At 41.7% G+C, this 84,699-nt stretch carries 71 protein-coding genes and 2 riboswitches; of the genes, 13 read left to right on the top strand and 58 right to left on the bottom strand.

Going from position 1 to position 84,699, the window contains the following annotated elements:
- The first annotated feature begins 513 nt into the window (after positions 1–513).
- The 6 genes from AB3329_RS02685 (at position 514) to AB3329_RS02660 (ending at position 7,135) form a co-directional block, all read left to right on the top strand.
- Positions 514–1,266 carry an ABC transporter ATP-binding protein gene (locus tag AB3329_RS02685; protein WP_368394195.1) on the top strand — a complete coding sequence of 251 codons (753 nt, stop codon included), beginning with the start codon at positions 514–516 and terminating at the stop codon, positions 1,264–1,266.
- Positions 1,267–1,268: 2 nt separating this feature from the next.
- Positions 1,269–3,296, top strand: a complete 2,028-nt coding sequence (locus AB3329_RS02680) for an ABC transporter permease (protein WP_368394194.1) — start codon at positions 1,269–1,271, stop codon at positions 3,294–3,296.
- A 141-nt stretch (positions 3,297–3,437) separates the two neighbouring features.
- Entirely contained in the window at positions 3,438–4,106 is a 669-nt protein-coding gene (locus AB3329_RS02675) for a response regulator transcription factor (protein ID WP_368394193.1), read from the top strand.
- Positions 4,103–5,068: a sensor histidine kinase gene (locus AB3329_RS02670; RefSeq protein WP_368394192.1), complete on the top strand. Its 966-nt coding sequence runs from the start codon at positions 4,103–4,105 to the stop codon at positions 5,066–5,068. Before AB3329_RS02675 ends, AB3329_RS02670 begins: the two co-directional genes overlap by 4 nt.
- Positions 5,069–5,369: 301 nt before the next feature.
- Positions 5,370–6,785 carry a Y-family DNA polymerase gene (locus tag AB3329_RS02665; protein ID WP_368394191.1) on the top strand — a complete coding sequence of 472 codons (1,416 nt, stop codon included), beginning with the start codon at positions 5,370–5,372 and terminating at the stop codon, positions 6,783–6,785.
- Positions 6,782–7,135 (top strand): hypothetical protein, encoded by a 354-nt coding sequence (locus AB3329_RS02660; protein ID WP_368394190.1) that lies wholly within the window; start codon positions 6,782–6,784, stop codon positions 7,133–7,135. The genes AB3329_RS02665 and AB3329_RS02660 overlap by 4 nt, the downstream gene beginning before the upstream one ends.
- A gap of 83 nt (positions 7,136–7,218) precedes the next feature.
- Here the strand turns inward: AB3329_RS02660 and xerS are convergent, their stop codons facing one another.
- The 6 genes from xerS to AB3329_RS02630 form a co-directional block, all read right to left on the bottom strand.
- Positions 7,219–8,289 carry a tyrosine recombinase XerS gene (gene xerS, locus AB3329_RS02655; protein WP_368394189.1) on the bottom strand — a complete coding sequence of 357 codons (1,071 nt, stop codon included), beginning with the start codon at positions 8,287–8,289 and terminating at the stop codon, positions 7,219–7,221.
- 419 nt (positions 8,290–8,708) lie between these two features.
- A complete protein-coding gene (locus AB3329_RS02650) occupies positions 8,709–9,446 on the bottom strand; it encodes a DUF3307 domain-containing protein (RefSeq protein WP_368394188.1) in 738 nt (245 codons plus the stop codon).
- Complete coding sequence (locus AB3329_RS02645; RefSeq protein WP_368394187.1) at positions 9,439–10,116, bottom strand: SatD family protein; 678 nt, start codon at positions 10,114–10,116, stop codon at positions 9,439–9,441. Before AB3329_RS02645 ends, AB3329_RS02650 begins: the two co-directional genes overlap by 8 nt.
- Before the next feature lie 48 nt (positions 10,117–10,164).
- Positions 10,165–11,958, bottom strand: a complete 1,794-nt coding sequence (locus AB3329_RS02640; protein ID WP_368394186.1) for a putative glycosyltransferase family protein — start codon at positions 11,956–11,958, stop codon at positions 10,165–10,167.
- A 65-nt stretch (positions 11,959–12,023) separates the two neighbouring features.
- On the bottom strand, positions 12,024–13,595 hold the full coding sequence (ffh, locus tag AB3329_RS02635; protein ID WP_368394185.1) for a signal recognition particle protein: 1,572 nt from the start codon (positions 13,593–13,595) through the stop codon (positions 12,024–12,026).
- Positions 13,596–13,642: 47 nt separating this feature from the next.
- Entirely contained in the window at positions 13,643–13,975 is a 333-nt protein-coding gene (locus AB3329_RS02630) for a putative DNA-binding protein (protein WP_368394184.1), read from the bottom strand.
- A gap of 158 nt (positions 13,976–14,133) precedes the next feature.
- Between AB3329_RS02630 and AB3329_RS02625 the strand changes: the two genes are divergently transcribed.
- A complete protein-coding gene (locus tag AB3329_RS02625; protein ID WP_368394183.1) occupies positions 14,134–14,901 on the top strand; it encodes an alpha/beta hydrolase in 768 nt (255 codons plus the stop codon).
- Here AB3329_RS02625 and AB3329_RS02620 read toward each other — a convergent pair.
- On the bottom strand, positions 14,898–15,596 hold the full coding sequence (locus tag AB3329_RS02620) for a GntR family transcriptional regulator (protein WP_368394203.1): 699 nt from the start codon (positions 15,594–15,596) through the stop codon (positions 14,898–14,900). The genes AB3329_RS02625 and AB3329_RS02620 overlap by 4 nt on opposite strands.
- A 126-nt stretch (positions 15,597–15,722) precedes the next feature.
- Entirely contained in the window at positions 15,723–17,186 is a 1,464-nt protein-coding gene (locus AB3329_RS02615) for an HlyD family secretion protein (RefSeq protein ID WP_368394182.1), read from the bottom strand.
- Between the two features lie 225 nt (positions 17,187–17,411).
- On the opposite strand from AB3329_RS02615, the gene guaA reads away from it, so the two are divergent.
- Positions 17,412–18,977: a glutamine-hydrolyzing GMP synthase gene (gene guaA, locus AB3329_RS02610; protein ID WP_368394181.1), complete on the top strand. Its 1,566-nt coding sequence runs from the start codon at positions 17,412–17,414 to the stop codon at positions 18,975–18,977.
- A 66-nt stretch (positions 18,978–19,043) separates the two neighbouring features.
- Here the strand turns inward: guaA and AB3329_RS02605 are convergent, their stop codons facing one another.
- The 6 genes from AB3329_RS02605 to gyrA form a co-directional block, all read right to left on the bottom strand.
- On the bottom strand, positions 19,044–20,303 hold the full coding sequence (locus AB3329_RS02605) for an NRAMP family divalent metal transporter (RefSeq protein WP_368394180.1): 1,260 nt from the start codon (positions 20,301–20,303) through the stop codon (positions 19,044–19,046).
- A 321-nt stretch (positions 20,304–20,624) separates the two neighbouring features.
- Positions 20,625–21,035, bottom strand: coding sequence for a hypothetical protein (locus AB3329_RS02600; protein ID WP_368394179.1), 411 nt, complete (start codon positions 21,033–21,035; stop codon positions 20,625–20,627).
- 136 nt (positions 21,036–21,171) lie between these two features.
- On the bottom strand, positions 21,172–22,137 hold the full coding sequence (locus tag AB3329_RS02595; RefSeq protein ID WP_368394178.1) for a DUF1002 domain-containing protein: 966 nt from the start codon (positions 22,135–22,137) through the stop codon (positions 21,172–21,174).
- Positions 22,138–22,226: 89 nt separating this feature from the next.
- Positions 22,227–22,640: an SMU1112c/YaeR family gloxylase I-like metalloprotein gene (gene gloA2 / locus AB3329_RS02590; RefSeq protein ID WP_368394177.1), complete on the bottom strand. Its 414-nt coding sequence runs from the start codon at positions 22,638–22,640 to the stop codon at positions 22,227–22,229.
- A gap of 71 nt (positions 22,641–22,711) precedes the next feature.
- The gene (locus AB3329_RS02585) at positions 22,712–23,467 is read right to left on the bottom strand and encodes a class A sortase (RefSeq protein ID WP_368394176.1); all 756 of its coding nucleotides are present in this window, start codon (positions 23,465–23,467) and stop codon (positions 22,712–22,714) included.
- Positions 23,468–23,495: 28 nt separating this feature from the next.
- The gene (gene gyrA, locus AB3329_RS02580; RefSeq protein WP_368394175.1) at positions 23,496–25,943 is read right to left on the bottom strand and encodes a DNA gyrase subunit A; all 2,448 of its coding nucleotides are present in this window, start codon (positions 25,941–25,943) and stop codon (positions 23,496–23,498) included.
- Between the two features lie 350 nt (positions 25,944–26,293).
- Between gyrA and AB3329_RS02575 the strand changes: the two genes are divergently transcribed.
- Positions 26,294–27,283, top strand: a complete 990-nt coding sequence (locus tag AB3329_RS02575; RefSeq protein ID WP_368394174.1) for an L-lactate dehydrogenase — start codon at positions 26,294–26,296, stop codon at positions 27,281–27,283.
- A gap of 208 nt (positions 27,284–27,491) precedes the next feature.
- On the opposite strand, the gene nox is transcribed toward AB3329_RS02575, so the two are convergent.
- The 9 genes from nox to AB3329_RS02530 all read right to left on the bottom strand — a co-directional run bounded on the left by nox (position 27,492) and on the right by AB3329_RS02530 (position 36,831).
- Complete coding sequence (gene nox, locus AB3329_RS02570; protein WP_368394173.1) at positions 27,492–28,871, bottom strand: H2O-forming NADH oxidase; 1,380 nt, start codon at positions 28,869–28,871, stop codon at positions 27,492–27,494.
- A 225-nt stretch (positions 28,872–29,096) separates the two neighbouring features.
- The gene (locus AB3329_RS02565; protein WP_368394172.1) at positions 29,097–30,056 is read right to left on the bottom strand and encodes an ABC transporter permease; all 960 of its coding nucleotides are present in this window, start codon (positions 30,054–30,056) and stop codon (positions 29,097–29,099) included.
- Between the two features lies 1 nt (position 30,057).
- Positions 30,058–31,119: an ABC transporter permease gene (locus AB3329_RS02560; protein ID WP_368394171.1), complete on the bottom strand. Its 1,062-nt coding sequence runs from the start codon at positions 31,117–31,119 to the stop codon at positions 30,058–30,060.
- Positions 31,112–32,650, bottom strand: coding sequence for an ABC transporter ATP-binding protein (locus AB3329_RS02555; protein ID WP_368394170.1), 1,539 nt, complete (start codon positions 32,648–32,650; stop codon positions 31,112–31,114). Before AB3329_RS02555 ends, AB3329_RS02560 begins: the two co-directional genes overlap by 8 nt.
- Before the next feature lie 127 nt (positions 32,651–32,777).
- On the bottom strand, positions 32,778–33,839 hold the full coding sequence (locus AB3329_RS02550; protein WP_368394169.1) for a BMP family lipoprotein: 1,062 nt from the start codon (positions 33,837–33,839) through the stop codon (positions 32,778–32,780).
- Positions 33,840–33,922: 83 nt separating this feature from the next.
- Positions 33,923–34,315 carry a cytidine deaminase gene (locus AB3329_RS02545; RefSeq protein WP_368394168.1) on the bottom strand — a complete coding sequence of 131 codons (393 nt, stop codon included), beginning with the start codon at positions 34,313–34,315 and terminating at the stop codon, positions 33,923–33,925.
- Entirely contained in the window at positions 34,302–34,964 is a 663-nt protein-coding gene (gene deoC / locus AB3329_RS02540) for a deoxyribose-phosphate aldolase (RefSeq protein ID WP_368394167.1), read from the bottom strand. The genes AB3329_RS02545 and deoC overlap by 14 nt, the downstream gene beginning before the upstream one ends.
- Positions 34,965–34,975: 11 nt before the next feature.
- Positions 34,976–36,253: a pyrimidine-nucleoside phosphorylase gene (locus tag AB3329_RS02535; protein ID WP_368394166.1), complete on the bottom strand. Its 1,278-nt coding sequence runs from the start codon at positions 36,251–36,253 to the stop codon at positions 34,976–34,978.
- The gene (locus tag AB3329_RS02530) at positions 36,250–36,831 is read right to left on the bottom strand and encodes a class I SAM-dependent methyltransferase (RefSeq protein WP_368394202.1); all 582 of its coding nucleotides are present in this window, start codon (positions 36,829–36,831) and stop codon (positions 36,250–36,252) included. The genes AB3329_RS02535 and AB3329_RS02530 overlap by 4 nt, the downstream gene beginning before the upstream one ends.
- Positions 36,832–36,955: 124 nt before the next feature.
- On the opposite strand from AB3329_RS02530, the gene coaA reads away from it, so the two are divergent.
- Entirely contained in the window at positions 36,956–37,876 is a 921-nt protein-coding gene (gene coaA, locus AB3329_RS02525) for a type I pantothenate kinase (RefSeq protein WP_368394165.1), read from the top strand.
- Between the two features lie 118 nt (positions 37,877–37,994).
- The gene (gene rpsT, locus AB3329_RS02520) at positions 37,995–38,246 is read left to right on the top strand and encodes a 30S ribosomal protein S20 (protein ID WP_082854412.1); all 252 of its coding nucleotides are present in this window, start codon (positions 37,995–37,997) and stop codon (positions 38,244–38,246) included.
- Between the two features lie 52 nt (positions 38,247–38,298).
- Here the strand turns inward: rpsT and AB3329_RS02515 are convergent, their stop codons facing one another.
- From AB3329_RS02515 to AB3329_RS02360, 32 genes are all read right to left on the bottom strand, one after another.
- Positions 38,299–39,648: a sensor histidine kinase gene (locus tag AB3329_RS02515; RefSeq protein WP_368394164.1), complete on the bottom strand. Its 1,350-nt coding sequence runs from the start codon at positions 39,646–39,648 to the stop codon at positions 38,299–38,301.
- Positions 39,638–40,312 carry a response regulator transcription factor gene (locus AB3329_RS02510; protein ID WP_368394201.1) on the bottom strand — a complete coding sequence of 225 codons (675 nt, stop codon included), beginning with the start codon at positions 40,310–40,312 and terminating at the stop codon, positions 39,638–39,640. The genes AB3329_RS02515 and AB3329_RS02510 overlap by 11 nt, the downstream gene beginning before the upstream one ends.
- Before the next feature lie 320 nt (positions 40,313–40,632).
- Positions 40,633–43,176, bottom strand: coding sequence for a M1 family metallopeptidase (locus AB3329_RS02505; protein WP_368394163.1), 2,544 nt, complete (start codon positions 43,174–43,176; stop codon positions 40,633–40,635).
- 41 nt (positions 43,177–43,217) lie between these two features.
- A complete protein-coding gene (gene phoU / locus AB3329_RS02500; RefSeq protein WP_067062096.1) occupies positions 43,218–43,871 on the bottom strand; it encodes a phosphate signaling complex protein PhoU in 654 nt (217 codons plus the stop codon).
- Between the two features lie 9 nt (positions 43,872–43,880).
- Entirely contained in the window at positions 43,881–44,639 is a 759-nt protein-coding gene (pstB, locus tag AB3329_RS02495; protein WP_067062099.1) for a phosphate ABC transporter ATP-binding protein PstB, read from the bottom strand.
- Between the two features lie 11 nt (positions 44,640–44,650).
- On the bottom strand, positions 44,651–45,454 hold the full coding sequence (gene pstB / locus AB3329_RS02490; RefSeq protein ID WP_368394162.1) for a phosphate ABC transporter ATP-binding protein PstB: 804 nt from the start codon (positions 45,452–45,454) through the stop codon (positions 44,651–44,653).
- 517 nt (positions 45,455–45,971) lie between these two features.
- Positions 45,972–46,859 (bottom strand): phosphate ABC transporter permease PstA, encoded by an 888-nt coding sequence (pstA, locus tag AB3329_RS02485; protein ID WP_368394161.1) that lies wholly within the window; start codon positions 46,857–46,859, stop codon positions 45,972–45,974.
- Positions 46,849–47,784, bottom strand: a complete 936-nt coding sequence (gene pstC / locus AB3329_RS02480) for a phosphate ABC transporter permease subunit PstC (protein ID WP_067065138.1) — start codon at positions 47,782–47,784, stop codon at positions 46,849–46,851. Before pstC ends, pstA begins: the two co-directional genes overlap by 11 nt.
- Positions 47,785–47,885: 101 nt before the next feature.
- Positions 47,886–48,758 carry a phosphate ABC transporter substrate-binding protein PstS family protein gene (locus AB3329_RS02475; protein ID WP_368394160.1) on the bottom strand — a complete coding sequence of 291 codons (873 nt, stop codon included), beginning with the start codon at positions 48,756–48,758 and terminating at the stop codon, positions 47,886–47,888.
- A 132-nt stretch (positions 48,759–48,890) separates the two neighbouring features.
- Entirely contained in the window at positions 48,891–50,201 is a 1,311-nt protein-coding gene (locus AB3329_RS02470; RefSeq protein WP_368394159.1) for an RsmF rRNA methyltransferase first C-terminal domain-containing protein, read from the bottom strand.
- A gap of 31 nt (positions 50,202–50,232) precedes the next feature.
- On the bottom strand, positions 50,233–50,991 hold the full coding sequence (locus tag AB3329_RS02465; protein WP_368394158.1) for an inositol monophosphatase family protein: 759 nt from the start codon (positions 50,989–50,991) through the stop codon (positions 50,233–50,235).
- Positions 50,981–51,259, bottom strand: a complete 279-nt coding sequence (locus AB3329_RS02460) for a UPF0223 family protein (protein WP_368394157.1) — start codon at positions 51,257–51,259, stop codon at positions 50,981–50,983. Before AB3329_RS02460 ends, AB3329_RS02465 begins: the two co-directional genes overlap by 11 nt.
- On the bottom strand, positions 51,252–51,665 hold the full coding sequence (locus AB3329_RS02455; RefSeq protein ID WP_368394156.1) for a Spx/MgsR family RNA polymerase-binding regulatory protein: 414 nt from the start codon (positions 51,663–51,665) through the stop codon (positions 51,252–51,254). The genes AB3329_RS02460 and AB3329_RS02455 overlap by 8 nt, the downstream gene beginning before the upstream one ends.
- Positions 51,666–51,708: 43 nt before the next feature.
- Positions 51,709–52,641, bottom strand: a complete 933-nt coding sequence (locus AB3329_RS02450) for a bifunctional riboflavin kinase/FAD synthetase (RefSeq protein ID WP_368394155.1) — start codon at positions 52,639–52,641, stop codon at positions 51,709–51,711.
- 17 nt (positions 52,642–52,658) lie between these two features.
- A complete protein-coding gene (truB, locus tag AB3329_RS02445; protein WP_368394154.1) occupies positions 52,659–53,543 on the bottom strand; it encodes a tRNA pseudouridine(55) synthase TruB in 885 nt (294 codons plus the stop codon).
- Between the two features lie 92 nt (positions 53,544–53,635).
- Complete coding sequence (locus AB3329_RS02440; protein ID WP_438272888.1) at positions 53,636–58,159, bottom strand: glycoside hydrolase family 70 protein; 4,524 nt, start codon at positions 58,157–58,159, stop codon at positions 53,636–53,638.
- A gap of 262 nt (positions 58,160–58,421) precedes the next feature.
- Positions 58,422–59,756, bottom strand: a complete 1,335-nt coding sequence (locus AB3329_RS02435) for a DUF438 domain-containing protein (RefSeq protein WP_368394153.1) — start codon at positions 59,754–59,756, stop codon at positions 58,422–58,424.
- A complete protein-coding gene (locus AB3329_RS02430) occupies positions 59,756–59,989 on the bottom strand; it encodes a DUF1858 domain-containing protein (RefSeq protein WP_368394199.1) in 234 nt (77 codons plus the stop codon). Before AB3329_RS02430 ends, AB3329_RS02435 begins: the two co-directional genes overlap by 1 nt.
- Positions 59,990–60,230: 241 nt before the next feature.
- A complete protein-coding gene (locus tag AB3329_RS02425) occupies positions 60,231–60,989 on the bottom strand; it encodes an alpha/beta hydrolase (RefSeq protein ID WP_368394152.1) in 759 nt (252 codons plus the stop codon).
- Between the two features lie 70 nt (positions 60,990–61,059).
- Entirely contained in the window at positions 61,060–61,659 is a 600-nt protein-coding gene (locus AB3329_RS02420; RefSeq protein WP_368394151.1) for an MptD family putative ECF transporter S component, read from the bottom strand.
- A gap of 33 nt (positions 61,660–61,692) precedes the next feature.
- On the bottom strand, positions 61,693–62,643 hold the full coding sequence (locus AB3329_RS02415; RefSeq protein WP_368394150.1) for an aromatic acid exporter family protein: 951 nt from the start codon (positions 62,641–62,643) through the stop codon (positions 61,693–61,695).
- A 1-nt stretch (position 62,644) separates the two neighbouring features.
- Positions 62,645–63,238: a restriction endonuclease subunit S gene (locus tag AB3329_RS02410; RefSeq protein WP_368394149.1), complete on the bottom strand. Its 594-nt coding sequence runs from the start codon at positions 63,236–63,238 to the stop codon at positions 62,645–62,647.
- A gap of 86 nt (positions 63,239–63,324) precedes the next feature.
- On the bottom strand, positions 63,325–64,227 hold the full coding sequence (locus AB3329_RS02405; RefSeq protein WP_368394148.1) for a cation diffusion facilitator family transporter: 903 nt from the start codon (positions 64,225–64,227) through the stop codon (positions 63,325–63,327).
- A gap of 826 nt (positions 64,228–65,053) precedes the next feature.
- A complete protein-coding gene (locus AB3329_RS02400) occupies positions 65,054–66,529 on the bottom strand; it encodes a carboxylesterase family protein (protein WP_368394147.1) in 1,476 nt (491 codons plus the stop codon).
- 45 nt (positions 66,530–66,574) lie between these two features.
- A complete protein-coding gene (locus AB3329_RS02395) occupies positions 66,575–68,317 on the bottom strand; it encodes an ABC transporter ATP-binding protein (protein ID WP_368394145.1) in 1,743 nt (580 codons plus the stop codon).
- Positions 68,310–70,085 (bottom strand): ABC transporter ATP-binding protein, encoded by a 1,776-nt coding sequence (locus AB3329_RS02390; protein ID WP_368394144.1) that lies wholly within the window; start codon positions 70,083–70,085, stop codon positions 68,310–68,312. The genes AB3329_RS02395 and AB3329_RS02390 overlap by 8 nt, the downstream gene beginning before the upstream one ends.
- 85 nt (positions 70,086–70,170) lie before the next feature.
- Complete coding sequence (locus AB3329_RS02385; protein WP_368394143.1) at positions 70,171–70,785, bottom strand: TetR/AcrR family transcriptional regulator; 615 nt, start codon at positions 70,783–70,785, stop codon at positions 70,171–70,173.
- 449 nt (positions 70,786–71,234) lie between these two features.
- The gene (locus AB3329_RS02380) at positions 71,235–71,990 is read right to left on the bottom strand and encodes an HAD hydrolase family protein (protein WP_368394142.1); all 756 of its coding nucleotides are present in this window, start codon (positions 71,988–71,990) and stop codon (positions 71,235–71,237) included.
- Positions 71,991–72,013: 23 nt separating this feature from the next.
- Positions 72,014–72,766 (bottom strand): cyclase family protein, encoded by a 753-nt coding sequence (locus AB3329_RS02375; protein WP_368394140.1) that lies wholly within the window; start codon positions 72,764–72,766, stop codon positions 72,014–72,016.
- A gap of 296 nt (positions 72,767–73,062) precedes the next feature.
- Positions 73,063–74,343, bottom strand: a complete 1,281-nt coding sequence (locus tag AB3329_RS02370) for an O-acetylhomoserine aminocarboxypropyltransferase/cysteine synthase family protein (RefSeq protein ID WP_368394139.1) — start codon at positions 74,341–74,343, stop codon at positions 73,063–73,065.
- Positions 74,344–74,600: 257 nt separating this feature from the next.
- Complete coding sequence (gene pcrA, locus AB3329_RS02365) at positions 74,601–76,883, bottom strand: DNA helicase PcrA (protein WP_368394138.1); 2,283 nt, start codon at positions 76,881–76,883, stop codon at positions 74,601–74,603.
- A gap of 203 nt (positions 76,884–77,086) precedes the next feature.
- Positions 77,087–78,403 (bottom strand): FAD-containing oxidoreductase, encoded by a 1,317-nt coding sequence (locus AB3329_RS02360; RefSeq protein WP_368394137.1) that lies wholly within the window; start codon positions 78,401–78,403, stop codon positions 77,087–77,089.
- Positions 78,404–79,018: 615 nt separating this feature from the next.
- Positions 79,019–79,108, top strand: a riboswitch (glycine riboswitch).
- Positions 79,109–79,196, top strand: a riboswitch (glycine riboswitch).
- Positions 79,197–79,621: 425 nt separating this feature from the next.
- Between AB3329_RS02360 and AB3329_RS02355 the strand changes: the two genes are divergently transcribed.
- Together AB3329_RS02355 and AB3329_RS02350 are read left to right on the top strand one after the other, a co-directional pair.
- The gene (locus AB3329_RS02355) at positions 79,622–80,953 is read left to right on the top strand and encodes an alanine/glycine:cation symporter family protein (RefSeq protein WP_368394136.1); all 1,332 of its coding nucleotides are present in this window, start codon (positions 79,622–79,624) and stop codon (positions 80,951–80,953) included.
- A gap of 172 nt (positions 80,954–81,125) precedes the next feature.
- Positions 81,126–82,319, top strand: a complete 1,194-nt coding sequence (locus AB3329_RS02350) for a cation diffusion facilitator family transporter (RefSeq protein ID WP_368394135.1) — start codon at positions 81,126–81,128, stop codon at positions 82,317–82,319.
- A 146-nt stretch (positions 82,320–82,465) separates the two neighbouring features.
- On the opposite strand, the gene AB3329_RS02345 is transcribed toward AB3329_RS02350, so the two are convergent.
- From AB3329_RS02345 to AB3329_RS02335, 3 genes are read right to left on the bottom strand one after another with little or no spacing between them, the layout of a single operon-like run.
- Positions 82,466–83,302, bottom strand: a complete 837-nt coding sequence (locus AB3329_RS02345; protein WP_368394198.1) for an amino acid ABC transporter substrate-binding protein — start codon at positions 83,300–83,302, stop codon at positions 82,466–82,468.
- 22 nt (positions 83,303–83,324) lie between these two features.
- On the bottom strand, positions 83,325–83,954 hold the full coding sequence (locus AB3329_RS02340) for an amino acid ABC transporter ATP-binding protein (protein ID WP_368394134.1): 630 nt from the start codon (positions 83,952–83,954) through the stop codon (positions 83,325–83,327).
- Between the two features lie 9 nt (positions 83,955–83,963).
- On the bottom strand, positions 83,964–84,605 hold the full coding sequence (locus AB3329_RS02335) for an amino acid ABC transporter permease (protein WP_368394133.1): 642 nt from the start codon (positions 84,603–84,605) through the stop codon (positions 83,964–83,966).
- Between the last annotated feature and the right edge of the window lie 94 nt (positions 84,606–84,699).

The raw sequence follows: 84,699 nt of genomic DNA, 5'->3' as shown, positions 1-84,699 counted from the left end.
CATTTCATTTGGAAGGTCTCCTTTCAATTGGATTTGGAAGTTTTCTTGACTACTGTAAGGTTCCCCAGAAACACCTTGTACCAACAGCCTCGCATAAGAGAATTCTAGTCACTGGCTCAGCTGCCGCATGTACCCTACTAGGTACAGAAGTGAGTGTCGTGGAAACAGCTAGTGTGTTGGAAGTAGGGACAAGGCTTGGGTAACAGACTTTAAAATGAAGTCTAAGCAACAAGGAGAGAAAGAAACAACCATGAGTCCATTCCATGACTCTATTGTTCTGGAAAACCTTGCAATAGTCAAGCTATAAAATTGTTAACACTTGGGATTGAAAATCCCCATAAACTTATTTTACGAGGAGAAGTATCATGGGAACTGAAATAGTACAACAAACAGTTGATTTTTACAGTGCATTTTCTATTGTACTTATCGCTAGTGCTTTAGTTATAGCTCTGAGCCTGTGGTATAAATCCGGAAGGTAATAGGCTATAATATAAAGTGAGAAGGAGAGTAAGTATGCTGCTAGAAATTAATCATTTAAAAAAAGTTTTTCGAACACGTTTTTCTAAAGAGGCGACTCATGCCTTACAAGATGTCGATTTTAAAGTTGATCGTGGTGAATTTATTGCTATCATGGGAGAGTCCGGTTCAGGTAAAACAACTCTCCTCAATATTCTTGCTGCTCTTGAAAGACCGACAGACGGGACAGTTATTTTAAACGGTGAGAATATTACTAAAATCAAAGAAAATCGACTGGCTGATTTTCGCCTGAAAAATCTGGGTTTTGTTTTTCAGGAGTTTAATCTCTTAGATACCTTATCGGTAAAAGATAATATTTTCTTACCCCTAGTATTGGCCAGAAAAAATTATCAGGAAATGGAAGAACGCTTAGCGCAGATTGCGCCTAAACTACACATTCAAGATTTACTTAAAAAAAGGCCTTTTGAACTTTCGGGCGGGCAAAAGCAAAGAGTAGCTATCGCCCGGAGTTTAATTGCCAGTCCCCAAATTCTATTAGCGGATGAACCCACAGCAGCCTTGGACTATCGCAACTCTGAAGATCTTCTCAATCTTTTTGAAGTGATAAATGCAGATGCTCAGACTATTCTTATGGTTACTCACTCTGCAAATGCTGCCAGCCATGCCAAGCGTGTGCTTTTTATCAAAGATGGCCGTATTTTCCACCAAGTCTACCGCGGAAATAAAAGCAACCAAGAATTTAATAAGGATATTTCGCTTGCAATGAGTGTGCTTTTGGGAGGTGAATAGAGATGTTTTATATCAAATTAGCTCTCAATAACCTTAAACAGTCATTCAGACAGTTTGCTCCTTTCTTTTTAGTCAGCGTCACAACTTTTATTTTCAGCAATATCACATTTTTAATTATGACCAGCCCAACAGCTGAATCGATGGGCACAGGTGCCATTGCCTTGGGACTTGCTTATATTGTCCTTGCGCTGTTTTCTGCAGTTTTATGCCTGTACAGCTATAATTTTTTGCTCAAGCAGCGCTATCAGGAATTCGGGCTTTATAATATTTTGGGTATGAACAAAAGGCAGATTACTTGGCTGTCTACGCTGGAGCTGGTTATCATTTATTTGGTAACAATTATATTGGGATCACTGTTCAGCGCTGTTTTGTCAAACATTTCTTATTTGATATTTGCTAAACTAGTCCAATATGATAAACTTAACTTTTCTATCAATCCTGTCGCTTTTATCGTTACTATTTTCTTATTTGCGGCTATTTTTCTCTTTTTAGAGTTCGTTAATATCGTAAGGATTCGCAGGACTTCAGGGCTCAACCTATTTGGCAACCAGAATCAGGGAGAGCGTGAGCCAAGAGGCAACATTATTCTTGCTCTAGCCAGTCTTGCTGCAATCGGCTATGGCTATTATTTATCTGTTACTTCGGGTGATTTAAGTGCTTTGGTCGGCATCACACGTTTCTTCCAGGCCATCATAGCTGTTATTTTCGGGACCTATCTTTTTTATATCAGCTTTATCACTTGGTATCTCAAATTTCGGCGTAAGAATAAAAAATATTTTTATAAACCCGAACATTTTGTCAACACCTCCCAAATGATTTTCCGTATGAAACAGAATGCAGTCGGTCTCGCTAATATCACACTTTTAGCAATTATGGCCTTTGTGACCGTTTTTTCAACAGTCGCTCTTTATGGCAATAATGAAAACCTGGTTAGGATGCGGTACCCTAAAAATTCTCTGGTTGAAATTCGAGATGTCATTGATCGCCAAGATGCCCAAACTATTCTGGCAAAAGATGTCATAGCACCTTTGCAGGAAGAACAGGGGACTTTCAGCAAACCGTTTCAGCAGTACCTCATGACAAGCTTTGCAATTCCTTATGATAAAAGCCAAGATACAGTCACCCTGAATCAGGAATTTGTTTCTCAAGCCATAACTGCAATGAGACTAAATAATGTAGGCGATCTGCTTGTTGTAACTCAGGATGATTTTAGGGCTTTAGGAAATGATCTGCCTGTTTTATCACAAAATCAGGTTGCTTTTCACGATTATAATCAGCAGCAACTAAACCCCTACCATTTTAAAAATCTGGACTGGTTTGGAACCAATTATGATAACGTCTATCAGATTAAAAGTGTTAAAAATATGCAGGAAATAAACAGCGCTATTCCGACAGGCCTCTTAGTGGTTGCTGATGATAACCAGCTTGAAAAAATGCGATCAGCTTACAATCAATTTACCGATTATCCTTCAACTTATGACTATATAGCTTTAGCTGATCTCAATAAAGAAGAACAGCAGATTTTAGAAAAAAAATCCCAGCAAAATAACGGTGTTTTAACGGTTTACGAAGAAGGAGCAGCAGAGGGAGGAGTTGCCTTATTTTCAACTGATTCAAATTTTCGAGACGAAACTATGAAAATGACCGGCGGTTTTCTTTTTACAGGCTTTCTGCTCGGTATCGCCTTCTTGCTTGGAGCTGCCTTGATTATCTATTATAAACAGCTTTCTGAAGGTACACAGGATAAACAGGCTTATAAAATCTTACAGGAAGTCGGTATGAGTTTAAAACAGGTTAAGAAAACAATTAACTCGCAAATTCTTCTGGTCTTCTTCCTGCCTTTGTTTATCTCGGTTGTGCATTTCATCTTTGCACTGCCGATTCTAAAAAAACTGCTTTTGCTTTTTGGAGTACAGGGAGATCAGTTTATGTACACTGTCGGCATTCTAACAGTCTTAGGTATCTTTATTATTTACTTTATTATTTACAGACTGACCAGCCGAACCTATTACAGAATTATTGAAAGATAAGTTATATACATATCTCATATGTTGGAAGGAGGTGATACCCTTTAATAACTGTTTCATAAGAAAAGATAAGACAGTATGAAATAGGACATGGCCATCAAGCTTTGGCTTTTGTCCTGTTTCTTTTTTTGATACAATAAAATTATGGATACACAAGAGACAATCTATATTATCGAAGACGACCCAACCATTGTTCATCTGCTCAAAGCCCATCTTTCCAAAACTTACCGTGTTTTTAGCGTTACCAACTTTCGGGCTATAAAACAGGAAACTGAGGAGATAAAACCTGACCTTATCCTGATGGACATTACTTTGCCTTATTTTAACGGTTTTTACTGGACCACAGAAATCCGCAAAAATATGACTATGCCCATTATTTTTATTTCATCAAGTGATGATGAAATGGACACAGTGATGGCTCTGGATATGGGAGGAGACGATTTTATCTCAAAACCTTTTTCTTTAACTGTTCTGGATGCTAAAATTGCTGCCTTTTTGCGCCGTGCACAGCAATTCGCAAGAAATGATAACTATTCCCTGGGTGACTTCACACTAAGCCGCGACGGTATTTTGTCAAATGGCAAAGACCAGATTTCTTTGTCTCCGACTGAGAATAAAATCTTAACCATCCTTTTTGCTCATCATCAGCAGGTTGTTTCTAAAGATGAACTGCTTGAGAAACTTTGGGAAAATGAAAATTTTATTGATCAAAATACTTTAAGTGTCAATATAACACGGCTGCGAAAGAAGGTGCAGCCCCTAGGTTTTGATCATATTCATACTGTAAGAGGAGTAGGCTATTTACTTAAATGATATGGAAATTTTTTAAAGAATACCGTCTTTGGTACAGCCTTTATGCAATCATGTCGGCTCTCTATTTTTTGATGTTTTATTTGTACCGCCTTCCCTTATCTTATTTTGTCAACAGTTTAGTTTTAAATCTCACTTTACTGATTCTGGTTACGATTTGGCAGTATAATAAATTTAAGCAGAAGCTCAATATTTTACATCATTTTATTTATGTAGAAGAATTAAAAGAATTGAGGAGCCCATCAGAAAGAAGCTATCAGGCTCTGATTACTAAGCTTAAGGATAAAGAAAGCGAAGAATCATTTGCTGCTAAAGCAGAAATGGAAGAATGGCAGAGCCTCATCAAAATGTGGTCCCATCAGATGAAAGTGCCCATTTCTGCTTTATCGCTTATGGCTCAAACGGATCATCTCGAAAGCAATGAAGTCCAGCAGCAGCTGATGAAACTGCAAAATTATCTGGACAGCTTCTTGACCTACATGAAATTCAGTCAAAACAAAGATGATTTTCGATTTGAAGAGGTTTCAGTATCGTCTCTGATCAGAGAGATTATTAAAAAGTACCGTATCACATTTTTGGCTAAGAATTTATCTGTCACTATTCAAGGAGACTGGCTTTTAAAAACGGATAAAAAATGGCTGAGTTTTGCGCTTTCGCAGGTATTGGACAACGCGATAAAATATTCAAAAGATAGCAGCAGTATTGATGTTCTTATCACAAATAACAGTGTCACAGTAGCAGACAAAGGCATCGGTATATTAGATGAGGATCTGCCACGTCTTTTTGAAGAAGGTTTTACCGGCTATAACGGCCATAAGCATCAAAAAGCAACAGGCTTGGGGCTTTATATGACTAAACAAATCTTAGAAAATTTAAATTTGACGATTGAAATTACCAGTCAAATTGACAAGGGAACAGATGTCATTATCTCTAAAGCTACTAAAGACAATGATGATAAGTCATAACTTTCTTATTTTATGAAAGGAAGCCTATCCTCTGCCTAGTCAGGAGCTTGTGAAAACAAATATATTGTAAGAGTCTAGGATAAAAATCTCAGGCTCTTTTTTTAATCCAAGAGATAAATTTAAAAATAGCTGTCAATTAATGGACTTTTGGGCGGAAAAAGTGTATAGTAATGTTAGTTAATAAACTAACAATAGTCAATATAGCAGTTTGGAGTAACCACAGTCGGACAGCTGTGGACCCGTCAGCTAAATAAAGCTTAATGGCGGTGAAATAAAGCCGACTTGGAAGGGGATTGATTACATGGGGTATTTTGATTACTCGCAAGAGCCAAAATCAGACATTGCCTTTGTCGATATGAAATCTTTCTATGCCAGCGTGGAATGTGTGGCGCGGCATTTGCACCCCTTGAAAGCCTCTCTATGTGTTATGAGCAGAGCTGAAAATGCCAGCGACCTAATTTTATCTGCTTCGCCTATGTTTAAAAAGGTATTCGGCCGATCGAATGTCAGCAGAGCTTATGACCTGCCTTTTGATGTCCGCACACGTCAGTTTTCTTATTATAATGCTAAGCGGCAGGGGCTGCCGACAACACCCGAATTTATAAAATACATAGAGGATTGGGCTAAAGTAACCTTCATTGTTCCGCCGCGGATGGATAGCTATATCGAAAAAAATATTGAGATTCAGCATATTTTTCAAAATTATGCCAGCCCTGAGGATATTCTGCCTTATTCTATTGATGAAGGTTTTATTGATTTAACGTCATCTTTGAATTATTTTGTTCCTGATAAGGCTATCAGCAAAAAGGAAAAACTAGAGCTGATTTCAGCTGATATTCAAAAGGCTATTTGGCGGAAGACAGGTATTTATTCCGCAGTTGGCATGTCGAATGCCAACCCTTTGCTGGCTAAACTGGCTCTTGATAATGAGGCTAAGAAAACCAAAACCATGCGTGCAAATTGGTCATACAGCGATGTTGAGAGTAAGGTCTGGGCTATTCCCAAGATGAGCGATTTCTGGGGAATCGGCAACCGTATGGAAAAGCGTTTGAATAAGCTGGGGATTTTTTCGATCAGAGAACTGGCTAATTTTAATCCTGATATTTTAAAAAAAGAACTTGGCATTATAGGTGTGGATCTCTTCTTTCATGCCAATGGTATTGATGAAAGCAATGTCCATCAGCCCTATAAAGCGAAATCTAAAAGTTTAGGCAATTCACAGGTTTTGCCTAGGGATTATTGTAAACAGGCCGATATCGAATTGGTTTTTAGAGAAATGGCTGAACAGGTAGCTGTTCGGCTGAGAAAGGCGCATAAAAAAGCGACTAAGGTAGCGATTTTTATCGGCTTTTCAAAAGCAGAGCATAGAAAACACATTCAAGCACAGATGAAAATCGATCCGGCTAACAATACTGAGCAGCTAATCGCTCATGTCTTAACATTAGTCCGAAAAAAATACAAGGCGGGAGCCGTCAGGCACATCAGCGTATCTTATGCAGGCTTAGTTGATGATTCTTACAGCTTGATTTCCCTTTTTGATGACCTTGAAACAATAGAAAAAGAAGAAAGGCTCCAGTCAGCGATTGATACCATCAGAGCTAAATTCGGCTTTACAATGATTCAGAAAGCCAATGTTTTGCTGGAAGCTTCACGAAGTTTGGAGCGCAGCCGTTTAGTCGGAGGACATTCTGCTGGAGGATTGGATGGATTAACATGATTGACCGTAGCTATCTGCCCTTTCAGTCCGCTCGAGATCACCAGGATCGCGGTATGGAAAAATGGATGGGCTTTTTCTTATCAGAACACAGCAGCTCATTAAAAAACGACACAAACAGAGAAATTCTTTCAAGCTCTTTGGACAGTGCCGAAAAATTGACCTTAATCGGACAGTTATACATCAGCAAACTGATGGGCACTTTTATTGTGAAGGAGAACCAAGGACGTCAAACGCTGGCCGGTCATGTTACCGAAATAACTTCCAAGTTTATCACTGTCAAGAGTGCAGACCGCCATTATACTGTTAAACTTCAGGACATTTTAGCCATATGCCTTGAAGAAGAGCAGTAAGAGAAGATTATAAATCATCTTTAAAAGCCCCGTTAGATGCATAACTAATTAAGGGCCTTGGTCGTGAGAATCTTAATCTTATATTATAACTTATCCAGAGCGTTTTTCTGTTCATCGTTGACAATGTGAGTATAAAGGTCCGTTACTTGTGTGCTGGCATGCCCCAGCTGATGGCTGACTAAGACTTGAGATTTAGTTGCGTCGTATAACCTAGTAGCGAGCGTGTGGCGCAGCTTATGGGGGGTCACTCGAATTTTGAAAGCTTCTGAATATTTAGCAACCATCTTTTCAATACTGGAGGCATCTATTCGATTAGGAACACCGCGGTATTCTGTCAAAAAGAGGGCTGTGTCCTGCTTTTCGGCCTTATAACGCGACTGGCGGATTGCCAGGTACTGTTCTATATACGGTTTAGCAAAAGCTGCGACATTGACAGAATCACGTTTCCCACCTTTGCGTGTGACTTCAATCATCATCATATTTGTGTTAAGATCTTTAAGGTCGAGCTGAACAGCCTCGGACAGCCGGACTCCGGAAGCAAGCAGCAGAGCTATGATGGCTAGATCACGTTCTTTATTTTTTCGGAAAGACGATTTGGCACGATTAGACAGTTTGCTTTCATATTCATGATCAATGTGATCAAGGAAGGCTGCCGTTTCATCTCCCAAAAAAAGCTTTTGCTTAATATTTTCTGCACGGGCAGCTAAAGTCTCTTTCTTCTTTTTAGTAGCTACTTTTTTCATAACATTTCGGTAGAAGTAGGGTTCACCGTTTTTGTCCTCGACTTCCTCCGTTAAATATTTAAAAAGGCTGGAAAGAGCTGATAAAGTACGGTTAACTGTTGTTTGTGACACCCCCTGCTTTGTAGAATAAGTGTTTAAGGACGGCCGTTCGCGTAAATAAAGAACAAAGGCTTCCATATCTTTTTTTGATAAATGCTCTAAAACCCCTAAATCAATCTTGGTAATTTCACCAGCCTCTGAAATGCCGGATTCAATAATCCAATCTAAAAATCTTTTATATTCTTTGAGGTATTCATATAAAGTTGTAAAACTGTACGGAACAGAGAGTTTTGACTGGTAATAATCTAAAACATACCAGGGCATCACAGCCTTAAGTTCTTCAATTTTTTCTAAAAGCAATTCACGTTTCATAATACAAGCATCCTCAATTTTTATTTATAGTAAGAGTATAGCATAAGTAAAGGTGTATTTCAAGAAAATTACAGTTTTTCGGAAAGATATTATAAGACAAGATCCTAATCCTGATGGTCAATAATATATATTTACGATTGACAAGGCATACGACCTCCAACTAAAATTTTTAGCTTCATCTTCCCCTATAATCCTTCCTACCAGTCTTTTTTTGTATCATAAGTAAAAAATACATAATTTTGATTATGTAAAACAACAAACTATCGACTGCTAGGTTAAATCTAAATGTTTGCTTGTATTATCTAGCTTTTGCCTTTTGACAGTAATTAAATTTAGTAATGGGTTCTTATTATTAAAAACAGCATTTACATAATTAAAGTTATGTAAATGCTGTTTTATCATATCAGAGTCTTCGGTTTTTACAGGTAATACAGCAAAGCGTAACACATTAAAACGCTGATGATGCTGAATAAAGAGCCTATTAAGTAATATTCAGCAAATGCCTGACTTTTCGAAATCTTATCATAGCGTGCGATGGACTTGGCAGTAAAGACTAGGCCGATTGAAGCGTACTGCCCGCTGATAAGGAAAAAGGCCATGGTTATTCTTTCAAGTAATCCTATAAGCGCTCCTGCTCCTGCCACTGTTTGCTGCTCATCACGATCTCCCGTCTGGTATTTGTTGAAAAACAGCTTAAAGACAATATTAACTGGTTTTGTTATCAGAACAAAAAAGAAAAACAGGCGCAGCCCCCCATTGATATCAAAAAGCCAGGATGGTGTTTGCAAAGGAAGGCTTAAGCTGTAGGCAGCAGCTATGAAAAAATAGTGCAGCAGCTGGTCAATGACAAAGGCGCTCTTATCCCAATCTTTATCTGCGATTTTGGCGCTAAGGTAAAATTTACCGCTGTCAATGATACAGTGGCTTATAAAAACAAGAAATAAAAATAACCAGGCTGAAGGAATCAGACAAAAAACTATGAGCAAAGGAGCAGCTACAATGAGAAGATGGCGGATAAGAAATGTTTTATCACTTGCTTTTTTGTCAGCCATCTCCTGACTTTGCCATTGAAAATCGGCCAAAAAGTGTGCGACTAAAACCAAAGTTAAGAGAGGGTTATCGTATAAATAAGCTGAAAAAGATATATTTTCAAGCATGGCCATCCTCCTTGTTTTGAACAGTATTTAGTATCATTGCTGCGGCTGCATTACGGCTGCGCAGATAGTGCTTTAAGCCGCTGGCTTTAAGCCGTTTGGTGAAACCGCTGGGTTTGATTCCTAATGTTTCTGCTAGTTTTTGATGTTCAAACTGTTCCTGATAAATCCCCTTAGCCAGCAGGGCTCTCAAAATAGCGGCTTGATTGGCGGTCCATTTGGATTTAATAAAATCTCCGGATGATAGTAGGCTGTTGACGGTGCTTTGGACCAGCGGGCTGTCACAGTGCAGCGCGATATGACTGGTTCCGTAATCATTTTTATCGTGAATACTATCAATAGCTGCTCTGGCCAGCCAAAAAGCTGGACCATCTGAGCCAATACTTTGCTCTTTATTGATGGGTGTTGACATTCTGCCGATTCCCAGTCCGAAACGGACTTCAACAGGATCTAATACTGCCGTAATTTCATCAATCAGCTGAAAAATATTGTCGCAGGGCGTCAGCAAAGCCTGAAACTCATCGCCGGTTGTTACTGTAAACGGTGAGACAATAACAGAATGGTATTTTTGGTTAATTTTTTTCATAAGATTCAGTAGCTGTTCTTGAACCTCTTCACGCTTTTCCAGTTTTTTGGAATCAATTAAATCACCGATAACTGCTGTATAAATCATAACTCGCTCCTTTTGTCTATTATAACAGACAAAAATAAAAATGTCCATTTAAACAGACATTTTTGAAAAAACATTCTCTTTTAGCCCGCGAATGAAGGCCTGCTGCTTCTGCCAGCCAGTCAATCTAAGATTAATGCCTTGGATATTGATAATAACATAGATCAGAATGGCTATCAAAGATAAAACAGAAGAAAGGAATGCGGTTTTGGCCAAAGGTGTATAGGCATAGGTCACTGTTATGCTGTGTTCTCCCGGCGGAATAGCAACCATAGCTGAACCGCTTATTTCATTTAAGGTTGTTGGAATGATTTCACCATCAAGTCTGGCTATCTGTCCTTTGTAATGATATAGCGGTAAATCAATAAACTGTGCTTCTGCTGTAGGATTGTCTATTGTGAAACTGCAGTAACGGCTTGTAAATTTAGAACTGCTTTCCAGCTGAATTGTCGAATTGCTGATAAAGATACGATGATGAACTTTGCTGTCCATATCGTAAATTTCTCTTTCGGTATTTTCGGAATGATTAGCATAATCCATCATCATAACCGAATTAGTCAGTTTTTTCAAACTATTGCGCTTAGAAAGCTCTCCAACCGGATTAGCAGGATAGCGGTTGGCTCCTTCAAAAACTTTGAGGCTGGCACTGTTATGAATCAAGATAAGCCCAAGCAGTAAAATAAGGTAAGCACGATGGTTTTTAAAATGGCTTTTTCCCAGCAGTTTGGCAGCTAAAAATAATACGAACAGTGTGATGTAAGCATTTAAACGCCACATAAACTGGATTGTCCCACCCAGAGCTGGGAAGTGCACTAAAGGTGTTTCTAAAATGATTAAGGAGACAGTAAGACCGAGCAGGTAAGCATCTTCTCTTTGAAGTTTTCTAATGAAAACACCAATCAGGAGTAAAGCTAGTAAAACAGATAAACCAAAGGTATGCTGGTAGAGATTGTTAGAAAAAGCAAAAGATATGATTTCTTTTAATGTTTTAACATCAAAATGCTCTACCAGCTGACTCGGTACATTTAAAGAGTGATAATTCAGCTGTTCCAGCATCGAGAAAAATTGGAAACTCCCTAAAGCTAAAGAAGCCAGCCCTGCTATTCCCAGATAGATGGTCCGAATGATAGGTTTATCCGTAAACCAGATGGCTGTTATGTAAATAAGGACGACTAGAACCGAGGTCATAACGAAGGATAAAATATGGCTGTAAATAATTAAAGCCATGCCAAAGGATAAATAATACCATTTTTCATAATTCCCCTTAAGAATGAGGTAAAGACCGCAAAAAACAAGAGGCAAAAATGTAATAGCAATGAGTTCTCCGACTGCAAACCGTATGAGGAGGTTAACTAAACGGTAGGAAGCAAAGGTGTAGAATAGGGCAAAAAGGTGAGACGACTGGCGTGAGGCAAGAATCCTAAAGGAAGAAAAATAGGCAATAAGATAGGTTAAACTGGTTAAAATATAAAAATAAATAATCCAAGCAGTGTAAAAATCATGAAAGACAGCATACAGCAGATAATAAGGATAATAAGTCAGATAAGGGTAAAAGAAATTGATCCCCAGACCTACCTTATAAAAAGACTGAAAACTGACTGGGCTCTGCCAAATCGTTGCAAGCCCGCGGACTCTGTCAATGTGGAAATGCAGATCATCGCCGTACAGTCCACCGCCGCTTCCATGGATTAGCGGATATAAATAAACAAAGGCTACTAAAAGGGAAACAATAATGACTTGCGCATAATGAGGCAGAGCGATAAAACGTTTTTTGACTATATGGCAAAAGTTTTTAACCGCCAGTATATTCGTCTTTAGGGTGGTAAGGGATGAAAAGGCGTTCATTTCAGTGCAGCTCACTTCTAGTTATTATTTAAGAGTATATTTATGTTGGACAGTACTTAGAACTATTACTTCTTGCGGCGTTTTTTCTTAGCTTTTTTAATTTTATTGGCTTGGCGTTTCATGGCCTGTTTCATGGCGAAAGAACCGACTTTCCCCTTGAGGCCTCCGCCCATCATTTGACTGAGGTCCATATTACCGCCTAAAGCAGATAAGTCAGGCATATTAGCGGAATTTCCCTGCCCCATCATTCCTTGGAGAGCAGACATGTCCATGCCATTGGCCTGCTTTGGCATATTATTAGGATTAATTCCCATATTTTTCATCATTTTATCCATATCACCGGACATAACTCCCTGCATCATTTGTTTAGCCTGATTAAAATCTTTGATAAATTTATTGACCTCAACAAAACTATTGCCGGATCCGGCAGCAATCCGGCGGCGGCGGCTGGGATTTAAGAGTTCCGGATTTTCTCTTTCTTGGGGGGTCATCGATGACACAATCGCACGTTTTCTGGCAATTTGCTGTTCATCGACTTTGACATTGGCTAAAGCTGGGTTGCTGGATACGCCTGGCAGCATTTTGAGCAGATCTTCCATGGGTCCCATATTCTGAACTTGGTCCAGCTGATCGATGAAATCATTGAAATCAAAGGTGTTTTCGCGCATTTTTTCAGCCAGTTCCAATGACTTCTGTTCATCGTACTCCTGACTGGCTTTTTCAATGAGGGTAAGGAGATCTCCCATCCCTAAAATTCTGCTGGCCATACGGTCGGGATGGAAGGTTTCGATATCCGTAATTTTTTCACCGGTACCAGTAAATTTAATCGGCTGGCCGGTAATTTCACGAACAGAGAGTGCAGCCCCCCCTCGGGTATCTCCGTCAATTTTAGTCAGAATAACACCGGTGATATCCAGCTGCTTATTGAACTCAGCAGCAACATTGGCTGCTTCCTGACCGATCATGCTGTCTACGACGAGCAAAATCTCATTAGGATGAGCTAATACTTTGACATCACGGAGTTCTTCCATCAGCTTTTCATCGATTTGAAGCCGGCCGGCTGTATCAATTAAAACATAATCATTGTGATTTTCTCTAGCTTGAGCCAGACCTTGGCTGACAATCTCTACCGCTGAATGTTCGGTCCCCATATCAAAAACAGGAACATCTATCTGAGCGCCAATCGTTTTTAGCTGATCAATGGCTGCAGGTCGGTAAATATCAGCGGCAATCAATAAGGGGCGGGCATTTTCCTCTTTAACGAGCTTGTTGGCTAATTTTCCGGCAAAGGTTGTTTTACCGGCACCCTGAAGTCCTGCCATCATGATAACAGTCGGAATCTTAGGAGCTTTTTGAATAGCTGATGTTTCAGAACCGAGAATTGCAGTCAGTTCTTCATTAACAATTTTGACAATCTGTTGCGTTGGATCAAGTGTGTCAATGATTTCATGACCTACTGCCCGCTCGCGCACACGCTTAATAAATGTTTTAACTACAGGAAGAGCAACATCGGCTTCAAGCAGAGCCAGACGGATTTCTTTGGTAACCTCCTGCACTTCTTTTTCTGATAATTTTTTCTTTCCGCGAATATTCTTAAAAACATTCTGCAGACGTTCTGTCAAACTTTCAAAAGCCATTTTTTCTTCTCCTTGTCTTGTTTACGGTTTTGTTTTTAGATTGTATCTTATGATTGGTTGTCAATACTTGATAGAATGGAAATTTTTTCTTGAAGAAAGGTATCATCAGGGTACCTTTCTTGTATTTCGGTAAAAATTTCGTCACGTACAATATAATCAGAGTACATATGCAGTTTCATCTCATAATCCTCCAGAATTTTTTCTGTACGCTTGATATTATCATAAACAGCCTGACGACTGACCTTAAATTCTTCTGCAATTTCAGCTAAGCTGTAGTCATCAGCATAGTAAAGCTCGATATAGTGCATTTGTTTATCGGTCAGCAGGGCCGCATAAAATTCAAAAAGAGCGTTCATACGATTCGTTTTTTCAATTTCCATAAGGCCTATTATACCAAAAAAGCAGCTGTTTTAACAGTCTATTTCCCAGACTGCTGAGCAAAGCTGCAATTTTTCAAAAATAGCGTTTATTTGTAAAAAGCGCATCATTTTCGGTATAATAGTACAATACTAAAACTCAATTAGAGAGGTTAACTCTTATGATTCATTATCATGATATGCTGTTTACAGAAGTTGGAAAAAATCGCCGTCTTCATGTGTATTTGCCGGATAACTATTATGAAAGCGGCGAATCTTATCCGGTTATGTATTTTTTTGATGGTCACAATCTCTTTTTTGACCAAGCAGCTACTTACGGGAAATCCTGGGAAATGTACAGCTTTATGCAATCTTTTGAAAAGCCCATGATTATTGTTGGGTTGGAATGCGGCCATGAAGGCAATGAGCGCTTATCTGAATATTCCCCTTATGATATAAAATCACCTTATTTCGGCCAATTTAAGGGACTGGGCTATCAGACCATGCAGTGGATTGTAGAGGAAGTTAAACCTTTTATTGATGCCACTTATCCAACCTATCCCTTCCGTGAGGCTACAGGTATTGGCGGATCCTCAATGGGCGGCCTGATGGCTTTATATGCTGCTGGCAAATATAACCATATCTTTTCCAAAGCTGCTTGTGTCTCATCGGCTATTCAGCTCTGCCTGCCTCAGATTACAAAGGATTTGTCTCAATCAGCCATTGACAGCAATACGCGTGTTTTTCTCTCCTGGGGGACTGAAGAAAGTTCTCAGGATTCCGGCAACAGCTGGCAGACTGCTACTGCAAAAGCCAATAAACAAGCGGCCCGTTATTTTGAAAACAGCCAGGCCGCTGTTACTCTTTACTGTCAGGAGGGCGGCCGGCATTCTGAAGAGGATTGGGAAAAGCAGGTGCCGCTTTTTATGGACTTTCTTTGGCTGCACTAATTGTTTTCCAGATAAAATTCAAAACGGTCGCCAACGTACTCACTGCGCACAAACTCAAACGGTGTACCGTCAGTGAAATAAGAAACCTGAGTTAGAGCTAATATGGCATGACCTTTTAAAATCCCAAGATAATTAGCTACCCGCTCATTGGCCGTTTTAGCATAGATTGTCTGCTGGCTTTTTCCGATTTCATGACCATGATCCTGCAAAGTTTGAAAAAAATGTTCTGTTACTGCTGTACGTTCGAAGTGCCGGATCAGTTTTTCTGGAATAGCGGCTACTTCAAAAACAAGCGGCACTTTGTCTGCAAAACGGACACGCTCCATGCGAATAACGTAATCTGATGGTTTCAGCTGAAGCTGCTGAATTTCGGTTTCTGTAGCTAATTGCTTTTGATAGGAAATCAGTTTGCTTGAGGGAATCTTGCCTTGAGAGCGGACAATTTCAGTAAAACTGGTTGTCCCCCTCATTTTTTCCTGAACACGGTGACTGGCAATATAGGTGCCGCTTCCAACCCGACGTTCCAGAAGTCCCTCATCAACAAGGAGTGTAATAGCCTGCCGCAATGTCATTCGGCTTACCTGAAAATGATCTGCCAGATCCCGTTCGCTGGGCAAGCGTTCCCCGATTTTCCAAACACCGCGGTCAATGTCTTTTTTGATTGCATCGTGAATTTTTATATAAGCCGGAATCATCATCTACCTCGCTCGAAATAGTATAACTCATTTTACCATATTTTCTCTCTAAGCGTTCTTTTGGTGATTATGGTAAAAGGAGTTTAATCCATATTAAAAGTCTGGAGCACAATGTCCAGACTTTTTTTAATTTATCGTATTTCCTGAAACAACTTCATTGGAATCCTCCGAAAAATGGACAGGACTGAAATTCCTTTCCGTTTGACTTTCTTTATAACGATTAACAATACTGGAAGTAAAAGTATTATAGGTTACTAAAATATAACCTGTATCTGATGAATGCTGACCGACTGTTGCACTGTAAGCAATAATATTGCCGTTTTCATCTGTATATGGAAGAAAAGAATTGTTGGTGACAGTAATATTGTGGCAATATTGTTTAATCTGATTGTAGGTGCCATAATTAGGATCGATATTCTGAATAAGGCCGGCATCCCATGTTCCCTTATTGTCTGCTGCATCGAATTGAATCGCTTCAGCGTAGTAATCATGAGAATCAGCCCCCTCTGGGATGCTGGTGACACTAGTCAGTTCAGGAGCATAGCCGACAAAGCGGTTGCTGTCAAAGACAGAGTTTTGCAGTCCGCCCAAATCGAAGACATGGCTTCCTTTTTTATGTACCATGGTAAAGGTATTATTGTATATATTCCAATTATCGCCATGGTCTGCCATAATCATAAAATGGGCCCCTGCCGAAAGGTTGTTGGCACTGACCTCAATTCTGGTCATTGTGAAGTTTCGGACACCGTCAGAAGCTCCTGTACCGGTGGCAAAACCGAACCAATAAGCTGTTCCTTCTACCTTTAACCGTGTGCTGTTCCCCCTTAGGGTTGTATCTGAAGCTAAAGTGATATAGTCTTCTGTAGGGTTGTCGCTGCCGATTAAAAATTCTCCTTTAGGCAAATTAAGTACAGTTCCGGGATTTTCTGCAGCAAAGGCAAAAGCCTCTCGCAGGATATCATTGTTTTGTGCAGCAGTATTAGCGGCATCCAAGGGAACCTGATAGACATCGCTTAAAGCTGACTCAGGGATATTGCTGAATGTTTCCCCGTTATCTAAAGAAATATCGTACTTATAGCCGCCTTCTTCATTGGAATAATTTGGTGCAACATTATCAATTGTGGCAGCCTGGCCCCGATAAGCTGCTAAATCCTGACCGTCCAGATCGCTTTGAGCATCTCTGGCAATTTGAACAAGATCACCCTTGGCATAATATGGATCGGCCACTTCTACTAGGTTTTTTTCATCAACGTCTTCGATTTTTGAACCGTCCTTGAAATTGACCTGATAAGTATAAGTGACGTTTTTTTCGTCATCTTCTTTAGAGTGTATTTTTTTTATGCTGCCTATCCAATTGTGGTAATGAGCTAAATCTTGACCTTTGCTTGTCTTATCAGCGGTTGAAGAAATCTGGATTTCCTGTCCTTGCTGGAAAACAGCCTGATTTCTTTCTTTGAAAAACATAATATACAGTATCGAGAAACTTCCGGTTGCTGCAAATAAAAGCAAAATCGACATCAAGAAAACCCCTAGGGCAATTAACTCACGCTTTCGAAAGAGTCCCTTCTTTTTTCGTCGTCTTCTGTCCATACTCACCCCAATATTTTAGTACTACAGTACTTTATTTTATCATATTGCGCGATTTTTGCCAAAAGGATTAGTAAAAAAATTTAAAAATCCTGTCTGATGCTGAGATCAAAGACAGAATCAAAGACAGAAAAGCTGAAGGAAGCTGATGCCAAACCCAATATTTTATGCTACAATAAAGGGGATACCGTCAGTCTGGGACTGATATGAGAAAGGGAAAGGGAAACAATGACTGATAATTCGAGTTTACTCAGTGAAGTTGAGAAAATTATTGTACTTGATTACGGCAGCCAGTATAACCAGCTAATTGCCCGGCGTATTCGTGAGTTAGGTGTTTTTTCTGAATTAAAAAGCCATAAAATCACTGCTGACGAGGTGCGGGCGCTTAATCCGATCGGAATAGTCCTTTCCGGCGGACCAAATTCTGTTTATGCTGACGGTGCTTTTGGTATTGATCCGGCTATCTTGGAATTAGGTATTCCTATTTTAGGAATTTGCTACGGCATGCAGCTTTTAACTGAAAAACTTGGAGGGAGAGTTGTTCCGGCAGATTTGGCAGGCAGCAGGGAGTATGGCCAGTCACAATTACGTTTGATGGATGAATCCCTTCTGTTTTCAGATACGCCGCAGGAGCAAACTGTACTGATGAGCCATGGTGATGCAGTTACAGAACTCCCGCAGGGTTTTCATTTAGTCGGTGAATCAAACGACTGCCCTTATGCTGCTATTGAAAATCCCGATAAACATATTTATGGCATCCAATTCCATCCGGAAGTCCGCCATTCTGAATACGGTCAAATGATTTTGAAAAATTTTGCTCTGAATATCTGTCAGGCAAAAGCAAACTGGTCTATGACCAATTTTATTGATATGGAAATTGCCCGGATTCGTGAACAAGTCGGCAGCCAAAAGGTTTTGCTGGGACTTTCGGGCGGTGTGGATTCATCAGTCGTTGGCGTGCTTCTGCAAAAAGCAATCGGTGACCAGCTGACTTGCATTTTTGTTGATCACGGCCTTCTTCGCAAAGATGAAGGCGACCAAGTCATGTCTATGCTGGGCGGCAGGTTCGGTCTCAATATTATTCGAGTGAATGCTGCTGATCGTTTCTTAAATCTTTTGGCAGGCATTTCTGATCCTGAACAAAAACGAAAGATTATCGGCAACGAGTTTGTCTATGTTTTTGATGATGAAGCTAGCAAGCTTAAAGATGTCCGTTTCTTAGCGCAGGGAACCCTCTACACTGATGTTATCGAATCAGGAACCGATACAGCTCAGACCATAAAATCTCATCACAATGTCGGCGGCCTGCCAGAAGATATGCAGTTCGACTTGATCGAGCCCCTCAATACTCTTTTTAAAGACGAGGTACGCGCCCTCGGTACTGCTCTGGGCATGCCCGATGACATCGTCTGGAGACAGCCTTTCCCAGGACCGGGATTAGCCATTCGGGTTATCGGCGAAGTGACCGAGGCGAAACTGGAAACGGTTCGAGAATCAGATGCAATCCTAAGGGAAGAAATTGCTGCCGCAGGCTTGGACCGTGAAATCTGGCAGTATTTTACAGTCAATACTGGTGTTCAGTCCGTTGGTGTAATGGGAGACAGCCGCACTTATGATTATACTGTTGCTATCCGTGCTATTACATCTGTCGATGGCATGACGGCTGATTTTGCTAAAATCCCTTGGGAGGTTTTGCAGAAAGTTTCTGTCCGTATTGTCAATGAGGTCAGTCATGTTAACCGTGTTGTTTACGACATTACCAGCAAACCGCCGGCAACTGTCGAGTGGGAATAAAAACATTTTGCATATAAAAACATGCCCTCTCGCATGCGAGAGGGCATGTTTGATTTTACCTTACCACTAAACTTTACCAGTAGCGATAGCGTAAAGGAAGAAAAGGGCAAAGCCGAAAAGATAAATCAGACCGGCAATAGATAGGGCTTTAAGCCAACCTTTAACTTCATGTTCGGTATTATTTACAAGTGAATAATTCAAATAAGCAAAGATTGGTGTTGTTAAGAAGGATGCAATCATAGCAAACCGCAGCATGGTAGCTACATTACCAGCAAATAAGTAAACGATAATAATACCAATAACTGCCGTTAAGGTCATCCAAACATAAAGCGGCTTTTGTGACGTTTCCTTTTTATTTAAGAGCAAGCGAAGCGATTCATTATTGGCACGTGAGTAACCGTCAATAACTGTAATGACAGTGCCGAAAATACATAGAAAAGCAATAAAGGTAATCAAAAACCGTGACCAGTCACCAAGGACAGAAGCATACATATTGACAAACTGTGCAATATATTCTGCACTGGCACTTTTTACTTCTTCTCCCGATCCAAATTGAATAAGAGCACCTAATGCCAGAAAAATAAAGGCCAAAACAGCTGTTCCGATATAGCCGATATTAAAGTCGAAAATACCGTCCAAATAGGACATTTTAACTGTTTTGCGCTTTTCGGCAGACCACATCGAATTGATTGCTGAAATTTCAATCGGTGCTGGCATCCAGCCCATCAGAGAGACGATAAAGGGCAGGGCTGCCATTTGCCAGGGAGACGGTGCTACAAAGCCCGGTGCGTATTCACGGTGTCTGAACAAGGCGATGACAACTGCCAGAACTGTTGCGATAGTCAAGGCAGTCATTACCCATTTGGCTAGTCTGTCCAGAAATTGGTAGCCGCCGATTAAGAGCATAGCCCAAATAATTACAATAATAACAGTGGTCAGCTGTGCAATTGAGAGACCAAAACCATCTGGAAAGATATTAAAGAGGATAGCTGCCGCTAAAATCCCTACCGCCGCTGTATTGACAAGGGCTGAGAAAATATTCATAATAAAGAAAACCCAAAGGTAGACCTTACCTTTTTCTTTATAGCCTTCTATCAAGCTTTTATCATTCTGTAAAGTATACTGACTGCCGAAACGGAAAAAAGGATACTTAAACAAATTAATTAAGAGAATGATGATGGCCAGCTGCCAGCCATAGATAGCCCCAGCCTGTGTTGAAGACACAATATGTGAACCGCCGACAGCTGCAGAAGCCAGCAGAATTCCCGGCCCTACAGCCTGAAATTTGCTTTTCCAGGTTGAATGTTCTTCGGTGTGTTCGGTCATAAAAAACTCCTTAAATTGAAATATAGAATGCTAAAAGTCCGAATAAACAGGGAAATGCTATCAACCCGTTATTAGATTTTTAGCTTAAACAGATGAAAATAAAAAGACTCTGAAAGCGCAAAGAGTTATACTGCTATAGAGTTTTAACCAGCTGTTTACTCAGCGCTTAAGTCGATGTTCAGTACAAAATGAAAACCCTTGAATTTTCAGATTATTCTGAAACATAGTCTTTATTTTAAGCCTTTAAGGACAGTTTGTCAACCTGACAAAGATAATTTTTTAATTGAATGCCTTTTCTTCTAATCTGAGCTGGGAGCGCTATTACTTAGAAATCTTCACTGTTCCATCTTCATAGCCTGAATACATACTGCTTTTGGGACTGACATAGGTTGTCGTCTCTACTGAATTGTCGTCAGCCGTTCCAATAGTAAGTGTGCCCTCGTTAAATAAGCAAAAGTAAGTCATCCCATCCTTTTCGAATTCTTCTCCTTCTGCGTCATAATTATAGTGGTTCTCAGTATCATCTTCATTTATGGTAAGCTGGCTGCCATCTATTGTTATCCAGGACTCTTTATCTAACGAGGCCGTCATAGTGGACAGGTCCTCGTCCACCAGATAGTAGGTTCCGTCTTTTGGCGTATGCAAATCAATCTGAGACTTTATAATACCAAAGGAAATAACTGCCGGAATAACAAGAAAAATAAGCCTGCGCTTTTTAAATTTGAGTAGCATGACCTTCTCCTGATTTTAACTATTTTAAATGGACTGTTTATCTCATATCAAAGCTCCCCTTATCGCTCTAGTGAAAGTTTTTCACTGTTTGCTTTAAGAGGAGCGGTTATTTTATGACAGTTCCTGCTTAGACGGTTTATCCTATGAACTGTTGGAAGAAGTTGACAATTTGCTGCCAAATATTGGCAAAGAAACCTTTACTTGACTCAATCACACTGCTGGCATCGAAATTGAGGTTGATATTATCGAAGGTTGAACCGGCATTGTTAACAATGCTGTCTTTAAGTGAGTTTAAAGTTGCTTTGAAACTGCTGCTGTTAATGATTTTAGACTGTGATAAATTAAAGGCGAAATTAACAATCAAGGTAATCTGATCGTTTGTCATTGATGAACTCAAGGCGTAATTATCAAGTGTCTCCTCAACAATCTGGCGGACATCTTCTTTTGTCAAATTATCGCTATCGGCTACAGCTGTCTTGATGTCTGTCAATGCGACATTGAGTTTGTCCGCATCATAGCCCTCTTTCCCCTGATTTTCAGCATTAATATCAGAAAGAGCATTCAGTTCTTCCTGAGCTAACTCTTTGCTTTCATCTGAAACTTCAGCACCGTTTTCTTCAAGCGAGTAATAGATTCCGGCTAAGGCACTCTCTCCTGTCACAGCGATAGGGGAAGCTACTGTAATTTCGGCATGCTCAATCCCTAAGGTAACAGCAGCATTGCGGTACATATCCTCTGTTACCTTGGTGATATTTTCCGGTGTGACAATACGAACGCTCAATGTTTCTTTGGCGCCGAGTTTTTGAATTTTCACAGATGAGTAAAGCTGCAAGCTTGAATCATCAGCGACATTCATAATCTTAGCATAGGAAGATGTTGTCAGTGTTTTGACCTGAGTATCTGCAGCACTGTCATAACCCAAGAGGCTGAGTGTCTGATCCCGCTGGTCGCTGGAGAGAGAATAGCCCAGAACATAGTCCGGCTGAACATAGGTCTCATCAATCACATCCTGAATGCTGGAGTCGGCTGCCTGAACGGTTGTCAGTGTAAAACAGAGGGACAGCACCAATCCCAAACTTAAAAGAATTTTTTTAAAGCGCATAATTATCCTTCCTTCAATTATCATATTATGAGTTCTTATTATACCACTTTCGGTTATTCCTGACTCAAAAAAACATTTCTTCTCTTCTTTTATTCATGCAGCTCCAAAGGCAGACCGTCCGGGTCAAAAAAGAAGGTCATCTTTTGATCGGTATAATCATCGGTGCGAATGGGCTCAACAAAAATCCCTTTTGACTCCAGCTCAGCTTTGACTTTTTCGACATCTTCAACATAAAAGGCCAGGTGGCGCAGGCCACAAGCTTCACGCGGCCAATCAGGCAGGCCGATGCGCGCCGGCGGAGCCGAATAATCGGGATCGGTCAGCTTATTGCCAAAAATTTCCAGTTCAATATTTCCGCATTTTAAATCTAACTTATAATCGTGCCGCTTTGGACGATGGTTTTCCCGAATGACAGAAAATCCCAGCTTATCAACATAAAATTCACGGGATTTCTCATAATCAGAGACAATGATTGCAATATGATGGATAAGGGTTAATTCCATAGTTCCTCCTGTATTTTATCAATATAAAAAAGAAGCAGACAAAACATCAGTTTTGCAGCAGCTGCTTCTTTTTAAAGTGAAATCTGATTATAAGACGTATTAAAAGCTTTTTTAATATCAGAAGCTGCTTGATCAAAAGCAACAGAAGCTTCTAAAGTCCCGTGAACAATAATCCGATTGGTCGCTTCTGCATCGGTACAGGTAACAAGGGTTACTTCGCTGTTTCCGGGACTGTCATTGAGAACTTCAATATGATCCGGACTGACGGCATCCACACGGTCAATGATATAGGTGTAAATCATTTCTTTATCTGTTAAATAAATTTTCATTCCAGTCTTTGCTTTTGTTAAAGGCGAAAAAAGCATTTGAGAAGAGCCGTTAATGCCAAAAACATGATGACTGGCCAGTGCGTAGTTATTTTCACCGCCCATCACTTGCTCCTCTTTCATTGTTCCGGCGCCGTACATCAGCTCAGTATTGCCCAGACCCTTAAAAATCGGTAAATTAATACCAACATCAGGAATGGCAATACCTCCGATAACAGGCAGTTTTTGAGCTGCCATTTGTGCTTCCAGTATCGCCTCTGTGCTGACAGATTCCACTGCTTCAAAGTCATAGCTGGCCTTCTTGGATGCATTTTCTTTGAGCGTTTTTCTGGAAATATTGCTAACCTGATATTTATTTGAATTCCAGGCAATCAAAGTATTGCGAATTGATTTATTAAAAATCAAAGCCAGCCCAAGAATAAGCAAAAGGCTAAAAACAAGCCAGCGAAAAAAACTTTTTAACTTACTTTTTTTGGGCTTATGTGTTGATCTTTTTTTCATTTTTCCTCAATTGTCTTATCGTGCTAAATCAGTCTTCTTCGTTAGTTTCAGTCTCTTCAGGAGCAATCAGAGCAAAGGTCACAATTTTAGCTTCATTGGCAAGTTTCATAACCTTAACGCCCATTGTCGACCGGCCAGTCTGTGAGATACTGGCAACATTTGTCCGAATGACAATTCCTGTATCAGTTATCAGCATCAAGTCCTCATCGCCATTAACCGTTGCCAGCCGGGCAAGGGGGCCATTTTTATCTGTAATCTTGGCAGTCTTAATCCCTTTGCCGCCGCGGCCTTTTGTTGGATAATCTTTGGCCGATGTCCGCTTACCAAAGCCTTTTTCAGTTATGATGAGCACTTCCTGATCGTCTGTCACCGAAGAAGCACCGACAACTTTGTCACCGGTACGCAAGTTGACGCCACGCACTCCGCTGGCTGTCCGACCCATGATGCGCACAGTACTTTCGTTGAAACGAACGGAATAGCCTGTCTGGGTTCCGATGATAATGTCATCTTTCCCTTTGGTTAAGATGACATTGATAAGTTCATCCTGTTCTTTAAGCGTCAGCGCTTTAAGTCCATTCTGCCGGATATGGCTGAATTCAGAAACACTGGTCCTCTTAACAAGCCCTTGTCTTGTTGTAAAAAAGAAATAGTTGTCTTGGACATCTTGGCGCCGTGCATTGATAATCGTTTGGACAATTTCATTTTCATCAAGTTTCAAAAGATTGACAATCGGCAGACCTTTAGCAGTCCGGCCGTATTCCGGAACTTCGTAAGCTTTTAAACGGTAGACGCGGCCGAAATTGGTGAAAAAGAGCAGCGTATCATGGGTGCTGGTTGAAACCAGCTCCGAGACGAAGTCATCTTCATTTACCCCTGTTCCTTGGACACCGCGGCCGCCTCGTTTTTGAACCCGAAATTCATCTTGGCTCAGGCGTTTAATATAACCTTTATTGGACAAAGTAATCAAGACATCTTCTTCTTCAATCAAGTCTTCATCTTCAAGCGACAGTACTTCTCCTACCATCAATTCTGTCCGACGTTTGTCAGCGTACTTACGTTTAATATCATCAAGCTCTTCTTTAATAATAGCGATGACCCGTTCCGGCTTAGCCAAAATATCTGTTAAATCAGCAATCAAAGCTATTAAGTCGTCATATTCAGACTGAATCTTATCACGCTCTAAACCTGTCAGTCGGCGCAGACGCATGTCTAAAATGGCCTGGCTTTGACGCTCTGACAGCTTGAAGCGCTCCATCAGTTCTGTCTGAGCGATCAAATCCGTCTCACTGTTGCGGATAATTTGGATCACTTCATCAAGGTGATCCAGAGCGATAAGGAGGCCTTCTAAAATATGCGCTCTGCTTTCTGCCTTCTCTTTGTCAAACTGAGTGCGGCGGACAATAACTTCTTTTTGATGGGCAATGTAGTTGTCAATGATCTGCCGGAGTGATAAAATTTTAGGAACTCCCTTTTCAATGGCCAGCATATTAAAACTGAAATTTGTTTGCAGGCTGGTCAGCTTGAAAAGATTATTCAAAATAACATTGGCTGAAGCATCGCGGCGCACTTCTATAATAAAACGCACCCCCTCCCGGCTTGATTCATCGCGGACAGCAGTAATTCCTTCTACACGTTTTTCCTGAGCAAGGCGGACAATATGTTCATGCACCTTTGTCTTATTAACACCGTAAGGGAATTCAGTAACAACAATCCGTTCACGGCCGCTTCTGCTTGTTTCGATTTCTGTGCGGGAACGTAGAACAATTGAACCTTTCCCGGTATCATAAGCCCGGTGTATGCCCGATTTTCCCATAACCAAAGCACCGGTAGGAAAATCAGGGCCCGGAATCACTTCCATCAGCTCACGTGTCGTTACGTCAGGCTTATCCATAACTAATTTGACAGCATCGATTGATTCCCCCAGATTATGAGGCGGAATATTGGTAGCCATCCCAACAGCGATACCTGTCGCACCATTGACCAGAAGATTGGGAAAACGAGACGGCAGAGCTAAGGGTTCACGTTCGCTTCCGTCATAGTTATCTTGAAAATCTACCGTATTTTTGTTAATATCACGGAGCATTTCCAGGGCAATCTTGCTCATTCGAGCTTCAGTGTAACGCTGGGCCGCTGCTCCGTCTCCGTCCATAGAACCGAAATTTCCGTGACCGTCAACCAGCATATGCCGATACGACCACCACTGAGCCATCCGTACCATAGCCTCATAAATAGATGAATCACCGTGAGGATGGTACTTACCCATGACATCCCCTGTAATGCGGGCAGATTTTTTATGAGGTTTATCGGGTGTTACCCCTAATTCATTCATACCATATAAAATGCGGCGATGTACCGGTTTTAAACCGTCTCTGACATCCGGGAGTGCCCGAGCAACAATGACGCTCATCGCATAGTCAATGAAACTTGTCTTCATTTCACTCGTCAGATTAACATCGACTAAATTTTTGTCTTGCATTAGTAAATGCCCCTTTTCTAGTATAAAACTCTACTCTATTATACCATAATTTGTGCTAATCTGGACAATTCTCAGAGTAAGTTCATTTATCAGAGCAGGCTGGCAAAACTGTGGCTTCAAATCTGCAAAAGAGCTGTCCCATCTTGCTTCTGTTCAGCTTGAGGCGCCTGTCTGCTGAAACTGTAAATTACAGGAATGGTGTTTTCACAGTCATTATTGCACTTCTAGAACTGCCAATAGCAACCGGTTCTATGATTTTCCGGAATTTAAGCCGTGACATAACGCTTTTAACATGTTAGAATAGAAATGTATAGGCGAAAAGTCTAAAAAAATTAAGGAGATGTTTAGAAATGACTGCAACTAAACAACATAAAAAAGTTATCCTTGTCGGTGACGGTGCTGTAGGCTCATCTTATGCCTTTGCTCTGGTCAATCAAGGAATTGCTCAAGAGCTCGGTATCATTGAAATCCCTCAGCTTTACGAAAAAGCGGTGGGAGATGCACTCGACCTAAGCCATGCTCTCGCCTTCACTTCCCCTAAAAAAATTTATGCTGCTCAGTATTCTGACTGTGCTGACGCTGACCTAGTTGTTATCACTGCCGGTGCTCCTCAAAAACCGGGTGAAACACGCCTTGATTTGGTCGACAAAAATCTTGCTATCAATAAATCCATTGTTACTCAGGTTGTAGAATCAGGTTTCAATGGTATCTTCCTCGTTGCTGCTAACCCAGTTGATATTTTGACTTACTCCACATGGAAATTCTCAGGTTTCCCTAAAGAGCGTGTTATCGGTTCAGGAACTTCACTTGATACTGCTCGCTACCGTCAGGCATTGGCTGCTAAGATTGGTATTGATGCACGTTCAGTTCACGCCTATATCATGGGAGAGCATGGAGACTCTGAATTTGCCGTTTGGTCACATGCCAATGTTGCCGGCGTTAAATTGGAGAGATGGCTGCAGGATAATCGGGACATTGATGAACAAGGTCTTGTAGATTTATTTATTTCTGTCCGTGATGCTGCTTACTCCATTATTGAGAAAAAAGGTGCTACTTTCTACGGCATCGCAGTTGCTCTGGCTCGTATCACAAAGGCTATCCTTGACGATGAAAGTGCAGTCCTGCCGCTCTCTGTTTTCCAGAGCGGTCAGTATGAAGGAGTTGAAGATGTCTTTATCGGCCAGCCGGCAATTGTCGGAGCTCATGGTATTGTCCGTCCGGTAAATATCCCGCTTAACGATGCAGAACTGCAAAAAATGCAGGCATCAGCTAAACAGCTCAAAGAAATTATTGACGAAGCTTTCTCTAAAGAAGACTTTGCAGCTGCTGCTAAAAATTAAGCCTAAAAAAGAGGGTCTTCCTCTTTTTTATTTAAAGGTAAAGATAAGAACAGCAAAAAGCCTGACCAGCATTCAAACTGCCTTGGTCAGGCTTTTTTTGAGCTCTCTAATCTGCCAAACATCCAAAAATTATGGAGTCTGCTACAAAGGTTAGCTGCTTGAATTTGCTGCTTGTGTTTCTCTTTAAGTCCAGAAAAATAAATGAAATCTACTGCGCTAAATCTTCAGCAGAGAGAGCCGCCATCGTAATATAGTTATAAGGCTGATTAAAATGAGGGAGGAAGAATAAATCCAACAAAGCTAATTTATCAATTGTCACTTTTTCCTGAATAGCCAAGGAGAACATGTGAATGCCCATTGAAATGTCTTCCTTAGAAACCATTTGACAACCCAAAACAAGGCGGCTGTTCTTATCATAAACAATCTTGATGGTCACTTCATAATTGTCGTGTTTGATAAAACCAGGTTTCTGCAAATCTTTAAAGCTTGTCTCTACTGCTTCGTATCCAGCCTGTTTAGCTTTTTCCAATGTCAGACCGGTCGAAACCATGTTAAGGCCGTAAATAGAAATTCCATTTGACCCTTGAACACCTGGGCTTTCGACCTCACGACCGCAGGCATTGTGGGCTGCCACAATCCCTGTCCGTACGGCATTAGAAGCCAAAGCGATATAGTTTGTATCATCGCGTGCATTATCATAGACCGTCGCACAGTCACCAATCGCATAAACATCTTTCATGCTGGTTTCTTGTTTTTTATTAACAACCCAAGCACCATTGCGGAAGGTTTCCAATTTCCCGTCTCCAAGAGCTGTGTTTGGCCGAAAACCGACAGCCATCAATACCATATCAACATCAAAAGTTTCCTTATCTGTCACCAGACGTTCAACTTTTCCCTGACCCTCAACAGCTTGAACAGCTTGGCCAAAAGCGAGCTTAACTCCGTGTTCCTCCAGATTGCGGCTCATTAAATCCGTCAATTCACGGTCGTAATAGCCTCCCATACAGGTATCCGCTATATCAACAAGGACAACGTCCTTGCCTTTACGCTGGAAAGCTTCAGCCAGTTCAACACCGATATAGCCGGCTCCGACAACAGCCACACGTTTGATTTCAGGATTGTGCAGTTTTTCAATCACCTCTTCTGCATTTTGATATAATTTTACAAATTGCAGATTTTCTAAGGTCGCTTTAAATTCGCGAGAACCTTCCTGGATTTCCACTCCCTTGACAGGAGGAATAATCGGCTGGGAACCGGTAGCCAAAATCAGCTTGTCATAGGATTCAATATGCTCCTTGCCGTCTACCAGTGCTTTAACTTCTTTATTATCATAATCAATACTAATAACAGGAGAGTTCATATAAACTTTAGCTCCCATTGCTTCTAACTGTTCCTTATCAGAGTAGAAAAGCCCTTCCGGCCCATCGATTTGCTCACCAATCCAAAGTGCCATACCGCAGCCTAAGAAAGAGATATTAGAATTCTGATCAAAAGTCACAATTTCATTGTCACTTCCATAGTTGTTCAGCATGGTCTTAATAGCCATTGTGCCAGCGTGGTTTGTTCCCACAACAACAATTTTGCTCATTTTAAGTATCCTCATTTCGAAAATATTTTGGGGATAACCCTTTATAACTATAGCACACCTTTAAAACGCTTTCAAATAATATGCTCAAGCTTTTACAGACAAGAAAACGGTTGTTTTTCAAGCCTTGGACAGACAAAAACTCCCCTTATTATTTCCAGTGAAGTAATGCATAGATTCACTGTCCATTTTTAAGAGGAGTATGCTTAAAAATTGTTTTAGCTGTCCTTATTTAGACTTAATATAGTTAACGCCGTCTGCTTTCGGTGCGACAGCTTGGCCAAAGAAGGCGGCCAGCACGAGGATGGTCAGGACATAAGGAGCAATCTGCAAATAGACTGACGGAATCGATGACAAAAACGGTATCGAACTGCCCACTATTGCTAATGACTGAGACAGGCCAAAGAATAGACTGGACAGCATGGCTCCGATGGGATTCCAACGGCCAAAAATCATGGCGGCCAAGGCAATAAAGCCCGGTCCAGCAATTGTGGTTATCGAAAAATTATTGGAAATCGACTGAGCATAGATAGCACCGCCGATACCGCCGAAAAATCCTGAAATCATGATACCGGCGTAACGGAAAAGATAAACATTAATCCCCAGTGTATCTGCTGCCTGAGGGTGCTCTCCGACAGAGCGGAGGCGAAGACCAAAACGCGTTTTAAAAATGACAAACCAAGAAATAAAAGCGATTAAAATGGCGACATAGCCGGCTAAAGAAGTATTATTAAAGAAAATCCGGCCAATAACAGGAATATCCTTTAAAAGTGGGAAAGAAAAGCGCCCAAATGACTTGGAAATAGTATCTGTCTGCCCTTTGCCATCGTACATAACACGGCAAAGAAAGACGGCTAAAGATGGCGCAATAAGATTCAAAACAGTTCCTGAAACGACATGGTTGGCCCTGAAATTGACCGTTGCTAAAGCATGCAGGAGCGAATAAAGCAAACCTACTAGACCGGCAGCAAGAGCAGCTACCCAAGGTGTGAAATTGCCAAATAGAGAGGCAAAATGCAAATTAAAGACAACTCCTGAAAAAGCTCCCATTACCATGATACCTTCAAGTCCGACATTTACCGTACCGGAACGCTCTGAAAATGTTCCGCCGATACTGGTAAAAATCAGCGGCGCTGCATAGATAAGCATGGAGGACACTAATAAGGTTAAAACAGTTACTAGATTCATCTTATTTTCCTCCTTTTGCTGCTCTTCTTTTACCTGGTTTCAGGTAACGCCGAATCATATAGTTGGCACCGACAAAGAAAATAATGAAAGCAGAAACAACATCAATAATTTCTGAGGGAATTCCCAGCATACCAGTTTTACCGATGGCAAGAACTGCATAAAGAAAGGCTGCAAAAGGAATGCCAAGCGCACTATTGGCCGCCAGCAAAGCCACTGCCATGCCGTCCCAGCCAATACTCAAAGAGCTGCTTTGTACATAAACATTTTCAAAAGTTCCCAGACCTTCTACTGTTCCTCCTAATCCAGCTAAGGCACCTGAGATAATCATTGAAATAACAATAACCCGTTTGGATGACATGCCCGCATATTCAGATGCATGCGGGTTCAGCCCAACTGCTGTGATTTCATACCCCATTGTCGTTTTCTTCATCATAAACCAAACCAGCACAACAGCAGCAAGAGCAAAGAAAATCCCAATGTTCATCCGTGAATGATTAGTCAGATCAGACAGCCATTGTGTCTGGTATGATGCGCTGGCCGAGACTTTATTGCTGGCATCAGAAGTTCTCATGACAGAGTCAGAAATCCCGCCTCTCACCAAGGCATCAGTTGAATACAGGATAATATAGTTCATCATAATGGTTACAATAACCTCACTGGTCCCGAGATAAGCTCTCAGAATCCCCGGAACAGCACCTGCAATTCCGCCCGCTAGGAGACCGATAATAACAGTGCAAGTAACCGAAATGACTTTAGGCAAATCAGGAAAAGACAGGGCAAACCAAACAGCCATAACCCAGCCAATCAAAGCCTGACCCGGTAAGCCGACATTGAAAAATCCAGCCTTAGACGCAACCGAAAATCCAAGAGCAATTAAGATGAGGGGGCCCATAGCTCGGAAAATTTCTCCCCAGTTTTTAAGAGACCCAAAGGCGGTATAAAGAAGGTCATTATAGCCCCAAATTGGATTGTATCCAAAGATGAGCATAATAACAGCTCCCAGCAGCATTCCTAACAGAACTGCCAGCAAAGGGACTGCCCAATTTTGCATATTTTTAGACATTCACTGCCTCCTTGTCTAATTTTCCGCCGGCCATTAAGATACCCAGCTCTTGTTTATCTGTTTTTGCGGGATCCAGAATCCCCTGAATAACTCCATCATGAATGACGGCTATTCGATCTGAAATATCTAAAATTTCATCCAGCTCAAAACTGACTACCAATACCGCTTTGCCTCTATCCCGTTCGGCTACCAGACGTTTGCGGATATACTCAATAGCACCTACATCTAAACCGCGTGTCGGCTGACTGACCAGCAGCAAGTCTGGGTTGCGGTCTATTTCACGGGCAATAACAGCTTTTTGCTGATTGCCTCCTGACAGTGACCCAGCGGCAACCAACTCACTGGTCGTCCGGACATCAAATTCAGCCATTAGCTCTTGAGTATGTTCGTTGATTTTGCTGTAGTTTAAAACACCATGTCTGCTGAAAGGCGCTTTATAATAGGTCTGAAGCGCCATATTTTCCGCCAGTGTCATCTCCAGAATCATGCCGTCCCGATGCCGGTCTTCCGGAATATGCCCAACCTGCATCTCTGTAATTTTGCGCGGAGCAAGATGGGTTGTTTCAATCCCTTTAATCTTAACAGAACCGGACTTGACTTTACGTAAACCGGCAATTGCCTGAATCAGTTCACTTTGTCCGTTGCCGTCAATCCCTGCAATACCGACAATTTCACCTGAACGGACAGTGAGGGACAGTCCTTTAACTGCCGGAATACCGCGATTTTCATTCACAAAGAGATTTTGAATATCTAAGACTGTTTCCTTGGGATGAGCCGCTTCTTTTTCGGTTTTAAAGGAGACAGCCCGTCCAACCATCATTTCTGCCAATTCTTGGCTGCTTGTTCCGGCAATTGATACGGTATCGATAGTTTTTCCTCGGCGAATAACAGTTACCCGGTCAGCAACTGCTCTAATTTCTTCCAGCTTGTGAGTTATCAGAATAATTGATTTTCCTTCTTTGACCAGATGCCGCATAATATCCAGCAGTTCTGTAATTTCCGCAGGGGTTAAAACAGCTGTCGGTTCATCAAAAATAAGGATATCTGCACCGCGGTAAAGCGTTTTGAGAATTTCAACACGCTGCTGAGCTCCAACTGTAATATCAGCTACTTTCGCATAAGGATCAACACTTAAGCCATACCGTTCAGATAAGTCCTGAATTTCTTTTGCTGCTTTTTTCAAATCCAGCACACCGCCGCCTTTAGTCACCTCATTACCTAAAATGATATTTTCTGCAACTGTAAAAGCCTCTACCAGCATAAAATGCTGATGGACCATGCCTATTCCCATTTTATCGGCCTTTGCAGGAGAATCCAAATGAACCGACTGTCCATTGACAAAAATTTCCCCCATCGTCGGTTCTAACAGTCCGGCCAGCATGTTCATGAGTGTCGATTTTCCAGCGCCGTTTTCACCAAGAAGGGCATGAATTTCTCCACGCTTCACATCTAAGTTAACATGGTCGTTTGCCAGGAAATCCCCAAATTGCTTAGTGATATTCCGCATTTCAATGACATTTTCACTTGCCATGTATACTCCTCTTTCCTGTTTTTAATAGCGTCATTTGGCAGCAATTGCTAAAGTAAAATACATCTGTTTTGGTCCTGAAAAAAGCGGCCGCTTATGGGCCGCCCTCTCAAAAGATAACCTTTTTCGATCAGTTATCTACGCCATCAGCTACTGTAATTTTTCCGTCAATAATTTGCTGCTTAGCTTCTTCAACAGCTGACTTGATTTTATCCGAGAGATTATCTGTGACAATATCGACACCGCCGTCTGAAAGGCCGTAGGTTGTTATCTTGCCGCCCTCAAACTTTTCTCCCTTAAGCTGATTGTTTGAGATATTTTTAACGACTGTACCAACTTCTTTAATTGTTGATGTTAAAATAAAGTTAGACTCTTGATTATCAGAAGATGTGTAATTCCCTTCGCTGCTTTGATCGCGGTCAACACCGATGACCCAAACTTTTTCATCGCTGTCCGCTGCTAATTTTTCATTGATTTCTTTAGCCTCTGAGAAGACACCAGTTCCGGCTCCTCCGGCTGCGTGATAGATAACATCTGCGCCGTTTGTGTACATCGTTGCTGCGATTGTTTTAGCATTGGCAGAATCTGAATACGAACCGACATATTTAACCTGAACTTCAATCGAATCATCAACAGAAGCGACTCCTTCTTTAAATCCGGTTTCAAAGCGAGTAATCGTATCGGATTCAACACCACCGATAAAACCAACTTTGCCAGTTTTTGACTGCATAGCCGCTGCAATTCCGGCTAAATAGGCCCCTTCGTTATCTGCGAAGAGAACACTGGTCACATTATCCTGATCAGTAATTGTATCATCAATGATGACATAATTGACATCTTCGTTTTCCTGCGCAGCCTTTTCAACAGCAGAATGAAGTTTATAGCCGATACCAAAAATAAGATTATAGCCGTTAGAAACAGCTGAATCTAAATTGGTCGCGTAATCAGCTTCGCTGTCAGATTGGAAGTAAGTATAACTGCTGTCTTTTTCCAGTTTATTTTCCTTACCCCATTCCTGAAGGCCTTCCCAAGCCGACTGGTTAAATGATTTATCATCTACACCGCCGGTATCAGTAACGATAGCCACTTTCGTATCGTTATCAGATGATGAATTCGATGAGCTGCGCTGACAAGCGGCAAGCGCTAACGAAGCAACTGCTATCAGACCAAGTCCAACAATTTTTTTGTTCATAGAAATGAACCCTCCTAAAAACGTTTAAGCAACATTGTTGCTCATGTGATGGTTAAGTCGAAAAACTTAACAGACAAAACAGATCAAATCAGATCTGTAAAAGAATACGGAAGTAACTCCTCGACCGTCATCTCGACCGTCAGACCATCTTGGGCAATCAAAGTGACTTTTGAAGATGGTTGAAAAAACTCTGCCATTACCTGGCGGCAGGCCCCGCAGGGTGAAACAGGCTTGACTGTTTTTCCATAGACAGCAATCTCTGTCAGTTCAGTGCAACCCTCAGATACGGCTTTAAAGATGGCTGTTCTTTCACCGCAAACGGTTAAACCGAAGCTTGCATTTTCAATATTACAGCCAGTGAATATCCGGCCATCTTTTGTCCTTACTGCAGCACCTATGGGAAAATGCGAATAGGGAACATAGGCTTTTTCGCTGGCTGCAATAGCCTGCGCAATAAGCGCATCAGTATCCGTCATCTGCTGTTTCTCCTTCTAAAATAGCCACTCCGGCAGAGGTCCCTATCCGTGTTGCACCGGCTTCAATGAAAGCTCTGGCATCCGTATAGGATCTGGCTCCGCCAGCAGCTTTAACCCCGGCCTTATCACCGACAGTCTGCCTCATCAAAGCAACATCCGCGACTGTCGCTCCACCAGTCGAAAAGCCTGTAGATGTTTTGACAAAATCAGCTCCAGCCTCCAAGGCCAGCTGACAAGCTTTCACTTTTTCCTCCTCAGTCAGCAGGCAGGTTTCAATGATGACCTTCACCAATTTTCCGCTGCTGGCTGCAACCACTTCTGCTATGTCTTTTCTGACAGCCTCAAAATGCCCTGATTTTAGCAGTCCGATATTAATGACCATATCAATTTCATCGGCCCCCGCCGATACAGCTTCCTTAGCCTCAAACGCCTTCACAGCCGAAGTGTTTGCTCCAAGCGGAAAGCCAACTACCGTACAAACATTGACGTCGGAATCTTTTAAATAATCTGCAGCCAAACTCACCCAAGTAGGATTGACGCAGACACTGGCAAAATGATAGCGTTTAGCCTCGCTGAGAAGCTGTTCTATCTGTTCTTGAGTGCTTTCTGCTTTCAGCAAAGTATGATCGATATATTTATTAAGTTCCATCTTAGTCCTCTCTAAGAAATAATTTTAATAATTTCCTTGGGAATCCTTTGTACTCTCATTATTTTAACATTTTTTTGGAATTCTGTAAGCTGGTTTTCCCCTAATTTTTCCTGCGAATAAATACGCGCAAGGCGTTCGCCCTTTTGCACAGCATCGCCGACTTTTTTATCAAAGACAAGTCCTGTCTCATAATCCAGACGATCAGTTTTGACAGCACGGCCTGCTCCCAATTTCATAGCAAACAAGGCAAAGTCCAAAGCAGGCAGATCTGAAATATAACCCGATTCTGGTGCAAAAACCTCAGTTACCACTCGGGCAGATGACGGCCGGTAAAGATCTCCAAGATCGCCGCCCTGTGCTGCAACCATCTCTTCAAATTTTTTCAAGGCACTGCCGTCAGTAAGATGTTGCAAAATAGCAGCAAGCGGCTTCTCAACTCCAGCAAGACTGAGCATTATCTGGGCCAGACTGCAGATAAAATGGCTGATATCCTCCCGTCCTTGCCCCTGCATAATCTGCAAAGCTTCTAAAACTTCTAAACGATTGCCGACTGCCTGACCTAAGGGCTGGCTCATATCTGTAATCACAGCTACAGTTTTTCGGCCGACTTCTTCACCGAGCGCCACCATCGTTTCTGCTAATTTTTCTGCCTCAGCAACAGTTTTCATAAATGCCCCTTCTCCGACAGTCACATCAAGAAGAATACTGTCGGCACCGGCAGCAATTTTTTTGCTCATTACAGAACTGGCAATAAGCGAAACAACATCAACCGTAGCCGTAACATCGCGCAGAGCATAGAGCAGTTTATCTGCTTTAACCAGATCATCGGACTGCCCGATAACAGCTAAGCCAATATCCTGCACCTGCCTGATAAATTTTTTCTGAGATAGCTCGACTTGGTAACCTTTTATCGATTCCAATTTATCCAGAGTGCCGCCTGTATGCCCTAAGCCTCGGCCGCTCATTTTAGCAACAGGGACACCAAAGCTGGCCACAAGCGGAGCCAGAATAAGCGTTACCTTATCACCGACCCCTCCTGTTGAATGCTTATCTGTTTTGATTCCTGCAATCGCTGATAAGTCAACATGGTCACCCGTTTCAACCATGGCAAATGTCAGATCACGGGTTTCCTGCATGGTCATCCCTCTGAAATAGACAGCCATCGCAAAAGCAGACATCTGATAATCCGGAACAGTGCCTGCAGCATAAGCAGAAATCAGCCAATCAATTTCCTCTTTTGTCAGACTTTTGCCATCACGCTTTTTTTGAATTAAATCAACTGCCCTCATAGCCTCTCACTTTGTAAAATATAATATCCTTTATCTCTTTTTAAAATCTCACAGTTGCCAAAGACAGCTTCCATTTTCGCTTTGGCACTGGGAGCTCCTTGTTTTTTTTGAATCACCAGGGTCAAAAAACCGCCGCTGTTTAGATGGTTGATCCCTTCTTCAATAATTCGGTGGACGATCTTTTTCCCAGCCCGAATCGGCGGATTGCTGATAATATAATCAAAAGATGACTTGACATTTTCATAAAGATCCGATTGGAAAATATCAGCTTTAATCTTGTTTCTATCGGCGTTTTTCTGCGCTAAAGCGAGGGCACGGAGATTAATGTCAACCATTGTCACCTTTACGCCCTGAACTTTTGCTAAAGCAAGCCCCAAAGGGCCGTAGCCGCAGCCAATATCTAAAAGGGTTTTTCCTCTTTTTAAAGTTAAAGCATTCAAAAGGACTTGGCTGCCATAATCAATCCTTTTTTTAGAAAATACACCAGCATCCGATAAAAAATCGAAAGCCTCTCCCAGCAATTCGACTTTCAGTTCATGAATATCATGGCTGCTAGTCGGTTTTTCAGCATAATACATGATGACATCTGCGCCTTTATTTTTTTTACTATAATTCTTTCTTATTTTAGCATACTTTGAAACTGTTTTCAATTAGTAATTAAAAATGCTATAATAAGGCTTATAAGTAGATGAGGAGCTAATTATGACTAGGGAGTTTATCAATTTTGAAAAAATTTCCCGCCAATCCTGGCAGGAACTGCATCAAAAAACAAAGCCTCTGCTTACAGCAGCAGAACTGGAAGCCATCAAAAGCTTAAATGACCATATCAGCATGCAGGATGTTATTGATGTCTACCTGCCCTTAATCAGTTTGATTCAAATTTACAAACGGGCTCAGGACAACCTTTCTTTTTCTAAAAGTATTTTTTTAAAAAAAGATGTCAGCCACATTCCCTTTATTATTGGAATATCAGGTTCAGTAGCTGTTGGGAAATCAACAACCAGCCGTTTGCTGCAGCTCCTTCTTTCCAGAACTTTTAAAACGAGCAAAGTCGAAATGGTAACAACTGATGGTTTTTTGTATCCCAATGCCGTCTTGACAGAGCAAAATCTTTTAAACCGCAAGGGGTTCCCAGAGTCCTATGATATGGAATCGCTCCTGAATTTTCTAGATACTATCAAGAATAGGTCTGAAGCACAGATTCCCGTTTACTCTCACGAAATCTATGACATTATACCAAATAAAAAACAAACTATTCAGCGCCCGGATTTTCTTATTCTTGAAGGAATCAATGTTTTTCAGAATCAGCAGAATAATAGGCTTTATATGAGTGATTATTTTGACTTTTCAATCTATATTGATGCTGAGAATACTAATATTGAAAAATGGTACTTAGAACGTTTTGCCAGTCTTTTAGAACTGGCAAAAAATGATACAGGCAATTACTACCACCGTTTTTCACTTATGCCCTATGAAAAAGCTATGCAGTTTGCTCAGAATATCTGGCAGACAGTTAATCTGGTCAACTTAGAAAAATATATCGAACCCACCCGTAATCGTGCGGAATTGATTTTGCATAAAGCAGCAGATCATATGATTGATGAAATTTATCTCAAAAAATAAAGCTGCAGCCGATCAGCTGTTCCAAAACATCGTGTTTTAGAAGACAACTATAATCTTTTGGGGGATTTAAACTTGCCAAATAAGAGGAAATTCTATATAATAATGTAGTTAGATTAATTTGGAGGTGAAACCATTGGCAAATATCAAATCAGCTATCAAACGTGCTGAGCTTAACGTGAAGCAAAATAAGAGAAATACTGCTCAAAAATCAGCAATGCGTACAGCCATCAAAGCGTTTGAAGCTAATCCGACTGAAGAACTTTATCGTGCTGCTTCTTCGAGCATTGATAAAGCAAAGTCAAAGGGCTTGATTCATAAAAATAAAGCCAGCCGTGATAAAGCACGCCTTGCCCGCAGACTAGCTAATTAAGGATAAATAAATGCTAAAAAGCGACAGAAATTTAAGTTTCTGCCGCTTTTTTTTATAATTTAACTTCAAAGACAGTGCCCTGAGGCGGATTGTCTTTTACTGTAATCGTCCCTTTAAGTGAATCAACAATCTGCTTAGCCAAAGAGAGACCCAAACCAAAACCTCCGCTTTGCCGTGTTCTGGCCTTATCCACACGATAAAACCGATCGAAAATTTTCGTTTTATCGTCATCACTAATCCCCAGACCGTTATCAGCAATCTGAATCAGCAAGTGTCTATCAGGGCTCTGTTTTACGGTAAGAACAACTTTGCCGTCCTGACCGGTATACTTGATTGCATTATCAAATAGGATGGTCAGAAGCTGCCTCAAAAGGGTTTCATCTGATTTTACTGCCTTAGTTAATTCATTGATACCGGTAAAGTCTTTTTGATTTTCCTCAGCTATCAGACCGTAATTGTCAAAAAGATCATCAAAAAAAGCAGGCGATAATTCTTGGATTTCAGGAGTCAGCCCATCATCTCTGCGTGCTAAATTCAAGAGATTGGTCGTTAAAAGCCGCATACTGCGTACTTCATCCAGACTTGAAGCGATATTCTCACTGTTTTCAAGAATGGTTGATTCAGGCCTCCTAAACAAATTTTCTAAACGATTTTGCAGGACAGCAAGCGGCGTCCGCAGCTCATGACTGGCGTTTTCAACAAAAGCTTTTTGCTTCTCATAGTTTTCTAAAATCGGCTTACGGCTCCATTTAGCCAGATAAATACTGGCTAAAACAGAAATAATCCAGAAAATGACCATGACAATAACAATAATTTTGATATAGCGTGAGTTGGCATCTCCCAGCTGTGTCGTATTAATGGCTATTGTAAGATAAGCTGCTTCAGGGTAGTCTATGCTTGATACAGCTACTGTGATGAGATGGTATTTTTCATCATGCCCCGAATAATTTTCGATTGCAACCTCTTTCACCTGTCCCAGTTTATTGCTGTCCAGTTTTAAAGTCTGCAGTCCTGAAAATGTATTGAGATTATTTAAAATGGAACCGTCACTACCATAGACAATATAGCTTGTATTGGCGGCCATTTCCGTCCCGGGTTTCAGTTTAAAATCACTCTTATTGCTGTTTTTCTCTGAAGAAGAGTCTGTTGAGGAAGATGTGTCATCCGCAAAAGCATCTTCCAGCTCATCTAAGAGAGTTCGCGACATCGTCATCGAAACATAGGCATCTGCATTAGCCACTGCACCCTGTAAATTGCTGTCCACAGAAGAATAAACGCCCACTCGCATAACCTGTAAGATGATAACAGTCATTACCAGAAAGATCCCTGTAAATACAGAAAAGAAATGAATAAAGAAAGAAAAATCCCCAGACTTCACTTTCTTTCTTAATTTACTCAGCATTTTTCAGAATATACCCCACACTGCGCAATGTTTGTAAATTTTGGGCAAAAGTTGTTCCCTTTAACTTTTTACGGATTTTTGAAACATACACCTCTACAACCGAAATTGTTGTGTCGCTGTCAAATCCCCAGATACGGTCAAAAATCTGTGATTTAGGCAGAATAACATTCTTATTCTGCAGAAAATAGACCAATAAATCAAACTCCTTGCCCAGCAGCTCAACTTCTTCTCCCTTAACTAGAGTGGTGTTGGTCGAGGTATCAACTGACAGCTCGCCATAGGAAAGAACCTTTTCATTGAACTTTCCGGAACGTTTAAGTAAAGCCTGAATGCGCATTTTTAGCTCTTCGAGGTAAAAAGGTTTTGTCAGATAATCATCTGCCCCCAGCTCAAAACCATGTCCTTTGTCATCAAGCCCCTCTTTAGCAGTCATAATAAGAACCGGTGTTGCCACTCCCTTTTCCCGCAGTTCTTTCAAAACTTGAAATCCATTTTTTTCCGGCAGCATCAAATCTAACAAAATAAGGTCATAAACCCCGCTCTCAGCTTCATAGAGACCTTCTTCGCCATCAAAAACCTGCATAACATCAGCAAAATCGTCTAAAAAATCAAACACAGAATTAGACAGGCCCAAATCATCTTCAACAAGCAATATCTTAATCATCATTCTACTCCTTTTTGCACTCTCATTATAACACCCTAAACTCTCTTTCGTCCATATCCATTTTGAGATGCTCACCTGTAAGACAGCATCTTCTGCTTACCACCGTTTCAGTTAAGGTGTATCTGAAGTTTACCATTTTAAGCTTAACCCTTTCTAAAAAAACAAAAAAGAAGTTTAAAAAACAAGACAGCTCTCCGCCTGATAACTGCGGTAAAAAGACTGTCCTGTTTTTTAAAGTATAAAGAAACCGTTAAACGGGAGAATAAACAACTCGTTTATACTTAAGGTCTTTAAGTTTTGTCGTCTATAATAGAAAGAGCTTAACGTGCTGCCTGAATAGCTTGTTCGACTGCAAACCTCTCCTTGTCAATCAAGACTATCCGTGCAGAGATTTCTTTAATCCCCAGGCTAATATTGCGGCTGATGGACAAATCCCCCAGCTGCGGTTCAAAAAAGCCGCGGTATTCTTCCAAACGTTCCTGTGTTTTAAAGTGGTTGGCCGGATAGATAACAAACTTATCAAAACTCATATCACCGCCCAGAGCCGTCTTAATCCAATCCCAATTTTCTCTGGCCCATAGCCAGAATAGACCTTGCGTAAAGTCTTTATTCAAGAAAGGATTATACCAGCTTATAGCCAAATCCTGAGGTTTTATAAGATTTTTATTTTTTAATTCAGATAAAATTCTCTCAACAGTCGCCTGCGATTTTGTATAAGAAAACGCAACTGCTAGCTGATGCTTGAAATGACCGTCATTAGTCTGTCTATAGGCCTGCAGATAGCCGTCTGCCAAATCCTGTGTTTCAGCTGTCTTCATCTGATTGATCAGAACTGATAAACGAATGGAAGCCGGAATGGTTTCAAGTTTATCGCTATGAGCGGCAAATATATCCTTAGCCTTAGCGACAGCATCAGGATTATCAGCGCGAAGAATCTGTGAGACTGTCAGCTGGCGTACCAGTTCATCTTCGTCAGTATCTGTTTCTTTTGGCTCAAAACCGAGACGCACATAATTCTGCCAAGAAATTTTTTCAATCAAGGTCTTAAAATCATTTTCAGTCTGGCTGCCTTCATCAATAAACTTCTCTAATCCAGACAGCACCTGATCAATTGCAGAAGCAACAAGATAGGATCTTTCGTCGGTTAACTGAGTTAAAAGCGGGATAAGCTCAGCATAAGATACCTCACCGCTTTCTGCCAGAAGCCGTCTTTCCTGAATAAGCTGCAGCTTAGTGTGGGTTTCCAATGTAGTTAATTGCTCTACAAGTTCTGTAAGCAGCTCTCCCTTGTAATTCGTCAGGTAATGCGCTGTATTTCCTGTATTAAATCGCAAAGCTCCCTCGTTCTGTGCTGCTAAAGCTTTAAAATGAGGAATTTCAATTCTTTCTTCGGTTAAGGTATCGGGCAGCCCTTGCCAATTGCTGTTGAGCGGTATCGGCCAAATACGGCCTTTGTCCTGATGCTGACCGATAAAAAATTGTTTTTGTGAAAGAACCAGACTGTCATCAATTACCTCAGCAGTAAGCAAAGGGTAGCCGGGCTGTTCCAGCCAAGCATCCATAAAACCGGCAACATCTCTGCCTGATGTTTCTGTCAGAGCTTCCCACAAATCGCGTCCGACTGTATTGCTGTACTGATGTCTGTCAAAATAGCTGTTCAGTCCGGCCGCAAACTGCTCATCTCCCAGCCAGCGCCGAAGCATGTGCATCAGACGGCTTCCTTTGGCATAAACAATGGCAGGATCAAAGAGTGTGTTAATCTCGTCCGGATGATGAACTTCAACATGAACAGACTGAACACCATCTGTTGCATCACGTTTTAAAGCAAGCGGCACACCTGTTGTTTGAAAATCTTCAAAAATATTCCAAGTAGGCTCAAGAGCGTCAATAGCGACGTATTCCATCATGTTGGCAAAACTTTCGTTAAGCCATAAGTCATCCCACCATTTCATTGTAACAAGATTGCCAAACCATTGATGAGCCAGCTCATGAGCAATGACTAAGGCAACATTCTGCCGGCTTTTAACAGTTGAATTCTCATCAACTAAAAGGTAAATTTCACGATAAGTCACCAAGCCCCAGTTTTCCATAGCACCGGCCGAGAAATCAGGCAAGGCAAGGTGATAGGACTGCGGCAGAGGATAAGATATACCGTAGTAGTCTTCGTAAAAGTCAATAAGCCGAACGGCAAAATCAAGAGCAAAAGTCAAGGACTGAGCCGAATGCGCTTTTGTAGCAAAAACCCCAACTTCTGTCCCTCTTTGTGTTTTAGCTGTAGCTCCCTGCAGGTCGCCCAGAGCAAAAGCTAATAAATAGGAGGACATTCGAGGGGTTGTCTCAAAAGTCCACAAACCTGTTTCCTGCCGAAGATCAACATTGATTTCCGGCATGTTGGCAATTGCCACTTCTCCTGCTTCCTGATCAAACTTGAGACTCAGATTAAAAGTTGCTTTTGCTTCCGGTTCGTCAATGCTCGGAAAAACCTCACGGGCAAAATGGCTTTCAAATTGAGTAGAGATAATCTCTTTTTGAAGGCCGTCAATGGTATAATAAGACGGGTACATGCCAGTCATATTGTCTGTAATCCGGCCCGAAAACTCAAGTACCAAGGTCATACTGCCGGTTTCCAGAAGCTGAACATGCACCGCTTCGTTTGCCTGATCCATTTCAAATACCAAGGGCGCATTATCAAGCAGAATAGCTGTAATTGCCAAATCCTTTTGGTGAAAAGAAATCGTGTTATCTAAGGCTTCTCCGCTGATAGCAACATTTCCTGAGAAAATCCTTTCTTTACGGTTAATATCTAGAAAAATATTATAATTTTCAGGGATAAACTTTTCAACAAAGTGTTCTACTGTTTCCATAAATCTACTCTATTCCTATATCAAACTGTCTTTCTATTTTATCATAATTCAACGATTTTGCCGGTTTTCAGATAAACAATCCATTCACAGATATTGCGGGCATAATCACCAATACGTTCCAGATACATCAAAACCTGAAAATATTCTTTGCCGGCAAACACAACATCGGGCGATTTACGGATTTCTTCCACCGCTAAATTTTGGATATCAATAAAATGATTGTCAATAATTTCATCGGAAGCAGCGATTTCATAAGCCTTTTTATCATCACCTTGAATATAAGCGTTCAAAGCTTCTTCTACCATGCGTTTAACAGCTTTGCCCATCTCATTGATCTTTTCTTCAACAACCGTGATTCTTTCCTCACCCTTCATCCGGATGGTTGCTTTAGCAATAGAGGAAGCATGGTCACCCATACGTTCAATATCACTTGAGGCTTTTAAAACAGTGATTACCGTTCTCAAATCATGGGAAACAGGTTGCTGCAAGGCAATAATTTCCAGTGATTTTCTTTCTAGTTTTGTTTCCAGTTCATTAATAATATCATCTTCTTCGATAATCTCTTTAGCCAATTCACGATCATGGCTGACAAAAGCCCGGACAGTTTTATTAATCTGTCCGGAAACCTCTATCCCCATGGAATAAAATTGATTGTGCAATTTTTCCAGTTCTTCATCAAACTTTGTTCTTAACATTAACTTCTCCTATCCAAATTTTCCTGTAATATAATCTTCTGTTTCCTGTTTTTGCGGATTCAGGAACATTTCTTTGGTATCGCCGTATTCAATTAAATCGCCCGAAAGGAAAAATCCGGTACGGTTAGAAATGCGTGAAGCCTGCTGCATGGAACGGGTAACAACAATCATTGTATATTTATCCTTAAGACCGTAAAGTGTGTCCTCGATCTTCCCTGCCGAAATCGGATCCAGAGCCGATGTCGGCTCATCCATAAGGATAACTTTTGCACTGGTCGCTAAAACTCTAGCGATACAGACCCGCTGCTGCTGGCCGCCTGATAAGCTCAGAGCAGAATCATGAAGCCTGTCTTTTACCTCGTCCCATATTGAAGCGCCTTGCAGAGAGCTCTCAACAGCTTCATCCAACGTCTGCTTATTTTTTACGCCTTTTAAACGCAAACCGTAAACAACATTTTCATAGATGGTCATAGGGAAAGGATTGGGCTGCTGAAAGACCATGCCGATTTCTTTGCGCAGCTCTACAGTATCCGTTCTCGGACTGTAAATATTGTGGCCGTTATATTCGATTGACCCTGTCAGGGTGACCTCAGGATTGAGATCACCCATTCTGTTAATTGCGCGTAAAAGAGTTGATTTTCCTGAACCTGAAGGCCCTATGAGAGAAGTAATTTCATTAGGATAGAAATCCAGCGAAACGTTTTTTAAAGCCTTTTTTTCATTGTAATAAACAGACAAATCATTGATTTTTAAAATTGGTTCTGTCATTTCTTACCTTTCTATCCAAAGTGTCCGGAAACATAATCGCTGGTAGAACGTAATTTAGCATTTTGGAAGACATCATTGGTTTTATCGTATTCAATTAAGTCTCCCAGATAAAAGAAGGCTGTATAATCACTGGCACGGGCTGCTTGCTGCATATTATGCGTCACAATGATGATGGTGTAGTCTTTCCTCAGTTCAAACATTGTTTCTTCCAGCTGCACAGTAGCAATAGGATCCAGAGCTGAAGCCGGCTCATCCATAAGAAGAATATCAGGTTTAACAGAAATAGCACGGGCAATGCAGAGGCGCTGCTGCTGGCCGCCAGAAAGCATCAAGGCCGATTTATGTAAATCATCCTTAACTTGGTCCCAAAGCGCTGCCTGCTTTAATGACGTTTCAACAATTTCGTCTAAAACTTGTTTATCTTTGACGCCAGCGCGTTCATGCGCAAATGTAATATTTTTATAGACCGATTTAGCAAAAGGATTGGGCCGCTGAAAGACCATGCCGATATGCTTACGCATTTCGTAAACATTAATTTCAGGCCGGTTGACATCAATCCCTTCATAGAGTACTTCACCTGTTACCCGAGCAATATCGATAGTATCATTCATACGGTTAAGACTGCGCAGATAAGTGGATTTCCCTGAACCTGAAGGTCCGATGAGAGCTGTAATTTTATTTTTTTCAAATTGCATGTCTACACCTTTAATAGACTCATTATTACCGTAGTAAACATGCAGATTTTTTGTTTCTAAAGCAATTTTATCCTGAGGAAAAGTGATAATGTGCTTTTCATTCCAATTATATTCAGTCACTGCTTTTCTCCTTAAAGCAAGATACAAAGGCCGTTAAAAGAGCAAAGCAAAAATGACGGTAAGCCAGAAATCTTTGATTTCGTCTGCGCACCTCTGCCAAAACGACTAGAAGGGTGCGGTCGGCCGCAGAACGACAAAGCCTTCAGACGTTTACGGCTAGCTAACTTGAAATCAATTCTAAACCTAGATTTATCTTTTTTGCACAGCTCTTAGGCCGTGTTCAATTCATCAAGATATAAAACCCATTCAAAAATCCATAGAAAAATGACGGTAAGCCAGAAATCTTCGATTTCGTCTGCGCACCTCTGCCAAGACGGCTAGAAAGGTGCGGTCGGCTGTTAAGACGACAAAGCTTTCAGACGGATACGGCTGACGGTAAGCCAGAAATCTTCGATTTCTTAGACGCCCCCTGCAAGTCAGCTAGGATTGTTTAGCCATATACATGCATCATGCTGGCAGGCAGCGTTTTCATTAGGATTTCAGGGGGATGTTCAGTTCTTTCCGAAATCAACTCTAATTAAGAAGCTGAAGTTAACTTTTCATGAAGCTTTCTGCCGATGAATCGAGCCGAGAGATTGAAAAGTAAAATAAAGACCAGTAAAACTGCAGCGCTTCCTTCTGAGACCTGAGTAGCATCAGGAATCGTCCCCTCACTGTTGACTTTCCAAATATGGACAGCCAAGGTCTCTGACTGGCGGAAAATGGAAATCGGACTGGTGATACTGAGGGGATTCCAATTAGACCAGTCCAAAGCAGGTGCAGACTGACCGGCAGTGTAAATCAGCGCAGCAGCCTCACCGAAAATACGGCCTGAAGCAAGGACAATTCCTGTAACAATTCCCGGAAGTGCTTCTGGCACAACCACATGAAGCACGGTCTCCCACCGCGAAATTCCTAAAGCAAGACCGGCTTCCCGCTGAGTGTGGTGCACAGTCCGCAGACTGTCTTCAACATTTCGTGTCATCATCGGAAGATTAAAAACAGTTAAAGCGAGAGCTCCGGAAATAATTGAAAAACCATAACCAAATTGAACGACAAAAATCAAATAGCCGAAAAGTCCGACAACAACCGAAGGCAGTGAAGATAATATCTCAATACAAGTCCTGATAAAGTTTATTACCGGTCCTTTTTTAGCGTACTCTGCCAAATAAATCCCGGCTCCCATCGACAGCGGCACTGAGATGATAAGTGTCACCACCAGCAGAAAGAAAGAATTGTAGAGCTGAATGCCAATGCCGCCGCCGGCTTCATAAGAAGAGGAACGGCCTGTTAAAAACTGCCAGTTGACATTGGGTAAGCCCCGGACAAGAATGTAAAGCAATAAGGAAGTAAGGATGATAACAATAATACCAGCGATTGTATAGAGAACCCCTGTAGCTAATTTGTCGATTTTTTTAGCGTGCATAGTTTTTCTTACCTTCCCTTGTAATCATTTTAATCAAAGTGTTAAAGGCCAGACTCATCAGCAGCAATACCAAAGCCAGTGACCACAGAACATTATTTTCAACGGTCCCCATAACAGTATTGCCAATCCCCATAGTCAGGACTGAAGTCAGAGTCGCCGCCGGAGTGACAAGCGAAGTCGGCATAACAGCAGAATTGCCAACAACCATTTGAATCGCTAAAGCCTCACCAAAAGCACGGGCCATACCGAAAACAACAGCTGTAAAAATGCCGGGTCTGGCTGCATTTAAAATAACCCGCCAGATTGTTTGCCAGCGTGTAGCTCCCATAGCAAGACTGGCTTCTTTATAATGTCTGGGGACAGCTTTAAGACTGTCAACTGTCATAAAAGTCACGGTCGGCAAAATCATCACAAAAAGAACAAAAACACCTGACAGGATACCAAAGCCCGTTCCGCCAAAAATGGATCGGACAAAAGGAACAATCACCTGCAAGCCGATAAAGCCATAAACGACTGAGGGAATCCCGACAAGCAGTTCAACAGCCGGCTGTAATATTTTTGCTCCGTATTTAGGTGAAATCTCTGTCATAAAGACTGCAGCGCCAATTGCAAAGGGTGTAGCAATCAAGGCTGACAGAATGGTGACAATAAAGGAACCCAGAATCATTGGCAGAGCTCCCAGCAGCGGCTGACCGGAAGCATCTTTAACATTGGGCTGCCACTGCGTTCCAAAAAGAAATTTGAAAGGATTGATTTTATTGACAAAAAATGTAGACAGCCCTTTCTGCGCTACAAAAATCAAAATCATAGCGACAATAAAGACAATTAATATTAAACAAAGAAAGGTAATCGTTTTGCCCAACTTTTCTAAACGGGAATTCTTAGAAGGGGACACCAGCTTTTTAGCAAGCTCTTGTTTTTGCATAGTTAACTCCTCATAAAAGATATTAACGCCTTTAACAGGAAAAAAATGAATTGAATCTACCGCAAGTTCTCCAATAATTCACTTGCCTTGGCTTAAAACCGTCACTTAGGCCGGACGGTTCCATCGGCACTTTTGACAACCTTCATGTCATTCATGGAAATATAACCCATACTGACAACAATGCCATCTTGAACATCATCCGACATCATGTAGTCTAAAAATTCCTTAGTGAGTCCGGTTGGTTCCCCCTTAGTGTACATATGTTCGTAAGACCAAAGCGGCCAATCGTTAGTTGTAACATTTTCAACTGTAGCTGAAAAGCCATTGAGTTTCATACTTTTGACCGAATCATCAACATAAGCAAAAGCCAAATATGAAATCGCGCCAGGTGTCTGGGAAATAATGCTTTTTACCATACCGTTTGAATCCTGTTCCTGACTTTGCTGGGCTGATTTCCCATCCATCACAATACTGTCAAAAGTCGAACGTGATCCGGAACTGGCTGCTCGGTTAATAACTGAAATCTCTAAATCCTTTCCGCCGACCTGCTTCCAGTTCGTGTATTCTCCGGTAAAGATTTTTTGCAGCTGTTCTATTGTCAGATCTGAAACGTCCACTTCCTTATTGACAATTACAGCCAGGCCTGCAACGCCTACCTGATGATCGACCAGCTTGCTGGCATCAATACCGTCCTTCTCTTCGGCAAAAACATCACTATTGCCAATTTGCACAGCCCCGGACTGAACCTGAGACAGGCCTGTGCCGGATCCGCCGCCTTGGACATTAACCGTTTTGCCGATGTTGATATGAGAAAACTCATCCGATGCAGCTTCAACTAAAGGCTGCAAAGCCGTCGAACCAACACTGGTTATTGACTGGCCCCGGTCAATCCAGCTGGAACAGGCTGTTAGGATAAACAGGCTGACCCCCGCCAAAGCAAGCAGAGTTAATGTGTGATTCTTTTTTAATTTCATTGGTTCATTCCTATTCATCATTATCAAAAAATCATTTCATGAAGCTAGCATCTTCATACTCAAATAGTAACATAACTGACTGGCCTTTGCAAAGAGCTTTCTTACTTTAAATGAAATTGTATTCAATAACAGTTAAGCATTAAAACGGAGTCCTTTGGGGAAATAATTTTTAACCGTATTATTAACAACTTTTGCAAACCCAAGCCCATTCCCTTTGACACATAACTGGTACCAGCCATTGGGATAGTTTCCTTCTAAGAAAACAATATTTCCCGCAGCATAAGACTTAAACTGTTCTATATCAATTTCAACAGACTGTTCTACGTCATGCTGAGCTAAAGCCAAACCTAAAGCAAAGGAGGGCTCAAAACGCTTTTTCTTAAAAGTCCCTAAATGCAGGCCGTTTCGAGCAATTTTCAAGCCGGACAAATCCGGCAGGCCTAAAGGAAGAAGGTAGAGATTGGCGCCGAATGTCTGAAGAAGTCCCTCCAAAGGGCGCTTTAAGTGTTTAGCTGCAAATTCCTGCCAAAGCGCAAGTTCTTCTCTGTTTAAATTAGACGAGCCTGACCGAATAGGGAATACCCGCTTCTCTCTTTGGTCCTTGAATTTTGCGATAAACTGCCCTTCACCCTTAAAACGATGGGGATACATACGTGCAGCTTCCGGCAGATCAATACCGCCTGTCATACCATTTATCTTGGGTATATTGACGATGTTCAGTGTGTCATACTGCCGTAAAAGCCAATTTGCTATTTCTTCATTTTCCTCTAAAGACCAAGTGCAGGTTGAATAGACTAAACTTCCGCCGTAAGCCAGCATAGGCATCGCTTCGCTCAAAATTTGTTTTTGGAGTTTTGCATACTCGGCCGGCAAGGTCCTGTGCCAGCGGCGGACAGCATCGGGTTCTTTTCGGAACATCCCTTCACCGGAACAAGGGGCATCCAAAACAATAAGATCAAAATAATGTTTAAAGGTTTTAGCCAGCTTTCGTACAGATTCATTAGTGACAATGACGTTCTGGGCCCCGAAACGCTCAATATTTTCGACAAGACTTTTGCTGCGTTTTACGGAAATCTCATTGCTGACAAGCAGGCCTGTGTTTTCCAAGTAAGCCAGCAAGTGCGTAGACTTGCCGCCGGGAGCAGCTGCTAAATCCAGAACTTTCATACCTTTTTGCGGAGCCGCTGCCTGTCCGACCATCTGAGCAGCAGGCTCCTGTGAATAGACTAAGCCGGTGACATGCTCAGCTGATTTCCCAGAAATTTTGCCATAATGCCCCCACGGTGTATCAGGGATAGCCTGATCAAAATGCTGTTGGCCGGCCTTAAGAGGATTAGTCCGAAAAGCAGAAACAGAATCTTCTTCCAAACTGGTAAAAAAAGCTTCTGCCTCTTCCCCCAAGATCTGCCGATAGTTTTGAATAAATGATTCAGGTAATCTCATATAAATATAGTTTTTATTTCCTCTTGCATTCCTACTTTATAAACTGCTTAATGGTCTTTAATTTTTGCTTAGGAACAAACATAATCATTTGTCTGTTTTTAAAATCAGGCTTCTGCCCGTCAAGGGTCAGCAGCTGATAACCCAGCTTTTCCCCCATAATAAAGGCAGCCGCATAATCCCAAGGCTGAATGAAAGAAAAATAAGCTAATAAACGGCCGGACATCACCTGCGACATACTGATTCCGGCTCCGCCGTAAATGCGGACCCCCAAAGTTTGGCGGGCTAGGTCACGGATTCCGTGCACATTCTCAGCAAACATACTGGAATTAGCACTGATTAAGGAGCGATTAAAGGGTTTGTCCTGATAAGGAAGCAGTTTTTTATCATTGGCATAAACACCAAACTGTCCGCCTCCGGCATAAAGAACATCCTTTATAACATCATAAATAAGACCAAAGCGACCGACTCCGTCTTCGTAGTATGCAATCATGACAGCAAAATTTTCCCCTTGCACAATAAAATTGACGGTGCCATCAATAGGGTCTAAAATCCAAACATGACCGTCTGTAATAGGATGTCGGACACCGTTCTCTTCTGCCATCACATTGTCTTTGGGGTAAGCCGATTTTATTTTAGCAATCAGCAAGTCTTGTGCAGCTTTATCCAGATTAGTGACCAGATCATCAAACTGTGTTTTTTCTTCTATTTTGAGCTTTTCGGCCATGGCCGAGCGGATAAACTGTCCAGCTTCCCGAATGATTGTTTTTGCAAATGTAAATTTAGTTTCCAAGAGAAATAAATCCCTTTCCTCTTTCTTTTGCTGCTTTTACAGCCTTGTATATTGAATAGCCGCTGCTTCGTTTAAAGTCACGGTCAATTGTTTTTTCCTGAGCTTTGCTTGTGACAACCTGTTTAAAAGCAGTGTAAGTCTCCAGTAAGGCCGCAGCAGAAACCTTGCTTTCGTAGGCTTTTTCAACTTGATTCAAAAAATAAAGCACTGATATGATTTCTTCAGTGCTCCAGCTTGTATCGAGCGGATAACTATAATTTTTACTCATCTTCTCCCTCAATCTCAGCTCTTATAGTTGCCTGACGCAACTCCTGTTTACGGTAATCCCGCGATAAAAAAGCACGAATCTCGTCTTCATTAAAGCCGATCTGCATCCGCTTCTTATCCATAATAATCGGGCGGCGCAAAAGACCGGGATTTTCTGCGATCAGCTGAATCAGGGCAGAAACAGACAGCTCATCCACATCAACATCCAGCTTCTGGAAAACTTTTGACCGTCTGGAAATGATGTCTTCTGTTCCGTTTTCAGTAAACGATAAAATCCTCAGTAATTCCTCACGACTAAGCGGGCTTGTAATGATATTGTGCTCTTCAAACACAACTTTATGCTTTTTGAGCCAGGTTCGTGCCTTGCGGCAGCTAGTGCAGCTAGGTGATAAAAATAAGGTAACCATTCTTTGCCTCTTAACTATTCCTTACTGATTATTATACAAGATTTTATGCTTCTTGGCTATTCTTTTTCCAAGACAGTGCCTTTTGTTTATCGGAATGCAGCTGAGCTACCAAGGCTTCAGCCCCATCAAACTTAATCATATCACGGATTTTTTCCAGCCAGATAATCTCAAGCACTTCACCATAAATATCTTCTTCAAAATCAAAAATATGAACCTCCAGCCGCAGCTCAGTCCCACCAAAAGTCATATTTTTGCCAATGCTGGTCATGGATCGGTAAGTTTTGCCATTAATCAGAACATCGGAAACATAGACACCGTCAGAAGGCAGAAAAGTCCGGTCCAAGGGAGCCAGATTTGCTGTCGGAAAGCCGATTGTCCTCCCGCGAGCATCGCCATGAACAACCAAGCCCCGCGTTGAGAAAGTATAACCCAGCAAATCATTGGCCTGCGACACTGCACCAGCAGCCAGAAGTTTTCGAATTCGGGTAGAGCTGATTTTTTCCTGATTCCTCTGGACCTCTTCTATTGTCACAACCTCACCATTAAAGTGCTGCTTCAAAAAGTTTCCATCAGCACGGTCATGGCCAAATTTATAGTCAAAACCAACCACAACTGCTTTTGCATGAAAGGCAGCAGTATACTGTTCAATAAAGTCTTCTGCCGATAGCTGTGAAAAACGGCTTGTAAAATTCAGCAGATAAAGCTTGTCAACACCATATTCAGCAAACTTCGCATAACGTTTTTGCGGATAAGTCAAATGAAGTAAGAGTTCAGGATAAAAACGCACAAATGCTAAACGCGGTGACTCAGGAAAGGTCAAAACCACGACTCTTAGCGAATCACGCGCTGCAATTTCTTTTGCCTTTTCAAATAAGGCCTTGTGGCCTAAATGCAGGCCGTCAAAATAGCCCAAAACAAGGACAGTATCGGCACTCTCATTAATTTCTGTATGATTCTTAATCTCTTGGATTTCCATCTTATTTCCGTTCTAAATTAAACAAAGACCTTATGCGGTTTATATTTTCCTTCATCATATGCTGTTAAAACAGCCAGCAGCCTGTCCTCATAAAAACCGACTAAGAGTTTTTCTTGCCTTTCCAGCTTAACTTTGCGCCCATGCGACAGATCATCAGCCTGTTTCTGATTTAAGTCAACAGAGGGTAAATGACGCACACCATACTCCAAGGGGAGTAAAAAGGAAAAATCATTATTGTCGACCTGTTTTTGAATTGCTGAGAGGGTGCGGGCCTCTTCAAGTTCTAAACCTGAAGAGGCCGTCCGTTCAAGAAAAGACATATGGCTGGCATACCCTAACACTGCGCCTAAGTCCACTGCTAAAGTCCGGACATAAGTCCCTTTGCTGCATGACAATCTAAATGAAAAAGAACAGGTGCCATCCGCAAAAGTCAGAGGACTTGTGCGGATAAATTCGTAAACAGACACCTGACGCACTGGCCGCTCTACAGTTTCTCCCCTGCGGGCATAATCATACAGTCTGCGGCCTTTAACTTTGACTGCTGAATACATAGGCGGCTTCTGTTCAATACGACCGATAAAAGTCTGCATAGCCAGATCTACAGTCTTTTCACTTAAGTCGTCTGTCACCGGTGTCCTGTCCACTAGCTGACCGCCGGCATCTTCGGTTGTTGTCGAAAAACCAAGGGTAATCTGACCCTGATAAACTTTACCGCTATCCATCATATATTCGATAATTCTGGTTGCTTTACCGACAGCGATCGGTAAAACACCGACAACATCAGGATCAAGTGTTCCGCCATGCCCAATCTTTTTTTCCTGCAATATTTTACGCAGTTTCAAAACAGCATCATTGGAGGTCATGCCTGCTTCTTTTTTCAAATTGATAATTCCAGTAATCATAATTTACATTATAGCTTATTTTTCATTTTTTGCCTACGTTAAAAGGCATTCAGAAAAATCCAAATGCCTTTTAAAACTTATTTTTCTATAGTTTAAGGATTATAGATACCTTCACCGTTGCTGTCAAAATAAACAGCTTGGCCATTTGGCATTATAACCCACTGGTTGCGGACCTGTTCGCCGGAGTCAGCATCATAGTAGTTGACCCTTCCGGACGCCAGTCTGACTATATCGCCTTTGACCTGACTGCCATCTGTATTAAAGTACAGACGCTGGCCGTTAATCATTTGCAGACCGGTAAGAGCTCTTCCTTCTGCACCAAAATAATACCAGCTGCCATCAGCAAAAATAAAGGTATTGACAGCCATATCGCCGGAGTCAGCATCATAATAATAGTTGTTGCCGTTACTGTCAGTTACAAGATTTCCCTTAACTTGACTGCCGTCTTCATTAAAATAGAGGACCTGATCATTGATAATCTGTGAGCCGGTGACAGCATAGCCGTTATTGTCCAGATAATACCAAACATTATTGCCGGTCGTTGCGAAATGACCGCTCACTCTCTCACCTGAATTGGCATCATAATAATAGTTGTTACCAGCCTCATCTTGGGCAAAATAGCCTTTTACCTGTCTGCCGTCCGAGTTAAAGAAAAGGTTCTGTCCGTTAATAACCTGAGAGCCGGTAACAGCATAGCCGTTATTGTCAAAGTAATACCAGACATTGTTGCCGGTCGTTGCAAACCGGCCGACTACCAGCTCACCAGAATCAGGATGATAGTAAGAAATCCGTCCGCTGCTATCGCTCACCAGCTGTCCCTTAACTTGGACACCGTTTTCATCAAAGTAGAGCCGCTGACCGGCTATTGTCTGTGCTCCTTTGACAGCCCGTCCCTGAGCATTGAAATAATACCAGTTGTTAGCTCCCTGTTTGATAAAGGTATTGACAGCCATGGCGCCTGAATTGGCATCGAAATACCGAATATTGCCGTCTGAATCTGTCACTAGTTCCCCTTTGATTTGATAGCCATTTTCATCAAAATACTGGGTTACCCCATCAATTGTTATTAGACCGCGGGCCATCACACCGTCACTGTCAAAATACCGCCATTGATTGTCGAAAGCATAATAATTATTGGTATACATATCACCCAGCGGACCATAGTAATACTGTTTTCCGTCGCTGTCTTCGTAGACAGCATCACGAAGCTGAGCCCCGTTTGGCAGGAAATAATACTGCTTATTGCCGATCGTCTGCCGGCCGGTAACCATATAGCCGTTTTCATCAAAATAGTAGTAATAACCATTTTCATTGATAAAGGCATTCTTGGCTTGATAGCCGCTTGTAGAGTAGTATGTCATGCCGGTTCCATCATGATAAAATCCGGTGACACCTTCTTGTCCGGTCAGCACTTTAGGCAGGAAGACGCCGTTTTCATCTAAAGTAAAGTATTGATTGCTGGCAGCATCCTGTAAAACATAGTAAGCGCCGCGTCCGAGAATATTTGTTCCATTGAAGTATTCAGCCTTCCATTCCGTAATCTTAACTGATGGGTCAATTCGCTGACCATTGGAAATTTGAACACGCTCAAAGATTTGCGGATAAGCTGCTGCTAATTCATCTAAAAAGGCGCCGCCGTACTGTGCCTGATAATCATCGCCGTTTGTTTTGCTGTTAACGACGTAAAGCAGCTCTTTAATAACCGAATCTGTCCGATAGCTACCAAAATTATTGACCCGTGTCGCTGTAACCACTTCCTGCCCCGGAAGGTTATAGATCTGATCCGGAACCCAGTCGGCAATCACCTGAATGCCTTCTCGGTGCAGGGCCTTGATAGCGTTAATCAGATCCTGCTGGGAACCGTATTTATTATTTTTACTCATAGCCAGATCATACCTGTCTTCAAAGGCATAACCGTTTAAGATGATGGCATCTAAGAAAGACCCATCTTCAGAAGAGACATATTGAGGAGCCATTTCAAAAGAAGTTACTCCCCATGACTTAAAGAGGTCAACATTTTCTGCAATCAGTTTATTTGTGTACTCGGCATCAGTGGTAACAAAATCTTGAAAATTAGAGAAACCTTCATAAATCAGCTGTGAATCAAGTGCAGCGGACGATTGATACACTTGACCGTTTGATGTTGCTTCATCACTGGCAGCTACACGGACATCTTGATCATCCGGAGCTCCTACCGGCACCCAAACAGCTAAATAGCCCGAAACCTGAACTTGGCTGTAGCCGGCAATATCGCTGGCATCAAAACTTAAGATGCCATTATCATCGGTATAGCGAATGAGATCGGAAGGAACTTGGCTGTCATCTAAATAATGTGCCAAGCCTGATTCAGTTGTCAATAACAAAGGACGGTAAGCCTGATTAGCGTGTGCATCTCCCATATTAACACGGACAAGATCCTGACTGCCGAGCTGTAAATAAGGATTATTGCTGACAATGACCGCTATCCCTTGTGTTCTTGTTTCTTCAGTCCCTAAGTCTGTTGCCTCTGAGGCACCGCTGCCATAACGAACCGAAGTCAGAACGCCATTATAATCCCATTCCCAGTTTTCCCTGTCTTGGCCTTCTACATAAGTTATCGCCATATCCTGACCGCCGGCAACATATTTGATGCGGGCTTTCATTAAGGTTTCAAGAGCGTCATAGTAAGGAGATTTATTGGCCATATACTGTCCGTTATCCGTATACATATCGCCATAATATACTCGAGTAATGGTATCCTTATTAGTCAGCATCAAAGAATAGGAGGCCGGAATATTTGTCTGCGTGTATTTCTTGTCTGCCGAATTCATATCAGCATTGTAGATTTCAAAGGCCTGTTCCAGCTCAGCTGTTGTAATTCCTGTTAAACCATCTGTATTGGGATTGATGTAATCATTAATAATTTGACCGATGACAGTCTGTACTTCACTGTCATGCGCACGTACAAAGACATAGTTAGCCATCCGTTCAGTGTACTTGCCTTCTGCCGAACGGTCATTTAAAGTTGTCGTGATGGTCGGTTCAAGACCGCTCCGCACCTGCTCCCCGCTTTTTGAATCGGTAATCGGACGGGCAAGGGCATACAAAAGGGCATTGCGCAAGTAATTATCGATAGGGAGCTGAGCTCCGCCAGTATCAAGATTATATTGAGGATCATTATCATTCCAAGCTTCTAAAATGGAAAGATGATTAATCGCATTCGCCTCGCTGGCATCTACATTATAGTAAGCTTTGAAATAGTCAGAAGCAATCTGCAAAAGATCAGCATTGACATTATCCACAGCATCAATCCGCACACCATCAAAATTAGCTTCCGGATCATTAGCAACAATAGAGCCGTAGTTCATCAAATAATGCAGCCAATTCAGCTGTTCAGCCTGAACAATAGGATTAGAATTATCAATATCATTAGCTAACAGGAACTCATAGCCGCCTGTTGGATCGTCATCATCTTCAAAATATTTAGGGACCCCAGTCTGATTTGTCGGCGTCCGATTGAGTAGACGGTAATCTGAATTGGCATAGGCGGTTAAATCACTGTTGCTGTACAATAGGGCACCGCCCTGCAAATGGTCTTTATTGCCTTCAGAGGTATCAGATTCCGTATTTTTATTCCACATATCCTGCTCAATGACAAAAGCATTCATAATAGAACGCAGCCAATCAGTTGACTGCTGGGCAGCAATTCTGATTTCAATATTTCTTTGAACCTCCTGTGCTGCTGCTGTTAAACTGGCCTGATCGGTTTCATTTGTATAAGAAACGCCTGTTCCCAAGCCTTGTGCGTTCATATAATTTAAATAAGCCACTTGAATATCTTTACTTGGCCACCAAGTCATTAAAAGCGGACGGTAGTCGCTTTCAGTTGACGCCACCCAAGACTCTCCGTTCTGCAGGATATACTGCGGACGGTACCAGGAATCAGCGGTAATATAGTTATTGATTGTCTCAATACTGGCTGCGTCTTCATTATAAATCTTATTATTGGCATTAAATGTATTAATCAGATCAGACAGCCCTTCTTGAAACCAATAAGCAGAGGATTCAGTCAAGGCTCCTGTTTCGGCATCAAAATAAAGAATTGCTCCGTTTAAACTGATGGCAAAATTTTTCTTGGCTGTCCCGTCTTCCTGAATATAATACTGCTTTCCATCAATCGTTCTGATATTGGTCAGATCAATTTCAGACGCTTCTTGCTCAGTATTTGCAGCGTTTACTGCAGCTTGAACAGCTTGTTCTGTTGTCAAAACAGGCTGATAAGCGGATTCAGGGGTTTGCTGACTTTCTTGAATCTGTGCTTGGACTCCTGCTTCAGCCTCAGATTCTTGTGCAGACTCCTCTTGAGATGATGTCTGCCCAGACAGCTCCTCCGTATTTTCATCTGAGGAAGAAGGAAGAGTTTGTATCGGACTCTCTTCGTCAGACAAAGAAGGCTCAGACTGTTCTTGACCTTGTTCTGTCTCCAAAGGAGCAGCCGCAACATCTGCTGCAGTTGCTTCATCAGCCTTGATGACACTGCTTTTTCCTCCCAGAGTAAAAACTGCAGCAGCAGTGACAGCAATAACTACCCACTGCTTTTTGACTTTGTGCATTTTGTAATGTGTCTTTTTCTCCATAATGAACCTCCAAATCTTGTTCGAAAAAACGTTTTCCAAACAAGCAACATTCTAACATGACCTGTCAGATTTTATTTTGACAGATGTCTTTTAATTGGATTACATTATTTTGCATTTTTATTTCGCTCTAGACCTTTCGCCTTATGACATTTGAAGGTCCATTGACTGCACGAAAAAGAAAACAGGCTGCCGATTTCTTATATTTAAAATGATTTGGCAAATGTCACCCTAATGGTAACTCTTTTATGATGACATTCACTTCTTAAAGATTACGATTATAGTCGCTGTCCAGTTCAAAGAAGGGCTGGATATCCTGAACGTATTCAAGTACCCCTTGAAACTCACCGTTTTTGTCGCGGACAGCAGCGTAAGTCACATAGACAAATTTGTCCAAGCGTTCTGATTTGAACCACATCTCAACCTTATCCCGCTGACCGCTCCTCAGCAGCTGGAAAATCTGTTTTACCTTGTCTAACACTTTTGGCGGATGGCACAGTTCAACATGACGGCCGATCTGACTTGGTGTGCGTTTAAAAATCATGTCCTCAGCCGGAACACTGTCATTGTAATACTGAAAAATATCCTCTTTATTGACAAAAGTTATTTCAAAAGGAAGATGGTTGAGCAAGAGATCAGCCTGTTCCAGAGACAGGTAGCCGTGGCCGAAAGGCTGGGGTTTCGTTCGGTCAGCTTCCGCCTCTTCTTCTTTTGGTGTAAAACTGACTGTAATCTGCCCAGCCGGTGTTTCAATGACCTGAGTATTGTCAGCTCCCAATTCTGTCTGCAGCTGACTGGTCGTTTCACTTTGATTTTTGTCTGAAAAAGACTGGCGCTTAGGCTGCCATTTCTCAGACGGTTTAACAATAGCATAGCCGTAAGCATCGCTTTCTCTTGCAACAGCCAGCCAGTCGTCCTGAGTGAAAATTTCTAAAAGAATCATCAAAAGAATAGATTCTTCCTTAAAAATCATTTCTTCAAATTCTTTGGCAAATGCCTCAAATTTCTCTGACAGCTCAACTATGTCTGCCTGCGGAAGCTTCTGAACAAGGTCAGAGGCGGCAGCAAAAAGCTCCCGAATCTCGTCATCAACTCCCCACATGACTTTAGGCGGAGCATCGTGGCCGTAGCTTTCCATAATCGGGAAAAACAGCTTTTCCTTACGGTCATAATGATTTTCAAACTGCCCCAAAAGCTGGAACTGGTGCCGGAGGCCTTTGATAATTTCTGTCTGATAACTTTTATTTTCAGGATCAGTATAGTTGCTTATAATACGGCGGATGCGCAGCAGAGCCGCACGCAAAGCCAGATTTTCATCCTTAAATACTTTGACCGGATGGCCTTCCTGATCACTGTCCGGGACCTCCACACCGGCAATTGCCCCTTTAAAAAGGTTGGCATGGACATTGCAAAGGCTCATAACATCTTCAAAAGTAATTCCTGTATCAGATGACATCAATTCATGTTCCATCAGAGAGATTTCCAAAGCTGATACACCGGAAAAATGCTGATTAAACTGTTCCTGAACTGATTCCGGACTGGCCCCGTGATGCAAATCCAAAAGAATATCTTTTAAAATTTCAATACGTTCAGCAGCCATCAGTCATCTCCTATTACATCATAACCATGAAAGGATAAGGTTCTTTTAATCGTTTCTAAAGGAATCTTAGTCAGCTTGGAGCCGCTTTTAAGGCTGGTAGCCTGACCTAATGTTTTGAGCATCAGAGGATTGCCCAAGGGTTTAAAACCCAAATCAATCAAAATCTCCTTAACTTCCGGATGTTCCCTAATCGTTTCTGCGACAGGTTTTCTTAAATCTATTGTGTTGTGCATCATATCACCTCATTTCTATTCCTTATTATACCCTAAGAAAAGGAAGTCTGTCTAATGCCGCTGTTGGATTAATAGCAAGAGATGACCTAAGTTTTTCACTCTAAAAAAGTCTGATTTAAATAGTTAATATTACTGGCTAAACAAACTAAAAAAGCCTGTTTCCCATAAGTAGGGAAAAACAAGCCAGCATTTAAATATCGGTATGCCTGCAGCCAAAAACTCTTCTCTTTGCCGAGATCCTTTATTTTGATTCTCTTAAAAAAGAGTTAATCAGTTCTTTTACTGTCCGGCGCTGATTATTTTCCCCGGATAAATTGTGACCTGCTTCTTTAAGCAAATAGTACCGTTTGTCTTTGTAGACAGCATTGTAGCGCTCTGAGGCAAGGGGAGCAACTACCTTGTCTAAAGCTCCATGTATGAGCAGAACAGGCCCCCAATAATTTTTAGCCACCTCGTAAATCGGCAGTGTCTGAGCTGTTCTGAAATAGTCACCGCCAACCATAAAACCATCAATTACAATAGTGTCCGGAATATGATTGGGATCATAAACGACTCCCTGACATTCACCCTTAAGAGCATCATCTTTCAAGGTCGCAGCCGGTGCCAGTAAAATCAGCTTATCAATGACATCTGGCAAATAGCCGGCCAGCATGCTGGCTACTACGCCGCCTTGGGAATGGCCGATTAAATAAATTTTTTGTGCTTTTATAACATGACGGACATAGTCAATAATCTTCAGGCCATCTAAAATCTCACTTAAAACAGTCATATCCCGAAACCGTCCCCCGCTCTTGCCGCAACCGTTAAAATCAAAACGAATGGTTGCTATACCGGCAGCATTCAGCGCCTGAACAAGTTCATCAAGTAGGGCCCCTTTGCGGTAGCCTAAATCGCCTTTAAAACCATGCATCAAAACAGCAATTTCTTTATTTTCGATTCTATCGGTCCCTTCAAGTAGACCAAATAAGGTTAATCCATCTCTCTGAATTGTAATTTCCATTGTGTTCTTTCCAATTGCATTGTCTGACTAAACTGAAGCTAAATCTGAATATGACCCATAAAAACTGTTTTTACTTTTTATGGTGTTTTAAAAACCAACTGCCAATCAAACCTCCGGCTAAGCCTGCAATAATGACACTGCCTAAAAGGGCCGCGCCGTTACTGACAGTGAAATCCAACATCACCCGGTTAACATAGGCCATGTCCTTCCCTTTATTTAAAAGATAGGCAATATATCCCTGTCTGGATACCCACATTGCCAGTAAGGGCGCAGTATTCCCAAAGGAAAAGAGCAGATATGACAGCAGATTGAGGGGCTGTGACTGATACATTTTCGAGCGAGCAAGAAGGTCCGCTAAAAAAGCAAAGAGAAGATTGGGAAAAGCAGCCAAAATATAATGTCTGGATAAGAGGAAGAAAAGTGAAATAAAAAATCCTATCAAGGTAATCGGACCAAATTTAGGCAGCTGTTCCAGCAGGTGAAAGTAAATCCAGCCGGCCAGCAAAGCAGTCATAGCCGGAGCATAGAACATATTGGGACTCCGAAAGAGCAAAATACTGATTGCAGTCCCCGCACCGACACATAAAAAATAGAGCAGCGCGTGTATCATTACAATTTTCCCGTCTTCTTTAGTTAAGTTAATCATTTTAACCCCTTTTTCATTATTCATATAAACAGTCTCAGGCAAAGACTCTGCATCAGTTTAAGATATTTCCCGATAGAAATCAACCTTGATTTGGATAAAGCGCTCCATGTCCTGCAGAAGCTGAAAAAGTGTCGCCCGCCTTTCAAACTCCTGACGTGTCTGTGGCAGTTCAGCCTGTCGAAAAACAAGCAGGAGCTTTTCAATTTCTTCTATGAGGCCAAGCCCTGTATTGTCCTCGCTCAACTGGAGGGCTGTTTCCTGAAAAAGCTGAGCCAGCTGCTGGCTTTCCCGGCCTTTTAAGTGACAGTGGTTGATGTGATCTGCCATTTGTCTTAAGAGTTTAGTCTGCTGACGGCGCATTTCAAAATAGTGGACATGGTAGTTTGTCTGCTGAAAAAGCTGATTGTGGTGTTCTAAATAAACAAGACGCAAAGCTTGCTCCAGCGTTTCATCCAGCTCGTTAAGGTGCTCCGCTTTATTTTCCCAGCTGCCTTTTAGTAAAAGCTCTTCAAAACGGTAAAGTACCTCCTTCATCTGTGCTTCAACACGGTGGTAAAAGTCCTGAATTTCTTTCTCCTTAGTCGGCATATAGACATTGAGCAGCATGGCCAGTCCTGCTCCAATGACAAATAAGGATAATTCTTTAAAAATCAAGTCAGGTTCTAAACTCTTCTCAGCTAATAAATGCATAACCAAAACGGTACTGGGAGCGATACCGGCCTCAAGCCCAAGCCGGTAAGCGGCAAAAACATAAATGAAGAGATAGACTGCCAAGGCATAGAGATGAAAACCTAAAAGAAGATAAGCACAGACAGCTAAAAGAAAAGCCAGCAAAACAGACTGCAGCCGTTGAAAAGCCATCGTCAGTGTTGATTTCCTTGTTTCTAAAACACTTAATATAGCAATAATACCGGCAGAAGACGCATTAGGAAGTCCCAGACTATCAGCCAGCCATATGGCAAAGATTGCCGCTAAAACAGTCTTTATAGTTCTTTCAAATGGATTCATATTAAAATAGATTTTTTTCGAGATCGCTTTTTAAATGGCGCCATTCCTGAACTGCTCGGGCCAATTTTCGCTGATAAGCCTGCAGACCTTCTTCATAGCGTCGGGTTAAATACAATTGTTTAATCAAAGGTATATGGGGTATTTCAATACCAAGCAGTTTTTCACGGCTGATATTCATGACTTGCTTGCCAGTATCAGCTTCGTCAAGCAGAGCCTGCCCGACAGCCGAATCCAAAAAAATCTTGATATACAGCCCCAAAATGTTATCTTTAGGACGCAGTACAGTAATATTAGCAGTCGCAATGACCGGTCTGTTCTGGTCAGTAAAAACTGCGGTCTTTTTTACAGTTCCCTTAGTAGCAACCAAAACATCGCCGTCTTTCAGTAAGTAACGAGAAAGTGAGTGCGGCTCTGCCTCAATCGTTTTTAAATTTTGATAGTCCAGACCTTCTTCATTTAAATCGCGCAGATTAATCACAGCTACATTTCCATCGTTTTCAGATGCTGAAACTGCCTTGCCTTTGAAGCACTCTGCTGCTTCTTTTAAAGTGATTTTACTGATTGTTTTTTGTCTGTATGCTTCAAGAATTTCCAAACTAGCGCTCCTCTCTTTTAGTATTATAATACTAAAAGAGATAGAAGGCAATCCTATATTATTATTTTTACCCCCCGCTCAGCAGCTTAAAAGCTCCTTCGGTCATACGGGCTGTGATGCAGATGCTGAAAAGTAGAATGATCACACTCGACAGCTGATTCTATGATATTGTAGGCGTGAAAAATGTGATGCACTTGATCTTTAATCAGTTGCTCATTGCAGTCTGAAGTCACTAATAAGTGAACCATAGCAATGTTTCTGCGCCCATCCAGCGACCAAACATTGAGCTGATTAATGGCCCTTACTGAGTCTAATTTAAGAATGTCTTTTTCAATTTGCCTAATATCAAAATTTGCCGGAGAACGTTCCAAAAAAACAGACAAATTTTTAATAAATTTCGGCAGGGCCTGACTTAAAATAAAACCTGCAATGATAATGGACAAGAGAGGATCAAGGAAGTACCAGTCCGTAAAGCGCAAAACAAGAGAAACAATAATAACAGCAAGCCAGCCTAAAATATCTTCCAAAAAGTGCAGGCTTAAAACCGATTCATGTTCAGAAGCGTCGCTGTTTAGCACACGGCTGGCGATAACATTTACAACAATCGCTATTAGACCAAGAATGAACATGCCGCGGTAATTAACAGGTTCTGGGTTAAAAAGCTTGGGAACATTCTCCACAAGAACGAATACAGAACCCAAAATCAAAATAACAGCTGTCATTAAGGCACCCAGAAGACTGAAACGCAAATACCCCAATGTGTATTTGTAATCGCTCCTGCGCTTAGATACCCGTTCAAAATAATAGGAGGTCCCGATAGCCAAAGCATCACCAAAATCATGGATAGCATCAGCCAAAATAGCGCTGGAATTAAAAAGCCTGCCAAAAACCATTTCAATAAGAGCAAAGCAAAAATTTGCTAAAAAAGCTATAAAAATCCGGTTACTGGACTGATTACGAAAATTAAAATGATGATTATGTTCCTCCATAACAACCCCTTTCAACAAGATACAAAGCCCGTTTAAAGAGCAAAGCAAAAATAGGAGCCTGACCGATGAGTCACTAAAGACTCAAGGGAGGGCTGTCTTTTTTGCACAGCTCTTAGGGCGTGTTCAGTTCAACAAGATACAAAGCCCGTTTAAAGAGCAAAGCAAAAATAGGAGCCTGACCGATGAGTCACTAAAGACTCAAGGGAGGGCTGTCTTTTTTGCACAGCTCTTAGGGCGTGTTCAGTTCAACAAGATACAAAGCCCGTTTAAAGAGCAAAGCAAAAATAGGAGCCTGACCGATGAGTCACTAAAGACTCAAGGGAGGGCTGTCTTTTTTGCACAGCTCTTAGGGCGTGTTCAGTTCAACAAGATACAAAGCCCGTTAAGAACGCAAAAGGAAAATGGCGGTAAGCCAGAAATCTCTGATTTCGTAGGCGCACCCCTGCCAGGACGGCTAGGGAGTGGGACAGAACCCCGGACCACAAAGTTCGTTGTCCCACCCCCGCAAAGCCCTAGTAGGCAATTTAAAGCTTTGAAAAAGCAAATAAAGTGCCACTGGGCTACTGCGTCTTGCACATAAGGCTATAACAAACATTAAGGCCTATTTTTAAAATCGTCCTTCAGACGGCTACGGCTGACGGTAAGTCCGAAATCTCTGATTTTCGCAGACGCATCTCTGACGGCTAGAAGGAAGAGAAAAAAGTTTGATAAATCAAATCGTTTTAAGCCTGCTCAATAAGAGGTCTGTATTTTCTAAATAGTAGGCCGCTAAAAACCTGAACCACTTAAATCGCAAGGACGTGTAGTGACTGCAGCTCATTTTCATCTAGCCTGTAAATAATCCTGCATAGACCGCTGGAATAGCCCAGCGGTCGATAAGAGCCTGATGCGGAAAAGAGATTTCTTTGACTGGATGACTGTAATGAATAATCCGCTTACTTTCATTATACAAAGAATGTTGCGGAATAGCACCATTTTTAATGAAAGACAGCCAATCATTTTGAATAAGGGCAATTTCCTCTTTATTAAGTTCTGTCTCTTGTATAGCCATTTTATCTAAATTATCAAAGAACATGGCAATTTCTGCTCCATGATATGAACCACGTAAGCCCCGATAAAGATTTGGCACATAATCAAACTTGTAACCGTAAACTGGGCAGCGTTTTGAAAACTGCTGTAAAAGATACAAATTCATTGAATAAAAGACCGCTACTTCCATCATACGAATCTGCCAATCAATCAGATTTTCAGCTTCATTTTCAAGCTCAGCCGCCAGTTCTTCGGCATAGACGCCGTATTTTTTCTTGATGGCTTTTTGAAAATCAGCTGCCTTGGTTGCAATCCCCATTGCTCTATAATAGATTGGTAATTCAATCATGGAAAATTCATCATCATTAAACCCTATTAAAAGCGGTATCGGTTGGTAGTGTCCCTTCTCTAAAGCCGTTTTAGGAGCCTCTTGGAAAAACTCATTGTCTACTATTTCAGCCATAGCTTTTCGGCCTTTTAATCTGAGGATTTGCTTAATATTTAGCTTTGACAAAGCTGCAAAATCTTTAAGCCGATTCTGTTCTAAGAATTGCTGATAAAGTTCTTCCCCTTCTTGCAGTGAACGTGCCTGCATAAAGGAACCGCCGCATAAAATCGCTTTATGGATCAGCCCCTCGTCTCCTTGATTCAAGATCTGATTCAAACTTGACAGGGCGCCGCCGGATTGTCCCATCAAAGTGATATTATTGGGATCACCGCCAAGGTATTCAATGTGATTTTTAATCCAGCGCAAAGCTGTTTGCTGATCTTTAGCTTCTCGGTTACAGTTTACAGTACCGTTTTCGATAATTGGGAGATAGCCATACAGGCCTACCCGATAAGTAATTGTTACAAGGACAATCCCCTGTTTAGCTAAATTGGCCCCGTCGTAAATCGGTACGGTACCGGAGCCACTATCCCCACCGCCATGGATATAAACTAAAACCGGTTTTTTATTTTCAATCTGCGATGTCCAAACATTCAGCATAAAAGCACTTTCTGAAAAAGAATCATGGACAGGGAGCCATTCTGCGCGCATCATATGGTGTTTTAAAAAAAGATTTGGCCAACGGAGGATCCGCTTTTGCGGGAAGCAAAAAGTTTCTAGGGAATTAATCAATTTTTCTTGAGGATAATTATGACGTAAAACGGGCGGCATAAAGGGATCAGCCTCTGCATATGGGATACTAGTAATGCGATAAATCGGCTGTCCATCTTTGCTTTGACCTGCTTTTTCTGCTGTAAATTGACCAAGCTTTGTTTCGATAATCATCTGCTGCCCCCTTCCCAAGCAAATCGTGTTACTGTCAAATTGTATTTAAGCGTTTGTTAGGCGCCAGGAAAGAGCTTGTTTTCTGGTTCGGATAAAGTCTGCATACAAGCCTTCTCTTTGCATAAGATCTGCATGCTTACCCTGCTGCACAATTTTTCCTCGATCTAAAACGATAATCTGATCGGCTTGCTCAACTGTTTTCAACCGATGAGCTATCATGATAACTGTCTTGTCAGCTGTAAGCTGGCTAACTGCCTGCAAGAGCTCTTCTTCGCTTTCAGGGTCAACATTTGCAGTAGCTTCATCAAGAATAATAATTGGAGCGTCCTTCAGCAAAGCTCGGGCAATTGACAGCCGCTGCTTTTCTCCGCCGGACAGGCTGGCACCGCCTTCACCGATTTTTGTCTGATAGTCATCAGGAAGGGACATAATAAAATCATGGCAGGCTGCTTTTTTGGCTGCTGCAATCATCTCCTCATCGCTAGCCTGAGGCTTCCCAAATTTTATATTATTTTCAATCGTATCTTCAAAAAGATAGACATTTTGAAAGACAAAGCTAAAATGGCGAATCAAGCTGTCATAGCTGTAATCCTTGACATTTATCCCGCCTAAACTGACACTGCCGGATTCTGTATCCCAAAAACGAGCCATTAAGTTGCAGAGGGTCGTTTTCCCGCTTCCTGACGGGCCGACAATAGCAGTTGTGGTTTGTTCTGGGATGTCTAAAGAAAGATTGTCAATAATTTTTCGGCCGCCATAGGAAAAATCAACATTTCTCAGCCTTATATCTGTTTTTTGTACTGGAAGGTCTCGGCCGCTGATGTCCATCGGTTCCAAATCCGAAATCCCCTGAACCAGCTCAACGGCTATATCAACAGACCTCAAAAGCGATGAAAAACTGCTGACGCTGTCTAGATTTTCATAAACCATAAAGCTGCTGATAACCATCATCATACAAGTCAGTAAATCCATGCTGTCATGAAGATAGAACCAAATAGCCAGAAGGCTCATAACAACCCCTGTCGCTTTGGTCACTGCTCTTTGGACTGTCATCCATGGGACCGTTCGTATGGTCATGGCTGTATCAGCTTTTTCCTTGTCCCTTATTGCCTGCACTAGTTTTTGGACAGAGTTTTTGTTTAGATGGTAATTCTTAATCTCAACAATCCCTTGAACATATTCCAAAACAGTATCAACAATCTCTGTATCAGCCTTCTGTTTGTCCAGTGCAGCACCCGAAACACTGCGCCGCATCAAAGTGTTCGGTATAAGAAAAAGACAAAAGCCTGCACACAATACAAGACCTATCCGCCAGTCAAAAAGAAGAACAAAGAAAATAATGACAAAAACAGTTAAAAAGCCTTGGCTGGTCACCATCACAACTCGGGTAGCAATATCAGACAAAGTTTCTAAAGTATTCGTTGTGATGCTGGCAATCCGTCCCAGACTGTGGCTGTTGAAATAGCCCATCGGTAAGTAGCGAATATGTTCGGCGATTTCAATACGCTTCTGAGCACAGCTATGGTAACCAGCTTCTGTCTGCAGCATCGTAATTTTTAATGTCAGCAAGAGATTGAAAAGAAGTGAAGCCGACATAATAAGAGAGACAGTCCACAGTGTTGTCAGAGACAATTGATGACTGGTGATATCTCTTAGAACAAGAGCAATAGCCGGGATACGCAGCGCGACTGCAAACGCTTTTAAAACACCTAAAAAAAGAGAGAGGTAGAGCTTGCGCCGGTCTTCATTACTGCAGAAACCAAAAAAACGTTTAAAAATACTAAGCATACCCTGCTCCTCCTTCCGCCGTTGACAGACTGCTGTCTTTTACAGCTAAATGCGACTGCCACATTTTCCGATAAAGACTACAATCCGCTAAAAGTTCATCATGCTTTCCTTTAGCTTGAACTGCTCCATCTTTAAGGACGATTATCTGGTCGCAGTCAGCAATAGTGGACAAGCGATGGGCAATAACAAGCAAGGTCCGTCCTTGGATTAATTTTGCTAATGAAGACTGAATAAGAGCTTCGTTTTCAGGATCTGTATAGGCTGTCGCTTCGTCCAAAATAATAATCGGAGCATCTTTTAGCATCGCTCTGGCGATAGCAATCCGCTGCCTTTCACCGCCTGAGAGACCGATCCCTCCCGAACTTCCTACAATTGTCTGAAAACCGTCACCCAGCTGCATAATAAAGTCATAGCAGCCACACTGCTTAGCAGCTTCTATAACCATTTCATCACTGGCATCTGGATTTCCCATACGGATGTTTTCCAAAATGGATGTGTCGAAAAGGTAATTATCTTGGGAAACATAGGCAATCTGCCGTGCATAAAGCGCTAGAGGGATATCCTTAATGTTAACACCGCCGTATGTGATCTCTCCTTCTCCAACATCCCAAAAAGAGGCGATTAATTTAGCGATTGTCGATTTACCGCTTCCTGATGGTCCGACCAAAGCATTGACGGTTCCGCTCTTTATTGAAAGAGTGATGTCATGCAGGACCCCCTCTCCCTTCTGATAAGCAAAACAGACATGGGAGAGTTCAAGATCTGTGCCGAGAAAATGGTGACTGAAATGTTCAGGCCGCTCCAAATTTGGCATTTCTAAAATATCAATAATTTCAGCAAAGGTCGCTCCAATCTTTCGGATATCGTCCATATAGCTAGCGGCTGAAATAATCGGCGGGACTAGCCCCATTGAAAGGATAATCAAAAGAAGGAAGCGATTAACAGCTAAACTTCCCGTTAAAGTAAAGTAGGTACCGGATGGCAGTAAGAAGAATAAGAGAGAGGGCATAATAACAGTGACAGCAGCCATATCCAAATTGCATTTGCGCATCCATTCAATAAAGCAATCCGCTCCTTCCTGTGCGGCTTTAACAAACCTATCATATGAAAATTTCTCTTTGCCAAAAACTTTGATAATCTCAATTCCCTTAATATACTCTACAGCCACATCATTGAGAGTTTTGGTTTTAACTAAAGTATTTTCAAAATCCCCTTTACTTTTGCGCAGCATATTGGCGTAAAAAAGAAAGCCGATCGGCAGGGTCAAAAGCGACAGTAAAGTCACACGCCAGTCCAACGCCAGCATATATGCAAAAATAATAAGGGGGCCGAAAACTGCAGCCGTAAACTCTGGGATAATATGAGCAAGGGTTGTTTCAGTAGCATCTACCCGCTCGACAATAATATTCTTGTATGAACCAGACGGCTGACTCAAGATATCTCCCAAAGGCAAACGGGCCAATTTTTCTGTCAGAGCGGTCCGCATCTCAGCTAAGACACTGAAGGTCGCCTGATGAGACAGAGAAGTTGACAAACTGTTGGCCAGCAGATGCAGAAGCCAAAAAAAGGCAACCCAGAGCAGATCATTGGTATAAGCAGGACAATTTCTGCTGCCTTCAAGGAGCTGTCTGATGACACTGCCAATGAAAAAATAAGGCATAAAGGCTGAAATGACAGCAACAAAAGCCAAGAACACACTAAAACAGTAGGTTAATCTATATGGTCCAATAAACTTGGCTATCCAAGCCATTGTTGTTTTCTTCATCATCGCATTCTCCTTATCAGAAAAACCAGTATGACAGTCTGCAACTGCCAACAGTCAGGTTATTCTGCTTACAAAGAGGGTCAGAAATTTAGAATCCTAAGATTTCTGACCAATTAAATAAACGATCAATCGTTCGGCAAAATAGCAGGGCTTCTTCTTTTGTCCACCCGTAAAGCAGAGGTTCAAATATAATTGTGAAATAAGCACGCATGACCAGTTCCAAATGCTGTTTAGAAATCAAAACTGCTTTTTTTTCTGATCTTTCGTGTACCTGCTTGACATAATGATAAGTCTCCTCAGTTACACTGGCTACCGCCGCCTGTTTAAAATTGGCATAGCGCGATCCTTCTGATTTAAACAAAAGCAGGCGCAGACCGTCCTCATGATCGTAAATAAAAGACATCATCTGCCGTAGATAGGCTTCCGACTCCTCCCACATTTGAGAGGGTCTTCCCTTTTCCAATAAAGCATAGTCCTGCCTGACATGTTCCTGAACCAGAACAGCTAAGGAATTTAAGGTAGGAGCAATCAATTTGCCAAACAGCTCTTCTTTTCCGGAATACCTTTTGTACAGAGCTCCGGTTGTAACTCCTGCTTGCTTACAAATACGGCGCAGAGAACTGTCTGCATAACCATAGGTCAAAAACTCTTTTTTAGCACTGAGCAGAATGATATCATTACGTTTTGTTTTTTTAGTATGCATAAACCACGTCCTTTCTGAGGATAACAGTGTTATCTTTTTGAGTTTATTATACACAAAAGCTATTCCTCTGTAAAGGAAAGGCCTTACAAAAATTAATCAAAAAACAAACAAGACATAAAACAGCAAATTGACTAGGCAAACGAACAGTCTCCTTTTTTTGTTTGCTTCCTTAACAGCCTTTGGACCGGAACTAAAATCTTTTTGCCATAGTAAAAACCACCTTTTAAACAGCCAGCCATGCTGGAGAGTTTAAAAGATGGTTGCACAGAAAAATTTAAACAGGAGGAAAACTGAAGAAAGTTTTAGGCCGATAAGTCAACCCTAGCTTACCAAAGAGCGGAACAGTTGATTAGGAAGCTCACTAGCCCTTACTTGACAAGGGATAAGAGCTTTTAATCAGCTACTGCATCAAACTCATATGTCTAAACCAGAACTTTTTGTCCTGGCTTCTAGTAAAGTTCAAACAGCTTTGTAATACATCGGCAAACAGCGGCACTATTCCCCTCTACTTGCTCATCAGCATATTGATTAAGAGAAGGAAAATTCCCAACCTGAACACTATAAAGCGAAGCCTTGAATAAGTCAATATCATTTTTATCATTGCCGAAAGCAATAAAGTCTGAACCGATTTGTCTCATAACTGTCGTTGCTTTATTGGTAGCATAAGGATTGAGATAAAGACATTTTTCATGTTCATGATAGTCAACATCAACCTGATTCAAAGCCTTGAGCTCCCGGCAGAACGGCTCAGCCAATTCTTCATGATCTCCCAAGTAAATGACCATTTTAATAGGACTTTTCAGCTGGTCTATCTCCAGACAGTTAGCCAAATGCAAGGGATCAACACTGCTGATAAAAGGTATTTTCTCCCCTTTGAAATAAGCATAGTCAAAGTCATCATCTACAAAATAAGGCAGACGGAAATAATGGCACCAAGTCAAAGCATTTTGATAGGCCTCTTGGGTTAAATGCTGCTTAAAGGTTAGCTGCCCATTTTCATAAACGAGACCGCCATTAAGACCGACCACACGTTTGTAAGCTAACTCTCCTGTCAGCAAAGAGATACAATCGCGGTAAGCACGCGCCGAAGCAAAGATTACTTCATGCCCGAAATCCTGTGCTTTTTCTAAAACACACTTGATGTCCGGAGCAATTGTCATACGGTCAAAACACAAGGTACCATCTAAGTCAAATACAAACTTCATATGTCACCTTTCCAAAATACAGCTTATTTTCGACTTGAATCAGGAACATAGGCCAGAGCACGAACAGGTGATCCAGTTGCCTCTTTCCAGTGCGGAAAGGCAATAGAGATGACACTGCCTGTTGCTGGCACTTGATCGAGATGGGCCAGTACCTCCAGCTGAAAAATACCCTGTTCTAATAAATGATACTCTTGGCGCAAAACACCGCCAGCTTCTGCAGCAGCTTGGCCGCTGTCTGTATCAAGAGTCTCATGGCCTAATGCTTTAATATGGCGTTCATGAATCAAAAAATCTATAGCCTCGCGCGACCAGCCCGGAGACTGCTGGGCACCATTATCGTCAAGATTTGTCATCAATTCCTGAGATGGCCAGCGTTTCGACCAGTCACTGCGAAAAGCCACAAAACTTCCCTCTACAATCCGCCCGTATTCTGCTTCAAAATCAAGCACATCTTGCTTGGTCAGCTCATAGTTGGGATTTTTTTCAACAGCAGCTGATTTATCAATAACATACAGGGGCAGTAAAAAATCTTCCAAAGGAATTTGCTCCAGCCACTTGCCGCCTTCAACAAAATGAATCGGCGCATCGATATGTGTTCCGTACTGGCCAACAACAGAAAATTGCTGAACATGAAAACCATCTTTCAGTGTAAAAATATCCTTCTTGGCTAGCGCCGGCAGCGGCGGAAAATGCGGACTGTCCTCATCGATTTGATGGGTCAGATCCACCAGTTTTGCAGTCTTAAATACTTTGAGTGCTTCTTGCAAATTTGTCATGTCCTGTACTCCTCCATCAAGATACAAAGCCCGTTAAAAACGCAAAAGGGAAATGACGGTAAGCCAGAAATCTCTGATTTCGTCTGCGCACCCCTGCCAGGACGGCTAGAAGGGTGCGGTCGGCTGCTAAGACGACAAAGCCTTCAGACGGCTACGGCTAGCTAATTGTAAGACATCAGACTTAACGTTCCCTCAGTTTTCAATTTTTGGGTTCGGGCTGACATCATCCACTGGATGATGTCACTCCACAGCTCTTAGGGCGTGTTCAGTTCTTGCTATTTCCAACATTTTTAGCTTTAAATTTTTTCAAGCGCCAGGCGCAGATCTTCAACGAGGTCGTTCACATTTTCTAAGCCGATTGACAAACGAATCTGCTCCGGCTCAATGCCGCAGGCCAGCAAGTCTTCCTCAGACATCTGACCGTGTGTGGTTGTTGCAGGATGAACAACCAAAGACTTGGCATCAGCAACATTAGCAAGGTTTGAAAAAATATCTAGGCTGTCAATAACTTTGCGTGCGGCCTCCGACCCTCCTGCAACATTGAAGGTAAAGATGGAACCAGCTCCTTTTGGCAGATACTTCTGCGCTAAGTCATAATAAGGGCTGGATGGAAGACTGGCATAGTTAACCTTGGTAACCTTAGGATGTTTTTCAAGATAGTCAGCGATTTGTTTGGCGTTTTCCACATGGCGCTCGACACGAAGGGAAAGGGTCTCAAGCCCTTGCGTTAAAAGAAAAGCATTAAAAGGAGACAAGCAAGCCCCAGTATCACGAAGCAATTGGGTTCGTACTGCAGTGATAAAAGCCGCTGCACCAATATCTCGTGTATAGCTGATATCATGGTAAGACGAATCTGGCTCAACAAACTGCGGGAATTTACCGGATTTTTCCCAGTCAAACTGGCCTGAATCAACGATAACACCGCCGATAGATGTCCCATGACCGCCGATGAATTTAGTAGCAGAATGGATTGAAATATCAACACCATAAGAAAAAACATTAATTAAATAAGGCGTTGCAAATGTATTGTCAATCACCAGCGGGATTCGGTGATTATGAGCGATTTCCGCTAATTTCTCTAAATCAGCTACATTCCCCAGAGGATTTCCCAAAGTTTCAGCGATGATGAACTTAGTATTTTCTTGAATGGCTCCCTCAACAGCTTCAAAATCTGCTACATCGACAAAACTTGTCGTAATCCCGTAACGCGGCAGGGTTTCTTTTAGTAAGTTGAATGTCCCGCCGTAAACGGTTGTAGCAGATACAATATGATCTCCAGCATGAGCCAAAGCCAGAGCAGTATAGGTCACAGCGGCCATGCCCGAAGCAGTAGCCAGAGCACCGACTCCCCCTTCCAAAGCAGTCATTCTTTCTTCAAAAACTGCGGTTGTAGGATTGGTAATCCGTGTATAAATATTGGCCGGCTGGCGCAGGGCAAAAATATCTTCAGCTTCCTGCGCACTGTCAAAGACATAAGAGGTGGTCTGATAAATTGGGACCGCTCGAGATTTCGTTGCCGGATCAACAGTTTGACCGGCATGGAGCTGTAAGGTTTCAAAACTAAGTTCTCTTGTCATAAATTACTCCAATCTTATAAATTATCCAAATGTCCCTTTATTTTACCGTATTTTGCCATCTTTGCCTAATATTTATCAAAAAGAAGGGGTTATAGCCAGAAACTATAGCAACAACGCTAAAAAGACAAAAAATTGAAGAAAAACACCGCCTTTAGAACAGTCTTTTCTTCAATTCAAAACATAGGCAAAATGACAGAAGTCCGGCTCTGCCTGCTACAAATCTCTGCAGGCTTTATTTTTCTTAACAGTCCTGATAGCTATTTCTTCTCAATAGGTGCAACACTTGCCAGCAGTTTTTTGAGTCCAAGATCAGGGAAATTAACTTTTAGCTCTTGGCCTTGACCGCTTCCCGTAACTTCAAGAACTGTACCTTCCCCCCATTTTCTATGCTCAAGGCGGTCACCAATATGCCAGTCCGCCTGTGATTTTTCAGTCTTTGTACCGGAAACTGTTTGAGCTGAGAGGAGCTGGGCCTGAGCTTTTCGAATTTGAAGAGCTTGCTGCAGGCTCATTCCCTGCCCAAATATTTTAGAAGTTTCCTGCTTCTGATTGCTGTAAGTGACCGCAAAAGCGCTGTCGGCCGGACGGGCTGTCCCCCGATAATCGATTAAATCGTTCGATATTTCCCGCAAAAAACGGCTGGGCGGATTATAGTTTGTTTTACCAAACAGTGTACGTACAGAAGCATTTGTCAGATAGAGTTTTTCCTCAGCTCGTGTAATGCCGACATAAGCCAAGCGGCGTTCTTCTTCCAGCTCCTCTTGCTCTTGCATAGCACGCGCCAATGGGAAAACCCCTTCTTCCATACCGATAAGAAAAACAACCGGAAATTCCAAACCTTTAGCTGCATGCAGGGTCATTAAGGTCACTTCTGCAGTATTATTATCTGCTTCATCACTGTCGGCAATTAAAGCTAAATCATTCAGAAAACGACTGAGTCTCTCACGGCCAGATTCATCCTCTGCTGCATCTTCCTGAGTCTCATCAAAATTTTTAGTAACAGTCAGAAACTCTTCGATATTTTCGATGCGGGCTTGGCTCTCAAGTGTGTTTTGCAGTTGGAGAGCCTCTAAATAACCTGTTTTATCAAGAATGCTTTCTGTCAGCTCTGTTAAAGTCAAATCATCAAGCTGCCGCTGTAAATCCAGCAGTCTATCCGCCAATGTCTTAACAGTCTGTGCTGCTTTTCCTTTTACATTACCGGAAAGAATAATTTCAGCACTGGCATCGAGCAAACTTAAATTTTGTCCGGCTGCAAAAAGACGAAGCTTCTCCAGTGTACCTGGGCCAATACCGCGTTTTGGTTCATTGATAATGCGTTCGTAGCTGATATTATCAGCCGTATTGGCAATCACATTCAGATAGGCAATGACATCGCGAATCTCTTTGCGGCTGTAAAATTTTGTCCCCCCAACCATGGTATAAGGGATATTCGACTTGAGCAGAGCTTCTTCAATTGCCCGTGATTGAGCATTAGTTCGGTAAAGGACTGTAAAATCTTTAAAATTTTTCCCGTCTTCACGAACTATTTGATCAATAGCCGATGCAACAAAAACAGCTTCATCACGTTCATCATCTGCTTGGTAATAAACAAGCTGCTCCCCTTTAGGATTCTGAGTCCAGAGATTTTTTGGCCGTCTATGACGGTTGTTTTGAATAACATCATTAGCAGCCTGTAAAATTGTCTGCGTTGAACGGTAATTTTCTTCTAAAAGGACAACCTTAGCTTCAGGATAATCTTTCTCAAAATCGAGAATATTCTGCATATCAGCCCCGCGCCAGCCATAAATAGACTGATCTGCATCGCCTACTACACAAATATTATGAAAGCGGCTGGCCAAAAGCTTAACCAGCTGATACTGTGCATGGTTGGTATCCTGATATTCATCCACATGAATATACTGATAGCGCTGCTGATAATAAGCCAAAACATCGGCGTTCTTTTCAAAAAGCCTTAAAGTCAGCATAATCAAATCATCAAAATCCATGGCTTCACTTTGACGCAGCTCAGCCTGATAAGCTTTGTAACACTTAGCGACAATCTGCGTGTAAAGGTCGCCTGCTTCACTTTCATAAGCAGCCTCATCCAGCAGTTCATTTTTCGCATTGGATATAGTGGCTAAAATAGTCCGCTCACTCCATTTTTTGGGGTCAAGATTGAGATTTTTTAAAATCCTCTTCATCAGTGTGCGCTGTTCACCGGGGTCAATAATGGTGAAATTGCGGTTATAACCGATCCGATCAGCTTCACGGCGCAAAATGCGCACACACATAGAGTGAAAAGTAGCAATTAACGTATCCTGTGTTGCAGGATTAAGCTGCATAGCCCGCTCCCTCATCTCCCGAGCCGCTTTGTTGGTAAAAGTAATGGCCAGAATATTCCAAGGATTGACAAATTTCTCATCAATCAAGTAAGCGATACGGTGGGTCAAAACACGGGTCTTCCCAGATCCGGCTCCAGCCATAATTAAAAGAGGGCCTTCCGTTGTTTCAACAGCCTCTTTTTGTCTATCGTTCATTTTACTTAACAAAGGATTCATAACTTATAAATAATCAAAGAGCAGATCAGCATGACAAAAACAGCTAAACAGTTCAAAAACTGTTTGGCCATTTGCCGCTCTCTTCATTTCCTTTCTTTGTTTTCACAACTCTTTCTCTTATTGTATCATTTTTAAGTTAAAAAGAAAAAGGGGCGCTGCCCCCAAAAAATCACTGTCAGAATCAGCTCTAAATAAAGACAGTTTTAAAAATTAAAAACATCATTTAAGTTTTCTGCCATACTAGGATGAGTGAAGATTTGATTTTTGACATAAGTGTAAGGAATCTGATTGTCCATAGCCATTTTAATAAGGTTGATATTTTCATGAGAGGCCACGCCAAACAGCGTTGCCCCCAGAATCTCTTTGCTCTTTGGATCAATTAAAACGCTGTAAAGTCCGCGTAAATCATTATTAACATGCGCCCGCGGCATGTTGGCGACAGGCAGTTTTTTAATCTGATAAGACAACTGAGCAGCCTGTGCTTCTTTTTCTGTCAATCCGACTTGTGACAAAGGCGGATTGATGAACATGCTTGTAGGAACGTTGCGGCGTTCTTTAAGGCTGTAGCTGCTGTTTCCTGTTAATTTCCCAAATACTATTCTAAAATCATCTAAAGAAGTATAGGTAAACTGCAAACCGCCATTAACATCGCCGACAGCATAGACGCCCTTGACAGTAGTTTCACAGAATTCATCTACTTGTACAGCACCTCGATCGGTTAATTGAATAGCAGTATTTTCCAGACCAAGATGATCAACTGCCGGTTTTCGGCCGGTTGCATAAAGAAGAGCATCAAAATAATAATCTTTTCCCGCAGCTGTTACCGTTACTCCCTCACCTTTATTAGAGACACGCTCAACAGCGGCTGACAGTTCAAAATGAACACCGTCTTCTTCAAGATAGGTTTTTGCCAAATCTGCAATATCGCTGTCAAAACGGCTGAGCAGCTGTGATGAGTATTCAAAAACAGTCACTCGACTGCCAAGTCTGGCATAAAGACTGGCAAATTCAAGGCCAATATTGCCCCCGCCAATGATTCCCAAGCGCTCTGGCTGTTCAGATAAGGACTGAATACCCGTGCTGTCATAGACATTGCGGCTTTCTGTCAAGCCCGGTATCGGTAAAACATTAGCAACAGACCCGGTGTTAATAACAATAGTTTCAGCTGTCAGCTGGTCAACATCACTTCCAGCTGCTATCTCAACAACCTTATCAGATACAAAACGAGCTGTAGCATGATACAAGTCAACACCCGACCCAGTTAAGGTTTGTTCATTTTTATGACGCAGACGGGCTGTCACTGTATCTTTTAAGTGCATTGCCTGGGTAAAACCCAAATTTTTTTCAGCTGCCTGAATGAGCGTTTTTGTCGGAATGCAAGCGACATTGATACAGGTACCGCCATACATTTCGCTGTCCTTTTCCACAAGAGCAACACGCTTCCCAAGGCTGCTCATCTTTGCAGCCAAAGTTTTGCCTGCTTTACCAAAACCAATAACCAGTAAATCATATTTCATCATACAACAATTCCTCCATAAAGATGATACAAAGCCCGTTTAAAGCTCACAGCAAAAATAGGAAAACTGACGAAGAAACTCCAGTTTCTAAGAAGTTTTATACTCACAAGAGCAGCCACATTCGTACGTCAGCTTATGCTTCCTACGACTGCGTCTCTTTTTTGCACAGCTCTTAGGCCGTGTTCAATTCAACAAGATACAAAGGCCGTGAAAAGAGCAAAGCAAAAATAGGAGACTGACCGTTGAGTCATTAAAGACTCTAGGGAAGTCTATCTTTTTTGCACAGCTCTTAGGCCGTGTTCAATTCCATCAAGATACAAAGGCCGTGAAAAGAGCAGAAGACTTAAAATATATAAGGGATATCTTCATTTTAGCAAGTAAATTATAATTTGTCAGAATTTAGCTACGTATTTTAATTCTGTATAAGCATTAAACACTGAATATTTAATCGATAGAATTTAAAGCTTTAAAAACAAGGGAAAAGGGCAAAGAGAATAGAACTGAGCTTATTGAAATATTTAAGCAGACCAGTTCACGACTCTCCCTGCTCTGGCTAAATTGACCTTGACACGGCCAGACTTTTGTTATATTATTAACTTGTTCATTTTTTAAACCGATTGACGTTTTTCAGGAGAGAAAAGATAGACCATCTTTCACCGAAGGAGTTGCACTCTCAGGTGTCATAAGTAGATGACAGGACTGATTAACTGACGGACTTCTGGAGAGACCTTTTTAGGCGCCGAAGGGGCAAGGCAAATGTGCTCAATCTCTCAGGCAAAAGGACAGAAAAAGCGAAGGTAAAATTTAAAGATTTTTTAGCTTTTTATCGTACTCACAGAAGTTGTTTGCAGACAGCTTCTTTTTCTTTTGGAGTGGGACAGAAAACCCCTATCCGTCGTCCCACCCCGCAAGACCCTAGTAGCTAATCTAAAGCTGTGAAAAAGCAAATAAAGTGCCATGAAAGCTTAAATTTTTTGTTACATCTTTCTAGTCGTCCTGATTGAGCAGCGTCAGTGAATCTGGAGGTTTTTGTCACCTTGACAGCCGACCGCATCCTTCTAGTCGCCTTGGCAGAGGGTGCAGATAAAATCACAGAAGCTGACCTACAAATGTGACTGCTCTGCAAGTTTGGTCTGCCTCATTAGAATCTGGTGATTCGTCAGTCCCTAATTTTCTTTTATGTTTTATACAGCCATTGAATCTTGCTAAGGAGACGCTTTTATGTTGGAATTTTTTACAGCTGTTGATGATATTGTGTGGGGTGCTCCCCTGCTTGTTCTTTTAGTCGGAACGGGGATTTATCTCACTATTCGTCTTGGCTTGCTGCAGGTTTTTAAACTCCCAAAAGCTTTTGCGCTTATTTTTGCTGAAGATCAGGGAGATGGAGATATTTCCAGTTTTGCTGCATTAACAACTGCCTTGGCAGCTACCGTAGGAACCGGAAACATTGTTGGAGTTGCTACTGCTATCAAGTCTGGAGGACCAGGAGCCCTGTTTTGGATGTGGGTAGCTGCCTTTTTTGGTATGGCAACCAAATATGCTGAAGGCCTTCTTGCCATCAAGTACCGAACTAAAGACGCTAACGGTGAAGTTGCCGGAGGACCGATGCATTACATTATCAATGGTATGGGAAACAGATGGAAACCTTTAGCAGTCTTTTTTGCTTTATCAGGAGTTCTTGTTGCCTGGCTGGGACTGGGAACTTTCTCACAGGTTAACTCCATCACTTCTTCATTTGAAAATACCTTTTCTTTTTCTCCTCAAGCTGTTAGTATTCTTATCGCTCTTCTTGTTGCTATTGTCATTTTTGGCGGCATTCAGTCAATTTCCAAAGTCTCTGAAAAAGTTGTGCCTTTTATGGCAGGTTCATATATGTTAGCTGTTCTGGCCATTATTTTTATGAATGCTGATCAGATTATTCCTGCTTTTGCTTCGATTCTAAAAGGCGCTTTTACCGGCACAGCTGCTGTTGGAGGATTTACCGGAGCTGTTGTTAAAGAAGCCATTCAAAAGGGAATTACCCGTGGTGTTTTTTCAAATGAATCCGGCCTTGGTTCTGCTCCAATCGCTGCTGCTGCAGCAAAAACCGACGAACCGGTGGAACAGGGGCTTATTTCCATGACAGGCACCTTCATTGATACACTTATCATCTGTACGCTCACTGGCTTAGCTATTATCGTAACGGATAAGTGGACTATTCAAGGACTGGAAGGAGCACCGCTGACTCAGGCAACCTTTTCTTCTCTTTTTGGCTCTGCTGGTGCTGTTATGCTGACCTTCTGCCTTGTTCTTTTTGCCTTTACAACCATCTTAGGCTGGAGCTATTACGGAGAACGCTGTTTTGAGTTTTTGTTCGGTACGCGCTATCTCTTTCTTTACCGTTTGATTTTTATTGCTATGGTTGCTTTAGGCGGTTTTCTCAAACTCGATCTCATTTGGACTATTGCCGATATCGTTAACGGACTGATGGCCTTGCCAAACCTAATTGCTCTCTTGGCCCTTTCGCCCGTCATTATCAGTGAAACTGCACATTATTTTAACAGACAGAAGTAAGCAGACAAAATTGCTCTGTCAATAAGACTTTTAGATTGCTGTTCTTCCTAAATCACAGCTGGTATTTTGGAGTAGGGGGGATATTTGGAAAAACAAGCTGCCGGTAAAAGCAGCTTGTTTTTCATTATCTTTATATGATACAATGAAAACATTGACAGTCAAGGGAGTTCTTATGACAAATCCTAGCAAAAATTTAAAGTTGGCTATGCGCGGACCTATCGTCAGCATTATTGCCTATCTGCTGCTTGCTGCAGCCAAACTTCTCAGTGGCTATATGCTGGATTCCAGTGCTCTGGTTGCTGATGGCTTTAACAATCTCTCTGATATCTTGGGCAATCTTGTTTTGCTCATTGGTTTATATCTTGCCAGTCAGCCGGCTGATGCCAATCACAGGTTTGGACATTGGAAAATAGAAGACCTGGCAAGCCTTATTACCGCTTTTATCATGTTTACCGTCGGCTTTCGGGTCTTGCTGCAGACGGTAGAGAAAATTTTCAGCAACAGTCAGGCTAAAATCGATCCTTTAGGAGCCGCTGTTGGTCTTACATCAGCACTTGTTATGTATGGTGTCCACCGGTATAATAAAGGCCTGTCTCAAAAAATTCAGTCGAGTGCTTTAGTTGCAGCTTCTAAAGATAACTTATCCGATGCCCTGACTTCTTTAGGTACAGCTGTTGCTATTATTGCTGCTTCTTTAAATCTGATAATTATTGACCGCATTGCTGCAGTTATCATCTCTTATTTTATTTTAAAGACTGCATATGATATTTTTATAAAAAGCACCTTTAGCTTATCAGACGGTTTTGATGAAAAACAGCTGAAAGAATATGAAAAAGCCATTTTAAAAATCCCTAAAATTACTGCCGTTAAATCTCAGCGCGGCCGAACTTACGGCAGTAACATATACCTAGACATTGTACTGGAGATGAATCCTGATCTTTCTGTCTATGAAAGTCATTCTATTACAGAGCAAGTCGAAAAACTGCTCAGTCAAAAATTTTCCATTTACGATATTGATATCCATGTCGAACCTGCACCGCTGCCGGAAGACGAAATCGCAGACAATGTGTTTAACAAACTCTACAAAAATGAAAAATTAGTGCTGGCTCGCATCCCGGATTATGAACAGCTGATCGGTGAGGAATTTCTGATGATTGACGAAGAAGGAAAAATATTGACAAAATTGGATTTTATTGCAATGGAGGACTGCTACAACAGCCAGTTTCGGCATTTCAAACTACAGTCTGTCAGCCAAAAAACAAAATTAGTGACCTATAAAACTGATCATCAGTTTCACACTAGTATCTGGCGTCGGAATGAAAAATGGCTCCTAATCTTTCATCAAGTTACTCCGCAGCAGCCTTAAAATACTGATTAAAATCTTATAAAGCGGTCTAAAAATGAAACTCCCAGTCTTTCTCTGGCATCAGTTGCTGCAGATTTCCCATATAAAAAAAGACAGCTCCTGTAGGGGCTGTCCTTTTTCTCTCTACTAAAATAAACCATACCTAGCTACTTAATGTCTTCTGAGGCAACATCTTCGCCAAACCATGTGTCAGAAATTTCCTGAAAACGCCCGTCTTCATGAAGTTCAGCAAAGGCAGCATTAATTTTTTTAACCAGTGTTTTATCTGCTTTGCGGGCACCAACTGCAAAATTTTCTTCGGCATAATCACCGGAAATAATATTGTAATTATCCAGCTGACCTTCCTGCTGTAAATAATAATTAGCATAAACGCGGTCAATCAGCAAACCATCAATCCGATCATTTTCAAGATCAATAAAAGCTTGTGTAAAGGTCTCATACTGAGTGGCATCATTATTTTTAACAAAATCCTTAAGGATTTCGGGATAATCAGTAAATGCCTGATAGCCTGACGAACCAGCCTGAGCCCCTAAAACCTTGTCCTTCATATCAGAGAAGCTGGTGATATTTGAACTTTTCTTCGTAACAAGAACTTGTTCATTCTCCATATACGAATCAGTAAAGAGAACTTTTTCCCTACGCTCATCTGTCGTAGAATAGCCGTTCCAGATTAAATCAATATTGCCGTTGTTTAATTCTGTTTCCTTCATATCCCAGTTAATAGGCTGCCACTCAACTGCAATACCGTATTTTTCAAAAACAGCCTCTGCCAGCTCAATGTCAAAACCGGCATAGGAACCGTCCGTATCTTCATACCCCATCGGAACAAATGTCTTATCAAAACCGATGGTAATCTCACCGTCATCTTGATAAGTTTCCCACTGATCAGAGGAAGTCGCTGAATTGTTCCTGCTGCTGCAAGCTGCCAGAATAAAGGGCAGCAGCAGACAAAAAACAAGCCTAAAAAATTTTTTTCTGTTCATCATTAATCTGTCACTTTCTTATTTATTTGGGATTGATTTTAACGATGGTATCAGAGATAGTCTCAGCAAAGGACAAATCATGCGTTACCACAATCTGTGTAATGCCCAGGCTGCGATTCTGCAAGATGAGCCGCTCTACCTCTTGCCGCAATTCCGGATCCAATGCACTGGTAGGTTCATCGTAACCAATAATCCGAGGTTCAATCATCATGGCTCTTGCCAAAGCCACTCGCTGCTTCTGTCCGCCGGACAGTGCATAGGGATAAGACGTTGTCTGATCGCTGAGACCGAGTTTTTCTAAAAGGTCGTTAGCCCTTTTAAGAGCTTTATCTTTCGGTATATTCATTGTTTTTAAGGGGGATAAAATCAGATTATCCAGAACACTTAAGTGAGGAAAAAGCTGAAAGTCCTGAAAAACAAATCCCAGCAGATTTAAATTTTCCAAATGATCGATAGGGACTGTCTCACCGTTATAAATAATTTCACCGGAGTCTATTTTTTCAAGACCGGCCAGCATCCGCAGCAAAGTCGTTTTCCCGCCGCCGGACGGACCGACCAGCGATAAAATCTTCCCTTCCTCGACAAGCAGGTTAAAGTGATCGAAAATCTTTTTTTGACCAAACTGCTTAGAAATATCTTTTAATTCTAACATCCTATCTCCTTACTTATAATAGCTGTACTTCTTCTCAACACGATGTGAGATAATCGTTACAATACCAATAAGGAGAAGGTAGATAGCGCCAGCCACAAACATTGGGATTAAGGAGGCATCCCGATTGGCAGCTGTCTTGCTGGCTAAAAGCAAATCTCCTACTCCAAGCACATAAACTAAAGAGGAATCCTTAACCAGATTAATTATTTCGTTAAACACACTTGGCAGAACAATCTTGATGACCTGCGGCAAAATGATATAGCGTATCGTCTGAAGCTGAGTAAACTTCAGCACTTTAGCAGCTTCATACTGGCCGCGTGGAACTGCAGCAATACCTCCCCGAAAAATCTCTGCAAAATAAGCAGCATAGTTAAGTGTAAAGGCTAGGATTGCGGCGGGCATACGCTCGATTGTCACTCCGACACTGGGCAGAACATAATAGAAAAAAATCAGCTGCAAAAGCAAGGGTGTGCCTCGCATCACCCAAATATACAAGGTCAGCAGCCAATTCAGAGGCTTAAAAGATACCTGCATTAAAAAAGCCAGAACTGCTCCTATCGGGATTGATAAAACTAAAACAGTGATAAATACCTGTAAGGTAATCAAAGCGCCGTTTAATAAATTAGGTAAAATTTCTAATAAATAAGCCATGGTCTCTCCTGTCAGCATAATCACCTAACTATTATACCAAATTTTCAGAAGATTTTGGAGATAGTTTCCAAATTATTTATAAAAAGCTGGACGG

The organism is Streptococcus huangxiaojuni (genome assembly GCF_040930515.1).
Taxonomy (GTDB): domain Bacteria; phylum Bacillota; class Bacilli; order Lactobacillales; family Streptococcaceae; genus Streptococcus; species Streptococcus huangxiaojuni.
Note: the sequence above shows the minus strand (reverse complement) of the source record. Positions and strands in the feature narration are given on the sequence as shown.

What these genes read in the sequence shown, in the direction of transcription:
- pstB (WP_067062099.1), bottom strand. Translation starts at nt 44,639, where the DNA reads ATGACAGAACCAATTTTAAAAATCAATGATTTGTCTGTTTATTACAAT.
- AB3329_RS02475 (WP_368394160.1), bottom strand. Translation starts at nt 48,758, where the DNA reads ATGAAATTAAAAAAGAATCACACATTAACTCTGCTTGCTTTGGCGGGG.
- AB3329_RS02560 (WP_368394171.1), bottom strand. Translation starts at nt 31,119, where the DNA reads ATGTCTAAAAATATGCAAAATTGGGCAGTCCCTTTGCTGGCAGTTCTG.
- nox (WP_368394173.1), bottom strand. Translation starts at nt 28,871, where the DNA reads ATGAGCAAAATTGTTGTTGTGGGAACAAACCACGCTGGCACAATGGCT.
- AB3329_RS02340 (WP_368394134.1), bottom strand. Translation starts at nt 83,954, where the DNA reads ATGTTAGAATTAAAAGATATTTCTAAGCAGTTTGGTCAAAAAAAGATT.
- AB3329_RS02460 (WP_368394157.1), bottom strand. Translation starts at nt 51,259, where the DNA reads ATGAGTAAAAATTATAGTTATCCGCTCGATACAAGCTGGAGCACTGAA.
- AB3329_RS02630 (WP_368394184.1), bottom strand. Translation starts at nt 13,975, where the DNA reads ATGGAAATTGAAAAAACGAATCGTATGAACGCTCTTTTTGAATTTTAT.
- AB3329_RS02535 (WP_368394166.1), bottom strand. Translation starts at nt 36,253, where the DNA reads ATGAGGGCAGTTGATTTAATTCAAAAAAAGCGTGATGGCAAAAGTCTG.
- AB3329_RS02595 (WP_368394178.1), bottom strand. Translation starts at nt 22,137, where the DNA reads ATGCGCTTTAAAAAAATTCTTTTAAGTTTGGGATTGGTGCTGTCCCTC.
- AB3329_RS02620 (WP_368394203.1), bottom strand. Translation starts at nt 15,596, where the DNA reads ATGATTCCGGCTTATATAAAAATTCACGATGCAATCAAAAAAGACATT.
- AB3329_RS02555 (WP_368394170.1), bottom strand. Translation starts at nt 32,650, where the DNA reads ATGGCAAGTGAAAATGTCATTGAAATGCGGAATATCACTAAGCAATTT.
- AB3329_RS02395 (WP_368394145.1), bottom strand. Translation starts at nt 68,317, where the DNA reads ATGCTTAGTATTTTTAAACGTTTTTTTGGTTTCTGCAGTAATGAAGAC.
- AB3329_RS02605 (WP_368394180.1), bottom strand. Translation starts at nt 20,303, where the DNA reads ATGACCGAACACACCGAAGAACATTCAACCTGGAAAAGCAAATTTCAG.
- AB3329_RS02405 (WP_368394148.1), bottom strand. Translation starts at nt 64,227, where the DNA reads ATGGAGGAACATAATCATCATTTTAATTTTCGTAATCAGTCCAGTAAC.
- gloA2 (WP_368394177.1), bottom strand. Translation starts at nt 22,640, where the DNA reads ATGGAATTAACCCTTATCCATCATATTGCAATCATTGTCTCTGATTAT.
- deoC (WP_368394167.1), bottom strand. Translation starts at nt 34,964, where the DNA reads ATGGAACTTAATAAATATATCGATCATACTTTGCTGAAAGCAGAAAGC.
- AB3329_RS02420 (WP_368394151.1), bottom strand. Translation starts at nt 61,659, where the DNA reads ATGAATAATGAAAAAGGGGTTAAAATGATTAACTTAACTAAAGAAGAC.
- AB3329_RS02370 (WP_368394139.1), bottom strand. Translation starts at nt 74,343, where the DNA reads ATGACAAGAGAACTTAGTTTTGAAACCTTACAGCTCCATGCCGGTCAA.
- AB3329_RS02360 (WP_368394137.1), bottom strand. Translation starts at nt 78,403, where the DNA reads ATGATGAAATATGATTTACTGGTTATTGGTTTTGGTAAAGCAGGCAAA.
- AB3329_RS02390 (WP_368394144.1), bottom strand. Translation starts at nt 70,085, where the DNA reads ATGATGAAGAAAACAACAATGGCTTGGATAGCCAAGTTTATTGGACCA.
- AB3329_RS02670 (WP_368394192.1), top strand. Translation starts at nt 4,103, where the DNA reads ATGATATGGAAATTTTTTAAAGAATACCGTCTTTGGTACAGCCTTTAT.
- AB3329_RS02660 (WP_368394190.1), top strand. Translation starts at nt 6,782, where the DNA reads ATGATTGACCGTAGCTATCTGCCCTTTCAGTCCGCTCGAGATCACCAG.
- AB3329_RS02575 (WP_368394174.1), top strand. Translation starts at nt 26,294, where the DNA reads ATGACTGCAACTAAACAACATAAAAAAGTTATCCTTGTCGGTGACGGT.
- AB3329_RS02455 (WP_368394156.1), bottom strand. Translation starts at nt 51,665, where the DNA reads ATGGTTACCTTATTTTTATCACCTAGCTGCACTAGCTGCCGCAAGGCA.
- AB3329_RS02615 (WP_368394182.1), bottom strand. Translation starts at nt 17,186, where the DNA reads ATGGACAGAAGACGACGAAAAAAGAAGGGACTCTTTCGAAAGCGTGAG.
- AB3329_RS02435 (WP_368394153.1), bottom strand. Translation starts at nt 59,756, where the DNA reads ATGGCTGCTGAACGTATTGAAATTTTAAAAGATATTCTTTTGGATTTG.
- AB3329_RS02625 (WP_368394183.1), top strand. Translation starts at nt 14,134, where the DNA reads ATGATTCATTATCATGATATGCTGTTTACAGAAGTTGGAAAAAATCGC.
- coaA (WP_368394165.1), top strand. Translation starts at nt 36,956, where the DNA reads ATGACTAGGGAGTTTATCAATTTTGAAAAAATTTCCCGCCAATCCTGG.
- AB3329_RS02380 (WP_368394142.1), bottom strand. Translation starts at nt 71,990, where the DNA reads ATGAAGTTTGTATTTGACTTAGATGGTACCTTGTGTTTTGACCGTATG.
- AB3329_RS02510 (WP_368394201.1), bottom strand. Translation starts at nt 40,312, where the DNA reads ATGATTAAGATATTGCTTGTTGAAGATGATTTGGGCCTGTCTAATTCT.
- AB3329_RS02440 (WP_438272888.1), bottom strand. Translation starts at nt 58,159, where the DNA reads ATGGAGAAAAAGACACATTACAAAATGCACAAAGTCAAAAAGCAGTGG.
- AB3329_RS02350 (WP_368394135.1), top strand. Translation starts at nt 81,126, where the DNA reads ATGACAAATCCTAGCAAAAATTTAAAGTTGGCTATGCGCGGACCTATC.
- phoU (WP_067062096.1), bottom strand. Translation starts at nt 43,871, where the DNA reads ATGTTAAGAACAAAGTTTGATGAAGAACTGGAAAAATTGCACAATCAA.
- AB3329_RS02640 (WP_368394186.1), bottom strand. Translation starts at nt 11,958, where the DNA reads ATGAACGCCTTTTCATCCCTTACCACCCTAAAGACGAATATACTGGCG.
- AB3329_RS02565 (WP_368394172.1), bottom strand. Translation starts at nt 30,056, where the DNA reads ATGAATCTAGTAACTGTTTTAACCTTATTAGTGTCCTCCATGCTTATC.
- pstA (WP_368394161.1), bottom strand. Translation starts at nt 46,859, where the DNA reads ATGCACGCTAAAAAAATCGACAAATTAGCTACAGGGGTTCTCTATACA.
- guaA (WP_368394181.1), top strand. Translation starts at nt 17,412, where the DNA reads ATGACTGATAATTCGAGTTTACTCAGTGAAGTTGAGAAAATTATTGTA.
- AB3329_RS02425 (WP_368394152.1), bottom strand. Translation starts at nt 60,989, where the DNA reads ATGGAAATTACAATTCAGAGAGATGGATTAACCTTATTTGGTCTACTT.
- gyrA (WP_368394175.1), bottom strand. Translation starts at nt 25,943, where the DNA reads ATGCAAGACAAAAATTTAGTCGATGTTAATCTGACGAGTGAAATGAAG.
- AB3329_RS02415 (WP_368394150.1), bottom strand. Translation starts at nt 62,643, where the DNA reads ATGAATCCATTTGAAAGAACTATAAAGACTGTTTTAGCGGCAATCTTT.
- AB3329_RS02450 (WP_368394155.1), bottom strand. Translation starts at nt 52,641, where the DNA reads ATGGAAATCCAAGAGATTAAGAATCATACAGAAATTAATGAGAGTGCC.
- AB3329_RS02470 (WP_368394159.1), bottom strand. Translation starts at nt 50,201, where the DNA reads ATGAGATTACCTGAATCATTTATTCAAAACTATCGGCAGATCTTGGGG.
- AB3329_RS02400 (WP_368394147.1), bottom strand. Translation starts at nt 66,529, where the DNA reads ATGATTATCGAAACAAAGCTTGGTCAATTTACAGCAGAAAAAGCAGGT.
- AB3329_RS02375 (WP_368394140.1), bottom strand. Translation starts at nt 72,766, where the DNA reads ATGACAAATTTGCAAGAAGCACTCAAAGTATTTAAGACTGCAAAACTG.
- pcrA (WP_368394138.1), bottom strand. Translation starts at nt 76,883, where the DNA reads ATGAATCCTTTGTTAAGTAAAATGAACGATAGACAAAAAGAGGCTGTT.
- AB3329_RS02545 (WP_368394168.1), bottom strand. Translation starts at nt 34,315, where the DNA reads ATGACGGATACTGATGCGCTTATTGCGCAGGCTATTGCAGCCAGCGAA.
- AB3329_RS02515 (WP_368394164.1), bottom strand. Translation starts at nt 39,648, where the DNA reads ATGCTGAGTAAATTAAGAAAGAAAGTGAAGTCTGGGGATTTTTCTTTC.
- AB3329_RS02345 (WP_368394198.1), bottom strand. Translation starts at nt 83,302, where the DNA reads ATGAACAGAAAAAAATTTTTTAGGCTTGTTTTTTGTCTGCTGCTGCCC.
- ffh (WP_368394185.1), bottom strand. Translation starts at nt 13,595, where the DNA reads ATGGCTTTTGAAAGTTTGACAGAACGTCTGCAGAATGTTTTTAAGAAT.
- AB3329_RS02685 (WP_368394195.1), top strand. Translation starts at nt 514, where the DNA reads ATGCTGCTAGAAATTAATCATTTAAAAAAAGTTTTTCGAACACGTTTT.
- AB3329_RS02645 (WP_368394187.1), bottom strand. Translation starts at nt 10,116, where the DNA reads ATGATTTATACAGCAGTTATCGGTGATTTAATTGATTCCAAAAAACTG.
- AB3329_RS02550 (WP_368394169.1), bottom strand. Translation starts at nt 33,839, where the DNA reads ATGAACAAAAAAATTGTTGGACTTGGTCTGATAGCAGTTGCTTCGTTA.
- AB3329_RS02430 (WP_368394199.1), bottom strand. Translation starts at nt 59,989, where the DNA reads ATGCACAACACAATAGATTTAAGAAAACCTGTCGCAGAAACGATTAGG.
- AB3329_RS02355 (WP_368394136.1), top strand. Translation starts at nt 79,622, where the DNA reads ATGTTGGAATTTTTTACAGCTGTTGATGATATTGTGTGGGGTGCTCCC.
- AB3329_RS02505 (WP_368394163.1), bottom strand. Translation starts at nt 43,176, where the DNA reads ATGGAAACAGTAGAACACTTTGTTGAAAAGTTTATCCCTGAAAATTAT.
- AB3329_RS02650 (WP_368394188.1), bottom strand. Translation starts at nt 9,446, where the DNA reads ATGCTTGAAAATATATCTTTTTCAGCTTATTTATACGATAACCCTCTC.
- AB3329_RS02600 (WP_368394179.1), bottom strand. Translation starts at nt 21,035, where the DNA reads ATGCTACTCAAATTTAAAAAGCGCAGGCTTATTTTTCTTGTTATTCCG.
- AB3329_RS02675 (WP_368394193.1), top strand. Translation starts at nt 3,438, where the DNA reads ATGGATACACAAGAGACAATCTATATTATCGAAGACGACCCAACCATT.
- AB3329_RS02385 (WP_368394143.1), bottom strand. Translation starts at nt 70,785, where the DNA reads ATGCATACTAAAAAAACAAAACGTAATGATATCATTCTGCTCAGTGCT.
- pstC (WP_067065138.1), bottom strand. Translation starts at nt 47,784, where the DNA reads ATGCAAAAACAAGAGCTTGCTAAAAAGCTGGTGTCCCCTTCTAAGAAT.
- AB3329_RS02335 (WP_368394133.1), bottom strand. Translation starts at nt 84,605, where the DNA reads ATGGCTTATTTATTAGAAATTTTACCTAATTTATTAAACGGCGCTTTG.
- AB3329_RS02530 (WP_368394202.1), bottom strand. Translation starts at nt 36,831, where the DNA reads ATGTATTATGCTGAAAAACCGACTAGCAGCCATGATATTCATGAACTG.
- AB3329_RS02585 (WP_368394176.1), bottom strand. Translation starts at nt 23,467, where the DNA reads ATGAAAAAAAGATCAACACATAAGCCCAAAAAAAGTAAGTTAAAAAGT.
- xerS (WP_368394189.1), bottom strand. Translation starts at nt 8,289, where the DNA reads ATGAAACGTGAATTGCTTTTAGAAAAAATTGAAGAACTTAAGGCTGTG.
- AB3329_RS02680 (WP_368394194.1), top strand. Translation starts at nt 1,269, where the DNA reads ATGTTTTATATCAAATTAGCTCTCAATAACCTTAAACAGTCATTCAGA.
- AB3329_RS02665 (WP_368394191.1), top strand. Translation starts at nt 5,370, where the DNA reads ATGGGGTATTTTGATTACTCGCAAGAGCCAAAATCAGACATTGCCTTT.
- truB (WP_368394154.1), bottom strand. Translation starts at nt 53,543, where the DNA reads ATGATTACTGGAATTATCAATTTGAAAAAAGAAGCAGGCATGACCTCC.